This is a genomic window from Kineobactrum sediminis, from assembly GCF_002868715.1.
In the GTDB taxonomy this organism is placed as follows: domain Bacteria; phylum Pseudomonadota; class Gammaproteobacteria; order Pseudomonadales; family Halieaceae; genus Kineobactrum; species Kineobactrum sediminis.
This window is the reverse complement of record NZ_PKLZ01000014.1, coordinates 1-114996: the sequence shown is the minus strand read 5'-3', so window position 1 is coordinate 114996 and position 114996 is coordinate 1. Positions and strand designations below refer to the sequence as shown.

The 114996-nt window shown below is 58.4% G+C and carries 97 protein-coding genes and 1 tRNA gene; 62 read left to right on the top strand and 36 right to left on the bottom strand.

Going from position 1 to position 114996, the window contains the following annotated elements:
* The coding region (locus tag CWI75_RS18565) for a hypothetical protein (protein WP_206604768.1) at positions 1-189 on the top strand (189 nt) is incomplete at its 5' end.
* A 179-nt stretch (positions 190-368) separates the two neighbouring features.
* Here CWI75_RS18565 and CWI75_RS16295 read toward each other — a convergent pair.
* The 7 genes from CWI75_RS16295 to ilvD form a co-directional block, all read right to left on the bottom strand.
* A complete protein-coding gene (locus tag CWI75_RS16295; protein WP_101522592.1) occupies positions 369-1889 on the bottom strand; it encodes a class I adenylate-forming enzyme family protein in 1521 nt (506 codons plus the stop codon).
* Between the two features lie 15 nt (positions 1890-1904).
* Positions 1905-2687 (bottom strand): crotonase/enoyl-CoA hydratase family protein, encoded by a 783-nt coding sequence (locus CWI75_RS16290; RefSeq protein ID WP_101522591.1) that lies wholly within the window; start codon positions 2685-2687, stop codon positions 1905-1907.
* Between the two features lie 33 nt (positions 2688-2720).
* Entirely contained in the window at positions 2721-3650 is a 930-nt protein-coding gene (locus CWI75_RS16285; protein WP_101522590.1) for a hypothetical protein, read from the bottom strand.
* Positions 3650-4897, bottom strand: coding sequence for a hypothetical protein (locus tag CWI75_RS16280; protein WP_146003617.1), 1248 nt, complete (start codon positions 4895-4897; stop codon positions 3650-3652). Before CWI75_RS16280 ends, CWI75_RS16285 begins: the two co-directional genes overlap by 1 nt.
* Before the next feature lie 113 nt (positions 4898-5010).
* A complete protein-coding gene (locus tag CWI75_RS16275) occupies positions 5011-6204 on the bottom strand; it encodes a multidrug effflux MFS transporter (protein ID WP_101522588.1) in 1194 nt (397 codons plus the stop codon).
* Positions 6205-6334: 130 nt separating this feature from the next.
* Positions 6335-6625: a hypothetical protein gene (locus tag CWI75_RS16270; protein ID WP_101522587.1), complete on the bottom strand. Its 291-nt coding sequence runs from the start codon at positions 6623-6625 to the stop codon at positions 6335-6337.
* 10 nt (positions 6626-6635) lie between these two features.
* A complete protein-coding gene (gene ilvD / locus CWI75_RS16265) occupies positions 6636-8309 on the bottom strand; it encodes a dihydroxy-acid dehydratase (protein ID WP_101522586.1) in 1674 nt (557 codons plus the stop codon).
* A gap of 405 nt (positions 8310-8714) precedes the next feature.
* On the opposite strand from ilvD, the gene CWI75_RS16260 reads away from it, so the two are divergent.
* Entirely contained in the window at positions 8715-10097 is a 1383-nt protein-coding gene (locus CWI75_RS16260; protein ID WP_101522585.1) for an MBL fold metallo-hydrolase, read from the top strand.
* Positions 10098-10278: 181 nt separating this feature from the next.
* On the opposite strand, the gene CWI75_RS16255 is transcribed toward CWI75_RS16260, so the two are convergent.
* Entirely contained in the window at positions 10279-11262 is a 984-nt protein-coding gene (locus CWI75_RS16255; RefSeq protein ID WP_101522584.1) for an SMP-30/gluconolactonase/LRE family protein, read from the bottom strand.
* A gap of 311 nt (positions 11263-11573) precedes the next feature.
* Between CWI75_RS16255 and CWI75_RS16250 the strand changes: the two genes are divergently transcribed.
* Entirely contained in the window at positions 11574-13724 is a 2151-nt protein-coding gene (locus CWI75_RS16250; protein WP_162300114.1) for a winged helix-turn-helix domain-containing protein, read from the top strand.
* 25 nt (positions 13725-13749) lie between these two features.
* Here the strand turns inward: CWI75_RS16250 and CWI75_RS16245 are convergent, their stop codons facing one another.
* The gene (locus CWI75_RS16245) at positions 13750-14421 is read right to left on the bottom strand and encodes a DNA-3-methyladenine glycosylase I (RefSeq protein ID WP_101522582.1); all 672 of its coding nucleotides are present in this window, start codon (positions 14419-14421) and stop codon (positions 13750-13752) included.
* A gap of 15 nt (positions 14422-14436) precedes the next feature.
* Positions 14437-15351 (bottom strand): DUF808 domain-containing protein, encoded by a 915-nt coding sequence (locus CWI75_RS16240; protein WP_101522581.1) that lies wholly within the window; start codon positions 15349-15351, stop codon positions 14437-14439.
* A 102-nt stretch (positions 15352-15453) separates the two neighbouring features.
* On the opposite strand from CWI75_RS16240, the gene CWI75_RS16235 reads away from it, so the two are divergent.
* Positions 15454-18549 carry an efflux RND transporter permease subunit gene (locus tag CWI75_RS16235; protein ID WP_162300113.1) on the top strand — a complete coding sequence of 1032 codons (3096 nt, stop codon included), beginning with the start codon at positions 15454-15456 and terminating at the stop codon, positions 18547-18549.
* Positions 18546-19616: an efflux RND transporter periplasmic adaptor subunit gene (locus tag CWI75_RS16230; RefSeq protein ID WP_101522579.1), complete on the top strand. Its 1071-nt coding sequence runs from the start codon at positions 18546-18548 to the stop codon at positions 19614-19616. The genes CWI75_RS16235 and CWI75_RS16230 overlap by 4 nt, the downstream gene beginning before the upstream one ends.
* An 11-nt stretch (positions 19617-19627) precedes the next feature.
* Here the strand turns inward: CWI75_RS16230 and CWI75_RS16225 are convergent, their stop codons facing one another.
* Positions 19628-19858, bottom strand: coding sequence for a hypothetical protein (locus CWI75_RS16225; protein WP_241521266.1), 231 nt, complete (start codon positions 19856-19858; stop codon positions 19628-19630).
* Positions 19859-20068: 210 nt separating this feature from the next.
* On the opposite strand from CWI75_RS16225, the gene CWI75_RS16220 reads away from it, so the two are divergent.
* The 3 genes from CWI75_RS16220 (at position 20069) to CWI75_RS16210 (ending at position 24324) form a co-directional block, all read left to right on the top strand.
* Entirely contained in the window at positions 20069-20302 is a 234-nt protein-coding gene (locus tag CWI75_RS16220) for a macro domain-containing protein (RefSeq protein ID WP_241521265.1), read from the top strand.
* A 175-nt stretch (positions 20303-20477) separates the two neighbouring features.
* Positions 20478-22793: a TonB-dependent siderophore receptor gene (locus CWI75_RS16215; RefSeq protein WP_101522577.1), complete on the top strand. Its 2316-nt coding sequence runs from the start codon at positions 20478-20480 to the stop codon at positions 22791-22793.
* Between the two features lie 19 nt (positions 22794-22812).
* Positions 22813-24324: a C69 family dipeptidase gene (locus CWI75_RS16210; protein ID WP_241521264.1), complete on the top strand. Its 1512-nt coding sequence runs from the start codon at positions 22813-22815 to the stop codon at positions 24322-24324.
* A gap of 59 nt (positions 24325-24383) precedes the next feature.
* On the opposite strand, the gene CWI75_RS16205 is transcribed toward CWI75_RS16210, so the two are convergent.
* Positions 24384-25919: a C69 family dipeptidase gene (locus CWI75_RS16205; protein ID WP_241521263.1), complete on the bottom strand. Its 1536-nt coding sequence runs from the start codon at positions 25917-25919 to the stop codon at positions 24384-24386.
* 171 nt (positions 25920-26090) lie between these two features.
* On the opposite strand from CWI75_RS16205, the gene CWI75_RS16200 reads away from it, so the two are divergent.
* Positions 26091-27767 (top strand): tetratricopeptide repeat-containing sulfotransferase family protein, encoded by a 1677-nt coding sequence (locus CWI75_RS16200; RefSeq protein WP_101522575.1) that lies wholly within the window; start codon positions 26091-26093, stop codon positions 27765-27767.
* Between the two features lie 15 nt (positions 27768-27782).
* Here CWI75_RS16200 and CWI75_RS16195 read toward each other — a convergent pair whose 3' ends face one another.
* The 3 genes from CWI75_RS16195 to surE form a co-directional block, all read right to left on the bottom strand.
* Positions 27783-29177, bottom strand: coding sequence for a tetratricopeptide repeat-containing sulfotransferase family protein (locus CWI75_RS16195; protein ID WP_101522574.1), 1395 nt, complete (start codon positions 29175-29177; stop codon positions 27783-27785).
* Positions 29174-30064, bottom strand: a complete 891-nt coding sequence (locus CWI75_RS16190; RefSeq protein WP_101522573.1) for a trigger factor — start codon at positions 30062-30064, stop codon at positions 29174-29176. Before CWI75_RS16190 ends, CWI75_RS16195 begins: the two co-directional genes overlap by 4 nt.
* A gap of 73 nt (positions 30065-30137) precedes the next feature.
* Complete coding sequence (surE, locus tag CWI75_RS16185; protein WP_101522572.1) at positions 30138-30860, bottom strand: 5'/3'-nucleotidase SurE; 723 nt, start codon at positions 30858-30860, stop codon at positions 30138-30140.
* A 123-nt stretch (positions 30861-30983) separates the two neighbouring features.
* On the opposite strand from surE, the gene CWI75_RS16180 reads away from it, so the two are divergent.
* Positions 30984-31931 carry a diacylglycerol/lipid kinase family protein gene (locus tag CWI75_RS16180; RefSeq protein WP_101522571.1) on the top strand — a complete coding sequence of 316 codons (948 nt, stop codon included), beginning with the start codon at positions 30984-30986 and terminating at the stop codon, positions 31929-31931.
* A gap of 17 nt (positions 31932-31948) precedes the next feature.
* Here CWI75_RS16180 and CWI75_RS16175 read toward each other — a convergent pair whose 3' ends face one another.
* Positions 31949-32470: a PRC-barrel domain-containing protein gene (locus tag CWI75_RS16175; protein ID WP_101522570.1), complete on the bottom strand. Its 522-nt coding sequence runs from the start codon at positions 32468-32470 to the stop codon at positions 31949-31951.
* 190 nt (positions 32471-32660) lie between these two features.
* On the opposite strand from CWI75_RS16175, the gene CWI75_RS16170 reads away from it, so the two are divergent.
* Entirely contained in the window at positions 32661-35174 is a 2514-nt protein-coding gene (locus CWI75_RS16170) for an alkyl/aryl-sulfatase (RefSeq protein WP_206604767.1), read from the top strand.
* 73 nt (positions 35175-35247) lie between these two features.
* Positions 35248-36522 (top strand): serine hydrolase domain-containing protein, encoded by a 1275-nt coding sequence (locus CWI75_RS16165; protein WP_101522569.1) that lies wholly within the window; start codon positions 35248-35250, stop codon positions 36520-36522.
* A 7-nt stretch (positions 36523-36529) separates the two neighbouring features.
* Here the strand turns inward: CWI75_RS16165 and CWI75_RS16160 are convergent, their stop codons facing one another.
* The 6 genes from CWI75_RS16160 to CWI75_RS16135 all read right to left on the bottom strand — a co-directional run bounded on the left by CWI75_RS16160 (position 36530) and on the right by CWI75_RS16135 (position 41440).
* A complete protein-coding gene (locus tag CWI75_RS16160; RefSeq protein ID WP_206604766.1) occupies positions 36530-37198 on the bottom strand; it encodes an SDR family NAD(P)-dependent oxidoreductase in 669 nt (222 codons plus the stop codon).
* Positions 37199-37235: 37 nt separating this feature from the next.
* Positions 37236-38135, bottom strand: a complete 900-nt coding sequence (locus tag CWI75_RS16155) for an alpha/beta hydrolase (RefSeq protein WP_101522567.1) — start codon at positions 38133-38135, stop codon at positions 37236-37238.
* On the bottom strand, positions 38132-39535 hold the full coding sequence (locus CWI75_RS16150) for a flavin-containing monooxygenase (RefSeq protein WP_101522566.1): 1404 nt from the start codon (positions 39533-39535) through the stop codon (positions 38132-38134). The genes CWI75_RS16155 and CWI75_RS16150 overlap by 4 nt, the downstream gene beginning before the upstream one ends.
* Before the next feature lie 5 nt (positions 39536-39540).
* Complete coding sequence (locus CWI75_RS16145) at positions 39541-40230, bottom strand: TetR/AcrR family transcriptional regulator C-terminal domain-containing protein (protein ID WP_101522565.1); 690 nt, start codon at positions 40228-40230, stop codon at positions 39541-39543.
* 166 nt (positions 40231-40396) lie between these two features.
* Positions 40397-40609 (bottom strand): DUF3185 family protein, encoded by a 213-nt coding sequence (locus tag CWI75_RS16140; protein WP_101522564.1) that lies wholly within the window; start codon positions 40607-40609, stop codon positions 40397-40399.
* 120 nt (positions 40610-40729) lie between these two features.
* A complete protein-coding gene (locus CWI75_RS16135; protein WP_101522563.1) occupies positions 40730-41440 on the bottom strand; it encodes a carbonic anhydrase family protein in 711 nt (236 codons plus the stop codon).
* Between the two features lie 162 nt (positions 41441-41602).
* Here CWI75_RS16135 and nhaR point away from each other — a divergent pair, with 162 nt between their 5' ends.
* From nhaR to CWI75_RS16110, 4 genes are all read left to right on the top strand, one after another.
* A complete protein-coding gene (nhaR, locus tag CWI75_RS16130) occupies positions 41603-42517 on the top strand; it encodes a transcriptional activator NhaR (RefSeq protein WP_101522562.1) in 915 nt (304 codons plus the stop codon).
* A gap of 94 nt (positions 42518-42611) precedes the next feature.
* Positions 42612-43271 (top strand): tellurite resistance TerB family protein, encoded by a 660-nt coding sequence (locus CWI75_RS16125; protein ID WP_101522561.1) that lies wholly within the window; start codon positions 42612-42614, stop codon positions 43269-43271.
* Positions 43272-43603: 332 nt separating this feature from the next.
* Positions 43604-45232, top strand: coding sequence for a flavin-containing monooxygenase (locus CWI75_RS16115; RefSeq protein ID WP_101522559.1), 1629 nt, complete (start codon positions 43604-43606; stop codon positions 45230-45232).
* 320 nt (positions 45233-45552) lie between these two features.
* Positions 45553-46119 carry an HPF/RaiA family ribosome-associated protein gene (locus CWI75_RS16110; RefSeq protein ID WP_101522558.1) on the top strand — a complete coding sequence of 189 codons (567 nt, stop codon included), beginning with the start codon at positions 45553-45555 and terminating at the stop codon, positions 46117-46119.
* Positions 46120-46330: 211 nt separating this feature from the next.
* Here CWI75_RS16110 and CWI75_RS16105 read toward each other — a convergent pair whose 3' ends face one another.
* The 5 genes from CWI75_RS16105 to CWI75_RS16085 all read right to left on the bottom strand — a co-directional run bounded on the left by CWI75_RS16105 (position 46331) and on the right by CWI75_RS16085 (position 52981).
* Positions 46331-46645, bottom strand: a complete 315-nt coding sequence (locus tag CWI75_RS16105; protein WP_146003616.1) for a hypothetical protein — start codon at positions 46643-46645, stop codon at positions 46331-46333.
* Positions 46646-47039: 394 nt separating this feature from the next.
* A complete protein-coding gene (locus CWI75_RS16100) occupies positions 47040-47825 on the bottom strand; it encodes an Fpg/Nei family DNA glycosylase (RefSeq protein WP_101522556.1) in 786 nt (261 codons plus the stop codon).
* 30 nt (positions 47826-47855) lie between these two features.
* On the bottom strand, positions 47856-48434 hold the full coding sequence (locus CWI75_RS16095) for an HdeD family acid-resistance protein (protein ID WP_101522555.1): 579 nt from the start codon (positions 48432-48434) through the stop codon (positions 47856-47858).
* Between the two features lie 3 nt (positions 48435-48437).
* Positions 48438-50507: an NAD-dependent DNA ligase LigA gene (ligA, locus tag CWI75_RS16090; protein ID WP_101522554.1), complete on the bottom strand. Its 2070-nt coding sequence runs from the start codon at positions 50505-50507 to the stop codon at positions 48438-48440.
* Positions 50504-52981, bottom strand: coding sequence for a phosphoketolase family protein (locus tag CWI75_RS16085; protein ID WP_101522553.1), 2478 nt, complete (start codon positions 52979-52981; stop codon positions 50504-50506). Before CWI75_RS16085 ends, ligA begins: the two co-directional genes overlap by 4 nt.
* Positions 52982-53162: 181 nt before the next feature.
* On the opposite strand from CWI75_RS16085, the gene tal reads away from it, so the two are divergent.
* Both tal and tadA read left to right on the top strand, forming a co-directional pair.
* Positions 53163-54275 (top strand): transaldolase, encoded by a 1113-nt coding sequence (gene tal, locus CWI75_RS16080; protein WP_101522552.1) that lies wholly within the window; start codon positions 53163-53165, stop codon positions 54273-54275.
* A gap of 149 nt (positions 54276-54424) precedes the next feature.
* Positions 54425-54907: a tRNA adenosine(34) deaminase TadA gene (gene tadA, locus CWI75_RS16075; protein ID WP_101522551.1), complete on the top strand. Its 483-nt coding sequence runs from the start codon at positions 54425-54427 to the stop codon at positions 54905-54907.
* On the opposite strand, the gene mltF is transcribed toward tadA, so the two are convergent.
* Entirely contained in the window at positions 54904-56328 is a 1425-nt protein-coding gene (gene mltF, locus CWI75_RS16070; RefSeq protein WP_101522550.1) for a membrane-bound lytic murein transglycosylase MltF, read from the bottom strand. The two genes, tadA and mltF, sit on opposite strands and share 4 nt — an antisense overlap.
* A gap of 173 nt (positions 56329-56501) precedes the next feature.
* Here mltF and CWI75_RS16065 point away from each other — a divergent pair, with 173 nt between their 5' ends.
* From CWI75_RS16065 to secF, 4 genes are all read left to right on the top strand, one after another.
* The gene (locus CWI75_RS16065; RefSeq protein ID WP_101522549.1) at positions 56502-57689 is read left to right on the top strand and encodes an acyl-CoA dehydrogenase family protein; all 1188 of its coding nucleotides are present in this window, start codon (positions 56502-56504) and stop codon (positions 57687-57689) included.
* A gap of 117 nt (positions 57690-57806) precedes the next feature.
* Positions 57807-61706, top strand: coding sequence for a phosphoribosylformylglycinamidine synthase (purL, locus tag CWI75_RS16060; RefSeq protein WP_101522548.1), 3900 nt, complete (start codon positions 57807-57809; stop codon positions 61704-61706).
* A 103-nt stretch (positions 61707-61809) separates the two neighbouring features.
* Entirely contained in the window at positions 61810-63690 is a 1881-nt protein-coding gene (secD, locus tag CWI75_RS16055; protein ID WP_101522547.1) for a protein translocase subunit SecD, read from the top strand.
* On the top strand, positions 63687-64601 hold the full coding sequence (secF, locus tag CWI75_RS16050; protein WP_101522546.1) for a protein translocase subunit SecF: 915 nt from the start codon (positions 63687-63689) through the stop codon (positions 64599-64601). The genes secD and secF overlap by 4 nt, the downstream gene beginning before the upstream one ends.
* Positions 64602-64624: 23 nt before the next feature.
* Here the strand turns inward: secF and CWI75_RS16045 are convergent, their stop codons facing one another.
* The gene (locus CWI75_RS16045; protein ID WP_101522545.1) at positions 64625-65422 is read right to left on the bottom strand and encodes an inositol monophosphatase family protein; all 798 of its coding nucleotides are present in this window, start codon (positions 65420-65422) and stop codon (positions 64625-64627) included.
* 125 nt (positions 65423-65547) lie between these two features.
* Between CWI75_RS16045 and trmJ the strand changes: the two genes are divergently transcribed.
* From trmJ to CWI75_RS15955, 18 genes are all read left to right on the top strand, one after another.
* Positions 65548-66285, top strand: coding sequence for a tRNA (cytosine(32)/uridine(32)-2'-O)-methyltransferase TrmJ (gene trmJ / locus CWI75_RS16040; RefSeq protein ID WP_101522595.1), 738 nt, complete (start codon positions 65548-65550; stop codon positions 66283-66285).
* 65 nt (positions 66286-66350) lie between these two features.
* Positions 66351-66830: a Fe-S cluster assembly transcriptional regulator IscR gene (gene iscR / locus CWI75_RS16035; protein ID WP_101522544.1), complete on the top strand. Its 480-nt coding sequence runs from the start codon at positions 66351-66353 to the stop codon at positions 66828-66830.
* Positions 66831-66859: 29 nt separating this feature from the next.
* Positions 66860-68014 (top strand): IscS subfamily cysteine desulfurase, encoded by a 1155-nt coding sequence (locus CWI75_RS16030; protein ID WP_101522543.1) that lies wholly within the window; start codon positions 66860-66862, stop codon positions 68012-68014.
* A gap of 141 nt (positions 68015-68155) precedes the next feature.
* Positions 68156-68584, top strand: a complete 429-nt coding sequence (ndk, locus tag CWI75_RS16025) for a nucleoside-diphosphate kinase (protein ID WP_101522542.1) — start codon at positions 68156-68158, stop codon at positions 68582-68584.
* 15 nt (positions 68585-68599) lie between these two features.
* On the top strand, positions 68600-69748 hold the full coding sequence (rlmN, locus tag CWI75_RS16020) for a dual-specificity RNA methyltransferase RlmN (protein ID WP_101522541.1): 1149 nt from the start codon (positions 68600-68602) through the stop codon (positions 69746-69748).
* A gap of 2 nt (positions 69749-69750) precedes the next feature.
* On the top strand, positions 69751-70551 hold the full coding sequence (gene pilW, locus CWI75_RS16015; protein ID WP_101522540.1) for a type IV pilus biogenesis/stability protein PilW: 801 nt from the start codon (positions 69751-69753) through the stop codon (positions 70549-70551).
* The gene (locus tag CWI75_RS16010; RefSeq protein WP_162300112.1) at positions 70541-70972 is read left to right on the top strand and encodes a helix-turn-helix domain-containing protein; all 432 of its coding nucleotides are present in this window, start codon (positions 70541-70543) and stop codon (positions 70970-70972) included. The genes pilW and CWI75_RS16010 overlap by 11 nt, the downstream gene beginning before the upstream one ends.
* A gap of 3 nt (positions 70973-70975) precedes the next feature.
* Positions 70976-72106, top strand: coding sequence for a flavodoxin-dependent (E)-4-hydroxy-3-methylbut-2-enyl-diphosphate synthase (gene ispG / locus CWI75_RS16005; RefSeq protein ID WP_101522538.1), 1131 nt, complete (start codon positions 70976-70978; stop codon positions 72104-72106).
* A gap of 25 nt (positions 72107-72131) precedes the next feature.
* A complete protein-coding gene (gene hisS, locus CWI75_RS16000) occupies positions 72132-73415 on the top strand; it encodes a histidine--tRNA ligase (protein WP_101522537.1) in 1284 nt (427 codons plus the stop codon).
* A 15-nt stretch (positions 73416-73430) separates the two neighbouring features.
* Positions 73431-74114: a YfgM family protein gene (locus CWI75_RS15995; protein WP_101522536.1), complete on the top strand. Its 684-nt coding sequence runs from the start codon at positions 73431-73433 to the stop codon at positions 74112-74114.
* 3 nt (positions 74115-74117) lie between these two features.
* A complete protein-coding gene (gene bamB / locus CWI75_RS15990) occupies positions 74118-75305 on the top strand; it encodes an outer membrane protein assembly factor BamB (RefSeq protein WP_101522535.1) in 1188 nt (395 codons plus the stop codon).
* Between the two features lie 5 nt (positions 75306-75310).
* A complete protein-coding gene (gene der, locus CWI75_RS15985) occupies positions 75311-76726 on the top strand; it encodes a ribosome biogenesis GTPase Der (protein ID WP_101522534.1) in 1416 nt (471 codons plus the stop codon).
* An 8-nt stretch (positions 76727-76734) separates the two neighbouring features.
* Positions 76735-77112 carry a group III truncated hemoglobin gene (locus CWI75_RS15980; protein WP_101522533.1) on the top strand — a complete coding sequence of 126 codons (378 nt, stop codon included), beginning with the start codon at positions 76735-76737 and terminating at the stop codon, positions 77110-77112.
* Positions 77113-77193: 81 nt separating this feature from the next.
* A complete protein-coding gene (locus tag CWI75_RS15975) occupies positions 77194-78075 on the top strand; it encodes a GIN domain-containing protein (RefSeq protein ID WP_162300111.1) in 882 nt (293 codons plus the stop codon).
* 25 nt (positions 78076-78100) lie between these two features.
* On the top strand, positions 78101-78469 hold the full coding sequence (locus CWI75_RS15970; RefSeq protein WP_241521262.1) for a GntR family transcriptional regulator: 369 nt from the start codon (positions 78101-78103) through the stop codon (positions 78467-78469).
* Complete coding sequence (locus CWI75_RS15965) at positions 78462-79328, top strand: ABC transporter ATP-binding protein (protein WP_101522531.1); 867 nt, start codon at positions 78462-78464, stop codon at positions 79326-79328. The genes CWI75_RS15970 and CWI75_RS15965 overlap by 8 nt, the downstream gene beginning before the upstream one ends.
* A complete protein-coding gene (locus tag CWI75_RS15960) occupies positions 79321-80382 on the top strand; it encodes a hypothetical protein (RefSeq protein WP_146003615.1) in 1062 nt (353 codons plus the stop codon). The genes CWI75_RS15965 and CWI75_RS15960 overlap by 8 nt, the downstream gene beginning before the upstream one ends.
* Positions 80383-80511: 129 nt before the next feature.
* Entirely contained in the window at positions 80512-82110 is a 1599-nt protein-coding gene (locus CWI75_RS15955) for an isocitrate lyase (RefSeq protein ID WP_101522529.1), read from the top strand.
* A gap of 16 nt (positions 82111-82126) precedes the next feature.
* Here CWI75_RS15955 and CWI75_RS15950 read toward each other — a convergent pair whose 3' ends face one another.
* Complete coding sequence (locus CWI75_RS15950; protein ID WP_101522528.1) at positions 82127-83332, bottom strand: M24 family metallopeptidase; 1206 nt, start codon at positions 83330-83332, stop codon at positions 82127-82129.
* A 90-nt stretch (positions 83333-83422) separates the two neighbouring features.
* On the opposite strand from CWI75_RS15950, the gene CWI75_RS15945 reads away from it, so the two are divergent.
* Positions 83423-83956 (top strand): winged helix-turn-helix transcriptional regulator, encoded by a 534-nt coding sequence (locus CWI75_RS15945; RefSeq protein WP_101522527.1) that lies wholly within the window; start codon positions 83423-83425, stop codon positions 83954-83956.
* Positions 83957-84070: 114 nt separating this feature from the next.
* Positions 84071-86422, top strand: coding sequence for a TonB-dependent receptor (locus CWI75_RS15940; protein WP_101522526.1), 2352 nt, complete (start codon positions 84071-84073; stop codon positions 86420-86422).
* A 158-nt stretch (positions 86423-86580) separates the two neighbouring features.
* Here the strand turns inward: CWI75_RS15940 and CWI75_RS15935 are convergent, their stop codons facing one another.
* Entirely contained in the window at positions 86581-86928 is a 348-nt protein-coding gene (locus CWI75_RS15935) for a zinc ribbon domain-containing protein YjdM (protein WP_101522525.1), read from the bottom strand.
* 133 nt (positions 86929-87061) lie between these two features.
* Between CWI75_RS15935 and CWI75_RS18965 the strand changes: the two genes are divergently transcribed.
* Entirely contained in the window at positions 87062-87244 is a 183-nt protein-coding gene (locus CWI75_RS18965; protein ID WP_420913263.1) for an addiction module antidote protein, read from the top strand.
* A gap of 82 nt (positions 87245-87326) precedes the next feature.
* Here CWI75_RS18965 and CWI75_RS15925 read toward each other — a convergent pair whose 3' ends face one another.
* The gene (locus CWI75_RS15925; RefSeq protein ID WP_101522523.1) at positions 87327-87953 is read right to left on the bottom strand and encodes a tyrosine-type recombinase/integrase; all 627 of its coding nucleotides are present in this window, start codon (positions 87951-87953) and stop codon (positions 87327-87329) included.
* 157 nt (positions 87954-88110) lie between these two features.
* Here CWI75_RS15925 and CWI75_RS15920 point away from each other — a divergent pair, with 157 nt between their 5' ends.
* Positions 88111-88407 carry a type II toxin-antitoxin system RelE/ParE family toxin gene (locus tag CWI75_RS15920; protein WP_101522522.1) on the top strand — a complete coding sequence of 99 codons (297 nt, stop codon included), beginning with the start codon at positions 88111-88113 and terminating at the stop codon, positions 88405-88407.
* A 2-nt stretch (positions 88408-88409) separates the two neighbouring features.
* Positions 88410-88703 carry an addiction module antidote protein gene (locus tag CWI75_RS15915; RefSeq protein WP_101522521.1) on the top strand — a complete coding sequence of 98 codons (294 nt, stop codon included), beginning with the start codon at positions 88410-88412 and terminating at the stop codon, positions 88701-88703.
* A gap of 147 nt (positions 88704-88850) precedes the next feature.
* On the opposite strand, the gene gcvP is transcribed toward CWI75_RS15915, so the two are convergent.
* Positions 88851-91751 (bottom strand): aminomethyl-transferring glycine dehydrogenase, encoded by a 2901-nt coding sequence (gene gcvP, locus CWI75_RS15910; RefSeq protein WP_101522520.1) that lies wholly within the window; start codon positions 91749-91751, stop codon positions 88851-88853.
* Between the two features lie 155 nt (positions 91752-91906).
* Between gcvP and CWI75_RS15905 the strand changes: the two genes are divergently transcribed.
* The 13 genes from CWI75_RS15905 (at position 91907) to CWI75_RS15845 (ending at position 106869) form a co-directional block, all read left to right on the top strand.
* Positions 91907-93124: a serine hydrolase domain-containing protein gene (locus CWI75_RS15905; protein ID WP_101522519.1), complete on the top strand. Its 1218-nt coding sequence runs from the start codon at positions 91907-91909 to the stop codon at positions 93122-93124.
* A gap of 64 nt (positions 93125-93188) precedes the next feature.
* Positions 93189-95360 carry a hypothetical protein gene (locus CWI75_RS15900; RefSeq protein ID WP_101522518.1) on the top strand — a complete coding sequence of 724 codons (2172 nt, stop codon included), beginning with the start codon at positions 93189-93191 and terminating at the stop codon, positions 95358-95360.
* A 103-nt stretch (positions 95361-95463) separates the two neighbouring features.
* A complete protein-coding gene (locus tag CWI75_RS15895; RefSeq protein WP_101522517.1) occupies positions 95464-97584 on the top strand; it encodes a TonB-dependent receptor family protein in 2121 nt (706 codons plus the stop codon).
* 55 nt (positions 97585-97639) lie between these two features.
* On the top strand, positions 97640-98143 hold the full coding sequence (gene greB / locus CWI75_RS15890; protein WP_101522516.1) for a transcription elongation factor GreB: 504 nt from the start codon (positions 97640-97642) through the stop codon (positions 98141-98143).
* Positions 98121-98960 carry a peptidoglycan DD-metalloendopeptidase family protein gene (locus CWI75_RS15885; RefSeq protein ID WP_175580233.1) on the top strand — a complete coding sequence of 280 codons (840 nt, stop codon included), beginning with the start codon at positions 98121-98123 and terminating at the stop codon, positions 98958-98960. Before greB ends, CWI75_RS15885 begins: the two co-directional genes overlap by 23 nt.
* 44 nt (positions 98961-99004) lie before the next feature.
* A complete protein-coding gene (locus CWI75_RS15880; protein WP_101522514.1) occupies positions 99005-99190 on the top strand; it encodes a Trm112 family protein in 186 nt (61 codons plus the stop codon).
* A 3-nt stretch (positions 99191-99193) separates the two neighbouring features.
* Positions 99194-99541 (top strand): histidine triad nucleotide-binding protein, encoded by a 348-nt coding sequence (locus CWI75_RS15875; protein WP_101522513.1) that lies wholly within the window; start codon positions 99194-99196, stop codon positions 99539-99541.
* A gap of 3 nt (positions 99542-99544) precedes the next feature.
* Positions 99545-102151: an alanine--tRNA ligase gene (gene alaS / locus CWI75_RS15870; protein WP_101522512.1), complete on the top strand. Its 2607-nt coding sequence runs from the start codon at positions 99545-99547 to the stop codon at positions 102149-102151.
* Complete coding sequence (locus CWI75_RS15865) at positions 102148-103392, top strand: aspartate kinase (protein ID WP_101522511.1); 1245 nt, start codon at positions 102148-102150, stop codon at positions 103390-103392. The genes alaS and CWI75_RS15865 overlap by 4 nt, the downstream gene beginning before the upstream one ends.
* Positions 103393-103505: 113 nt before the next feature.
* On the top strand, positions 103506-103709 hold the full coding sequence (gene csrA, locus CWI75_RS15860) for a carbon storage regulator CsrA (protein ID WP_101522510.1): 204 nt from the start codon (positions 103506-103508) through the stop codon (positions 103707-103709).
* A gap of 57 nt (positions 103710-103766) precedes the next feature.
* Positions 103767-106121: a penicillin acylase family protein gene (locus tag CWI75_RS15855; protein WP_101522509.1), complete on the top strand. Its 2355-nt coding sequence runs from the start codon at positions 103767-103769 to the stop codon at positions 106119-106121.
* Between the two features lie 181 nt (positions 106122-106302).
* Positions 106303-106392: transfer RNA gene (locus CWI75_RS15850), tRNA-Ser, on the top strand.
* A gap of 150 nt (positions 106393-106542) precedes the next feature.
* Complete coding sequence (locus tag CWI75_RS15845) at positions 106543-106869, top strand: terminase small subunit (protein WP_101522508.1); 327 nt, start codon at positions 106543-106545, stop codon at positions 106867-106869.
* Between the two features lie 690 nt (positions 106870-107559).
* Here the strand turns inward: CWI75_RS15845 and radC are convergent.
* From radC to CWI75_RS18360, 3 genes are all read right to left on the bottom strand, one after another.
* Positions 107560-108063 (bottom strand): RadC family protein, encoded by a 504-nt coding sequence (gene radC / locus CWI75_RS15840; protein WP_420913262.1) that lies wholly within the window; start codon positions 108061-108063, stop codon positions 107560-107562.
* Between the two features lie 452 nt (positions 108064-108515).
* The gene (locus CWI75_RS15835; protein WP_101522507.1) at positions 108516-108710 is read right to left on the bottom strand and encodes a hypothetical protein; all 195 of its coding nucleotides are present in this window, start codon (positions 108708-108710) and stop codon (positions 108516-108518) included.
* Between the two features lie 329 nt (positions 108711-109039).
* Positions 109040-109267, bottom strand: a complete 228-nt coding sequence (locus CWI75_RS18360; protein ID WP_277621775.1) for a Rap1a/Tai family immunity protein — start codon at positions 109265-109267, stop codon at positions 109040-109042.
* A gap of 556 nt (positions 109268-109823) precedes the next feature.
* On the opposite strand from CWI75_RS18360, the gene CWI75_RS15825 reads away from it, so the two are divergent.
* The 4 genes from CWI75_RS15825 to CWI75_RS15810 all read left to right on the top strand — a co-directional run bounded on the left by CWI75_RS15825 (position 109824) and on the right by CWI75_RS15810 (position 114814).
* On the top strand, positions 109824-111803 hold the full coding sequence (locus CWI75_RS15825; protein ID WP_101522505.1) for a type I restriction-modification system subunit M: 1980 nt from the start codon (positions 109824-109826) through the stop codon (positions 111801-111803).
* Positions 111800-113137: a restriction endonuclease subunit S gene (locus CWI75_RS15820; protein ID WP_101522504.1), complete on the top strand. Its 1338-nt coding sequence runs from the start codon at positions 111800-111802 to the stop codon at positions 113135-113137. The genes CWI75_RS15825 and CWI75_RS15820 overlap by 4 nt, the downstream gene beginning before the upstream one ends.
* Positions 113134-114045, top strand: coding sequence for a GIY-YIG nuclease family protein (locus tag CWI75_RS15815; RefSeq protein WP_101522503.1), 912 nt, complete (start codon positions 113134-113136; stop codon positions 114043-114045). Before CWI75_RS15820 ends, CWI75_RS15815 begins: the two co-directional genes overlap by 4 nt.
* Positions 114046-114112: 67 nt before the next feature.
* Positions 114113-114814, top strand: coding sequence for a DUF3800 domain-containing protein (locus CWI75_RS15810; RefSeq protein WP_101522502.1), 702 nt, complete (start codon positions 114113-114115; stop codon positions 114812-114814).
* Positions 114815-114996 lie beyond the last annotated feature (182 nt).

Genomic DNA, 114996 nt, shown 5'->3' with positions numbered 1-114996 from the left:
CTCAAAAGGGCGATTAAAAATGGGGGGATTACACTGTTGCCTGCCGTCGTCAAGTCCGTCAAGACATTGGTGTCGCTCCAGCCGGTAATCTGCGCCGCTGATACGGACCCGGCAGCCAATAGCGCAGCTGCCGCCGCGGCGAAATGGTTTCTCGTGAACATAGGAATTCCCCTTCTTCAAGTTTTTTGAAAGAAGCATTCTCTGAGTGTGGAAACCCCAAGTTCTGCAAGATCTATACACTCGCTTTTTGAGTATAGGATCGAATAACGGAGTGTGCCGGAAATTTTATCGATGAGCCTTGAGCCCGGATGGACATCCGGCCAGCTTAACGCCAACCCCACCTGTGCACCTCGCCGACGTGGCCTGTATCAGGCCAGCAGGTCCCGCAACGCTTTGCGGTTCAGCTTGCCGACAGCTGTTTTGGGTACACTGTCCAGAAAGACGATTTTGCGGGGTTTTTTGTAGGAGGCCAGTCGCCCACTGACAAACTCGATCAGTTCCGCTTCGGTCGCCTGCTGGCCGGGTTTCAGGGCGATCGCCGCGGTGACGGCCTCAATCCATTTTGCGTCTTTGGTACCAACGACGGAGCACTCGGCCACCGCCGGATGTTCCATCAGTACATCCTCGACCTCGCGGGGATAAACGTTGTAACCGCCGGTAATGATCATGTCGGAAGTGCGGTCCTTCATATGCAGGAAGCCACGCTCATCCATCACTGCTATATCCCTGGTACGCAGCCAGCCGTCGTCGGTAAACATCTCGGCATTGAGCTGGTCGGCATTGTAGTAACCTTTCATCATCGAGGGGGCCCTGACCGCGATTTCGCCCGGCGCACCTGGCGGCACCTCATTGCCCGCTTCGTCGATCAGCCGCAGCTCGACATCAACGCAGGGCTTGCCGCAGGAACCCAACAGGTCAGCTTCATGATCTTCGGGCCGAAGCACCGTGATGGTCAGCGGGCATTCGGTCTGGCCGTAGTATTGCCAGAACCGTTCACGTCCCCATACCGCCATGGCTTGTTCAATGACCGGTCGGGGCATGGGGGAAGCGCCGTAGATGACCTGGCGCAGCGAAGATACATCAGTTTGTTCAAAATCCGGATGGCCCAGCAGCATCTGCAGCATGGTGGGTACCATGTTGATCGCGGTAATCCGCTCTCTGGCGATCAGGTCCAGGAAAGCGGTTGGGTCGAATGCTTTCATGATGACGGTTCTGGCGCCCCGTAACCAGAAGGGCAATACAAAAATCCCACTGGCGTGAATCAGGGAAGCCGCATGCAGCATGGCGTCGTCATGCTCTACATTAATCAGGTTCATCAGCACATTCTTGCAGATGCCGGCGTAGGATGCCTGGGTGTGCTGGGCTGCCTTGAGCGTGCCGGTGGTGCCGGAGGTAAACAGGGTCAGAACGATATCATCATCCTTTACCGTAATAGTCGGCGCCGATTCCGGTTGGGTCCGGGCACTGCGCAGAAGGTCCGTGCCGCCCCCGATTGAGCTGTCCAGGCCATGACAGTGCAGTTCGGGCACCTCCGCCTTCAGCGCCGCGGTATGTTCAGCCAGGTCCGCGCCGAACACGATTCGTTGAGCCCCGCTCTCGCTGAGCATCTTTACGTGCTCATTGACAGATAACCTCGCATTCAGGGGAACCCGGTTGAGGCCGGCCTTGACGCAGGCAAAGTCCAGGGGGACGCTATTGGGACCGTTATTGAGGAGTAACGCGACGCGGTCGCCCTGCCGCGCGCCAGCCTCATGCATGGCGTGTGCAAGCTGGCTGCTGAGACGGTCAACGTCCCGAAAGGTAAAGGCCTGGTCTTCATAGACGATGGCCGTTCGGTTCGGATACTGTTTTGCACCACGGTTTATCAGGTCAAGATAGGTTGTTGTCATTGGGGTGCTCCTGATTCAGGTATCGAACCGGCCGTGTCGCCCGGCCCCTTTGGTGAACCGGTCGGCTCCTGCGATCGCTTCTTCGAAGACAATCGGGTAACCGTGTTTGCCTTCGTTCTGAAGAGCGTCTGCCAGTGACAGGTCCCACTGCTGATAGGCGGATGCGCGATCGGCTCGCATACAGTGTTGGGGGAACCCGGCGATCTGGGCGGCCAGTTCTTCGGCGGCTTCCCGAGCGGTGCCGTCAGGTACCACACGATTGGCGAGCCCGATCTGCAGGGCCTCCTGTGCAGCGACGGGGCGACCGGTGAGGATCATGTCCAGGGCGCGCGACTGGCCCACAACACGGGGCAGGCGAACGGTGCCTCCGTCTATCAGTGGCACGCCCCAGCGACGACAGAAAACCCCGAAAACGGCCGACTCTTCTGCCACCCGGAGATCGCAGAGCAGGGCCAGTTCCAGGCCACCGGCGACAGCGTAACCGGATATCGCAGCGATAACGGGCTTGCTCAGCATCATCCTGGTGGGGCCCATGGGGCCTGGACCTTCGCCTTCGGGATCCACTGTATTTCGGCTCTGTGGGTCGCCCATGGCAGTCAGGTCCGCACCGGCACAGAAGGTACCGTTGGCACCCCACAGCACCGCAACGCGCAGTGACTCGTTGGCTTCAAACTGCTCGAACGCGGCCTGTAGCAACTCAGCCGTTTGCCGGTCAACCGCATTTTTCCTGTCGGGTCGGTCCAGGATAATGGTGCAGACGTGACCGTTTTCTTCTATTCGTACGGGTGAGTTGTCCAAGGCTGGCTCTCCGTTGTATGACAATTGGTGGAACTATAGTGCTAACGAGTCGCGACCGGAGCCAGTGGGCAGGGTCGTGTTGCGACGCAGCAGGGGCGAATCCAGGATCTGTCGTTCATCGCCGACATAGACCTGTCCCTGGGAGCAGTGTTCCGTCACGTACTCCAGGCCGAACAAACGGCATAGCTGCACACCAGCCTCGGTATAGGCATTGGCGCCGATATGTAAGAACCGGACCCCCTGGGTGAGTTGGGAACGCATCAGTCCGGCAATATGCTCAAGTAACCCACGCAGGAAACGATGGCGCCGGAAATCCCGGTGCAAGGTGGTTGTGGAGATGTAGCCGATGTATTCGCCGGGTCCGGTGTAGCGGGCGCCGGCAATCTCGTCTTCCTCAAGCGTCCCGCACAGGAGTGCCTGGTATTCGGATCCGGTCAGCAGGGTCAGCGCCCACTGTCCCACCAGCGTGCCACAGCAGGTGACGCCGAGGAAAAATGGCAGGTTTTTCTCCCGCAGGCGGACCCAGTGCTCGATATCCTCGAAGCTGCCGTCATAGTTGCCGATGTTGGCGGTGGAAAGCTCGATGGAGGAAAGCACCATGTCGTGCACCGTCCAGCCATGAGCCAGGAAGTAGTCATAGCTGTCGTAACTCACGCAGGCTGGATGAGTTTCCACGAGGGCGTGCTCCAGCGACGCCAACCACTGCGCAGGCGCTGACTCGACGCTGCGGTAGTACCACTTGCTTACCTCCAGGACTTCACACCACAGGTCCAGAACCGTTTCGGTGCCGCTTGAAGGCCGCGACGCAAGATAACGAATACGCGTGTATTTGAACAATGACTCCGGCTGGTAGTGGCGCGCTTCCGCGTGTGTCAGCGCCCAACGGGCCAGGCGCTTTACCTCATCCGTCCCCAGGGTGCCCTGCTGGAACTGGTGGTGAAGCCGGTTTACCGTATCTTTCATCATTTCGCCGTGGCAGTCCCCGACTTGCGGGTTCTGAGAAACCGGATCAGGATGACCAGCATGATAGCTACCAGCCCGGAGGAACTGGTGCCCGCCAGGATCTGTTCCGGCGCCATAGGTGACTGCGACAGCGCCATCAGGCCGGCCCGGTAGAACGCGGGCAGGGCCTCGAAAACGAACAGCAGCACCGCGATGGTGTTAAGGACCCGATTCTCTGCCTCGGTGGCCAGCGCATAGCGGATGTTGATCTTATGCTCGAGAAATTGCTGGTTCTCCCGGTAGGCGGCGAGGTCGGCCCGGGTCTCGAAGCGCACGGCGATGATGTCTGCGAGGGTCTGGGCGGTGATGAAGCGGAACACGCGAATGTTCCAGAAAGCCATGGTGCGTCCGAACTCGTTGCTGCAGTCTTCGAGAAACTTCATCGGGACCCGGTCTTCGTGCCCGATCTTCTGTACGACCTTGGTGTTGGTGCGTGAAACCGCTGCATCCTGGAACACGATGAGCTCAATGATAAACAGCAGCGCCGCGTCGGAGAAGACTGCGGGTATTTCAGCACTGTTGTTGGCGCGCGTGTCGATGCGCAGAATATTGTTTTTGCCAACGTAGATTTCACTGCTGTCATACTGCGCCACGTCCTGACCGATTTGTTCAAGGAACGCTCCCGGTTTGAGGGCTGCTCCCATATTCTCTGAGCGGTAGGTCTCGCCGGCCAAATAGTAGCGGGCCACATCGTCCTGGGGCTTGTTTTCCTGGGTGGCAGACAGACACACCCGGCTGGTGCCGGTCTTGATCAGGCCGTATTCCTCTCTTAACAATATCTCGAAGTTGCCGGGTTCAGACACAGCGCCGGCGCGGCGACAGAGGATTTCTTCTTTCGATACCTGGTCGAGAAGCTGCGAAGCGGGGAGTTCCACGCCATGGAATACAATCGTGACCACGGCCAGGCCGGTGTGAGGGTGAAGCGCGATGAAGACAACGCCGGGGCGGACGATCTGCTCGGTATTGCAGGTTTCCTCGTGGTCGTGGCACACGAACTGGAATTCGCCGATACAGGCCCGACGCAACTCCTTTTTCATCTGGTTGGAAATCTCCGAGGCGAAACGAGCTTCCATTTCCGCCATGAAAGTGGCAGGGAACCCGCTCTGCCGCTCTGCTTTCAGGGCCTCCAGTACCCTTGCTGAGCCGGCGTCAGTCACGTGGCAGGGTAGGTGGATGTAGATGTTGCCCAGGAAGCGCTCTTTGTCCATGTCTCTCGATTCGACCACTGCGAAAAAATGTACAGCGCCGGCCACTGGTTTTGTGGTCGGTTATGCTGGCTGGGAGTCTACCTTAAAAACAGGAGAAGACAACGGAAGCCACATTAGGGCTGCGTGGCATGGTTCCGGGTCCCGCGCAGCGCCATGAAGCCCAGTGCCGCCAGTGAGCAGGCCAGCATGCACAGGGTCACGGCCGGCAGGGTCTGTGGCAGCAATGTGCTGAGCCCGCTGGCAATACCCCCTAAAGCGAAGGTGGCCGTCCCCATCAGGGCAGCCGCTGAACCGCTGCTATTCGGGAAATACTCCAGGAAACTGGCCTGGTTATTGGGGCTTATAGCGCCCAGGGCGCCCGCGTAGAGCATCATGCCCGGTAAAAAAGTGAAAACCGAACCATCCAGCAGGGCGACACCCACCAGCCAGATCGCGGCCACGGCCTGTGCGACCGTTGCCCCGCGCAGGATCTGCAGCGAAGTCAGTCGGTTTAGCAGCATCCGGTTCAGCAGGTTGCAGCAAAACATGGTGACAATATTGCAGGCGAATAGCAGGGCGAAGGCATCGCGGGATTGCTCATAGTGAAGCTGGTAGATAAAAGCGGACCAGGTCACGAAGATGATCAGGCCGCCAAAGCCCGCAGCCTGCCAACCGATATGCGGCAGCGCACGATGTTCGCGCAGCACCTCCAGATAACGCTTTAACATGCTGATGCCGCCGGGACCAGCGGGCGGCCGACGCGGTCCCTTGAATACTGTCACCGACAGCAGCGGCAACAGGCACAGGGCGTAGATCCCGAGGAAGGCAAAGACGATTCCCCAGTCCCCGAAACGCAGCAGCAGGGTGCCGATGGAAGGGGCGATCGCGGGCGCCACGATAGCGACCAGGCCAATCATCGAAAACAGCTTGGCGGCCTGGAGGCCATTGACCCGGTCGCGCACCAGGGCCGGTATGGACACCGCCGTGAAGCCGCCGCCAATGGCCTGTATGACCCGGCCCAGCAGTAACGATTCAATCGTCTGCGCCTGGGACAGGAAAAAGCTGGCGCCGGCAAACAGCAAAAGGCCAGTGACCAGCACCCGGCGGCGCCCAAAGCGGTCGGACAGGGCCCCGCCCACCAGTTGCCCCAGGGCAATGGCAAACATGTAAATGGAAATGGTCAGGGACACAACGTTGATGTCAACGCCCAGGTCGGCGGCGATGTCCGGAAACGCGGGCAGGTAGGTATCGATGGCAAAGGGCCCGAGCATCATGGTGAAACCAAGGGCAAATATGATCGCCAGGGGCGTATGTTGGGAGTGGGTCATGCGGGTTCCGGGCGGTGTTGCGGGGTGCTGCGGGCCTGCGACTGCAGGTCGCGAAGGCGGCAGTATAGCATGCCTGGCAGTGCCGGGCTTGGGGCGCGGCCTGCGCAGCAGGACCGCGTATTGCCGCCGCTTACTCCGGCGTCAGGGTGATTTCAATATTACCATTGATGGTGAGTTTCATGCCGGCAGCTGCGGCTTCTTTAATAACAGCCGCCAGATCCGCCTTGGTTTGGCGCAGTTCACCGATACGCTTGACGCCCTCCGTATCGGTTTCACCAAACCGCTCCCGACGGCTCCAGTCTTTGCGCTGGTGAAAACTGATCTTGTCCTCTATCAGCGTCATTAGCAGCTGGGTGGCCTCGTCAGGATGGAATATCCCACTGATCAGTCGGTAACTCCGCGTATCTACCTCATTTTCCATGCAGTTTTCCTTAAAGGTATTTGTCAGTGACTGCGCCTTCCGATGCCGACGCCACCGTTTTTGCGAATTTCGCCAGTAGGCCACGTGTGTAGCGCGGTGCTGGTCGTTGCCATTGGGCAAGGCGCGCGGCAATCTCGCCGGCACTCAACTTTACCTCAATCTGCGAAGTTTCGGCATCAATCACGATCTCGTCGCCGTCCTCAACAATGGCGAGCGGCCCCCCCTCACTCGCTTCCGGGGTGATATGCCCCACCACAAACCCGTGGCTGCCGCCGGAGAAACGCCCATCGGTTATCAGCGCCACATCGGAGCCAAGTCCTTTGCCCATCAGCGCCGATGTGGGACTTAACATTTCGCGCATACCCGGCCCGCCGCGAGGTCCCTCATAGCGAATCACTACGACATCCCCCTTTACCACGCGACCGTCGAGAATGGCCTGCAAGGCTTCCTCTTCCGAATGGAACACACGCGCAGTTCCAGAAAAACGCAGGCCTTCCTTGCCGGTGATCTTCGCCACCGCGCCATCGGGCGCCAGATTGCCGCGAAGAATCGCCAGGTGGCTGTTGCGCTTGATCGGGTTGTCAAAGGCGCGAATGATATCCTGTGACTCCGGATAGGGTGCCACGTCCGCCAGGTTTTCGGCGAGCGTGTTGCCGGTCACGGTAAGGCAGTCGCCGTGCAGTAACCCTCGATCCAGTAACATCTTCATTAGGGGCTGAATGCCACCAATCGCGATCAATTCCGACATCATGTACTGACCGCTGGGCCGCAGATCCGCAAGCACAGGCACTTTCGCCCCAACACGCACGAAATCATCGAGCGTCAGTTCCACTTGTGTCGCATGCGCCATGGCCAGGAGGTGCAGCACCGCGTTAGTGGAACCGCCCAAAGCGATAACCGTGGTAATGGCATTCTCAAAAGCCTCCCGCGTCATGATATCAGAGGGTTTGATGTCACGCTCCAGCAGGGCCAGCACAGCGGCTCCCGCTCGATGGCAGTCCTCGGCCTTGGAATTGGATATCGCCTCCTGTGCGGAGCTGTTGGGCAGGCTCATCCCCAGGGCCTCGATGGCAGAAGCCATTGTGTTGGCAGTGTACATGCCGCCGCAGGAACCGGGTCCGGGAATCGCCGTTTCTTCAATTTGCTTTACTTCCAGCAGGCTTGCGTCACCACGCGCGTGTTGGCCCACGGCCTCGAAGACCGAGATGATATCGGTATGGTTTGCGCCGGGTTGAATGGTACCTCCATAAACAAATATCGCAGGTCGATTCAGCCTGGCAATGCCGATCATGCAGCCCGGCATGTTCTTGTCGCAGCCGCCTATTGCCACCACGCCGTCAAATCCCTGGCAACCAACCACCGCTTCTATCGAGTCGGCGATAATTTCCCGCGAGACCAGCGAGTACTTCATGCCTTCCGTGCCATTGGCAATGCCGTCGGAAATCGTGATGGTGTTGAAAATCACGCCCTTGGCACCCGCCGCGTCCGTGCCGGCGCAGGCTTCGTCTGCAAGTGCATTGATGTGCATGTTGCAGGGAGTCACCATGCTCCAGGTAGAGGCAATACCGATCTGCGGCTTGCGGAAATCCTCGTCGGTAAAGCCGACCGCGCGCAGCATGGCGCGAGCAGGGGCTTTTTCAATGCCATCCACAACGAGGGATGAGTAGGTGCGCGTGTCTTTCACAGTAATGCTGGCCTCCGGGTTTAATGATGGTTATACGATGCTGCCGCTATTCCAGTCTCATGCGTGGCAGCGTGAATAGTATCGCAGATTCGGACCTGTTCACATTATATGGACCCATGGGAGTCGAGAGGTCAGGATTGAGCGGAATAACGGTGCGCCAGGGCTTGATTGGCCCTGCAACCCGGAATCGGTTTACGCCGCGAAACTTTTGGAAAAACGGCTACTCTACTTAATAAGTACAGGATGGGCATGATCGTCGTATTGCCACTGTTGGGCCATGCCACCTGGCACGCCTACCGGGACACGGTCACTGAGGCCTGAGCATACCGTGAAAGGACCGTGCCCTTCGCGATGGTGGTCTATACTGGCGAAGGTAACGGGGAATCCCACCACTGGAGAAGGGCCATGTTTTTTCAGCGTTTGAAGACCCCGGGTCTGGGTCACAACTCATACATTCTGGGTTGTGGGCAAGGCCTTGCCGTCGTGATAGATCCAAGGCGCGATGTAGACGAATATCTGCATCTGGCGCATATAAACGAGCTCTCGATCGCTTACATCCTGGAGACACATCGGCAGGAGGATTTCGAGTTCGGCTCCGCCCCGCTTGCGGAGATGACCGGAGCGAAAATCGTCAGCGGTTGTCATGAACTTTTTGGGCACACTGATATCAAGCTGAAGGATGGCGAAGAGCTCAAGGTGGGAACAACCCGTTTTATCGCGCTCGAGACCCCGGGCCACACGCCGGAGAGCGTCACTTACGCGGTTTATGTTGAGGATGCCGGCGACAAATGCTGGGGTGCGTTCACCGGCGATGCCCTGTTCGTCGGCGATACCGGACGCACCGATCTGCCCGATCCGGAAAAGACGGGTGAGAACGCCGGCATCCTGTATGACTCCGTTCACGACAGAATCGCCCCGCTGGGCGACCAGACGCTGCTCTATCCGGCGCATGGTTCGGGCTCTGCATGCGGCGGCAATATTTCCGCCCGTGATGAGTCCACGCTGGGCATCGAAAAAGGAAGCAACGCCGTCTTCATAAAAAGCCGCAACGAATTCCGTGACCATAAGCTCGCGGAAAAGATGGGGCGCCCGCCATATTTCCGACATATGGAAAAGGTGAACCTGCTGCCCGGCCGGCCGCTCCCACTGTCGACACTCCAGGTGCTTAAGCCTGGGGATTTCCAGAGCCGCATGAAGGAGGGGCTGGTGATTGATATTCGATCCCCGGAAGCTTTTGCGGGCGCACATATCCCGTTGTCCTACAACATCTGGCTTGATGGCATACCGGCCGTCGCCGGTTGGATCGCGAGTGAAAGTACTCGCATCTTTCTCGTTGTGGAAAGCCCCGAAGACATGGAGCAGGCAGTGACATCGCTCGCGCGCATAGGCATTGATACGGTGGAAGGTGTCCTCGTAGGTGGGTTGGAGACCTGGCGCGAGCAGGGGCTGCCGATCGCAATGCTCGGCACGACAAGCGCTGTTGAGACCGCGGACCGGATGCAGCAGGAGCAGGTTCACCTACTCGACGTTCGAGATGAGTACGAGTGGAATGAGGGATGTATTCCGGGAGCGATTCACCGCTTTTTCGGTTACCTGGAGCAGAATCTGCCACAGCTTCCCAAAGACAGCGAGATCGTCGTGTACTGCAGTGTCGGACATCGCGCGGGCGTTGCCGCGAGCATCCTCAAACGCCGCGGTTTCATGCATGTACACAACATGCTTGGTGGCATTACGGCATGGAAGAAGCTCGATTTTCCGCTCGATACACCAGACAGAACGGAAAAATGAGGTGTGAGCTTGGCATGCCAGGGCGCCACAGGCTCATCCTGTCTCGATGGTCTCGGCCCTCTCACCCTGGCTGAACATGGGGGCCGCAGTGAAGGCCCTGCCGGGGAAGCTGGGCAGGGCCCAGGTTCAACCTGGTATCGTGGCGGTCCTGGTCTCTATTGGGAGGGCCCGCGTAAATCCTTCACGGCTGCACTTTGCTGATCTTCAACCTGGTTAGCGAGTACTCCGTATCAGGCCCCGGAAATGTGGTGTAGCGTGCGTTGTTCACGTACAGGGAGTTCCCCAGCATCGCGCCGCTGGCCACGCCGTCCATATCCGGGTCAGTAATGATCCCGACCCGGCGCCCGGTCAGCAATTCCTTGTCCAGGGCCACGACCTGTATCCAGTCCGGTCCTGAGCCATCACCGAAAGGCGTGAGTATATACAGCAAGCCTTTGTGCGCTACGATGCCATCGATAAAGCCTTCCAATGGCGGTTCTACAATAATTCTGTCGGAATGCCCGGTGAGCGGATCCACCCGATAGATTTGCGCAGTGGCCGAGTCCCCGATGATGAGCGTATCGCCGTTGGGTGTGGCGACAATACCGTTTGCGGTCGAAGGGCTGGCCAGGGGGTCATTATCGTTGTTGCCAATCAGCGCAACAGGCAAGACGCCATCGCCTATGGGCAGTCGACCGCCTTTTGATAGGGATAGTCGGTAGAGATACGGCCCAGTGAAATCGGTAAAGTACACGGCCTCACGGGTGATCGCCACATCATTGATGACGGTCTCAAAGGGCGCCAGGTAATAATCCCCGATCTCTTCACCGGTCTCGGCGTTGTAAACTAAAGCATTACCGACCTTGCACCCGGCCACGAACAGATAATTGGTGCGAGGGTCAACGCGCATCCCAAGTTTCACGCACTCCCCCCCAAACAGGTCAAAATCAGGTTCGGCCTCGACAAGGACTTCACCTTTTCCGCTGCGCAGGTCAACCTTATATATCGATCCATCCACGGAGCTGTTATAGGCGATTGTGCCACGGCCGATTGTAAAACCTTCGGGTGGGGCGCCTGTCAGGGCGGGTACGGTCTTGGCAAACGCGCGGTCGCCGGCCTGGATGGCACCTGTGTGGAGTACGCAGGCCGCTAGTGCAATTGTTGCGAACACGAGTTTTCTATCCATTTGATGTTTCTCCTTGATCCGACAATTTCATGAGTTTGCAGTCCCTCATGTTCAAAAGAGACATTCAGACTTATAATTAACAGTGCCCGGGATTAACAGCGCCCGGGCTCGTTTGATGCCCCGTCTGTTTGGCAGCACACGCTGGGAGAAAGTGTGGCGAACGGTAGCGGTGATTACCTGATCGAATGCTGATTTCTTGCTGATCCCGAGGTGATTTTTTCGTAAGGAATCGATTTTATGATGCAGATGCTCGAAATCGATGAATGTTGGTGCCCGCTTCCCCGCTGTGCGGGAAGCGGGCGGCGCTTACCATGATGAGTTCCGGCAGCGAGGGGCCTGCCTGCCATGCATTTGGCCAATGGCGCTTCGACGCTGACACGGGGGATCTTTTTAATGGGACCGTGACCCTTCGGCTTGAGCCGCAGGTCGCGAAGCTGCTGTGTTATTTCCTTTCTCACCAGAATATTCTGATCAGCCGGAAAGAACTGATGGCGGCGGTATGGGATGATCGGATCGTCTCCGACGACGCCCTCAATCGCTGCATATCGATCCTGCGCCGGCAGCTGACGCCGGACGACAGGAATGCTTATATCGAGACGGTTACGCGGCGAGGATTTATCAGCCACTTTCCGCCGCCTCCGCAGGAAATAGTTTCCCTCGAAACCGCAGTGCTACTGGAAGATGGTGCGCCCACCATACAGCAGCGAGGTCGCAGTAAAGCCCGACTGCTCGCAGTGCTCGCCGGCGTGGGGGCGCTCGTTGTTTTCGGTGTCTTGCAGATGTTCGGTGATTCCACTTTGCCGTGGCGTAGCATGACCCCTTCCCGGGTCCCCATGATTGCAGTGCTCCCTTTCGCTTCTACCGGCGCGGTGGACGACAGCGAATTCTTCGCCAGGGGCATGCACGATGACGTCCTTACGCAGCTCGCGCAACTCGAGTCGATCAGAGTGATTTCAGGCGCCTCGGTGGCCGGGTACCGCGACAGCGAGCGAAAAACCCGGGAGATTGGTCGTGAATTGGGTGTGGACGCGATCCTTGAGGGTAGTGTGCAGCGCGTTGGCGATCAGATCCGAATCAATGTGCAACTGATCGATGTGTACTCCGATGTCCATCTCTGGGCACGGCAGTACAATCGGGAACTGACGCCTAAAAATATCTTCGGCATTCAGGCCGGAATTGCGCGTTCGGTTGCATCTGCACTGAGTTCCGGCCTGACACAGCAGGATATGACGCGCCTGAATGTACTGCCGACCGAAAACATGGCGGCCTACCGCGCCTACCATGAAGCGATGGAACTGCGGAACACCGAGACTATCGCTACGCCGGCCTACAGAGCCGCCCTGGAAAGAGCCGTGGCGCTGGACCGGCACTTCGTGCGGGCCTGGGCCGAGCTGGCCGGCTCGCTCAGCTTTATGAATATCGCCGAGCAGGATCCCGATTCGATCCGGCGCCTGGAGGATATTCTGGAGCGTATACGCGCACTTGCGCCCCAATCGTCTGAATACCTTATTGCACAGGCCTACTACACGTATTACGTCCTGAAGGACTACGACCGTGCTTATGGGCTGATCAGCCAGGCGCGGTCGCTGCGACCGAGCGATGTCCACGTGCTGGAATTGCAATCGTGGATACAGCGTCGTCAGGGTGATTATACTGGCAAAATCGAGACCATCCGCCAGGCACGTAACCTCGATCCCAAGAGTGCTTACTGGACACTCAGGCTGGTCTCTAACCTGTTGCTTGCGCACCGCTACGACGAAGCGATGGATGCGCTTGAAAGCGCTCCCGTTGAGGACTTCAGGTTAGCTGTCTTACGGAGCATTCTTCGCGTGCAAGATCACCGTGAGCCTGCTCGTCTGCTGCCAGAGCTGGTGACGCTGCAGCAAGAGTACGGCGCGGAGGCGGCACCCGTTCAAGTGTGGGAGGCGCATATCGCCGCCAGGGATTATCAGGGTGCCATGGTGGTCCTGGACACCTTTCAAGCGGCTGGGCGTTCCGCCGATGATTGGGGTTTTGCCAGCGTTCCCGATATTACCCTGGCGCGTCTTATTACTACCTGGTTTCAGGGCGAAAAAAATTCAAATGCCGCTTTGCTGCTTGAAATGCAGGGCACGATGGCAAAAGAGTGGAAGCCAGGCGCTCCCAGCTTTGAGGCCAACGCTGACCTGGTTATCGCTATGGTCACGGCCGCCACAGGTAAGAGGGAAGAAACTGAACGCCTGGTCCGGTCGTGGCTGCGCGAAGCAAGCCGGGATGTCGCGGAACTGGTTAACCAACGACATTATGCCTGCCGTGCACTGGCTATTGTCGAGGCTGTGGCCGCCGCACTCGAGTGCCTTCGATCAGGGCTTATGGAACCGAGCCGGGTTATGCCCTTTCTCGAGCCGTTCCTGCCTTATTACGACTTGATGCGAAATGAACCCCGGTTCGTTGAATTTCTCGCCGAACTCGACAAAGCCTGACGGAACAACGTAGCGTCACGCACGTTTACTCGTGCGAACAGGCCAAAATGCGACTGAGATGACTGTAGGGCAAACCCGACTCCTCATGCCACGTATTAAAGATATCCTGCACAATGCGCAACTCGCGTTGGCTGGAGGGCGAGTCGCTAATATCAGCACCCGCCCGGCGCAAGGCCCTCACGACATCACCGGTCAGCACAAAGGTATCGCGGCCCATATTACGCAGGACACGCTGCCCGGTCATGCCCCCGAGGCGACTACCGTGTTTTTTCATATGGGCGAACAGGCCAACCAGGTTGTCACTAGGCCAACGGGTAATAAACCTGCCAAAATTGCCATGCTCTCGTGCCACCTCCAACAGATAATGTGCATTGGCCTGCACACTCAGCACTTTCTGACGGTTGCGGATAATACGTGCGTCCTTTGCAAAGCGGTCGATCTGATCCGGGCTCAGCATCACAATACGTTCTGGTGGAAAACCAAAAAACACCTCTTCGAACCCGTCCCACTTATGGTCTACCACGCGCCATACGAAACCGGCCTGGAAAACACAGCGACTCATCTGAGCCAGGAACCGATCGTCAGTGATACCGGACAGGGCGCGGGTACTGCGCACCTTTGGCATTAAATCAGCCAGAGCCGCACTGCCTCCCTTACGCTTCAGTGCTATCTGGTGAATTTCCTTGAACATCAACATTACAGGGGTGTTTACTCAGGTTGAGCGTTCGGCCCAGAATTGCTGCAGTGGTGTGATCACTGCCACCAGTGCAGCGCCGGCCAGGACACCAAACAGACCGTCGGCGAGGATCGGAACCACGAAACTGCCAACGTTGCCGAAGCCTTCGGCAAAATGATGAATGGCATTATATACCAGCGGCAGGCCATGGGTAAGGATTCCTCCTCCCACCAGGAACATGGCGATAGTGCCGAGGATGGATAATGTCTTCATCATGTAGGGCGCAAGCCAGAGGATGCCCCGCCCGGCTTTTTGCGCCAGTTCGCTGTCCTTGCGACTCAGGTATAAACCACCATCGTCCAGTTTCACAATGCCGGCCACCAGGCCATAAACGACCACCGTAATCATGATGGCCACAACGGACAGGACCAGGAACTGCATGCCAATGCTTTCGCCGGCGACGGTACCCAGTGTGATGGCGATAATTTCTGCGGAAAGGATGAAGTCCGTACGAATTGCACCCTTGATTTTGTTCTTCTCCAGAATCCTCAAATCAGCTTCGGGATTTTTTAATGCCTCTCTCAATTCATGCCTGTGCGCCTGAGCTTCCTCGCGGTGCAGGAATTTATGGACCAGTTTTTCAAAACCCTCGAAGCACAGGAAGGCCCCTCCCAGCATTAGCAAGGGTGTGACCAGCCAGGGCACAAAAAAACTGATGGCAACGGCTGCCGGAACCAGAATAGTCTTGTTGAGAAAGGAGCCTTTGGCAACGGCCCAGACTACAGGGAGTTCCCGCGCCGGCTTGACCCCACTTACCTGTTGCGCATTAAGGGCAAGATCGTCCCCCAGCACCCCTGCGGTTTTCTTGGTGGCGGCTTTTGTCATCAGCGAGACATCGTCCAGAACGGTGGCGATGTCGTCAATGAGTGCAAGCAAACTGCTTCCTGCCATGGCTTGAGTTCCGTGAATTATTGGAGGTGATTTTATTTCCCAATACTTTATACGATTAGCCTATACTCGGCCATCGGCTTCAGCTTCGCGGGAGACGCAAGCGTGAACCTTATTCAACTGGCTGTTCGCAATCCGGCGGCGACACTCGTCGCGGCCCTGCTGGTGCTTGGTTTTGGTGTGCTGGCAATTTACCGGCTGCCTATTCAGCTCCTTCCCGAACTCGCCCCCCCACGTATCTTCATTTTTACCGGCTGGCGTGCCGCGGCACCCGAAGAAATCGAGGAACAGATCATTCAGGGTCAGGAGCGCGTCCTGGGCAACATCCAGGGTGTGACCAGTTTGGTCAGTTCTATTGCGCGCGACCAGGGCTATATTGAACTCAACTTCGAGATCGGCTGGGACATGCAGCAGGGGTTGATCGATGTCATCACCAATCTCAACCAGGCACCGCCACTGCCCGCCGACGCCGACGAACCGATCGTGCGCGCAGGCGCTGGTACCACCGGCAATAACGCGGCGGCCACGCTGCAGTTGTTTCGCGCCGGCGCCGAAGATATAGATGTATCGGTGTATGAAGATCTGGTGACGACCGTAATCGAGCCGCGACTGGCGCGAGTGCCGGGTGTATCGGAGGTTAGGCTGCAGTCACGGCGTGAACGTGAGATTGCGGTCAATATTGACCCCTACCGGCTTGCCGGTATGGGTATTGCCATTGCCGATGTAACCGGAGCGTTGCGCCGCGCCACCAACGTTTCCGGAGGCTTCGCCGATGTGGGCCGGCGGCAGTATACAGTGCGTTTCGCCGGCAGCTTTGGTATTGAGGAACTCGGTGAACTGGTTGTCGGTTGGCGCAATGAACAGCCGGTATACCTCAGAGACGTGGCGAGTGTCGAGGCGGGCTTCATGAAGCGCAACAGCTTCTCCCGGCGTAACGGTAATCCGTCCTATTACATCCGTCTCGAGCGCACCAATGGCGCGAATACCGTGCAGTTGCTTGATTCTCTCAAGGAGGTGATTGCCGAACTCAATGCCGGCCCCCTCGCGGCCGAGGACCTTACCCTGGAGTTGAGCTTCGACGCGTCATTACATATCCGTCGCGCTATCGCGCTGGTGCAGGGTAACCTCATACTGGGCTTGTTGTTGTCCAGCCTCGTGTTGTTCTACTTTCTGCGAGTCATGCGCGCCACTCTGGTTATTGCCCTGAGTATCCCATTGTCCCTGATGGGTGCTTTCCTGGCGCTCCAGGTTACGGGTCACAGCCTGAATGTGATTTCTCTTGCCGGCCTTGCGTTCGCGGTGGGATTGTCCATGGATGCCTCTATTGTGGTGCAGGAAAATATCATGCGCCTGGGTCAGCAGGGTATGGGGCGGCGCGAAGCCGCCGAGGCCGGTGCCGGGGAAGTGGCCCCAGCCCTGCTGTCGTCGACCCTGACCACCGTGGCAATTTTCGTTCCGATTATTTTCCTTGAAGGGCTGGAAGGACAACTGTTCAAGGACCTGGCGATAACGCTCTCGGCTGCCGTGTTGATGTCATTGCTGGTATCCTTGACCGTGTTGCCAATGGCCACCGCCCATGCCGCCTTGTCACAGGTTCCGGCCGATCCTTTGCGGGATTACTGGACCCGGCTGGCGGACTGGATTGACCGGCGCACCCGCTCTGGCCGGGACCGGGTCAGGTGGATCGTGTTGATTCTGGGATCCTCTGTGCTTGCCATAGTGATATTGATGCCCAAGGTTGATTTCCTGCCCAAGGCGGACGTGGACGCGATCGAAAGCTACCTGGACCTGCCTCCCGGGACCAGCCTGGATACCATTGAGACCGAGATATTCGGCGAGATTGAGCGGCGCCTGCAGCCCTATTACACGGGTGAAAAAGAGCCCGCTGTGCGCGGCTATAACGTCGGAGTCGGTCCCGGCTACGGCACAGTCTTCCTGTATCCTGCCGAACCGGCAGGCGTAGAACCCATGATCCGCATTATGCGCGAGGAGATCCTGGCGGGCCTCCCCGATGTGGAACCTTTCGTGCGCCGCGCATCAATGATTCAAGTGGATGGCGGCGGACGCAGTATTGCCATCGATATCCGCGGCGCAGATCTCGAGACTCTCATGCGAGTAGCCAGCGTTGGCATGGAGCAAGTCAAGGCGATGTGGGAGGACGGAAGTGCCTATGCGCAGCCCGCCCTTTCCATGGATCAACCGGAGCTGCGCGTGGTACCAAACGACAAGCGTCTCGGGCTTGCCGGCCTGGATCGCATGACGCTGGCCGAAACGGTGCGTGCACTGACCGATGGCCTGTACGCCGGAGAGTACTTCGATGGTAATCTCCGTTACGACACGATCGTCCATGGTCCGGGATGGAGCACGCCCGAGGAATTTGCGAACACCCCGATTGCTACCCCTCGTGCCGGCGTGCAGTCGATCGGCGAGCTGGCGAGCATCGAATATACCGTAGGCCCTGTCCAGTTGCAGCGAGTTGATGGCCTGCGCACGGTCACCATTAATGTCCTTCCTCCCGAACAGGTGACACTGGAGGAAGCGATAGAGCGCTTGCGTGCAGAACTTGATCCCGAGTTGCGGAGCATGCTGCCGGCTGGTGCCTCCATATTGTACCGCGGCAGCGCCGACCGTTTACAGGAGGCGGTCAACAAGATGCTGGTGAACTTTGCCATCGCGGTACTGATCCTGTTTGGCATCATGGCGGCGATCTTTCGCTCGGCCTGGGATAGCCTGCTGGTTTTGCTGGTCATGCCGCCTGCAATTGCCGGGGGGGTGCTCGCCTTGAAGGCGTTTAATGTGTTCAGTTACCAGTCCCTCGATATGTTGACGATGGTTGGTTTCATCATTCTGCTGGGCCTGGTGGTCAATAACGCCATTCTACTGGTTGACCAGACACGAATCAGGGAGCGGGAGGGGGCAGCGCGGCGGGAAGCGATCCGGGACGCAGTGCTGATGCGGGCGCGTCCGGTATTTATGAGTACCCTGACCAGTATCTTTGGCATGTTGCCGCTCATGCTGATGCCGGGGGTTGGCTCCGAGATCTATCGTGGCCTGGCTGCGGTAATCGTCGGCGGCATGACAGTCAGCGGTGCCGTATCCCTCTTGCTGATGCCAAGCCTGTTGGGCATGGGGAAAACGACCGCGCAGCGACTGGAGAGAGCGGACACACTTGCGGTAAAAGTGGAGGGCGAGACGGGATGATGCGGATAAATATGAATGGTGTAAATACGGTCTTGCTGTTGCTGTTATTCCCGGCCCTGATAACCCTGGCCGATACCGGAGCAGTGGTTGAGACCGCCAGGGTTGAGCGTATAGCGATGGGTGCGCGCCTGCCACTCAATGGTAGTGTATTCAGCCGCAATGACATTGCCGTTACCGCCGCGGTAGCTGGGGAGCTCGACTGGGTTGCCGAGCCCGGTACGAAAGTGACCAGGAACCACGCGATTGCGCGACTCGACAAGACACCCCTGCAGTTGCGGCGTGAAGAACTGCAGGGCCTGCTCGCGCGCGAGGCCGTCAATGAGGTTCACCAGACCAAAGTAGTGGAGCGCTATCTTGCATTGAGCAAGGCCAGGAATCTGTCAGTAATTTTGCTTGATGAAGCTATGTCGCGGCGCGATATTTCGCGCAAGGACATGGCGATTCTGGAAGCGCGCATCAGGCAGCTGGACGACGAGATTGCGCGCTCAGAGGTTCGCGCCCGCTTCAACGGTGTACTGGTCGAGCGCTACAAGCAAGGCGGCGAATATGTTGTGCCCGGCGATGTCATCGGTCGCTTTGTCGGTCTGGAGCGGCTGGAGGTGCGGGTGGCAGTGCCCATTAGCTACCAGGCCCGCCTCGCGATCGGTGACCGTCTCGATATTGCTGTGGGTGAGGATTTACAGCCTGGTCTGGTGCGTACCCTCATCGCGACAGGTGACCCCATCTCCCAGACTTTCGAACTGCATATCGATTTGGTCGGCAGCGGCAGCAAGCCCGTTATGCCCGGGCAGCTGGTCAAGGTGGAGATTCCACTCGAAGCCAGTCGCCCGACTCTGGCAGTGCCACGAGACGCCGTCGTTATACGTCGTGATGGCAGTTATATCTATCGCATCAGTGCCCAGGGGATTGCCGAACGCGTAAATGTAACGGTCGGCGCGGGTCAGGCGCACCTGGTTACTGTCAGTGGTGAGCTGGAGGAGGGAGAGCGTATTGTGGTGCGCGGTGGTGATCGTCTTGAGGATGGCGAAAAGGTTACTGAAAGTGAGGTGGACAGGAGAGATGTCTGAGAAATTATGAACTAGTGAAGCTCATCTTCTTCGTCGAACATACGGATCATGTAACCCGACTCAAGCGCTTCTTTGAGGGCCGGATCCGTTAACAGAAGTTGCTCATCCTCCAGCATTTGCTGCGAAAACAATTTACGTTTTTCAATGTGCACTTCTGTAAAACCTGCCTGCATCAAATAGATCTTGCACAACTGTTCGGCACCAAACAGGTCGGCAAAGTTGATGTACACCATGAACGGCATGATTTTTCCCTCGGGCACGGCTGCCCGTGGAATCCTGGCGGTAGCATTTACTGAAAAAACGTACATTGTTCATCACTCTGAAGGTGCTCACTGGGAGTAGGGCATCTTATCATAAGCGGCGGGGTTGGCCGACCTGGCTGGCGGTCAGCATCTCAACTTTCTGAAGGGTAGCTATAATATTTGTAGAGTCAAACCGATGAGGAATCGGAAATGGCGATTGAACTCATTATTGGGGATATCACCCGGCAGCCTGATCTGGATGCCGTGGTCAACGCCGCCAATGCGGAGTTGATGCCCGGCGGTGGCGTGGCCGGTGCGATTCATCGCGCCGCCGGCCCCAGCTGGCCGAAGCCTGCCGCCCGCTGGCGCCGATCGAACCGGGTCAGGCGGTCATCACCGAAGCATTCGACCAACGCTTTTGATCGAGTGCTCAGCCAATGTTGAAACATGCCGATACCTGCCTCACTCTGTCGCGCTGCGGTCAGCGGTTTGAGCTTGCGGCCGTTTTTCTGTACTATGGTCAAACAATCAACCAACTCGCATACCCGGCTGCCTGTAACCAGGCAAGAGCCGCTGTGCGTCCGTTTTCGGTAAACATGAAAAAAGGGGAAATCCACCAATGAGCAAATCCGCCTCAGCTTCACAATCGCGGTATCTGCAGACACTTCTGGCAACCACGGCACTCGTTTCAGCGGGCGCTGTCCAGGCACAGACCGAGACTGGTCAGACCGACCAGCAAGCCAATCGACTGGAGGAAGTGGTTGTTCGCGGCGTCGCCCGCCAGTTCCGTCCGGAAGAACAGAATACGGCGACCGGCCTGAATCTGTCGCTGGTGGAAACGCCACAGGCGGTGACGGTGCTGACAGGGGATATGCTCCAGACCATCGGCGCCAACTCGGCCTATGAGGCCACGGACCTGGTGCCGAACGTGCAGCGGTCGGGGTCGGGGTTTGGTTTCTCTCAGATCGTCATGCGCGGTATTTTCAGCCTGTCACGCCGGGTCAACAGCATTCGCCTGGATAATCCCGTTACCTCGATCCGGGGTTTTGCCCTGGAGCGTACCGAAATCGTGCGCGGTCCAGCCACGGCAATTTACGGTGTTACCGGCTCTTTTGGTGGCGAGATCAACTCCATATTGAAGGCTCCCACCTATGATTTCCGCTTATCGGTCGGCGCCGAGGTGGGTAGTTATGACGAAAGAAAGATCAACGCCGACATCAGTGGCCCGCTGAACGAGGACGGCACGGTACAGGGACGCCTGGTCGCGCAGTATCATGAGTATGGCCTGCCGCTGGACATCAGGGGCGAGGATTTCCCGAATTACGAGGACATGTGGCTGGGCGCGGTAAGCTGGGATATTTCACCGAGCACGCGTGTGAGCCTGACCCATTACCAGCAGGGCCGTAACATAGATCCATGGGATGGCGGCGCCCTGGTGCAGACGCCGGAAGGCAATCTGGCGCTGCCCGATGCCGATCCGGAGACGTGGTATTTCTCCCACCCGGACCAATCCAACGAAACAGCCAATATCAATTTCACTCTGCTCGAGCTTGATCACACCTTTGATAACGGCTGGCGCGCACAGTCAAAACTGGCACGACACAGCTATGATGAAGACCTGGCCTACTTCTATCCGTTCGGCCCTTTTGGCGCCTATGCATTGGGGGATGACGAGATCTACATCTATTCCTACGATGTGGAGCGCGAAGGCGAGGACCTCACCTTTAACCAGTCGCTGGGCGGTGATTACGAGCTGTTCGGCCGGGACCATCAGTTCTTTGCCGCACTGGAATACCGTGATGACCAGGAGCCCAGTCGTTTCCAGCTGCTGAATTCGGCCTTTCAGGGCTATGCCAGCATGGACTGGTATTCGGATGAAAACTACGACGGCGAGCAGCCGCGTTTCACGGATGGCTCACCTTTCCTGCCCGTAGCGGGTGATCGTGAGGAATTCTTCGGTGTTCGGCAGATCCTGCTCGAAGACGTGACGGACCTGAAGTTGAGCCTGCAGACCCTGGTCAACGTCACCGACCGCCTGCAGGTACTGGGCGGTATTCTGTATCACGACAGCGAGTCGACCACGACCATCCCACGCAACCAGGGTGAAGATGTCACGCCGCCGACCGAAGACAAGGTGGAGTATAGTGAAACGGTTTTCCGGGTCGGTACCACGTATGATGTGATCGACTCCTGGGGCATCATTGACGATGGCCGGGTTTACTACAATTACAGCGAAGGTTTCGAGCCGCAGGTATTCACCAATGAAGAGGGTGATACCGTGAGTGCACCCCAGGAAATGGAGCAGCACGAAATCGGCTTCAAGACCGAGATGCTGGGTGGTTCGGTCGGTACCTCGATCGCGCTGTTCGACTACGAGATCACCAATATCGAAGTGTCCAGCTCCTTTCTGGGCTCGTTCGGCGGTTTCGGCAGCACCGTGCTGGAAGGTACCCAGGAAGCCACCGGGCTCGAACTCGAACTGGTCGGCGAAATCCTGCCGGGCTGGAACGTCATGGCCAACTACGCCTATATGGACGCCGAGATCCTGAACCCGAACAATACCCGCAGTACTGCACCGCGCACCACACCGAAAAACTCCGGCGCGATAACTACCACCTACGAGTTCCTGGAAGGGCCGCTGGTCGGGCTGCGCATCGGCGGTACGCTTAAAATCAGCGGTGATTACGGCTTCGTCGAGGGTACAAGCAATGTGGATCGCTTTGGCGAGCAGCCTGAAGCCGGTGCGCATGAGCGCGTCGACCTGCATGCGTCCTATGCCCCTCGTAGCGGCCCGCTGCAGAACTTCGAGCTGAACTTTAACTGGAAGAATATCTTCGATGAAGACATTCTGGTGGCCAAGCAGGGCAACCCCGGCTACGGCATCATGTTTATTGACCAGCAGAGGATGTCACTGGGCCTGCGCTACAAGCTATAACAGGAAAAGGATGGGCAACATGAAGGGCACGAGTGGTATCAAGGGCACCAGGGGCGCAATGCTGGGGCTCTTTGCCCTCGCGGCCCTGCTGCCGGCAACAAACGCGGTAGCGAGCTATGGCATCTACGTTGGCAAGAACCTGACAGCCGATGGCAGCGTGCTGCTTGGTGGCACCGGCGAGGAGGTGTCCAGTCACTGGCTGGAGATCGTGCCCCGCAGGGATCACGAGCAGGGCGCTACCATAATCGTGGGCGTCGATGATCGGGCGACCTATCCCGGTGAGCTCAGCGAAATTCCCCAGGTCGATCAGACGGCCAAATTCATCACCATGGAATACTCCGATTACGAGGGCTTTCCTCCACCCTTGACCAATGGCGGGCTTAACGAGCACGGCGTTGCGGCGCGTGACATCTGGTCGCCTTCCCGGGCCAGCCTCGCCGCCATGACACCCGAGCCCCAGACCGGCCCGAACTACAGCGACCTGTCGCGTATCGTCATGGAGCGGGCCCGTACCGCGCGCGAGGCGGTGGAGATTATCGGCGCCCTGATGGACGAGTATGGCTACTCGACCTACGGCGGCAATTCCCATCTGTTTGCCGACAAGGATGAAGGCTGGCTGGTCATCAACTTTGCCGGCGGCCAGGGGCTGTGGATTGCCGAGCGCCTCGGGCCGGATGACATACGGATGTCCTACCCGGGTTACCTGGGCGAGATTCCGGTGGATTTCCAGAAAAGCGATGACTACATGGGGTCGGACAACTTCATTTCCTTTGCGGTTGAGCAGGGCTGGTATGATCCGGATTCAGGTGAACCCTTCAACGTCAACGAGATCTACGGCAACGGTGAAGGGCGCTCCGAGGGTGTGCGTATCATTGAGGCGCGGGCGCAGCAGAAAGCGGGGCAGGGCGGTGTCACCCTGCGTGACATGATGGATTATGTGCGTGACCCGTTGATTGCCGGTGATCCAGCCGGTTACGGCCAGGTCGCGCAACTGCGCCAGGACCTGGCCCATCCCGACCTGCGGGTACTGTGGGTGGCGCCGACCGGTTCGGTGACCGCCCCCTTCGTGCCCTACTGGATGGGGGGTACCGAGGTGTTGCCGGAATTCGGCAAGCACCGCTATCTGACCAAGGGTGAAGCGACCCGTTTCGTAACACCGGATTTCTCCATTCAGGAAGCGTCACAGTTTGCCGGCCGCCTGTTCAAGCGCCTGATGTATTACACCTGCGATGCCCCGGAGCGCTTTCTGCCCGAGGTGACCGAGGCATTGACGGCTTTCGAGAATGCCAGTATTGCCGACAGTGGGAACATAGAGGCGCGTGCGCTGGCCCTGATCAATGCCGGCCATCCGGCTATGGCCACTGGGGTCTTCAACGACTACAGCAACGAGCGCTCCGAAGAAGCGCTGGAACTCGGCGAGGCCCTGTTGGGCAGTATTGAGGCTCGCCATCGTTTGCTGGAGGGTTATCGGGAGCCAAAAGACTGGCGTACCATCAGCACCCGCAGCGGCGCCAACGTATTCTGCCGCTAGTAACCGGTCGGGCTTGAGGCTTTTCCAGAATAGAAAAGCCTCAAGCCCGACAAACTCCTCTAATCCCGGGGCTGGTCCGGATCCGCTCCCACCAGGCAGGTCACCGCCTTACCGCCGGCATTGATGTCGGCGTCACTGGGTGGTTGCGGAATGCCGTGGCGCGTTTTGACTTCTGCCTCAATCCCGGCCAGCAGGCCTCGTCCCAGTTCCAGGGCATCTCCTGCCCGCGCGTGGCTGAATCGGGTCAGCACATCGCTGCCCAGCTCGCTGCTGTCCGCATAGGCAAGCGCCGCGATCCGTTCGATGCGTGGCAGTTCCTCCAGCATCGTCGCTTCGAAGGCAGTCAAGGTGGACTGCACCCGCTCGAGCTGCTCTTCCGGGAAAGCGCAGGTGTAATACATCAGGCGCTTGAACAGGCGCCCGGCAAACTCGGTGGCTTCCTGCAGCTGGAAGTCCGGATTGATGAACGTGGGCGCTGCATTGTCGGTCAGGTAGCGGTGCAGGCCGTACTCGGGCGGTACGCTGTCGACACCGACCCACCACGGCACGAAGGGTGCGGTCACGGAGCCGGTCGGTGCCACCCAGACCAGCGCCAGTGACGGATTGGCCAGTTCCTGGCGCAGGTGCGCGACCTGGCCATAACCGGCATGATCATCGGCAATGCGCGGATCGCGCACCATCTTCATCACATCTTCGACGCTGACCGGTACCATGTCCCGCAACTCCGCCTCCAGTTCGGCCGGTGACACATATTTGGTGCCGGGAGTGCGCATGATGCCGCCGAGGCCGTAGACCTCATCCACGTTCAGCGAGCCCGATGCCGGGTCGTGCCAGCCCTGCTGCCGGGCGAACGAAAACAGGTTGTCGGAGCCCATGAAGTCGGGGTTGGACTGATAATCGGCGGGCACCTCTTCGATATACCCGGGATAACTGGCACGGACATCATCCGGGCCCAGCCGTTCCGCCACCCAGAGTCCCTGACCGCCGGCAAACTGGAGTACTACCCAACCTTCCTGCGGGTCGGCGATAAGGTGTGAGTTCCCCCCGTAGGTGGTGTAACCATACTCGTCGATCAGTGCGCCGATAATCTCCACCGCTTCGCGCGCCGTGCTGGCACGCTCCAGCGCCATACGTGCCAGGTCGCTGTAATTGGGCCCGGTCTGGTCGGCGGGTGTCATTTCGATGAGTTCGGGGCGCGAGGGTGACCAGATGTCGCGGATGGCAACCTGGTGCTCATTGAGGCCGCCGTTGGTGATCGGCGCGGGGAAGCCTGCATAGCTGCTGTAATTCATGGTGATATAACGGAAGGTCTCCCTAGCCTGGGGTACTTCCGACAGGCGTGCCGGCAGTCGGGCTTCGGGAGTTGCACCAACGGTAATCATCGCTCCGGCGGGATGATTCGCTCGCGGTACTATTTCCAACCAGTGGCTGGAGGGCTCCTCGCCGGTACCGCCCAGCAATACGCTGCCGTCCTCGGTCAGGCCGCTACCCACATAAATGCCGTAGCTGGCGTGGGCCACCTGCGACAACGGCAGTGATGCAACGAGTGCGGTAATGAGGGCCGGCAGCCCCTGACGTAATTTGCCTGTGATCACAGCGTTCTCCTGATCAGTTTGCGATAAAAAAGGGAAGGGGGGGAAGGGTAACACAGTGGTGACCGGACCGGCGAAAAGGCGGGCCGCTTGCGGCTGGGCTCCTTCAAGTTGCTGCCCATAAGCCCATGACTTATACTGCCGCGCCCTTCACTGACCGCAGGATTGCCTCCGATGTTGCCTTCCAATCCGAAAATCCGCGAAGGCATGGCGCTGCACCGTCGGGGGCAACTGAAGGCGGCCGCTGAGATCTATGCCGGCGTACTGGCAGCCAACCCGGACGATCACCAGGCCATGCACTACCTTGGCCTGGCGCAGTTCCAGCAGGGCCAGCTCGCCGAGGCCGAACGTCTGCTGGCACGCTCGGCGCAGCTGGAGCCGGGCAATGCCAATACCTGGAGCGACCTCGGTATGGTCCGGGTCCGGGCGGACCAGCCGGAGGCGGCGCTGGAGCCTTTCTCACGGGCGCTGGCGCTGTCGCCGGACCACCCCGATGCACTGAACAATATGTCCCAGGCGTTGCGCAGGATGAGCCGCTTCGGCGAAGCCCGACCGTTGCTTGAGCGTTTGCTGGCGCTCAAGCCGGACTCGGCCACCGTGTTGCAGGCGCTGGCCGACGTGCAACAAAAGGTGGGGGATGTCGATGCCGCTATCAGTACCTATCAGCGCACCCTGCAGCACGCGCCGGAGGACCGCCGGGTGCGTCTCGGGCTGGGCGATGCCTATGAGTCCGCGGGCAAGTTCAAGCAGGCGAAGATGCAGTATCTCTCCGTGCTGCGTCGCGACCCCGACAGCCCGTTGGCGCTGGCGCGACTGTTGCAGCTGCGCGAAGGAGAGCCCGAGCCGGAGCAGATTGATCGGGCCCGCGCGCTCGCCGATGACCCCCGCACGCCAGAGGACGGGCGCATACGCTTGAATGTGGCGCTGGGTTACCTGCATGACCGCCAGCGGCAGTTTGATGAGGCCTTCCGCCGTCTGCAATTGGGCTACGACGTCCAGGCGCGACGCGAACCTTTCGACAGCGCCGGTTACACCCGTGCCATCGACAGCCTCATCGAGGTACTGGATGCGGATTTCTTCCGCTCGGCAGCGGTAGCGGATGTGAGTTCTGAGCGCCCTTTATTCATTGTCGGCATGCCCCGCTCCGGGACCACGCTGACCGAGCAGATCCTGGGTAGTCATTCGCGCGTGGCCGCCGGTGGGGAGCTGTCATCGTTGCTGAAGGTGAGCTATCAGATACAGCAGCTGTCCTCGACGGGGGAACCCTATCCCCGCGGCCTGCGGGCAGTGGACAAAAACGGCCTGAACAGCATGGCACAACGGTATCTCGAGGATCTGGACAAGGTCTCGATTACTGCCGAGCGGGTGACTGACAAGCTGCCCTTCAACTTCATGCATCTGGGCGTTATTGCCCTGTTGTTTCCCAACGCGCGGATCATTCACTGCCGCCGACATCCGCTGGATAACTGCCTGTCCTGCTACTTCACCAGTTTCGCCGACCAGATCCGTTTCGCCAACCGACTCGATACGCTGGGTAACTATTACCGCGACTACGACCGGCTGATGCGGCACTGGCACAAGGTGCTGCCAGTGGAAATCTTTGACTTGCACTATGAAGATCTGATCGGGAACACAGAGCAGAGCATTCGTGCCCTGTTGGACCATTGTGGGCTGGAATGGGAAGACGCGTGCCTGTCATTCCACGAAAGCCGGCGCGCGGTCCGGACGCCGAGCCGCTGGCAGGTGCGCCAGCCCATTTATAAGGGGTCCGTACAACGGTGGCGCAATTATGAAGAGCAGCTGCAGCCGTTGGTGGAGATCCTGGCGCCGCTGCTTGGGGACCGCTCCTGATGCTGCAGAGACTGGCTAGGAAGCCAGCGTGTTGAGCGGGCCCAACCACTGGCGGTAATGCCGCCACCGGGCTATCGCGCCGGTATGCATGGGCTGGCGAACCTGGCTGTGGCTGGCGGTCAGCACCGGTCGCTGGTGGCGATGAAAGTCCAGGCAACCCGGATGCGGTGTCAGCCCGGTGCTCTCGAGTAGCGCGGGGATCTGTCGATCCGGATCACTCACCAGCTCTTCATAGGCCACGTTGATAAAAGGGCCGGGGAGGACGGCCTGCCAGTGCCGCATCAGGCGCTGGTATAGCGAGCAATAGTGCGCCAGATCCTCCAGGGTGTGGTAGTAGGGTTCATGGCCGGCAAAGTTGGCACTGTACAGTGAGAACGCAGTGGCACGCAGGTCGCGCACACTGTGGATGATGGGTGCGTCGGGAAACATCAGCCGCAGGAAACCGGCGATTTCGAAATTGGCCGGCATTTTGTCCACCACCCGGGGGCCTTCCAGTCCACGCTCGAACAGGGCATCGACATAGTGCTCCCGGGCGTCTTCAAGCAGGCGCCTGTCCACGGGGTTCGAGGCATCGACCGGCCCGCGCCGGCCGGCCTGTTCGCGCTGTGCCCGAAAGCGGGCTTCGCACTGGTGGGCGGTCGTCAGTTCGCCACCGGCCTCAACGTCGGGATGGCCGGCCAGAATCTGTTCCAGCAGTGTGGTGCCAGAGCGGGGCAGGCCGATGATGAATACCGGTAGCAGGTCGATGGGCAGTGGATCAAGCGGGGTCGCGAAACTGTCGGCGTTATAGGTCTGCAGATGGCCGGCCACCCGCTTTTCCATCTGTTCGGGTTGGTAGCGGATGCCCTGACCGGCGAGTTCATCATGCGCCAGGGTATTGGCCTGCTGTAAAAACCTGAAAGCCTGTTGATGGTCACCGGCTTTGTCCATGATGCGTGCGACTGCGAAGCCGGCATTGATCCGGTCGGCGGCGGGCAGGTCGTCACGGCTGGCGATCTCTGTTGCCTGTGCGGCCAGCGTATCGTCGGGGGCCGGTATCGCGAGGTCGACGATACCGAACAGAGCTTCGCCCAGGGTTGGTTCCCGTTTCAGTGCGGAGTGATAGGCCGCTCTGGCGGCGACCGTCTCGCCGAATGCCTTGTGCAGGTGGCCCCTGAGAAGATGGGTAAACGCCGCGGCCGGGAACCGCCTGCCGAGTTCATCGGCCAGACGCCGGATACTGTCCAGGTCCTGCAGCGCAAACCGTGCATGGGCCAGCCCACGGTAGGCCGCAAGTTCGTCCGGGGCGAGGGCTCGCGCGCGCTCGAACGCCTCCGCCGCGGCCGGCCAGTCACCGCGCTGCGCCTGCAGGGATCCCCGTCGGCCCCAGCGTTGCGCTTCAGCCCTGCGGGTACCCTCGGGCGTAGTCATGCTGTGTCGAGGGCGCTGCTGAACCCGTCGGCGCTGAGCTGGACCTCCTCAATGTCACAATGCGCCAGCAGGAAAGCGACGACACGATCTTCAAACAGTGCGGATTGCAATTCGGCCATGGCGCTGGGATGGTCCAGGTAGTAATCGATTAGTTCGGCCTGCTGGGTATCGTCGTCCTGTGCCTGCGCCGCAATCAACGCGGTGACCTCGTCGCGATCCAGATGGATGTTATGGACACGACCGATTTCGGTCAGCAGTATGGCGAGCCGGATACGCCGCTCGGCAATGCGGGCGAACTCCACCCGCAGGTCGGCATCGACGGGGCCGCCGATGTCGCGCTGGTAACCGGCTTCAATGCCCGTCCGCTCCCGTTCCACCATTTCGCCGGGTACCGGAAAGTCATGGCGCGCCATCAGGACATCGAAGAGTTGGCGGCGCAGGTGAATTTGCGCCTGTTCCTGTTCGGCGGTGCTGCCGGTGGGGGGGGCCAGTCGCTGTAGCGCCAGGCCTTCGAGGCTGTCGAGTTCAACCCGTGGTGCGACCTCCACGGTGAGTTCCAGTTCCAGTTCCGCAGTGTTGGCCGGACTTTGCTCGATCAGGCTGATTTCGGGACGGCGGATCGGTTGCAGCACTTTCTCGGCAATGATTTGTCTGGCCACCTCGATGGCCATGCGATCGACCACGGACTGGCGTATGCGATCGCCAAAGCGGTTGCGCAGAACTGACAATGGGGCTTTCCCCTTGCGGAACCCGGAGACCGTGGCGGTACGGCCCATGTCACTCAATTGCCGGTCCACTTCGGTGTTTACCGGCCCGGCATCAAGGGCCAGGCGATAGACGTGAGTCAGCTGATCTATGCGTTCGTCGAGTATGCGGCTGTTGTTCATGGTGAATCATTATACATGGGGCGGCAGGTGTGCGGGCGTATGGACTCGTGTATTTTCGATTAGCTCAACCCCTTCATTTGCGCTGGGCCTTTTCCAGTTCCTGCTCGTTGGTCAAATCGAGGCGCAGCGGCGTCATCGCAGTATAGCCCTGCTCGACCGCCCAACGATCGGTGCCCTCTTCGGGATCTCCCACCGCGGCGACGGTAAACCAGAAGTGTTCCCGCCCCATCGGATCCCGCCCGGGGATTACCTTGCCGTCATACTGCCTGACCGACTGGCGAACCCAGCGCATTCCCAGGGGCCTGGAAAGGGGGAAGTTCACATTGACCAGGGACAGGTCGTTCTGTGGCAGCAACAATTCCAGCACTTCGGCCACCGCGGGCTTGAGCTCTTCGAAATCGGGTGTGTCACCTACCACCGGTGCACTCAGTGCAATACCGCGAAGGCCGAGCAGAACCGCTTGCTTGGCGGCCGCCAGCGTGCCCGAGTGCCACATACTGTTACCGAGATTGCTGCCGAGATTGATGCCCGAGAGCACGACATCCATCTTTTCCCAGTGATAGGCGCCCAGTGCAACACAGTCCGCCGGCGTACCGTTGACGCGGTATGCGTCGACACCAGCCAGGGACGTCGGCCGATAGGTCAGGGGCCGCGAGGCAGTAATCGAGTGCCCCATTGATGACTGTTCGACATCGGGCGCCACCACGCGAACATGACCGAATTGTGCTGCCACCTCGGCCAGTGCCGCGATTCCCGGGCTATAGATTCCGTCGTCGTTCGCAATCAGTATGTTCATGAGATTCTGCCCGTCCGACTTTCTTTTCTATATTCTAGACTCTTACTATGAAATTTCGACTGTCGAATGACCTGAACGCTTTCCAGCGGACACCTCCGCTGCCGGCCGGAGGTAGTGACCCCCATGCGAGCCATCCTGATCCACAACCCCGATGCCGCCAGCGGCACTGCCGCGGGTGAAACGGCTGTGCTGGCCCTGTTGCGCGATGCCGGCTACGACACCGCTATCGGCTCACTGGGCGACCAAAACTGGGAAAAAGGTCTCGCGGCAGATGACATCGTTGTGGCCAGTGGCGGCGACGGTACCATCAGCAAGGTCGCCGGCCGACTGGCCGGCCAGCCGGCCGCGATTGCCATACTGCCGCGTGGTACCGCCAACAATGTGGCCCGATCACTGGGTCTGCTTGGTATGTCCCTGGCGCAACTAATTGAAAGCTGGGCCACCGCTGACCGTTGCCGTGTCGACCTGGGCCGGATAAGCGGTATCCGGGGGCCGGAATATTTCCTGGAGGGCGTGGGGGTCGGTCTTTATGCCGACATCATGGCGCGACTCAATGCCACCGACAATGCCGGGATCGCGCATCTCGAAACCCCGGACAAGTTACTGGAGATGATCGCGATACTGCGGCACGGCTTGCAGGAACGAGCTCCCGTACCTATCCACGGGACGCTTGACGAGCGCGACATTTCGGGCGATTACCTGTTGATAGAGGCACTGAATTTTCCATTTATCGGTCCCAATCTCAAGCTCGCACCGCAGGCCGATCCTGGCGACGGTCAGCTTGATGTGGTGCTGGTACCTGAAACCGCGCGCTCCGCCCTGGATGTTTATCTTGCGCGATGCTTATCCGGCGCCGCCGACGTCCCGGCCGACCTCCCGGTGCTTCGGGGGCGACGCTTACAGCTCCATGGTGTCGGGGGTTGCATCCATCTCGATGGAATAACGCCCGCCGCTGGCACCTGCAGCGGAAGCGGAATCCTCCGCATCGAGGTGAGCGACAGGCACGTCACACTGCTGGTCCCTTCGGATGGTATCCCAACGACGCCACGGCGTCAGCCAACGGGCGCATAACCTGCGCAGTGTTTTTCCTACTGTGTGCTTTCCCTGGCGCTTTCCCAGGCAGAAGCAGTGGCTTGCTTGGTACTTTCCCAGGCGCTTTTCGTGGTGTCCCTGGCGCTTTCCCAGGCGTCGTTCAGATTTTGCGCAGTGTCGTCCCACCATTGCTCGGTGTATTCCTCGAAGCCCTTGAGGTTCTCGCCGGCAGACGTTATATGAACATCATATTTAACGTTACCGAACATCGGGTCCTTATCCTCAACCCGCACAGTGAAGTCACCGCGTTTGGCTACGATGTCAGTGCCACCGATACCAAGAAACTCGTTGGTCTGGATAACCAGCGAATACAGGCCCATATCGTTGCCAAGCAGTATATCTTCCACATTACCGATTTCTTCGCCATTGGCGTCAAAGACTTCGGCGCCGATCAGATCTTCTGCCGAATAAAGGCCCTGGGCGTCTTGTGCGCCATCCTGGCCGAAGGCACTTAAACTCAGGCCCATCGCGCCTGCAAGCAATGGGATACCCAGTTTGCGAATTGTTGGTGTGCTCATGTCAGTCTCCTCAATTGTCGGTTCGGGAGCGGGCCAGGGCAGCTGATGCTGCTCGCCGGCCCACTGTAGTTTCTAAGGCTAGACCAGGATCTGCGAAACACCAGCGTGGTTTTGCGCATTGTCTGTCATTATCAAAACGACTAGTCTTGGTCTACAAGAATTAATACAGTCAGTTGACCGAGAGATAGCCATGAACCTGTTCCCCAGACTTCTTTGTTTGTCCTTTTTACTGGTACTCACGGCCTGTACCGATCCTGGCGACCAGGAAGCCACTACCGCCCAGTCCACGGTCGATATCTTCATGACCAACATCGCACAGTACTGCGGGCAGTCTTTCTCCGGGCGTGTGGTTGCCAATACACCGCCCGTTGCCGATGATCCCTTCGAAGGTCAGGGCCTGGTCATGCATATTCGCGAATGCTCAGCCAATGAAATTCGCATCCCCTTTCACGTTGGTGATGATCACAGTCGTACCTGGGTTCTGACACGCACGGTCGATGGCCTGCGCCTGCAACACGATCATCGCCACGAAGATGGTACTGATGACGCGGTGACCCTGTATGGCGGCGACACCACTGAGCAGGGCACCGCGATACGCCAGGAATTTCCGGTTGATCAGTTTTCCATCGGCATGTTCAAGCGTGAAGGTTTGAGCGCTTCCCTGACCAACGTCTGGGCGATGGAAATGGATCCTGGCCAGTACTTTTATTATGAGCTGGCGCGACGCGACTCGGATCGCCTGTTTCGGGTGGAATTTGACCTGAGCGAACCCGTACCCACACCGCCTGTGCCCTGGGGCCGCCCCAATCCGGCTACTGAAATCACCGCCGAACAACAGGCCCGGCTGCGCACCCAATTACCGTTTGCCGATGAGCGCGATTTTGAGGAATCCCGGCGCGGTTTTATCGCGGCTCCACCGTATCAGCAGATTCTGGGTGCCGCCGGCAACGTAGTCTGGGATATGGGCCGCTATGAGTTTCTGTTGAACGGCGAGGACTATGACAGCATTCACCCGTCGCTGCAGCGCCAGGCCACCTTGAATATGAATTTTGGCCTGTACGAAGTCGTCCCCGATTTCATCTACCAGATTCGCGGTTATGACCTGGCTAACATGACGCTGATCCGTGGCGAGGAGGGCTGGGTCCTGTTTGATGTTTTGCTTACCCGGGAAACCGCGGCAGCCGCGTTGGCCTTTGCCAATGAACAGCTGGGCGAACGGTCGGTGACCGCGGTGGTGTATTCACACTCGCATATTGATCACTTTGGCGGCGTGCGCGGCGTGGTGGACGAAGCGGATGTGCTCGCCGGACGCGTGCAGGTTTATGCGCCGGTCGGATTCATGGAAGAGGCCATCTCGGAGAATGTCTATGCCGGCAATGCCATGAGCCGACGGGCGTCCTACCAGTACGGTAACCCGCTGGCGGCAGGCCCGTTCGGGCAGGTTGATTCCGCCATTGGCAAAGGGCTGCCACGGGGCACCAGTGGCCTGATTGCGCCGACAGTGGTAGTCACCGAGGATTTTGAAGAACACCTGATTGATGGCATCCGCATTGTTTTCCAGAACACCCCCGGCACCGAGGCGCCCGCGGAAATGAACGCGTGGTTCCCGGACAGCAAGGTGTTCTGGGCGGCAGAGAACATCACCGCCACCATTCATAACATCTATACCCTGCGCGGCGCCCTGGTGCGCGATGCACTGTCCTGGTCGCGGCAGATCAATGAGGCCCTGTACCGCTTTGGCCGCGAAGCGGAGGTCATGGTGTCCTCGCATAACTGGCCGCGCTGGGGCAATGAACGCATCCAGGAAGTGATGCGCGACCAAAGGGATGCCTATGCCAACCTGAATAACCAGGTGCTGAACCTGGCCAACCGCGGCGTTACCATCAACCAGATGCACAACGAATACAAGGTCCCGGAGTCGCTGCAGCAAAGCTGGGCGGTGCGCCAGTATCACGGCTCGGAGTTCCATAATTCCCGGGCGGTGATCAATCGCTACCTGGGTTATTGGGACGGCAACCCGGCAACACTTGCACCGCTCTCTCCAGAGCAATCCGCGCCGCTGTATGTGGAAATGATGGGCGGGGCCAATAACATCATGACTAAAACCGACGAGCTGGTGGCACAGGGCGATTACCGCCATGCCATGGAGTTGTTGAACAAACTGGTCTACGCCGAACCGGGCAACCAGGCCGCCAAAAGCCGTCTGGCGGATGTGTTTGAACAGCTGGGCTATCAATACGAGAGCACCAGTATGCGCAATGTGTTCCTCACCGCGGCCCAGGAGTTGCGTTATGGCGTGGCGCCGCTGGGTGCTGTACACAGTGCTAGCCCGGATCTTGCCCGGGCCATGACGACCGCCCAGTGGTGGGATGCGGTGGCCACCCGGGTGGACAGCCAGCGCGCCGACGGCCTTGCCTTCAAGATCAATTTTGTGACATCGGATAACGGCGAGCAGTTTGTGATTGAAATGCGCGGTGGCACGCTCACCACCATCAGTGGTTACCAGTCAGGGCAGGCGGATGTAACCATCCGCATGAACCGCAGTGACCTTGACCAGGTCATCATGGGACAGGAAACACTGGCCAGCCAGCTGGGCGCCGGGCGTGGGCAGGTGGAGGGTGATGTGGCGGTTCTGCAGCAGCTCGCCTCGGTGCTGGTGCAATTTGACCCGGTTTTCGAGATCATGCCCGGAACGCGACGCTGATTACTAATCGCTCGATCCAACGCCGGGTCCCCGGCCGCCGGATCACCGGATCACCGGATCGCCGGGCCGCGCAATGTCACAGGAAAATAGACAATTGTTCAGGCAGGAACTGGCTTTCCTGCCTGAGCCTGTTGGCACTGTGGATGGCGGTGATTATCGGGTTGACCAGGATCTGCGTGCGGTGGAAGTCGGTGCGCCGGGGGATGTGCCGGTCATGCGCGCGGTGTTTCGCGAGGGCATCGGCTGTGTGATTCTTGCCCCCGACCAGACGCTGGTGGATATCGACACGCTGCCCGAATTGATGCTGCCATCGCCGCCCGGGGACCCGGCGCAAATCCCCTGGCCGGATGGTGACCTTGTTGAGAACAGCGGCTTGCCAGACACCATCGACGCTGTCGCACTGCAGGCCGCCTCGGACTGGGCATTCAATCGTCCCTCCCCGGAACAGGACACGCTGAGCCTGGTTGTGGTGCATAACGGGAAGATTATCCACGAGCGGTATGCACCCGGGATAGACATGTCCACACGCACCCGCACCTGGTCCACCGCCAAGAGTATCGCATCGGGGCTGATTGGCATGCTGGTGGATGAGGGCAAACTGTCTCTGGACGAACCGCTGGGTTTTGCCTGGCTGCCGGAAAATGGTTCGCCGGACACTGACCCGCGCAACCGGATCACGCTCCGGCATGTGCTGAACATGTCCAGTGGCCTGGAAACCATCGACAATAACGGCATGGAGTATGCTACTGGATCGGGGCTGTCCTATTGGGCCGGGGCAAGTTCAGTCTCCGGTGCACGTAGTCGTGGCCTGATACGAGAGCCCGGCAGCGTGTGGGATTACGAAAACTATGACACGCTACTCGGCGTGTATGCGATGAAGCAGGCCCTGGGTAGCGAGACGGCCTACGCAGAGTTTCCGCGCAGGGCGCTACTGGACAAAATCGGCATGCGCAATACGCTGGTCAGCACAGACCGGTTTGGCGATTTTATTTTCAGCAGCCAGGTATATACCAATGCCAGGGACCTGGCCCGCTTCGGTTTGCTGTATCTCAATAACGGGGTATGGAATGGTGAGCGCCTGGTCTCCCAAGAGTGGATTGAGTTCTCCCGCACGCCCGCGCCCGCAAGTGTGGAGCGGGGTAGTGACTATGGTGGCCAGTGGTGGCTGGTGCCCGAGGGCCGCCGCGATATTTCCACTGACGCCTATTCAAGCAAGGGCAATCGTGGCCAGTACACAGTGGTGCTGCCTTCGCATAACCTGGTCATCGTTCGACGTGGCCTGGATTATGGCAGCCAGGGTTTCAGCCCCTGGGATTTAACCCGGGAAGTGTTGAAGGCGATGAAATAATTGTGCGCTACCAGGGAATAACCTTACCAGCCCAATCGTAGAATCCACCGGTCTGCGCGGTGGTCAGGCCATCAATCACCGACAGCAGGTTATCCGCAGCCTCGGGCGCTGGTACCGAAGGGTGGCGGCCTACATATTTGCGGGTGAATTCGGTTTGCACCGTGCCGGGATGCAGCGCAACACAGATCGTGTTTTTATGGCTGCGCGCGAGTTCAATGGCAGTGGTATGAATAATCTGGTTCACCGCAGCTTTTGCGGTACGGTATGAATACCAGCCACCCAGGTTATTGTCCCCGATTGACCCGACCCGCGCCGACAACACCGCAATGACGGCGCGACGGTCCTTTGGCAAGAGCTTTACGGCATGCTTCAGCACCATCGCGGGGCCGACCGTGTTAACCTTAAACTGAGCCAGCATGGCTTCTGCTGTCAGCTTGCGAAGACTCTTTTCGGGCTCATGCGCCCCGATCTCGAGTGCACCTGTGGTAACAAGGATCAGGTCATAATCGCCGTCAAGTGCGCCCAGTCTTTGCTCCACGGATTCCTCACTGGTGATATCAAGCCCGTCACGCGATCGTGATAGTCCTGTCACCGTGACGCCTCGCGCCTCCAGTGCAGAAAACAGGGCCGCGCCAATGCCGCCACTGTCACCAATTATCAATCCTCGTTTCATCATTCGCCTTTCGTTCTTATCACGGTGGGCAATACTTGAATTACCGATCTGTACCCAGTTCCCGCACCAGGAAGGCAGTTTCATCCGCCACTACCCGTGCAAACCAGGGTTCCACATAAACCCCAAAATGTCCGCAGTCATAGCTTTGGGTTTCCCCGCGTGGTGCCAGGGCTGCCGCTTCGCGAATAGTCTCCGGCCGTATGAACGCGTCTTGCTCGGCAATAGTGTAGTGGATTGGGCACTGGATGTACTCTGCCTGCTTGCCCGGCTTGTAGTTGGCCAGCTGGAAGACAAAGCGCGCGGCAACCCGGTTGCGCCACCGGGAATCCGCCGGGGTCAGGCTGGCGATGCCATCAGCCGCCCTGGGGGACGTCATTGCCGCGAACTCATCCGGGTTACCGATGGCCTGGATATAACAGGGTGACAGGCCGAGGGCGCCGTGTAATGCATCGCGCAGGGCGCGTCCCAGCAGGCGCAGGGTCTTGCCCAAAGGTACCGGTTGCTGCGGCTTTTCAGTCCGGCAAAAAGGCACCTGGGCGACCACGGCGGCAATGCGATGGTCCTCGGCGGCAATGGATTGGGCATGGGCGCCGCCGAACGACGTACCCCACAGCGCAATACGATCAGGGTCAACTCCGGGCAGTTTACGCACGGTGACGATCGCCGCTTCCCAGTCCTGCAGCTGGCGCCGCACGTTCAGTAGTTGCCGTGGCTCGCCGTCGCTGTCGCCAAAATGGCGATAGTCGAACAGCAACACCACCAGTCCCGCCGCGGCGAAGGCTTCGGCGTAGGCGGGCAGGCGCTGGTCGCGCACGGCGGTAAATCCATGGGCCATGACCACCGCGGGCAGCCGGCTATCGGTTTCCGGTCGGTACAGCCAGCCGGCGCAACGGACGCCCTGGCTGTCGAAGTCCAGGTCGCTGCGGGTGAATGCGGTCACGCCGCCTGGTCCCGGTTCAAGGTGTCAGCTGGGAGGGCGGCGGCAGCTTGTCCGCCTTTTTCCCGCTTGATGCCGGCAGCGATCTCCTTGTCCAGGCGGCCGACATAGTGGTCGAAGTGCAGCTGGATGGTGTGTCGCGGGCTGGGGTAGTAGTCGCGCAGATAAAAAGCCTCGTCGTCGTCGATCATGCGCTGCATCGCGGATTCGGAAGGGGGCGCATAATCGCCGGTGAGGTACGGTGCCAGCCAGCGCGACTGCTGCTCGGCAAAATTGACCAGAGTAGGCAGTGACTGTGCCAGCCCCATATAGATCAGGTTGGGAACCCCGGGGATAAGCATGCGCTTGAACAGTCGCGGTGGCTGATTATCTTCACCCGCGGTGAATTCGGGCTGATCGAAGAACGGGAAGCTGATCTTGTAGCCTGTGCACCACACGATAACGTCGAAATCGCCGCTGGAACCGTCGGTGAAATGCACGGTGTGGCCATCCAGCCGATCAATTCCGGGGCGTGCCTTGATGTCCCCGGAGCCGGCGCGTTGCAGGAACTCCCCGGATACGGTGCCGTGGGCTTCCCAGGGCTGGTAGGTGGGTTGGGGCAGGCCGTAGTTCTTCGGGTCACCAATCTGGGCTTTCACCACCCGCTTCATCAGCCAATGCTGCAACCAGCGTGGTACCCAGGCGGGCAGCATATTCTTATCCCCCGGCGTACCATTGATGTACTTGGGGAATACCCAGACTCCCCGGCGCATGGAGATGTGCAGTGTTTTGGCCATGAAGCGCATGGACAGCTCCGAGGCAACGTCCATGGCGGAGTTGCCGGAACCGACCACCAGCACGCGCTTGTCGCGCATGTCGATGGGGTCAAAGGGGGTATTGTAACTATGGGCGTGAATCTGGTCGCCGGCGAAATCACCGGGATAGGCAGGCTCGGGCCACCGGGGATCCCAGTGGTGTCCGTTGGCAACGATCAGCACCGGGTAGCGGCGGGTCTCCCCGTCACTGGTGGTGACTGTCCAGTGGCCATCCTCGTCACGATGGGCAAGCTCTACCCTGGTATTGAAGGTGATGCTGTCGCGCAGGTTGAAGTGATCGGTGTACTCGTTGAGGTAGTCGAAGATTTCACTGTGATGCGGGTAATCCGGCCAGTTTTCAGGCACCGGGTACTCCTGCATGCCCATGCGAAATTTGGAAGTATCGATATGCAGGCTTTGGTAGCAAGCGGACATGCCGTTGGGGTTCTGGTAGTACCAGTTGCCGCCAATGTTGTCCGATGCCTCAAAGCAGTCGTAGGGTATGCCGTGGTCCTTCAGCCGCTTCAAGGTGCTAATGCCGCTGGGGCCGGCACCGATCACGCAGCACAGCGGGCCATTGTTATTCTGGGGGCGAAATCCCTGGCTCATGCTAATCACTCCGTCAGGTTGTTGGGTGGTTGAGGTTGGTCGGGCTGGCACTGTTCGATAAAGCGCTCTGCGGCCTGCTGATAGTCGGCCAGCACTGCCGGTGTCGGGTTTTGTTCAAGAGCCTGGCGCAGATTGGGCAGCGCTGCGCCGGGTTGCGTGGTGAGGTACTGGCGCAGCAGGGTATCGTGCCCCCCTGCGGCACGGGCAGCACGCAGGTAGGTGTCGGTGACCACGGCGCCCAGAATGACCTGGTTGATACCATAGTAAACATCCAGTACTCGACCGGGAGAGAAGCCGCGCGCGCAAAGCAGCTCAGCCAGGTGCTCAAGATAGAGCGCTTCCTCCTGGCCGAACACGCCACCCTGCATAATCCGGCTGACCAGTTCGGGCCATTCGATGGCTGTTTGATACAGGCTTGCAGCGTGCTCGCGCAGGATTGCCTGCCAGGACTGGCCACGATCGACGATGGGTTCGATCTGCCCCTTGCGCTCGGCGATCAGGCGCAGCAGGTGCTCGCGCCCATCAACATAACCGTAGAGTGTGGCAACGCCGACCTTGAGACGCGAGGCAATACTGGCCATGCCAAGCTCGCTGGGCTCAAGCTCGCAGGCGGCATCGACGATGGCTTCCAGGGTCAGGCGTCTGGGGCGACCGGCACCGCGGCGCTTGCCGCCATTATGAGTGGGGGAGAGCATGCCAATGATAATACCGAATCGATTTCGGAAATCAAGTCTGGAATGGTCCGGGAGAGAAAGAGGGGTACTTGGTGTGTGGCGTTTTTGCTCTGCACCGTGCTTCGCTGCTTCCGCATTCCCGGCCTTGTTTCTAGGCCGGGCGATGAGCCCGGGTTAGATGGTGCGATCAGCGTCCGCGACCACCGGACAGGGTGAGCAGCAGACCAACTACCGCCATGGCGCCGCCGCCCAGCAGGTACCAGGTGGTTTCATCCGTGAATCGTCCGGTTATGGTTTCGTGAACTTCCTCGCCCAAAGAACCTGTAGCCTGGTATCCGAAATACATGAGACCCACCCCAACCACAAGCAGGGCAATACCGATAATGCGTGATTGATTCATGGTGTGTCTCCGGAGTTAGTGAGCCAACTGGTAGGGCTACGTTAGCCCGTGCCGAACACCTTGTACAGTATTACGGAATATATCACGCAGATCGGCGTCGCCCTCACATAGCGGGATAATTTACCCTTCGAGAAAAGTGACTTTGCCGGTACTCACGTCGTACATGGCGCCAACCACTTTCAGCTTGCCGTCCTGGACGAGCTCGTTGAGTACGGCGCTCTGTTGCAGAATGTTGTCTACGGTCTGGCGCACGTTTTCATGGGCCACGGCACTGACAAAGGCCCTGTTCTTGCTGTGGCGCTCGCCCTCGAAACCTTCAACGGCCTCCACCGCGGGGCGGATATGGGCCAGGGTCTGGGTCAGGTTGCCCAGTTTGACATCATCACAGGCTCCCTTGACGGCGCCGCATTCGGTGTGGCCGAGCACGACGATCGCCATTGAGCCGGCTACCGCTGCGGCAAACTCCATGCTGCCCAGTATTTCCTCATCGACGAAGTTACCGGCAATACGTGGTGCGAATATATCGCCCAGGCCCTGGTCGAAGACCAGTTCCGGCGGCACCCGGGAGTCGATACAACTCAACACGATGGAATGCGGATACTGGCCACTCGCGGTTGCATCGACCTGAGCGCTGAAGTCGCGCTCTATCATGGTATCGGTCAGGAAGCGTTCATTGCCTTCCCTGAGCATGGCCAGTGCCGAATCGGGGGTGAGCACCGCCTGGCTTTGCAGGGTCTGCACTGCGGCGGTTTCCGCAGTGGCCAGCATTGGCGCGGCGGTTGCAAATGTCAGTAACAGGGCGGCGGTTAGTGTGCGGGATAGTCTGTTCATTGCAGTCTCCAGAGTTTGTAGCCGTGAATGTCTGACGCATCGGTATGATTTCCCGATAATGTCCAGGATACGTTAGCATAGTGCAAACAATTGTAAGGTCTATTCGATCCTGGTTGGGTAACTGTACGTATAAACCGAAGTGATACGCTGTGAGACCGGTCCATGCGACATCTTAATTATAGCCATCTTCATTATTTCTGGACGGTGGCCAATGAAGGCAGTATTGCCCGCGCCTCAGCGGTGCTGAACATTACCCCCCAGACGATTTCGGGACAGCTCAAGTTGCTGGAAGAAGCGGTGGGGGAATTACTCTTCCAGCGGGCTGGCCGAGGGCTGGTATTGTCTGATACCGGCCGTGTGGTCAAGCAATATGCCGACGAGATCTTTACCCTCGGCGCCGAACTGAGCCGTGTGGTGAAGGGGCGGCAGGCCAGGGCGCGGGTGCTGCATGTGGGGATCGTCAAGTCCATCCCCAAGCTGATCGCCTACCGGGTTTTGCAGCCCATACTTGCCCCCGAGAATCCGGTTCGCCTGGTGTGCACGGAAGGTGGGCTGGACAGCCTGCTGGGCGATCTCGCCGTGCATCGCCTGGACCTGGTAATCTCGGACCGACCGATACCCGTGGGTATGAATGTGAAGGCCTACAATCACACCCTCGGCAGTAGTGCGATTGCATTTTTCAGCAAGCCTGCTGCGGTGAGTCGTTACCGCTCGAACTTTCCGCAAGCACTGGCGGAAGCGCCCCTGTTGCTGCCGGTGCATGCATCGGCCATGCGTCGGGAACTGGACGACTGGTTCGAGCGTGTGGGCATAGAACCACGGGTCGTGGCCGAGTTTGACGACAGCGCGCTGCTGAAGATGTTCGGTGCCGCCGGCGCGGGTGTGTTCCCGGCACCCTACGCTATTGCTCGGGAAATTGAGCGCATGTACAGCGCTCGTGTCGTTGGTGTGGCTGAAAACGTCGAGGAAACCTACTTCGCCATCTCGCCGGAGCGCAAACTGAAGCAGCCCATGGTGCTGGAGATCATTGAACGGGCTCGGGAGCAGCTGTTCCCGGTGGCAGACAAGACCGCTTGAGTTCGGGAAAGCCGATCCCCCGACACTGAAAAACCGCTTTGTGGTAAACAGGAGCGGCTCTCATACTGAAGGGAATATTAGTGGAGAGCCGCACATGAATTTTGACAAGATTGTCTCGAATCTCGCCAGTAGCGGGGTGCTGGGAGGACTTGCCGGTGGCGCAGTGGGTGGCGCACTGGTGAACAGCAAGAAAGCGCGCAAGACCGCGGGAACCTTACTGAAGGTGGGCGGCGTGGCAGCGCTGGGTACCCTCGCATGGAAGGCGTACCGGGGTTATCAGGATGGCAATGCAAGCCCGGCTTCGGCAACGACGCCGTCTACTAACGACCCCGTATGGCAGGGAATCAAGAAACAGCAGTTCGCGATCAGTACCGATGATAGCCAGCAGGGCTCGACGGCGCTGCTCCTGGTGCAGGCCATGATTGCCGCCGCGTGCGCCGATGGTCATATGGATGGTGACGAGCGGCAGCGTATTATGGCCCGGGTTGGCGAGATGGGTCTGGCTGCTGATGAGAAAGCACTGGTGTTTGATGCCTTGCAGGCGCCATTGTCGCTGGCTGAGCTCTGCGAGCGTGTGGATTCGCCAGAATTGGCAGCAGAAGTGTACCTTTCGTCGATGATGGCGGTGGATCGAGGGCGTACCGAGGCCGAGTTTTACCTGGATGCGCTGGCTTTTCGTCTGGGTCTTCCCGAGGGGCTGGTTATACGGTTACAGCAGGAAGTCGCTAAAGTCGAGCATAAAGCCCTCGCCTGAATCCCCATCTCCTGAGTACCATTGCCGCACCGGAATAGGGGGCGGCAATGGAAAAATGCCTGCCCTTATCAATTTGCTTGTTTGCCGCTAGCAAGTATACTATATTCCAAATCCAGCAGAGCCTGAATCGGCCCATCAGAGTCCGCGCCGTCAGATGTCACGGGAACCCTCGCAGCATGGCTAAAGAGCCCGATAAGAATTACGATTGCGAAATGCCACAGGACACTGCAGCGCATGTACTCCATGCCATCAAAAAGCCACTATTGCGGTAGTGGAGACTGTTTAGCCCTCTGGGGGGCGGCGCCCGTATTAATAAGATGAGGAAAGTAGCTATGACGACCCAACATCCTGACTTTGATGTCATTGCGATTGGGGCTGGCTTCGCCGGTCTCGGACTGATCCACTACATACGCGAGGCAGGCCTGTCCATTCGCGTCTTTGACCGGGCGGCTGATGTCGGCGGCACCTGGACCTGGAATCGCTACCCGGGCTCCATGACCGACAGCGAGAGCTATTATTACTGCCTGACCTTTTCCAAGGAACTCCTGCAGGAATGGTCCTGGACGGCACGTTACCCCGACTGGAAGGAGACCCATGACTACATGCGTTTCGTTGCCGACAAGTGCGACATGTGGCCCCATATCCAGCTGAATACCGAAATTACCAGCGCGGAGTACCAGAAGGACACTGGTCACTGGCTGGTCACGACCGGTAACGGGGACAGCTTTACCTGCAAATACTTTATTAGTGGCATGGGCATGATTTCGGAACCCGTGATCCCGAAAATCAAGGGCATGGAGACCTTCAAGGGTCCGCTGTTCCACTCCTCGCGCTGGCCGCAGGAAGGCCTCGATTATGCCGGCAAGCGTGTGGGCATTATCGGTGCCGGCGCCACCACCGTACAAATGCTCCCTGTCATGAGCAAGACCGCGGAGAGTGTGACAGTCTTTCACCGCACCTCGAACTTCATCCTGCCCGCGATGCAGAAGCCAATGACGCCAGAGTGGGAAAAGGAGATCAAGGAAAACTACGACGAGATTATCGCCAAGTGCCGTAATCATGTGTTTGGCATGGCGTTTGACACCGCCGATGGCCGCAAGGCGGTCGAGACCTCGCCGGAGGAACGGCAGCGGATTTTTGAGGAAAAGTGGGTCGGGAGCTTCCGCTGGGTGTTCGAGACCTTCGACGATCTGCTCGCGGATCCCGAAGCAAACAGAATGGCCTCACAGTTCATCATCGACAAGATGAAGGAGCGGATTGAGGACCCTGAAATTGCCGAAATTCTGGTGCCAAAGCTTGAGGATTACCCTCTGTTTGCCAAGCGGCCACCTCTGGATCACGGTTATCTGGAGGCCTACAGCCGCGATAATGTGCACCTGGTGGACATCAAGGATCGAGAGCCCATCGTCGAGATTACCGAAACTGGCGTACGCACGACTGAAAATGAATTTGAGTTCGACATCATCGTGCTGGCAACGGGCTTCAAGGCCTACACCGGTGCGTTGGAAGCCTTCCCCATCCGCGGCGCGAAAGGCCAGACGCTGGCGGAAAAGTGGAAGGATGAATCCAAGTCGATCATGGGTGTCTGCGTGGCGGATTTCCCTAACATGTTTATGGTCACCGGGCCCCAGGCCCCGTTTGCCAACCTGCCGACTTCCATTGAGCAGAATGTGATCTGGATAACGAACTGTATCAAGAAGATGGAAAGAGAAGGCTATGACGTGGTCAAACCGCGGCAGGATGCCGAGGACGCCTGGACGGCGCATACCGCGGAAATTCACGATCAGACCCTTATGGCAGAGGGTGGCAAGGTGAACTCGTGGATGATGGGTGCCAACCTCGAAGGCAAGGCACCGCGCGTGCTGATTTACTTTGGGGGTGCCAACGTCTATTACGACAAAATGGACGAATCCGCGAACCAGGACTATCCGGAGCTTGAGTTCGAGAAGCTTGCCGTTTAAAGACGCCTCATGCCCCGCGTAAACGCGCCCGGCATGCTTTTGGCTCGCTGATTAATCCCCGCTTCGTGCGGGGTTTTTTTGCATGGTGGATGGGTAACCGACAAACGCATCAAAAAGTGCCCGGAAACTAAAGGGGCGCAGATTTAATCGGTCAACATCCCTTTACTGGCCCGAAGAACCAGGATGTTGATCCGCGTCAGGAGGTGCCGCCATGTTTTCAGAAATAATGCACCATGGTTTTCTTCAAAGCGCGCCATCGGTGTATCAGCCCTATAGCACCAGGTAATTACCCGAGTAATCCCAATCCTTGGTGAGATACTATGAAACTACCCCTGCAGATCACATTTCGCGATGTGCCTCGTTCCGAGGCCCTTGAGGCTTATATTCGCGAACAATCGGAGAAGCTGGATCGGTTCTATGATCGGATCATGGCTTTGCGGGTGGTCGTTGAACGTCCGCACAGCCACCACCACAAGGGCCAGCTCTACCATGTCAGGATAGATTTGACCGTGCCCGGAGGGGAACTGGTAGTAAAACGTGATCCGCATGACAATCATGCGCACGAAGACCCTTACGTGGCAGCGCGCGACGCATTCAAGGCGGCACGGCGTCAACTACAGGACTATGCCCGTAAACAGCGAGGCGACACCAAGACTCACGTCCTGCCGCCTCACGGGATCGTCAGCGTGATCATGCCGGGCCAGGATTTCGGCCGGATCCTGAGTTCAGAGGGTGGGGATATCTATTTTCACCGGAACAGTGTGGTCGAAGGTGACTTTGATCTGCTGGAAGAGGGTGACGAGGTCTGGTTTGTTGAACAGCCAGGCGATAAAGGTCCCCAGGCGAGTACGGTACATATTGTCGGCAAGCATCATCCGCTTGCTTGAAGGGTGGCCTGGAATTAACTGGCAGTCTGTGCTTCTGTTTCAACGCCTTCAGCAATTGTGGTGATTTCCAATCTTCGCGTGCCACCACCTTTAGAGAGCCTGCCATTTGTCGCTGTCACGATTTTCCCGGGTGGGGGCGATGGAGCGGAACTGACCGCTTTTATGGTTATCGGCGGTCTTTCGCTAAATTGGTACTGAGTGTTAGCGGCACTCAGTTGTTGGCCAGCATATTCTTCCGCTGCCGGAATGTGCTGAGGGAGGCATTGAAGTCTTTCGCCGCCGTTTGTGCGAGGTGAACCGCGCGATTATGAAGCATCAAGTGCAGGCCCAGGCCTTCGCGACACTCAAGGTAGGTCTCAATTTCAGTAACGTACTCGCGCACGGCTTCCTGTGCGTCATAGACCTGATCATAGGTCGCGGTGGTGCCATCGGGAATGACTGGCGCGTTCTCGGGTAAAGCTTTCGGGCAGCTCGCCCAGGTATTTGCGGCGAGCAGCAGGGCGGGGAGTGCAAGCAGAGTTCTCATGGTAATGACCTCGTTGGTTAGTGGGTGAACGGCATTGGTGTTACCCAATGTGTTACTAATATCCACATAAATGCTTGCAGGCGCAACCCTCAAGAGAAGAAATTAATGATTACAAACCACTGAATTATATGGCTTTAAATTACATACTGATTCGATGGTAGGAGCCCTGCGCACCAAACCGTTACATTTTGTAACTGAAGATACGCTAGTATGTTCAACTCTGGTGCGAGACTGCTTCCAAGCGGCGGTAATTGTTGCCGTACGCCCGAAAATTGTGCGTGATTGGAGAAGGATGCTATGTGATGACGCGTCGCTAAAAGAACTTTTTATCTGCCGTTTTTAAGTCGGGCGATATCGCGACAGCCGTGCAGGCAGGATGGCTGACACCTGCCGGTCAGCTGTCCTGGCACTGTGGACAGTACCAGGCGGTGCGACCGGATACCTTGGTGGTAGCGAGGGCCTCTCCACATGCCGGGCAGTGTTCACCCTTGCTGCGGTGCGGAAGCAGCCATCCGGAAGGCATCTGTTCGGGGTCGGCATGGGCTTCAATAGCGCCTTCCAGCACCGGACGTATGGCCTGGTAAAGACGCTTGCAGGTCTCCCGGTCGAGGCGGTTCACGGGCTGGCGTGGATGAATGCCGGCATGGAACAGGATTTCGTCGGCGTAGACGTTGCCGATACCGGCGATCATCTTTTGATCCATCAGCCAGGACTTGACGCTCCCGCGTCGGTCTTTCGCCCGGTCCATGAAATCGGCTTCGCTCAGGGCAATCGCGTCGGGCCCGAGCTGTTGTTGTTGCAGCCATTGTTCAGGCGACTCGGTGAAGGTGATCTGTCCCAGCTTGCGCGGCGAGATGTAGGCCAGGCGGTCACCATTGTCAAAACTGATCAGCAATCGCGTATGATCGGGAGCTTGTTCTCGCTGGTGGATGTATTTTATGTCGCCGGTCATGCCGAAATGCATGGCCAGCCATTTCTTCTCGTTAACTTCGACCAACAAGTGTTTGCCGTGGCGAATAGTAGAGCGAAAGGACTTGTGCCGGAGCGCGCGTCCCAGTCCCTGGGCAGAGGTGTCATGCAATATTGCAGCGTCCTCCACGTGTACGTGTTCAATGCGCTTGTGCAGAGCGGTGGCGCTGACGTGCCGCCGGTATACTTCGACATCTGGTAATTCAGGCATATAAGTTCAGCGCTCCGGAACGGTGTCGGTTCATGCCGCGGAACGCCGCGCCGTTGTCGCCAGCATAATCATGATCATGCCCGAGAACATCAAATCAATGCCTACCAGCAGGCCGATCACCCAATTTGCGGCGTGGGGCAGCTGCGCCAGAATCAGGCCAGCGAGAACCAGCGCCAGCACGCCGCTGACTATCTGCCATCCCCAGTGATCGAGTGGGCGCAGGGTAAAGGCCAGGAAGATTCGAAAGATACCACTCGCAATCAGAAACGCCGCCACCAGAAGTGTCAGCGACAACATGCCGGCCATTGGAAAGAATAGCAAAACAAGGCCGATGCCCAGGGCGAGCAGGGAGCCCAATATCTCGAACAGGAAACCTTTCCATTTCGGCGTGCGGAAAGCGGTCACCATACCAATGACGCCGCTGATCGTGAATATCCATCCAATCAGTAGTTCCATTGCCAGGGTGGCTACAAAGGGAAAGGCGACCGCGGCGATTCCCAGCAAGAACATCACTACACCGAGGACCATGAACCACCGGTTTTTTTCTTTTACTTCGGGAGTAAAAAGAGTGTAGCTATCGTCTATTTCGTTGCCCATTGTATGTGCCATGAATCAGCCTCCAGCCGGTTTTCCGTGTTTGTTGATCAGTTTTTCAAAGTCTTTTTCGTCTATGCATTCAACGCCGATATTCTCTGCCTCATCGCGTTTTGAACCCGGGTCACTCCCTACCACCACAAAATCCGTGCTGTTACTTACACTGGAGGTGGCGCGTGCACCCAGCATCTCCACCTGTTCTTTGGCTTCATCCCGCGTGAAATTCTCCAGAGAACCGGTGAAAACAAATGTTTTTCCCTCGAGGGGCTTTTTCTCGGGGCGCGGCATCGGGTGTACCTTAAGTCCCTGTTCCTGCATTCGTTTGATAACATCCCGATTGGCCGGATCCCGGAAAAAGTGTTCTGTCTCCATGGCGGTTTCCGTGCCAATGCCGGGGATATCCTCTATCTGACTCTGATCGGCTTTCATGAGATTATCGAGCGTATGAAATTGTTCGGCAAGTTGGCGCGCCACACGTCTACCCACATGGTGCAGGCCGAGCGCGAACAGAAACCGGTCCAGGCGCGGCTCCCGGGCTTCCTGTATGGCATCGTGCAGCTGCTTCGCTGACGTTTCGGCAAAGCCTTCGAGGGATTTGAGGTCATCTACTGCCAGTGTGTAGAGATCAGCGAGATTGCTTACCATTTGTCGCTCGACCAGCTGGTTGGCGGTCTGCTCCCCAAGGTGATCGATATTCATTGCGCTGCGCGCAGCGTAGTGCTGAATACGGCCTCGTAGTTGGGCGGCACAGGCTAATCCTGCGGTGCAGACATAGTAAGCGCCCTCACGTGTAACCTCCGCGTTGCACACGGGACAGCGGTCGGGCATGTGAAATTCCTGCGCGCGCTTTTTGCCCGGTGTCTTTACGCGCTCGTCAACTTCAGGAATTACGTCGCCGGCTCTCATAATACGTACTCTATCACCAACCCTGATATCCTTCCGGTGCACCTCGTCTTCGTTGTGCAAGGTGGCTCGACTCACAGTGACACCGCCAATATCCACCGGTTGTAACAGGGCGACAGGCGTGAGAATGCCAGTACGACCAACCTGAACCACAATATCCTCAACCGTGGTGATTTCTTCCCGGGGAGGGAATTTCCAGGCCAGCGCCCAGCGCGGGCTACGGTCTCGTGTGCCCATCGCGTTGCGGAGGTCGTGATCGTCCAGCTTGATCACGATGCCATCAATCTCGTAATCCAGGTCGTCCCGCTCTTCGGCAAGCCTGTGGTGATATTGTTCGATTTTTTTCAATGTCGATGCCGACTGGTTCAAGTCACAGGTTTTCAAACCCCAACGGGAGAGTTGTTTGAGCACTTCCTGGTGTGTGGCAGGCTGCGCGCCTTCTGTTGCCAGGATCTCGTAAAAGATGATGTCCAGTGGCTTGTCCGCAACGTGGCGCGATTCGAGCTGGCGCATTATGCCTGCGGCGGCATTGCGCGGATTGGAAAATGCCGTTTCACCACGTTCGATACGCCTTTTGTTCAGGGCCATAAAACCATCCTTCGGCATGAAGACTTCACCGCGTATCGCCAGTGATGCGGGTGTCTCATCCTTATGCTGTAATTCCATTGGCAGCGCACGGATGGTTTTGAGATTATGGGAAATGTCTTCGCCCTCCTCGCCGGTACCGCGGGTGGATCCGTAGTCGAAGTGGCCATTTTTATAGACAACCTCCACAGAAAGCCCGTCAAATTTCGGCTCCAGTACACACTGCACTGAATCTTTTCCGGCCTTGTGCTGAGCTGTAGTCAGAAATGAATCAATATCTTCTTTTTCAAGTGTAGCCTGCAAACTGAACAGTGGTGCCTTGTGGGTAACTTTCTTTAATTTGCTCACAGGCTCGGCGCCGACGCGACGGGTTGGCGAATCCTCCGTCTGAAGATCGGGAAAGGCGGCCTCCAGCTCTTCAAGACGATTGAATAGCTTGTCATAGACCTTATCGGATATTTCCGGTGAGCCTTTTACATAGTAAAGGTAATCGTGATGGTTGATGCCCTCGCGCAGGGCGTCAATTTGTTCGGCAGCCTCCTTTTTATCGAGTTTGTCGACAGATTTGAAGTGGGTGTCGGGCTTATCCTTGAAGTTCATTCCAGGCCGCCGATGCGCCCTGGTTGGGCATGGAGAATTACCGCGGGCTCGGTTTCGCCGATAACGGCGCGGTATTCCTCAGCGCGCAGAAATTTTTCAGGCTCGTCACCCAGGGCTGCCGCGGAGGCGGCCAGCACGTGCGCCCAGGTACTGCGATTGGCGAACAGCATCCCGGCTTCATCCAGCGTGCCCCCCTGATTGATGTAACCCAGAACCGGCGTCTGTACAGCGTCTGTCAACAGTGGCCAGATTGCACCGATCATTGGTTCCGGCCGGGTGTGGGTCAGGAACACACGCGCCTGAGCCGGTCGCGGGAACAGATCGGCGATTACGTCTGCCGGCGCCATGACAGCGGATTCGCGTTGATCCCGCGGGGTCCTAAAGCGGCCGGGCTCCTGCAAGTAGACGACAGCATGCCTGACTCCCGCGTGGTCCAGCCGTTCGGAGGCTTTTAAGACCTCGGCCAGCTGGTAACCGCCCGTGGCGACCAACTGTAATCTTTCCGTTTTGCTCCCTGCTCCACGCAGGCGCACGGCGCCGTCGTGAGCAAGTTGCTGTGCCTGCTGTTTCGAGAAAAACACCGGTAGCGGCCTTTTCGGGATCACCAGGGTCCAGATCTGGCCATGTGTGGAATAGGTCGCCTGCAGGGCGGCGATGGCACTGTTCCAGTCGGCGGGGAACAGTACCCGGGATACGTCAGTCATTTCACCCAGCAGGGCTTCACAGAACGTCGTATCCTGATGGGATTGTTCGTTTTTGCCATTCTCCCAGGTGTGGGATGTTGCGATGACCGGTACGGAGAGCCAGCCGGGTGGGCGACCTGCCCCGCACAAATGACGCGCAAAAATAAGCTCCTGGCGGATGGCGCCCAGCATCTTGACCATAAACGCCTCATAGGAGGCTAACAGGTTGATTCCACCCTTGTTGGCAAGCACGGCATTTATGACCGCCTCTTCGTTCAACGCCGTGATAACCCTGCCGTGGGTATCCTCGGGAACACCTTTCTCCGGACTGGTTACACGGTGCTCGAACAACTCCAGGGCAGCATCCAGGCGGTTGCTTTCTATTTCATCGGGGTTACCCAGTCGCACCCGTAGCGAAGGGTTCTCTTTGGTAATGCCAATAAAACACTCGGCGACGCCCTTCATGGCGCTTACAGAATCGGCCGCCTCTGGATTGCGCCATGGGGGCTCGGGAAAGGTCGGCGTTGGCACCTGCCTGTGGGCAAGGGGATGGTCTTTTTCCCTTGGCCTTTTCTGGACCGTGTGCTGATTCAAGATCTGAACAGCGAGATCAAGTTCGTCAGGATCAAGCCACAGCTTTCGTGCGGCAACATTAAACTCGTCGCACGCTTGCGCGTTCTCGGCGGGGTTGTCCTGCAGTGGCAGGTTATGCGCCCGGTTGGTACCTGCACCCGGAAAGCCGTAACCTTTCGGGGCCTCGGCGATGCCGTAATAGACAGGTGCGGGGTAATCTGTGTCTCCTTTCTTGATGGCCTCGGCAGCCTGATTCAAGCCGGATTCCATTTCAATGATGCCCCAGGCAAAAGAGGCCGGATCGCGACCATCTATAAACAATGGGGTGAATCCGTTCAGTTCCAGATGCTTGCTTAGCCAGCTGCTTCCGCCTTTCATGGCCATCGATGAGCGCTGGTCTATGCGTCGACCGTTCATGATCATAAAGGGCGCTATCAGCCCGCAATCCTCAGCGCGCCACCAGCGGGGAGTCCAGTCGCTACCGCGCTGTTCTTCAAATGAGCCGTCACTCAGGAAAGTCACCAGCCGTTCTCCAGGCAGTGGCATGTGCGCATACTGCAATTCGGCAAAACCGAGATATCCCCCCTCCATCATGCCGCCTGCAGTGTGGGCGTTGACGTGGCTGCCCAGGGGTGATTCGGGCGTGCCTTGCGGTGTGACGGCGTAGGAGTAGAAATCCCGTACAAAGCGGGTCAGGCCGGGATTACTGACCTCGTAACGTTCCGCATGCTCCGGGGTCATGTTGCCAACCAGCAGGTTGGTGGCATCGATGGCGGAGACGCAATGGCCCTGGCCCATCAGCCAGGAACGGGTCAGCCCGGTGAGCGTATTGGCCACCAGATAGCCGGTATAAGCCGGCACCATATTCAGGGAGCCACCGGTGTGGCCCTCGGGATCGGCCTTGAAGTCACTTTCGGTAAGGTCTCGCCCGTCCAGGTACACATTTTTGGTATAGGTCATGTGTACGACCAGCCACATGGCGGCACTGGCAACACGATCGGCTGCTGCCAACAGATCAAAAACAGAATCCATTTTGGCAACCGCGCCTGCCCGATCCAGTCGGTTGGCGAGGTCGTGAATCCTCACCTGGGTTTCATCGGTATGAGTAATAACCCCATAACCTGCTGCCCAGTGAGCAAAAGTCGTGCTGCCTTGTCGAAACTGCTCTGCTTGTTTTGCCTGCTCTGCCTCTGTTGCTGCGCGTGATTCGATATCCATTGCACATGTACTCCATCCGGCTTTGAAAGGTCGGCACTATCGTCGGGTGATAGACGTTTCGCGTCATTGATGTTCTTCAATGCGCGGCCAGGCTGTGATGGGTTTAGCTGAGCGTGAGACGGATAGATGGCGTGGCCAGAAGCGTGCGTCTGTCTTTTATAAACCAGACCGGAAAATACACATGTCGAACATACTCCTGTTAAAAAGCGAATATGATCAATCCGCCTGGCTGGATTACCTGGATCGGAACCTGCTGGTAGGCGGTGGACTCCAGGAACTCATTGCCAGCGGGCTGCGCGGTGTTACCAGCAATCCTACGATATTCCACAAGGCCATTACCGGTAGTAACGATTATGACGACACTATTCGTGACCTGTTGCAGGGAGATCCCGAAGTAGAGGAGGAAATCCTGTATGAATGGCTGGCAATTCAGGATATCCAGAGGGCTGCGGATATTCTCAAGCCCGTTTATGAAAGTAGTGAAGGAGCGGATGGTTTCGTGTGCCTGGAAGTGTCTCCACACCTGGCCTTTGATACTTCGGGTACCATTGATGCGGCACGTCATTTGTGGCGAGCGGTCGGCCGACCGAATCTGATGATTAAAGTACCCGGGACTTCGCACGGTATACCGGCAATCGAAAGCCTGATTGCAGAAGGAATTAACGTTAACGTGACCTTACTGTTTTCGGTCGAGCGCTATAAGGAGGTGGTGCAAGCCCATATTCGTGGATTGGAGCAGAATATTCATCCTGAGGATGTTGCCTCGGTGGCCTCATTCTTTGTGAGCCGGGTGGACACAAAAGTCGACGCGCTGCTGGACGAGGCAGGGTCAACAGATGCGCAAAAGCTGAAAGGGTGCATCGCTATAGCGAACGCCAAAATGGCTTACCAGCACTTCAGGGAAACGCTGGGTTCCAGTGACTGGGAGACTCAGCATCGGCGTGGCGCTCGGCCGCAGCGGCCGCTGTGGGCCAGTACCGGCACCAAAAATCCAGAGTACTCCGATGTGCTGTATGTGGAGCAACTCATTGGTTCGCAGACAGTAAACACCATGACGCCGGATACCCTGGATGCGTTCCAGGCACACGGTGAGTTATACACCACCCTCGAGATGCAGGTGGATGTCGCGAGAAAACAGCTGGAGGCACTGGTTGGATACGGGATTAGCCTGGCTCGGGTGACCGAAGAGCTGGAGCAGGAAGGGGTCGATAAGTTCGCGGATTCCCATGACAAGTTGTTGGCGGCCCTGAAGGACAAGCGCTTTGCGGTGGCCGAACACTTTGCGGAGAAATGATGGGCCTTTCAGGTTCACGTCGTGCAAGGACAGAAACATCGTAAATAAACTACCGTTTCACGAAATAATATAGATCCTGTTGCAACTTCCCTGCATCATTCACGGTCATGGATTGTTTAGTGCAAAAAAAGCAAGAGTCTCCCGGATAAATGACCCGTATCGAACCCGCGAGTGACATCGAACACGCTTATTGGATGCAGCGCGCCCTGGCCCTGGCCGACCGCGCGGCCGCCGAGGGTGAGGTGCCCGTCGGCGCCGTGGTGGTGCGTGATGGTCGACTGCTTGGTGAGGGCTGGAACCAGGTGATCAGCAGCTGCGACCCGTCTGCCCATGCCGAGATTGTTGCCCTGCGCGATGCGGCCGCTGTGGTGGGCAATTACCGGCTGCCCGAGGCCACGCTTTATGTGACCCTTGAGCCCTGCACCATGTGCGCGGGAGCACTGGTGCACGCACGGATTACGCATTTGGTATTTGCCGCCAGGGAACCCCGCGCCGGGGTGGTATGCAGTACCTGTGCGTTACTGGATGCGCCCTGGTATAACCACAGGGTCAACTGGACTGAAGGCGTGCTGGCCGAGGCATCCAGTAGCCGCCTGCGGGATTTTTTTCGGGCCCGGCGGACAGGGTCCTAGAGTGCGAGCAATGTTGTGTTACGCAACGTTTCGGGCAGATGCTGTTGCGGGTCCAGGGGGCGTTCCGGTTGCTGGGCCGCCATGTCCTGCCATTGCAGGATGCTGTAGTAGTGCCGTATGTTCTGTACATAGCTTACCGCCTGCAGGCCCCTGGCATAGCCGTGACGGGTATTGCGGTAATGCTCCCGTTTCTGCAGCATGGGCAGGTGTTCCATAACATTACTCCACTGATCCGGATTACCACCGTGGCGCTGGGTGAGTACCCGCGCATCCTCCAGATGGCCCATACCGACATTGTAGGCAGCCAGTGCCAGCCAGGTCCGGTCCGGCTCTTCAATACGTTGTGGCAGGCGCCGCCTTACATGTTTCAGGTAGCGTGCTCCACCCCGCAGGCTCTGCAGGGGGTCCAGTCGATCGGTTACGCCCATCTCGGCCGCCGTCGGTTTGGTCAGCATCATCAATCCACGCACGCCTGTGGGTGAGGTGGCCAGTGGGTCCCAATGGGATTCCTGGTAAGCGATGGCTGCCAGCAGGTGCCAATCCAGCTGGTACTCTCCGGCAACCTGCTGGATAAGTGCACGATAGGGCGGCAGTTTACGGCGAATACTACTGGCGAAGGTATGCGAGCCGATGCGGGAGAGTATTCTGGCGTGGCCGAAATGCTGCTCACGCAGCAAATCCAGGCGACCGTCCTGTTGCAACCCCTCAAAAAATGTATTTACGCGTTGCCGCAATGCGTCGTGTCGCGGGCCGGGTGGCAAATACCAGACGATCTGGTGTTCGGGACCGAGGTCGAAGGCGACCTCCAGGCGCGGATACAGGCTCTGTTGCATCCTGAACTCATTGGAGTCTATGACTGCGAGATCGGCTTCACCGCTATCGATCCGCTCCAGCAATTCCATACTGTCAGCCTCATCGACTGTGTCCCATGCCAGGTCAGGATGTGCCATCGACAGGTCGGTGAGTAGATACTGATGGCTGCTGTCGGCCAGGGTCAGCAACTTGAGGTCATCAATATCCGCCAGGCTTCGGGGTCGGCGCTGCCCGGTCTTGTAGATGACCCGGGGCGTTGTCACAGCGTAGGGAATGGAGTGGGCGAACATGTCGCTGCGCTCCGCAATCAGCGTTAGTCCGGCGGCCGCCAGATGCGCTTCCTGGCGCTTCAGTTGCCTGAAGATGTCCTGTAGCCCGAATACCGGTTCTACCTTGAGAGTAACACCCAACTCGTCTGCGAACAGTTGGGCCAGGTCATACTCAAAGCCGGCGGCGCCATTTTTGTCCAGGTAATAGGTCGTCGGGCTACTGCGGCTGACAACGGTCAATTCGCCCTCCGCCAGTATTTGCTGCAGGCTGTCGCCCCGGGAGCAGGCGACAAGAACGCAGGCAGCAAAGCCTATTAGAAGCGGCGGTATCAGTTTCATGATTCCATTCTAGCCGCAGGGTCTGGTCTGGACCAGTGGCATAAAGCTAAACAGTATCCGGACAATGTGATGCTGCAGGCCTTTTTTGACCCCACCATCACTCATTCAGGGTATTTGGAACACTTTGCGTCGCGTTAGGATAAGCTGAGTGAAAATAACCTGGAGCACAGCCCATGAATTTGCCCGTTACCCCGCTTACCCATCGCCCACCGCTGCGAGCCCGGGATGTTTACGAACGAGTGCTTGAGTTGGGGGAGACCATTCGTGGCAACGCGGCGGAGGCGCGAGCATTACGGCGTGTGCCCCAGGAAAATATCGATTCGTTGCAGGAAGCGGGATTCTTTCTGGCGCTGCAGCCCAAGCGCTGGGGTGGATACGAAGTGGATCCCCAGGATTTTTTCCGTATGCACCTGGCCATTGCCGAGAACTGCATGTCCACCGCCTGGGCGGCCGGCATTGTAGCAGTGCACGCATTCCAGCTTGCGCTGATGGATGAGCGGGCACAGCAGGATGTCTGGGGTGAGGACATTCATACCCGCATATCATCTTCTTACGCTCCGCTGGGTAAAGTCACGGAGGTGGAGGGAGGCTTTCGCCTGAGTGGTCGCTGGGGCTGGAGCAGCGGTAGTGATCACTGTACCTGGGTATTTTTGGGCGCGATATGCCCTGATGGCGGCTTCCGCAGTTTTCTGTTACCGCGCAGTGATTACGAGATTATGGATACCTGGCACTCGATGGGCCTGCAGGGAACGGGTTCCAACGATATTGTGGTGGACGATGTTTTCGTACCGGCCTATCGCACGCACAAGGCCGAGGATGGATTTCTGGGAACCAACCCGGGTGTAACCGCCGATAGTGCGCCACTGTACCGGCTGCCATGGGCGCAACTGTTCATAAGAGTAGTATCAACACCGGCCATTGGCGCGGCTCGCGATACCCTGGATATCTACCGTAACCTGGTGGTGGGTAAGGCCAGCGGCGATGTCACCAAGCTGGCGGGCGATACCGCGACCCAGGAGCGTATCGCGGCGGCTGTAACCCATATAGACGAGATGGAGGCCATTCTGTTTCGCAATTTTGATCGCATGATGGCCCAGGTAAATAAGGGTGAGGAGGTCCCGGTGCTGGAGCGGATCAAGTACCGTTACCAGGCCTCGCTGGTGATCGAGCGGTGCATGCAGGTGATTGACAGCCTGTTCTCCTCGGCGGGGGGCGGTTCGGTATTTACCGGCAGTGAGATCCAGCAGCGCTTTCTTGATGTCCACACCGCCCGGGCCCATGTGGCCAATAACCCGGTGTCCTTTGCACGCAATCTGGGCGCGGTGTTACTGGGAGCCGAGAGTAGCGACTTTTTTGTCTGATATTGCCGGGTCCGCCATCCCGGTGGGCCTTTTGGGACGGATTGCCAGTTACCGGCGGCGCCGGAATCACGTATAGTAACGCGCTTTTGGAAGACCTCTCCTGGAGCTCGCATCAGCATGTTGATTCTGCGCGGTGCCCCGGCCCTGTCGCGCTTTCGGCGCGACAGGCTGGCACAAAAACTGTTCGCCATTCATCCCGATATCCGGTTGTTGCACTGCGAGTTCGTGCATTTCGCGCAGGTCGATGGTGCTCTCGAGCCCAGCCGGCAACAGCGGCTGCAGCAGTTGCTGCACGACGAGTCTCGCGACGATAGGGCGCACACTTCCCCGGCCACCACCAGTGGTGACCTGCGACTGGTAGTGCCGCGGCCCGGTACCATTTCTCCCTGGTCCAGCAAGGCCACCGACATTGCCCATAATTGTGGGCTGCACGAGGTGCAGCGTCTCGAGCGGGGCACGGCCTGGTATTTGTCACTGCCGGACGACCTCACCGCCGGGTCCCACAGCCGGGTGCTGGCGCTACTGCACGAGCGTATGACCGAAAGTGTGCTCGACTCGCTCGCAGAGGCCGCGGTGCTGTTCAGGGAGCTGCAACCCGCTGTCATGGCCGAGATCGATGTTCTCGGTGGCGGGCGGGATGCCCTGGTGCAGGCCGATAAGGCGCTGGGCCTGGCGCTGGCGGCTGACGAGATCGATTATCTGCTGGAAAGCTTCATCGGGCTCGCGCGCAATCCCAGCGACGTGGAGTTGATGATGTTCGCCCAGGCAAACTCCGAGCACTGCCGGCACAAGATTTTCAATGCCAGCTGGACTATCGATGGTGTGAACCAGGATAAGTCCCTGTTCGGGATGATTCGCAACACCTATGCCTGTGGCGGTGACAATGTACTGTCTGCCTACTCTGATAATGCCGCCGTTATCACCGGTCACCGGGCCGGTCGTTTTTACCCGGACCCGGAGAGCGCGGAGTACGGCTTCTCCGAAGAAAATATCCATCTGCTGATGAAGGTGGAAACCCATAACCACCCGACGGCGATCGCCCCCTTTCCGGGTGCCGGTACCGGCGCGGGTGGGGAAATTCGGGATGAGGGTGCGGTCGGCCGGGGTTCCAAGCCCAAGGTTGGGCTGGCCGGCTTTTCAGTGTCAAACCTGCAGATTCCGGGTTATGGCCAGCCCTGGGAAAGCGATTACGGCAAACCCGCGCGGATCGTATCGGCGCTGGATATCATGCTTGAGGGCCCCATCGGTGGCGCCGCGTTCAATAATGAATTCGGCCGCCCGAACCTGTGCGGCTATTTTCGCAGCTTTGAGCAGGACGCACCGGGGGCCAATGGCCCGGAGCGCCGGGGTTACCACAAGCCGATCATGATTGCCGGGGGCTATGGCAATATCCGCGAGGAACACGTGGAGAAGGGCGAATTCATGCCCGGCGCGCAGCTGATTGTGCTCGGTGGCCCGGCGATGTTGATCGGCCTCGGCGGTGGCGCGGCGTCATCCATGGCCAGCGGCGCCAGCGCCGAGGATCTCGATTTCGCATCGGTCCAGCGGCAGAATCCGGAAATGGAGCGCCGCTGCCAGGAAGTGATCGACCGCTGCTGGCAGCTGGGTGAGAACAACCCCGTCGCCTTTATTCACGATGTCGGTGCCGGTGGCTTGTCCAATGCCCTGCCGGAACTGGTGAAGGATGGTGGCCGCGGCGGTCGTTTTGCGCTGCGGGCGGTGCCCAATGATGAGCCCGGTATGTCGCCGGTGGAAATCTGGTGCAATGAATCCCAGGAACGCTACGTACTGGCGGTGGAGCCGGCTGACCTGGCCTGTTTTGAGGCGATCTGTCGCCGCGAGCGCTGCCCCTATGCGGTGGTGGGTGAGGCGACCGCCGACCTGCACCTGACCGTTACCGATGACCGGTTTGGTAACGCGCCGGTGGACCTGCCGATGTCGGTGTTATTTGGCAAGGCCCCGAAAATGCAGCGCGAGATAACGCGCCGGCCGGTGGCACATGCGCCGTTGGCGCTGGATGTACCACTGCTGGAAGCGGTGGAGCGGGTGTTGCAATTACCCGCCGTGGCCAGCAAGCAGTTCCTGATCACGATCGGCGACCGCACGGTGACCGGGATGGTGGTGCGGGACCAGATGGTAGGCCCCTGGCAGGTGCCGGTCGCCGACTGTGCGGTCACCACTGTCTCCTATGAGGGTTTCGCCGGCGAAGCCATGGCCATGGGAGAGCGCAGCCCGCTGGCCCTGGTCAATGGCCCCGCATCCGGGCGCATGGCTGTTGCCGAAGCGATTACCAACATCAGCGCGGCACCGATTGCCGCCCTGGCCGATATCAAGCTCTCCGCCAACTGGATGTGTGCCGCCGGCCACGGTGTTGAGGATGAAGTGCTTTACGACACCGTACATGCGGTGGGTATGGAGTTCTGCCCGGCACTGGGCATTACCATTCCGGTGGGCAAGGATTCCATGTCCATGCGCACGACCTGGCAACAGCAGGGCGAACAACGCGCGGTGACCGCACCGGTGTCCCTGGTGGTGTCTGCGTTTGCGCCGGTCACCGATGTGCGCCTGGCGGTAACCCCACAGTTGCAGCCCGAGGCGGCGGCGCAGCTGATGCTGCTGGATCTGGGTCGCGGTGCCGGTCGGCTTGGTGGCTCGGCATTGGCCCAGGTGTACGGCCAGCTCGGCAACGAGGTGCCGGACATAGCCGACCCGGCGGATCTGCGTGCTTTTTTTACCCTGGTGCAAGAGTTCCTGCAGGCCGGCACACTGCTGGCCTACCATGACCGTTCCGATGGCGGCCTGTTGGCCACGCTGGTGGAAATGGCCTTTGCCGGCCACTGTGGCCTGGCGGTGGATCTGGCCACGCTGCCCGGCGACGCCCGGCAGCGCCTGTTCGCCGAAGAGGCGGGCGCCGTGCTGCAGGTGGCGAATGCCGATGTGCCACAGTTGCAGGCCAGGGCGGCTGCCCTGGGCATTGGTGACTGTCTTTACAGCCTGGGCTGCGCAGTGGCCGGGGATACCATCACGATTACCGACGCCGACACTGTACTGCTACGCGACAGCCGCAGCCGTTTGCAGACCCTGTGGGCCCGCACCAGCTATGAAATCCAGGCGCTGCGTGATAACCCCGACTGTGCGCAGGAAGAGTTTGAGCGCATCACCGCACCGGATCCGGGGCTTTCCGCGGGGCTGACCTTTGATCCTGCGGAGGATATCGCGGCGCCTTATATCAATACCGGGCAACGTCCCCGGATCGCCGTATTGCGGGAGCAGGGGGTCAATGGCCATGTGGAAATGGCCGCTGCCCTGCACCGCGCCGGATTCACTGCGGTTGATGTGCACATGAGTGATCTCCTCGGCGGCGGTCGCTCCCTGCAGGAATTCAAGGGCCTGGTGGCCTGTGGCGGATTTTCCTACGGCGATGTACTCGGTGCGGGAGAGGGCTGGGCCAAAAGCATTCTCTTCAACAGCGACCTGCGCGACCAGTTCAGTCGATTTTTTGAGCGCGGGGACAGCTTTACCCTGGGTGTGTGCAACGGCTGCCAGATGGTGTCCACCGTGCGTGAGCTGATTCCCGGCGCGGGACATTGGCCGCGATTTGTGCGCAATCGCTCGGAACAGTTCGAGGCGCGCCTGGCGCTGGTGCGGGTAGCGGATACCCCCTCTATCCTGCTCCGCGGGATGTCCGGGGCGCATATGCCGATAGCGGTCGCCCACGGCGAGGGCCGTGCAGAGTTTTCCAGCCCCGAGGCGGAAGCGGCGTGTGTCAGTGGCAATACGGTGGCGCTTGCCTATGTGGAGAACGATCTGTCTGTGGCTGTGCGCTATCCGGCCAACCCGAACGGCTCACCGGCGGGCATTGCCGGCCTGACCAGCACCGATGGTCGCGCCACCATCATGATGCCGCATCCGGAGCGGTCCTATCGGGCGGTCCAGCACTCCTGGGCGCCACCGGAATGGGCGGAAGACGGCCCCTGGTTGCGGCTGTTTCGCAATGCCCGCCAGTGGGTCGGGTGAGCTACCCCTTGTGACTGTCCCCTGTTTATCTATAATGGCGAACTTTCCGTACCCGGCGTCACCACGGTGTCGCCGAGGCCAAACTTCCTGCCAGAGTGTTGCTATGCTGAATAAATATCCCTTATGGAAGTACCTGCTGGTGTTGTCAGTACTGGTACTGGGGCTGTTTTACGCCGCGCCCAACCTGTATGCGCCGGATCCCGCCCTGCAAATTACCGGTGAGAGCAGTGCCCAGGTCATTGACGAGCGGACCCTGGCTCGGGCAACCGAGGCTCTGAATGAAGCGGGCATTGAACATTTCGGGGAAGAGATAGCACCCAATGGCCGCAACGCGCTGGTGCGCTTGCAGGAGGCGGGGAAGCAGTTGGTGGCGCAGGCGCGGGTACAGCGCGCCCTGGGTGACGGCTTTATTGTGGCCCTTAATCTGGCGCCGACGACACCGTCCTGGCTCAGTGATTTCGGTGGCCAGCCGATGAAACTGGGCCTGGACCTGAGCGGTGGTGTGCATTTCAAGCTGGAGGTGGATGTTGAGGCCGCTATCGACCGGCGGCGGGAATACTATGTCACTGCCATCAGGCGGGCGCTGCGCGAAGAGCGTATCCGTGGCCTGGCCGATACCGGCAGTGACGGCAACGTAGTCATACGGCTGCGCTCGGAGGAAGATCGCGAGCAGGCCCGCGCGCTGGTCAGTGAAAATCATCCGGAACTCGTCCTGGAAGAGGACCGCAGCGGCGACAGCTGGGTGCTGACAGGTGCGATGACCGACCAGACGATGAGCGAAATCGCCAACTACGCGGTGACCCAGAACCTGACCACCCTGCGCAACCGGGTGAACGAGATAGGCGTGTCCGAACCGCTGGTGCAACGCCAGGGCCAGAACCGTATCGTGGTCGAGCTGCCGGGCATACAGGATACGGCGGAAGCCAAGCGTATCCTGGGTACCGTGGCAAACCTCGAGTTCCGGTTGGTGGCCAGGCCGGATGCCCCCGATTCAGAGAAACAGCGGTTCGAATACCGCGGCGAAGACCGTGCGGGCATGTCCGAGTTTCTGGAGCGGGACATCATCATTACCGGTGAGCGCGTCGCCAATGCCCAGGCAAGCTTTGACGAAAATGGTCGCCCCAACGTGCAGATCAGCCTGGACGGGGAGGGCGGTACCATGATGTCGAGGGTCACCCGCGACAATGTGAAGCGGCGCATGGGCGTTTTGTTTATCGAGCGTAAATTCCGTACCCGTTATGAAATCCAGGAAGACGGCACGGAAAAGCCGATACAGATTCCCTATGACGAACGCAAGCTGCTGACCGCCCCGGTTATCCAGTCGGCCTTGGGCGGCCAGTTCCAGATCACCGGCCTCGACAGCCCGATGGAAGCGTCCGAGCTGGCCCTGATGCTGCGCGCCGGTGCCCTTGCGGCGCCCATTTCCTTTGTCGAAGAGCGCACGGTTGGCCCATCGCTGGGCGCGGAGAATATTCGCCTCGGGGTCAAGTCGGTGCAGTTTGGCCTGGCCCTGGTGGTACTGTTCATGGTGCTCTACTACCGGGTGTTTGGCCTCATCGCTGTTGTCGCCCTGAGCGCCAACCTGGTGTTGCTGGTGGCCTTCATGTCCATGATCGGGGCCACCCTGACGCTGCCGGGTATCGCGGGTATTGTGTTGACGGTGGGGATGGCGGTGGATGCCAACGTGCTCATTTTCTCGCGTATCCGTGAGGAGTTGCGCGACGGGCGATCACCGCAGATGGCTATTCATTCGGGTTACAACGCAGCTTTGTCCACCATTCTGGATGCCAACATCACCACCCTGATTGTGGCGGTGATTCTCTATGCGGTGGGTACCGGCCCGATCAAGGGCTTCGCCGTTACACTCTCCGTGGGTATTGTGACCTCCATGTTTACCGCTATTGTGGGGACCCGTGCACTGGTTAACCTGGTTTACGGTGGTCGCAAGGTCAAGACGTTGTCTATCGGTGGGAGCCAGTCATGAAAGTTATCAATTTTATGGGCCAGCGCAAACTGGCGTTGGCTTTTTCAGTACTGCTGCTGCTGGTTGCGATCGGCTCGCTGGCAACCCGGCAACTGCAATGGGGCCTGGATTTCACCGGCGGCACCCTGGTTGAGGTCAATTACAGTGAAACCGCCGACCTCGGCAGTATCCGCGACTTACTCGATACCGGCGGTTATGCAGGAGCCATTGTGGTGAGTTTCGGTACCGACCGGGATGTCATGATCCGCCTGCCCCAGGGCCATGCGGATACGGAAGGCAACGCCTTGCTGCGCCTGTTGCAAGACAACTTTGACGGCATCGTCGAGCTGCGCCGGATCGAGTTTGTCGGCCCCCAGGTGGGCGATGAATTGCGCGAACAGGGCGGTCTGGCCATGCTGCTGGCACTGGGGCTGGTGATGATCTATGTCGCTTTCCGCTTCCAGTTCAAATTCGCGGTGGGGGCAGTTTCGGCACTGATTCACGACGTGATCATTACCCTGGGCTTCTTCTCGATCATCGGCCTTGAGTTTGATCTTACGGTACTGGCGGCACTGCTGGCGGTCATCGGTTACTCGCTCAACGATACCATTGTGGTCTCGGACCGCATTCGCGAAAACTTTCGCAAGTTGCGCAAATCCGACCCTATTGAAATCATCAATATCTCCCTGAGCGAAACCCTGGGCCGCACCCTGGTAACGTCATTGACCACGTTGCTGGTATTGGCTTCACTGGCAATCTTTGGCGGTGAAATGATCAACGGTTTTGCTGTTGCGCTGTTGGTAGGGGTGGTTGTGGGTACCTATTCGTCCATCTATGTGGCGGCGAATACGCTGGTGTTGATGGGGGTCAGCAAGGAAGACCTGATGTTGCCTGTGAAGGAAGGAGCCGAGCAGGACGAGCTGGTGCCCTGACCCGGCACAAAGACCGAGGCCGTTTAGCGACCCAGCAGCGGCCGGGTCGCCTGCAATACCGCCTTGAAGCATTTCGGGTTGCCGCACACGATGTTGCCCGACTCCAGATAGTTCTCTGACGCATCAATATCAGCCACCAGGCCGCCGGCCTCGCGAATCAGCAGCACCCCGGCCGCCATATCCCAGGGCGACAGCCCGATTTCCCAGAAAGCATCCAGGCGGCCCGCAGCCACATAGGCCAGGTCAAGCGCGGCAGCACCAGCGCGGCGGATACCGGCGCATTGCCCTGCCAGAATCTCGAGGGTCTTGCTGTAGGGGCCAAGCTGGTCATCGCAATGATCCTTGTAAGGAATGCCGGTGCCCAGCAGTGCGCCCTCAAGGCTGGGGCGGCTGCTGACCCGGATCCGGCGGCCATTGAGCTGGGCACCGCGGCCGCGTGAGGCGGTGAATTCCTCGCGGCGAACCGGGTCCAGGATGACCGCGTGTTCCACCTTGCCCTTGTACAGGCAGGCAATGGAGACGGCATAGTGGGGGATGCCCCGGAGAAAGTTGGTGGTGCCATCCAGGGGATCAATCAGCCATCGATAATCGGCGTTCTCGTCACCCGTCAGGCCGCCTTCCTCGCCCAGTATGGCGTGATCCGGGAAGGCCTTGCGCAACTGGTAAATGATTTCGCGTTCGGTGGCACGATCAACCTCGGAGACGAAATCGTTGACGCCTTTTTGCTGGACTTCGATGCGATCGAGGTCATCCGAAGCGCGTACGATCTGCTCCCCGGCCTTGCGGGCTGCGCGCAGCGCAATGTTGACCATCGGTTCCATAATAGTGTCCTGGGTGGGCGTTTTCGGGCGCGGGATTATAACAGTACATTCGGCCCTGATAATACCGCTAATCTGCTACACTTGCCGGCTTCTTCAACATGGCCGCAGGCGCGCACAAGCATCATATGAATCCTGACAATATACGCATCGTACTGGTAAACACCAGCCATCCGGGCAATATCGGAGCAGTCGCCCGGGCCATGAAAAATATGGGCCTGTCGCGACTGTGCCTGGTGGCGCCGCGCCAGTTTCCCGATGAACAGGCAACCTGGCGGGCCGCGGGCGCGCTGGATGTGCTGGAGCAGGCGATGGTCTGTGACACCCTTGAAGAGGCCATTGCGGACTGCCAGTTCGTGGTGGGTACCAGTGCGCGGGAGCGGCGTATTCCCTGGCCGTTGCTGGATCCGCGGCAGTGCGCGGGGCATATTGCCGCAGCCTCTTCACGGGAGCAGGTCGCGGTATTGTTCGGGCGCGAGGACAGGGGCCTTACCAACGAAGAGTTGAAACTGTGCAACCTGCACCTGAACATCCCGTCCGACAGTGCCTACAGTTCGCTGAACCTGGCTATGGCGGTGCAGATCGTCTGCTATGAGCTGCGCATGTTGCAGGTTGCCGACGACCTGCCGGTCAGCGCCGACCAGGACTGGGACGCGCCCTTCAGTACGGTCGCCAACATGGAGCGCTTTTATGAGCATCTGGAGAAGACGCTGGTGGCTATCGGCTTCCTCGACCCGCAGGCGCCAAGGCAGTTGATGGTGCGATTGCGCCGCCTGTACAGTCGGGTGCGGCTGGATGAAATGGAGCTCAATATTCTCCGTGGAATTCTGACCGAAACCGCCAAACACGTGCCTCGGGATGGTTGATTGTTAAAGTTGATCGTTTTGGTCGGTTATTGCATACTGCAGTCTTTAGCCTCACGGGAGCTGGCATGCGCTTGACAACCAAAGGACGCTATGCGGTCACGGCGATGCTTGATCTCGCCCTGCATGACGGCGGACGGCCGGTCAGTCTTGCCGAAATCTCCAGCCGCCAGGATATATCGCTGTCTTACCTGGAGCAGTTGTTTGCGCGCTTGCGTCGCAATGAGCTGGTAACCAGCGTTCGTGGCCCGGGAGGTGGATACCGTCTGGGGCGGACACAGGAGACGATTTTCGTCGCCCAGATCATTGACGCTGTGGACGAGGCGGTAGACGCCACCGGCTGCGGTGGCAAGGCCGATTGCCAGCAGGGCGAGGTTTGCCTTACCCACCACCTGTGGCAGGACCTCAGTGACCAGGTTCATGGCTTTCTCAGCCAGATCAGCCTGGCTACACTGGTTCAGAGACAGGAAGTGCGCAGTGTCAGCTACCGGCAGGAATCCCGCCGTCCCGCGTTCGAGGGAGACCTGGTTGCCCTGCGGGAACTCTAGCTCGCCTCTCTTTTAGCGATTGCAACTTTATGCAGAACCCTGTTTATCTCGATTACCTTGCTACTACGCCGGTGGACCCGCGAGTTGCGGAGGCCATGGCCGGCTGCCTTACCCTGGATGGTAATTTCGGTAATCCCGCGTCCCGCTCCCACGTTTACGGCTGGCGCGCCGAGCAGGCAGTGGAGCAGGCCCGTCGCGAGCTGGCGGACTTGCTGAATGCGGATCCCCGGGAGATTGTCTGGACTTCCGGCGCCACAGAGGCCGATAACCTGGCGATCAAGGGCGTTATCGGTTTTTACCGGGAGCGGGGTGGCCACATTGTGACCTCCCGAATCGAGCACAAGGCTGTGCTGGACACCTGCGCCTGGCTGGAACAGCAGGGCTGTGAGGTAACCTGGTTGAGCCCGGGTAATGATGGCCTGATCAGTGCCGACAGTGTGGCGGCAGCGCTGCGCCCGGATACGGTGCTGGTGAGTATCATGCAGGTGAACAATGAATTGGGTACCGTCAACGATATTGCGGCAATCGGTGCCGTGACCAGAGCGGCAGGCGTATTGCTGCACGTCGATGCAGCCCAGAGTGTCGGCAAGATGGCGGTGGACCTGGCGCAGCTGCCGGTGGACCTGTTGTCGGTGTCGGCGCATAAATTCTACGGTCCCAAGGGAATTGGTGCCCTGTACGTGCGACGCCAGCCCCGGGTCGGCCTGGAAGCGCAGATTCACGGAGGCGGCCACGAGCGCGGCATGCGCTCGGGCACATTGCCTACCCACCAGATTGTCGGCCTGGGTACAGCGGCGGCCATTGCACGCGAAGAGCTGGCCGGGGAAAGTATCCGCTTGCTGGCCCAGCGCGAGCGGTTGTGGCACGGTATTGCAGACATTGAGGGCGTGAGTCTTAACGGCCATCCGCAACAGCGTTTGCCCGGCGCGCTGAATGTCAGCGTGGCCGGGGTCGAAGGCGAATCACTGCTGATGTCACTACGTGAACTCGCGCTCTCCAGTGGCTCTGCCTGCACCTCCGAGAGTGTGGAGCCCTCTTATGTGCTGAGGGCAATCGGGCTGGATTCTGCCCTCGCCCACAGCTCTTTGCGGCTGTGCTGCGGTCGCTTCACCACAGAAGCGGATATCGAGCGGGCAGTGACACACTTGCGGGAAGTGATCATGCGGTTGCGCGGCAGTGTGTAACAGCACCGGCTGCGGACTGGAAACCGGTATTGCCGCACACGTTTAGCGGGTGAAACCCGGCGCCAAAGCCCGTATAATTGCGCAGCTTTTACCCCGGGGCCTTCTGCCCCTGATTTTTCTGTTACTTCTGGAGATAGTTTAATGGCTGTTGAGCGTACCCTTTCAATAATCAAGCCGGATGCCGTTGCCAAAAACGTCATTGGCCAGATCTATACCCGTTTCGAAGATGCCGGGCTGCGTATTGTTGCCTCCAGAATGCTGCGACTGAGCGATGCCGTGGCCGGTGGCTTTTACGCCGAACACAGCGAGCGCGGCTTTTTCCCCGATCTTATTGCTTTCATGACCTCCGGTCCGGTTGTTATCCAGGTGCTCGAGGGTGAAAACGCCATTGCCAAAAATCGCGAATTGATGGGTGCCACCAACCCCAAAGATGCCGATGAAGGTACCATACGCGCTGATTTCGCAGAATCCATTGATGCCAATGCGGTGCACGGTTCTGATTCCCCCGCATCCGCCGAACGCGAAATTGCCTACTTTTTCGCCACCAGCGACGTTTGCAGTCGCGCCTGAGCGACCGGGAGCCCTGTGACTGAAAACCTGATAGCCACTTCTGTTGCCAGGCCCCGGGTTAACCTCCTGGGCATGACTCAGCCTCAGCTGGAGCAGTTCTTCCTGGATCTCGGGGAGAAGAAATTTCGTGCCCAGCAGCTGATGAAGTGGATTCACCATGCCGGGGTTATCGACATCAATGAGATGTCCAACCTCGGCAAGGCCCTGCGCGAGAAGTTGCTGCAGATCGCGGAGGTCCGTCCTCCGGAAATTGCCAGCCAGCTCGATTCCACCGATGGCACTCGCAAATGGGCGATTCGTGTCGCTGGTGGCGGCCTGGTGGAGGCGGTACTGATCCCCGAGGCGGGACGAGCCACTCTGTGTGTGTCGTCACAGGTGGGCTGCAGTCTTGATTGCAGTTTCTGCTCTACCGGCAAACAGGGTTTTCAGCGGGACCTTACCGCAGCCGAGATCATTGGCCAGGTGTGGCTGGCGATCAACTCCTATGACGCCTTTGGGGCGGGTAACCGGCGGGTGGTGACCAACGTGGTGATGATGGGCATGGGTGAGCCCCTGCTGAATTTTGATAATGTCGTGGCCGCCATGGATCTGATGTTGTCCGATCTCGGTTATGGAATATCCAAGCGTCGGGTGACCCTCAGCACCTCCGGTGTGGTGCCGGCGCTGGATAAGCTGGCGAAAGTCAGCGAAGTGTCCCTGGCCATCTCCCTGCATGCCGCGAACGACACACTGCGCAATGAACTGGTGCCCATTAACCGAAAGTACCCGATTGCCATGCTGCTGGAGAGTGCCCGTAACTATATAGCCGCGCAGATCGATACCAAGCGGGTGGTTACCATCGAATATACACTGATGGCGGGTATTAATGACCAGCCCGACCATGCGAGGGAGCTGGTAGAGTTGCTGCGCGGATTTCCCTGCAAAATCAACCTTATTCCCTTTAACAGTTTCCCCCAGTCCGGGTACAGTCGTCCCAGTGGCAACGCGGTGTCGCGATTCTGGCAAGTGCTGGTTGACGCGGGCTATATTGTCACCGTGCGCACCACTCGTGGCGATGATATCGACGCCGCGTGTGGCCAGCTGGTTGGCCAGGTCGTCGATCGTACCCGTCGCAGCGAACGTTATCGTCAAGCGGCTGGACAAGTGGAGGTAGGAACAGGGTGAATATGGCAACGGGTTATGGCTTCGTCCCGGGTCGATTATCAGGGCTGTTGCTGGCGGTACTGCTGGTTTTTTCGGGAGCGGGCTGTGTAACCAATACCGACAGCGTTTTCACGTCACCCCCGGCGCCGGAAGATGAATTGGAGCGTCGGGTAGCATTGGCACGCCAGTATATCGGTGAGCGTGATTGGGAAAATGCCAAGCGCAATCTGGCCCACGCTGTCGAGATTGATGAACGCGACGCGGAAGTTCACGAAGCCTTTGCCCTGGTTTACCAGAGCACCGGGGAGAAAGAACTGGCGGAAAAGAGCTTTATCAGGGCCATCAAGCTGGACCGTGAGTTCTCACGGGCGCGCAATAACTACGCTGCGTTCCTGTTTGGTGAGCAGCGGTATGCCGAGGCCGAAGCCCAGCTGGAATTTGTTGTTCGGGACTCCCTGTACGGCGCGCGGCCCCTGTCCTTTGTGAACCTGGGGCTTTGCCGCCTGCAGCTGGACAAGTTTGACGGCGCGGAAGAGGCGTTTGTGCGGGCCCTGTCGATGGATCGTACCAACCCCATCGCTCTGCTGGAACTGGCCAGTTTGCGCTATGAAGCGGGCGACTATGCCGCGGCCAACCGTCACTACGGCATCTATCGCACCCTGGTGCGGCCACAGCCTGCGCGAGCGCTGTGGCTGGGTATTCGCCTGGCGCGGGCGATGGATGACCGCGACAGCGAGGGTAGTTACGCCATGGCCCTCACCAATCTTTACCCGGACTCAACCGAGTCCCGGAATTACCGGCGGATACAACGTAATGAGCAGTGAGGAATTATTGGTAAATGTGCCGGTTCGGGTCTCTCCCGGCGCCATGCTGCAGGCTGCCCGTGAGCTGGCGGGGCTGTCTGCCAGTGATGCCGCTGAGCGACTCAACTGGCTGCCGGAATATGTAGACCTGATTGAACGCGATGACTTCGCAAGCCTGCGCCGGCCCGTGTTTGCCCGTGGCTATACACGCGCTTACGGAAAACTGGTGGGTCTTGATGAAACCCAGTTGATGGAGGCTTTTGACCAGGTGCAGCCTCAGCCCGTCGGCCCCAGGTTGCCATACAGCCGGCCACAGCCGCTGCAGTTACAGCGCACCGGCGTTGGCATTGCCGCAGGTCTTGCCGTGCTGGCAGTGCTGGTACTGGGGCTGTGGTGGTCACAATCAGCCGGGGCAGTAACCCGGACTGTAATGGGAGGATGAATCATGCACAGTGAATCGCCAATCAAGCGTCGCCCCAGCCGCAAGATTTTTGTGGGCTCGGTGGCTGTAGGCGGTGATGCACCGATCAGCGTCCAGAGTATGACCAACACTGAAACCTGTGATGTGGCCGCCACGGTGGCCCAGGTCCGCGCGATTGCGGATGCCGGTGCGGATATCGTTCGTATTTCCGTGCCGAGCATGGAGGCCGCCGAAGCATTCCGTGACATTCGCGCACAGGTCGATGTGCCACTGGTTGCAGACATCCACTTTGACCACAAGATCGCCCTCAAGGTGGCGCAATACGGAGTCGACTGCCTGCGCATCAATCCCGGCAACATTGGCAGCGATAAAAAAGTGCGCGCGGTGATCGATTGCGCGCGCGACAAGGGTATTCCCATTCGCATCGGGGTTAATGCCGGTTCCCTGGGTAAAGACCTGCAGCGCAAGTATGGTGAACCCACCGCCGAGGCACTGGTGGAGTCCGCATTGCGGCACGCGGATATCCTCGACCGCTTTAACTATCCGGACTTCAAGGTGAGCGTCAAGGCCTCGGGCGTCTTCATGGCCGTGGAGGCCTATCGCCTGCTGGCGAAGCAGATTGAACAGCCCCTCCACCTGGGAATCACCGAGGCCGGTGGCCTGCGCGGCGGTACCGTAAAGTCCGCGGTCGGGCTGGGGATGCTGCTGATGGACGGCATCGGCGACACCATCCGCATTTCCCTGGCCGCTGATCCCGTAGAGGAGGTCAAGGTTGGCTTCGAGATTCTGAAGAGCCTCAAGTTGCGCGCCAATGGCATCAACTTTATTGCCTGCCCCAGTTGTTCGCGGCAGAACTTTGATGTTATTGCGACCATGAATACCCTGGAGCAGCGCCTTGAGGACATTCGTACACCCATGGATGTCGCTGTGATCGGCTGTATTGTCAACGGTCCGGGTGAGGCCCGCGAAGCCGATGTGGGCTTGACCGGGGCCAGCCCGAGTAATCTTATCTATATCAACGGCGAGCCTGACCATAAAGTCAGTAACCTGGATTTTGTGGACCATCTGGAACAGGTCATCCGGCAGCGAGCCGATGCACTGGAAACCGAACGTGCGGCCGCAGAGGCCAGGCTGATAGCCCGGTCCACGGCCTGAAACCCATGACAATGCAGGAGAGCAGGTGAGTACAGTTCGCGCCATTCGGGGCATGCATGACATTCTTCCCGAGCAGACCTGCTATTGGCAGTATCTTGAAAACGTTATAAGTGATGTGCTGGGCAGCTATGGGTACGGCGAAATTCGCTTGCCTGTCGTGGAATATACCGCCCTGTTTCGACGCTCGATTGGAGAAGTAACCGATATCGTCGAAAAGGAAATGTACAGTTTTGAGGATCGCAATGGCGAAAGCCTTACACTGCGCCCCGAAGGCACCGCCGGCTGTGTGCGCGCGGTCGTGGAACACAACCTGCTGGCGACGCCCCAGCGACTTTGGTACAGCGGCCCAATGTTCCGTTACGAAAGGCCACAGAAGGGCCGCCAGCGCCAGTTTCATCAGATTGGTGTAGAGGCCTTCGGGATCGCTACGCCTGATATCGATGCAGAGCTGATAGCCTTGACCGCACGGCTGTGGCGGGCGCTGGGTGTGGTTGAACACGTCCAGTTACAACTGAATTCCATTGGCAGCAGCACCGCGCGGCGGCACTATCGCGATGCACTGGTGTCTTATCTGGCGCAGCATCGCGACGCCCTGGACGACGATAGCGTGCGCCGGCTGGATACCAATCCGCTGCGTATCCTCGACAGCAAGCATCCGGCAACGCAGGCCCTGCTGGCAGGCGCACCGGCCCTGGCGGATTACCTTGATGAAGAGTCCCGGGCCGATTTTGCGCGCCTGTGTGAACTTCTCGATGCGGCTTCGGTGCCCTATGTGGTCAACCCGCGGCTGGTGCGCGGGCTGGATTATTACAACAAGACCGTGTTCGAGTGGGTAACCGACAAGCTCGGTGCCCAGGGCACCGTCTGCGCGGGGGGCCGTTACGATGGCCTGGTCGAACAACTCGGTGGCAAGGCGACGCCGGGTATCGGCTTTGCCATGGGCAAGGAGCGCCTGGTGCTATTGCTGGAAGCTGCGGCACAGGTGTTGCCGGCAATCCCGGCGGCCGACCTGTATGTGGTTAATGCGGGGAAGGCGGCGGAACTTGCCGCCTTTGTCGCTATAGAGGATTTGCGGGAGCAGTTGCCTGCACTGCGTATAGTTCAGCACGCGGGCGGTGGCAGTTTTAAAAGCCAGATGAAAAAGGCGGACAAGAGTGGTGCCCGGTGGGCACTGATCTGGGGCGAGGATGAAGCCGCCGCGGGTACGGTTACCGTCAAGCCCCTGCGTGAGCAGGGTCAGCAGGAAAACATGGCGGTGGCGGCTGTTGCCGGCTATCTCGCACAACACACGACTTCATCAGAAGGATAACAAGGGAACTTATTCGTGGATTCATTTCGGACAGAAGAAGAGCAGGTTGAAGCCATTCGGCGCTGGTGGGATGAAAATGGCCGCTCGACACTGGTGACCATTGTGCTGGTGCTGGTGGCCGTATTCGGCTGGCAGGGCTGGCAGCGTTACAGCGATGAGCGCACGGCCACCGCATCGGATGTTTATCAGCGGATGCTGGAAGCCGCTTCCGCGGCAGGGCAGGGCACACAGGCAACGACCGAACTGGAGCGTCTTGCGGGTGTGCTGCGCAGTGACTTCGGGGGCACCGTATACGCCCGGTTTGCGGCACTTCACCTTGCGTCTGCTGCAGTCGCAGAGGATGACCTGGAAACCGCGGAAACGGAATTACGGTGGGTTCTCGGCAAGGCTTCCACGGGTAGCGAAATAGCTGCGGTGGCACAACTGCGGCTGGCCCGTGTGCTTGCGGCCGCCGGTGAGACCGGCCAGGCACTGGGCCTGTTGGAAGAAGGCGGCAACGGCGACTACCGCGCGGCCTATCTGCTGGCTCGCGGCGACGTGCTTGCGGCGGCGGAACGTAATGAGGAGGCCCTGGAGGCCTACCGTGAAGCAGAAGCTGTTGTGCAGGCTTACCCCGCGCAGCTCAATGTGGAAACACTGCAGGCGAAGCTGCAAAGCCTGGCGTCACCCGCGCCCGCCAGCAGCAAAGGGGAGAGCTAGGTAATGGGCTTACGTATTATGGGTAAATGGGCGTCTCTGTTGTTGCTGAGCCTGGTGCTGGGAGGGTGTTCTACAATCACTGGCTGGTTCAGTATCGATGATGACGACGATCCCCGGCAACCGGCAGAACTGCAGGATATTGATGAGACCGTTGATGTTCGCAAGCTCTGGTCCGCTGGTGTCGGCAACGGCCAGGGAGAGGGCCTCTACAAAATCACACCGGTAATTGGCGGGGATACACTCTACGCGGCCTCGGCCGAAGGCGAGGTTGCGGCGTTCGATCGTCGCAATGGTAAGCAAACGTGGGAGCGCGACCTGAAAATAGCATTGTCGGGTGGTGTGGGCCTTTACAACAATAGCCTGTTCCTTGGCGCAAGCGACGGCTATGTGCTGCGCCTTGATGCGCGTTCCGGCGAAATTGTCTGGCGCTCTGGCGTGAGTGGCGAAGTACTTGCCGCACCGCAGTCCAATGGTCGCGTAGTGGTTGTCCAGACCTATGATGGCAAGCTGCACGGCCTCGACTTCGCCGACGGCAAGCGGCTGTGGGTGTACGACAGCAATATGCCCGTACTGACCATTCGCGGCACCAGTACGCCCATATTGACCGATAACCAGGCCATTGCCGGCTTCGCCAATGGTCGGGTGATTGCATTCAATGCCCAAACCGGTGGCATTGAATGGGAGGCGCGGGTGGCGATTCCCCAGGGGCGTTCGGAAATTGAACGCATGGTCGACATCGACGGCAGCATGGCGCTGTCCGGCAATGACCTGTATGCCGCCAGTTACCAGGGCAACATCGCAGCGATTGATGTCCCCAGCGGTCGCAAGCGCTGGGAGGCTCCGGTATCCTCCGTCTCCGGCGTGTCCCTCGGTTTTGGCAATGCCTATGTGGCGGCGGAAGACGGCACCATTTATGCTTACTTGCGCAACGGCCAGGGCCAGCGCTGGAGCCAGGACGTCCTTGCCTGGCGTGGCCTCGGCAGGCCGGTACCGGTCAGCAGTTATGTCGCGGTACCCGACCAGGAAGGATTTGTGCATATCCTGTCCCAGGTTGATGGCAGTTTTGTCGCCCGGGTCAGGCCCGATCGTAAAGGCGTGCGGGCAGATATGCTCAGCGAAGGCAACATACTGTATGTCTTCGGTAACAGCGGCAAGCTCATCGCTTATGAGCTCAGCAGTAAAACCAGGTAACTGTAATGATTCCGGTAATCGCCCTGGTCGGGCGCCCCAATGTGGGCAAATCGACCCTGTTCAACCAGCTTACCCGCAGTCGCGATGCGCTGGTGGCCAATTTGTCGGGCCTCACCCGGGATCGAAAATATGGTGAGTCGCGGCTTGGTGCCCGACCTTTCGTGGTGATTGATACCGGTGGCATCACCGGGGATGAAATGGGTATTGAAGCCCAGATGGCGGAGCAATCACTGCTGGCCATCGAGGAGGCCGATGCGGTCCTGTTCATTGTCGATGCGCGGGAAGGTCTCAACGGCGCGGATGAGGCGCTGGCGCGTCACTTGCGCCAGCGCAACAAGTCATTCTATGTGGTCGTCAACAAGATTGACGGTCTCAATGAAGAGGTTGCGGTAGGCGATTTTTATGCCCTCGGTGTGGAGTCCCTGTTTGCCATAGCGGCTGCCCATGGCCGCGGCGTGCGCGCCATGATCGACCAGGTCCTGGCTCGCTTTCCTGAGCGAGAGCCGGACTCCTCGGAGTTTGATCGTCGCGACAGTATCCGGGTAGCGATTGTCGGCCGGCCCAATGTGGGCAAGTCGACCCTGGTCAATCGGTTGCTGGGAGAAGAGCGGGTAGTGGTTTTTGACGAGCCCGGCACTACCCGCGACAGTATTTATATCGACTACGGCCGCGATGCCCAGCGCTATACGCTGATTGATACCGCCGGGGTCCGGCGGCGCAAGAATGTGCACGAGGCCGTAGAGAAGTTCTCTATCGTCAAGACGCTGAAAGCGATAGACGATGCCCATGTCGTGCTGCTGGTGATGAATGCCCACGAGGGGATTGTCGACCAGGACATGCATTTGCTGGGGCACTGTATTGAAGCCGGCAGGGCCCTGGTGCTGGCTGTTAACAAATGGGATGGTATTGAGCCCCACCAGCGCGACTGGATCAAGACCGAGCTTAATCGCCGCCTCATCTTCGCCGAATATGCCGATACGCATTTCATTTCCGCCTTGCACGGCACCGGGGTAGGCAACCTCTATAAATCGATCAATGCGGCGCACAGTTCGGCGACGCGCAAGCTCAATACCAATCAGCTCACCCGTATTCTGGAGGGCGCGGTGCAGGAGCATGCGCCCCCGATGATCAATGGCCGGCGCATTAAACTGCGCTACGCCCACGCGGGTGGGCAGAACCCACCCCTGGTCATTATTCATGGCAACCAGGTGGGCAAGGTGCCCAATGGCTACCAGCGTTTTCTGGAGAAAGTGTTCCGTCGGGAACTGAATCTCGTGGGCACACCGGTGCGGATAGAGTTTCGTGCCAGTGAAAACCCCTTTGCGGAAAAGCGCAACAAGCTCACCGAACGCCAGGTGCAGCGCAAGCGCCGGATGATGGTGCACGTCAAGAAAAACGATAAAAAGAAGAAGAAACGCTGAGGCGCGGCGTGGCCAAACCAGACCTCAATTGTCGGGCCCATATTGAAAGCTTTGTCGATCATTTCTATGAGCGTCTGCTGGCGGACCCGCAGCTGGCGCCCTTTTTCCTGGATGTCGCGCAGATTGACCTTGCAGTTCACCTGCCCCACATAAAGGATTACTGGTGCAAGCTATTGCTGGGTGAGCCCGGCTATCAACGCCACACCATGGAAATTCACCGCCGTTTGCATCGCAAGCGACCGCTGCGCCCCGAGGATTTTCAGCGCTGGCTGGAGATTTTTACCAGTACGGTGGATGACTACTTCGAGGGCGAGCGGGCGCAACGGGCAAAACACCTTGCCACCACCATTGCCGCCAACATGCAAAAGAGCCTGCCTCCCGCCTGAAAAATAATTGCCCCCACGGCTTGCCAATCCCATTTCTGGTGTTATAGTTAGATATAACACCATATCATCGAGGTGATGGCGATGTTCAGATTATTACGTAACCGGCGGCGGTTCGCCGGAACCCCGGGCATATTACCGGTATCCGTCGTGTTCTTTTGCAGCGCCCTGTTGATCTCAATACCCTCTCTTGCGGCGCGGGATTCCGATTCAATTGTGCGTCGTGTGGACGGTTTTGAAGCTAACAGGGTGCTTGTCTATGGCGCAGCTGAAGTACAGATCAGCCAGGGAGATACCGTTGAACTGCTGTTGCAGGGGCGGGAAACCGAGCTGGAGGCAGAGCCGTTTGTCATTGAAGACGGCACAGTCATGCTGGGGCGAACAGCCGACGGCAGCGATTCCCGGCAGATATCCAGTGTGCGTTATCGGCTGACGCTTCCGGATCTCGCCTACCTGCATCTGCAGGGCTCGGGCGACGTCTATGTCCGGCCTTTCAAGGTAGATGATATTGATGTGGTAATCGACGGCTCGGGCGATGTGCGCTTGTTCGATGTAGAGGCTGGCCAGGTACTTTTCAAAGTGCGTGGCAGCGGCGATATCCGTGCGGCAAAAGTGAGGGCGGAGAGTCTTGAGCTCAGGTTGGCGGGGTCTGGTGATATCCAGCTGGGCACTGTCAATGCCAACAGCCTGGTGGCCGCAATCAGTGGGTCCGGTGATATTGGAAGCGGGGAGTCGGGCTTTGGTAAAAGTCTTGCTATCAATATTGTCGGATCCGCTGATGTTAATCTGACGGGCGTGGACAGCTCTGCCGCATCAATCAATATCGTCGGCTCGGGGACTGCGCGCATAGGCGTATCCGAGTCGTTGAGCGTGAATATTATCGGTGCCGGCAATATTCATTACCGCGGTGAGCCCGAACGGAACTCTTTAATTCTTGGTGCCGGCAAGGCGTATCAGCAAAAATGATCGTAATGCAGGGAGTGTCGTAGCGGTGGAATGGAATGATAAACAGCCGATTTACCGACAACTGCGTGACCAGGTGGTGGAACGGATTATGGATGGAACATTCTCGGAAGGCAACGCCGTACCGTCAGTGCGGCAGGTGGCAACCGATTACCAGATTAATCACCTTACAGTGGCCAAGGCTTACCAGGAGCTGGTTGATGACGGCCTGCTGGAGAAGCGTCGGGGCCTTGGCATGTTTGTAACACCGGGCGCACGCGGCAAGTTGACTGCCGATGAGCAGTCGGGTTTCTATACGCAGGAACTGCCGGCCTTTATCGAGCGGGTACATGCGCTCGGATTGTCGATGGACGAGGTAGTACAGAGACTGCAAGCGGAGAACAGCAGACATGACTGACATGGTGGTTAAAGCGCGCGGCCTGGAGCGCAGGTTTGGCGAGCAACAGGCGGTGGCAGGTGTTGATCTTGCGCTTGCCCCCGGGACCGTACTCGGGCTTATCGGCCCCAATGGCGCGGGCAAGACGACGCTGTTGCGGGCCCTGCTGGGGTTGACCGCCTGCCGGGGCGAGTTGGCGGTATTGGGTTTTAACCCACGCCGGGAGCAGGCAAAACTCATGGAGCAGGTCTGTTTCATTGCCGACACCGCGGTATTGCCGCGCTGGATGACAGTGCTTCAGCTGCTTGACTATGTGACCGGTGTTCACCCAGCCTTCGACAGAGCACAGGCCGAGGCTTTTCTGGCGACGACAGATGTCCGTCTGAATCGACGGGTGGGCCAGTTATCCAAGGGCATGACCGTGCAGTTGCACCTGGCGCTGGTAATGGCTATCGACGCACGGTTGCTGGTTCTGGACGAACCTACTCTCGGCCTGGATATCCTGTTCCGCAAGCATTTTTTTGAGCAACTGCTGAACGATTACTTTGACGAGGAGCGGACCATCATCATCTCCACTCACCAGGTGGAAGAAGTGGAGCATATCCTGACCCATGTGATGTTTATGAATAATGGGCAGACGGTGTTGTTTGAGTCGATGGACACGCTCGCCGAACAGTTTGTCGAACTGCGTGTTGTCGGGGAGGCTGTTGCCAGGGCAGAGGCGATACCGCATATTGGCCAGCGCCAATTGCTGGGAGGCAAGGCGTTGATCTATGAAGGAATAGATGCCGAGTCACTTGCGCCTCTTGGCGAGTTGCGTACGCCAACGCTGGCGGACCTGTTTGTGGCCAAGGTTGGGGGGAGCAGTAGCCATGTTTAAGACATCGTATACACACTGGTCGACATTGGTGCGACGAGAACTACAGGAGTATCGGGGCTCACTGGTATGGACGCCCCTGGCGATTGCCTGTGTGCTGGTGCTGATCATGCTGGCGGGAATTTTTTTCGCCAACCGGTTCAGCGTCTTAGGCGGGATGGGAGCAGTGGTTATCGAGCAATCCGGTGAAGCCGTTGATATTCGTATCGGTGTTCGTGGCAGTGGCGATACGGTTGTCAATCCAGATAACGCGGCGGACCCGGAGAGCGACGCATACCGCATCCAGGATGCGCCGGAACAGGCAAGTAATGGCTGGGACTTCTCCCGTGACTGGAAGGAGTTGCAACCCGCGCCCCCCGGCAAGGAGTTGGCGGGGGAGGGGATTAAGAATCTGAATCCGGTTTTGGATGGTATTCATTCAATGATGATGCTGGTCTTGATTCTGGTAACGGCAAATTATTTGCTGGGGTGTCTTTATGCAGACCGCAAGGATCGCAGTATCCTGTTCTGGAAATCCATGCCGGTCTCTGCCCGTGACGAAGTGATAGCCAAACTGGGTGTGGCCACGCTGGTGGCTCCGGCACTCTTTATTGCAGCGTCGCTGCTGGCGCAGTTGGCCATGGTTTTACTGGCCGTGTTGCTGGCCGCTCGCGCTGGGCTGGACGTTATGACTGTGGTGCTTGGCAATATAGAGTTTGGCGCACTGCTGTGGGGGCAGGTGGGCGGCTGGATGAAAAACGCACTGTGGATCGCACCGGTGTATGCATGGCTGATGCTGGCGTCGGCTGCTGCGAAACGTTCGCCCTTCCTGTTTGCTGTGGCGCCGGTTATCGCCTTGCTGGTGCTGGAGAAGATTATGCTGGGCAGCCACCATGTGGGGACGGCGCTGCTCAATCATCTCCCCCAATACGTTGTCGACGCCGACACCAGTAATGATCTCCCATTCGGGCTGAACAGGGTCAATGTCGGTTACATCAGCCTGCTGCTGGGCCTGCTAAGTGCATTCGTTCTGCTCTGGCTGGCGGTGTGGCTGCGACGCCATCGCTGGGAACTTTAGGTGCTTGGGGGCTTCGGCCCCTTAATTCATCCTGCGAATAGCAAAGATATTTTCTATTTATTTAACTTATAGTCATTTTGTCACTAAGATACCTCTTATCTTCTTTCGGAATAGCAGAGGTCCACTTCCATGTCAGATTATCTCAATAGCGTTGCCTCCTTTGCCGAACTGCGCTCCGCGCAGAACGGTACCTGGGACAATATCAGCCCTGAATTCGCCGCCCGAATGAAGCACCAGAACCGCTTTCAGAATGGTCTTGATATAGCGCGCTATACTGCTGGCATCATGCGCCAGGACATGGCCGATTATGATGCCGACAGCAGCCAGTACACCCAGTCACTGGGCTGCTGGCACGGCTTTATTGGCCAGCAAAAACTGCTCGCCATCAAGAAGCACCACGGGACTACCAGCAAGCGTTACCTGTATTTGTCAGGCTGGATGATCGCGGCCCTGCGCAGCGAGTTCGGTCCACTGCCCGACCAGTCCATGCACGAGAAGACCACCGTGCCGGGGCTGATCGAAGAGCTCTATACCTTCCTGCGCCAGGCCGATGCCCGCGAGCTGGGTCATCTCTTCCACGACCTGGATGCCGCCCGCAGCGCAGGTGACGCAGTACGGGAAAAGGCCGTATTGAATGCCATCGATAACTACGAAACCCATGTGGTGCCGATCATCGCCGATATTGATGCCGGTTTTGGTAACGAGGAGGCGACCTACCTGCTGGCCAAGAAAATGATCGAAGCGGGTGCCTGTGCCATCCAGGTGGAAAACCAGGTGTCTGATGCCAAGCAGTGTGGCCACCAGGATGGCAAGGTGACTGTGCCCCACGAGGACTTCCTCGCCAAAATCAACGCCATCCGCTACGCCTTCCTTGAGCTGGGTGTCGACGACGGTGTCATCGTTGCCCGTACCGACTCACTGGGCGCTGGCCTGACCCAGAAAATCCCGGTATCCCGCGACCCCGGTGACCTCGCGTACAAGTACAATGCGTTTCTGGAGACTGAAGCCGTCGAAAGCGCCGAGGATGTGCGCGAAGGCGATGTAGTGATCAAGCAGGACGGCAAGCTGGTACGCCCGGTGCGACTGGCCAACGGCCTGTACCGCTTCAAGCCGGGCACCGGCGAGGCCCGCTGTGTGCTCGATTCCATTACCAGCCTGCAAAACGGCGCCGACCTCCTGTGGATTGAAACCGAGAAGCCGCACGTGGGTCAGATCGGTGGCATGGTAGACGAGATCCGCAAGGTTATTCCCAACGCCAAGCTGGTGTACAACAACTCGCCTTCGTTCAACTGGACTCTCAATTTCCGCCAGCAGGTATTTGATGCCTGGGTTGAAAAAGGCAAGGACGTGTCTGCCTACGAGCGCGACAAGCTGATGAGTGTTGAGTACGATGGCACGGAACTGGGCGTGGAAGCTGATAAGTGGATCCAGTCGTTCCAGGCTGATTCATCGCGCCAGGCGGGCATTTTCCATCACCTTATCACCCTGCCAACCTATCACACGGCAGCGCTGTCAACCGACAACCTTGCCAGGGGCTACTTCGGTGCCGAGGGTATGCTGGCCTATGTGGAAGGTGTGCAGCGTAAGGAAATCCGCCAGGGTATCGCCTGCGTCAGGCACCAGGATATGGCCGGCTCCAACATGGGCGATGACCACAAGGAGTATTTTGCCGGTGAAGCCGCCCTCAAGGCGGGCGGCAAGGACAACACCATGAACCAGTTCGGCTAAGCCGACTAGCGCTCAACTACGACCCGAAAGGGTCGTCAATGGAACGGGCCGGCTGGGTAAACCAGCGCGGCCCGTTTTCCGTCATGTAGAAGTGATCCTCATGACGAACACCGAATTCGCCGGGTACACAGATCATCGGTTCGTTACTGAAGCACATGCCCGCCGCCAGGGGCGTGGCGTTGCCGCGCACCAGATAGGGCCATTCGTGGATGTCCAGGCCAATGCCGTGTCCGGTACGGTGGGGCAGGCCGGGCAGGGTATAATCCGGGCCCAGGCCGTGGGCTTCAATAACCCGGTGTGCGGCATCGTCGACTTCGCCGCAGGGTACTCCAGGGCGGGCCGCTGCAAAGGCGGCTGCCTGTGCCTCCTGCTCAATCGCCCAGATCTCCCGTTGCCGCGGTGTCGGTGTGCCGAATACATAGCTGCGGGTAATGTCGGAAATGTAGTCGTGTAACTGGCAGCCGGTATCAATCAGCACCATATCGCCGACCTCCAGCGCTTTGGGTTTCGCCACGCCGTGCGGAAAGGCGCTGTCCGGGCCAAACAGTACGATACAGAAATACGAGCCCTTGGGAGCACCTACCGCCTGGTGGGCGCTATTGATGAAGTCGGTTACTTCTTCAGTGCTGATGCCCGGGCGCAGAATCCTGGCAACACTCTGGTGAACCACGAGAGTCATGTCCTTGGCCCGTTGCATCAGCGCCAGCTCGGCCGGCGATTTGTACATCCGGCAACCCGCGGTAACCGGGGTCGCCGCACGCAAGCGACATTGGCCGGCGGCCTGCTGTATGCCATCGACCACAAAGAAAGGGGTTGATTCATCAATACCGACTTCAGTGGCGCCAAGCCCCTTTAACAGGCGGGCACATAGCTCATAGGGGTTTTCATGCTCTTCCCAGCAATGTACCTCCCCTGGAACCCGGAGAAAGCCCTGCAGGGTCCCCAGTTCAAACGCAGGGGCAATATACAATGGCGCGCCTGTTGCAGGCAGCAGGGCGCCGACCATACGTTCGCTGGGGGACCAGCGGGTGCCGGTAAAATAGTACAGATTGGTGCCGGAGTTCAGGTAGATGACATCCAGTCCCTCGGCCTGCATCAGGGCCTGGGCGCGAGCAATGCGAGCGTTGAACTCATCATCACCGATGGCACAGGCCCCGGCGGTCATATCATTCAGGTGTTGCAGCTCGCTGGCGGCGTCTGAACCGCCGACTCCGTGTGTCATGGGTTATCCTCGTTGGCGTTCGCGGGGCTGTCGTTTATGCTAGTGCTTACGATAACAGATCATGACTGTAGTGACTGCAGGGGGAGTGAAATGCGCTGGACGGAAATTGATCAGCAACTATGTTCGGTGGCACGGGCACTGTCTGTCGTCGGCGAACGCTGGACGCTGCTGATTTTACGCGATGCCTTTTTGGGCACCCGTCGTTTTGATCAGTTTCAGCGGGACCTGGGGATCACCCGGCACCGACTGTCGGAGCGTTTGAACAAGCTGGTGGAGCAGGGGGTGCTGGTCAAGGTGGCTTACTGTGAACGCCCCCTGCGTCATGAATACCGTTTGACGCGCAAGGGGCTGGGCCTGTACCCCGTGCTGATGAGCCTGGCGCGCTGGGGCGATGACTGGATGGCCGGCGAGGACGGCGTGCCGTTGGAATATGTGCACCGCGGTTGCGGCAAACATACCCGACCCGTGCTGGCCTGCAGTGAATGCGGTGAGCCGCTGCGGCCGGAGGGGGTGACCTCGAGTCCCGGCGTGCCATTGCAGGCGCTGGCGGATACGCTCGCTGCACACGGGGACAAGGGATTGAGTATTCCGGCATTGATCGGTCGCTCCAGGCCGGCGGACTAAGGGTTTTGTTACACGGCAATCATAGGAAATAGTAACAATCCGCGCACCTGTTAGTTTGTGGGATCGGCGCTAGACTGAAGGGGAGAACAATAATTCCTCAGAAGGGGACTCGCCATGCGTAATTTCAGAAAAACGATGCTTGCCGCAACTATCGCTGCAGCGGTACCAACGGTCTCCCTGGCCCAGCTGGAAGAAGTGCTGGTGACAGCAACCAAGCGGGAAGCCTCGGCGCAGGATCTGCCGTTTTCAATCAATGCCCAGTCCGCCGCGGATATCCGTCGCACCGGCGCCACCAACCTGGAAGAGCTGTCGCGCAATGTCGCGGGTCTCACTATCCAGAACCTGGGGCCGGGCCAGAGCCAGGTAGCCATCCGCGGGGTTTCCGCCGGCCAGGTAGTGCGCGATCAGCCCGGCGTCAAGGAACAGGTCGGCGTCTACCTGGACGAAACCGTTATATCCCTGTCACTGTTCACCCCCGACATCGACCTGTATGACCTGAACCGGGTGGAAACACTACGCGGGCCGCAGGGCACGCTGTTTGGCTCTGGTTCCGTCGGCGGGACTATCCGGTTCATTACCAACCAGCCGGACTTTGAGGCGTTCAGTGGTTCCGTGGAAGCCAATGTGAACACCGTTACCGATGGCGAGGAAGGCGGCCACCTGAAGGGTATGGTCAATATTCCCCTCAGTGACAAGGCGGCCTTGCGCGTGGTCGGTTATGCGACCGAATACGCCGGCTGGGTTGACGCCCTGCGCGAAGGCGGCAACATTACCGAAGATGTTAACAGCGGGAGCCGGCAGGGTGGTCGCGTTACCCTGGCTCTGCAACCGACCGATAACCTGACCATTACTCCACGCATCGTCTACCAGAAAATCGAGACCGATGGTTTCAACCGCGAAGAAATATTCAATCTGTATGCCAACCCCTATACCACCACGCGGCCGCCCGTACAGCTGGGTGAACGGCAGCAATACCTGCGCCTGGATGAAGCCTTTGAAGACGATACCCTGATCGCCGACCTGGTGGTTGAGTGGAGCCTGGACAACGTTGATGTGACCTACGTGGGCAGCTATGTCGACCGTGAAATTCTTGCCAGCCGCGATGCCAGCGCACTCACCGGTTCCGTTTCAGTAGACCTCGGTTTCCCGGATTCGGCTGTGCTGATCCCCTCGAACCTGCGCGACACCACTGACGTGGAGCAGATCACCCATGAGTTGCGCTTTGCCTCCAATGCCGATGGCCCCCTGAACTGGGTAGCGGGCGTGTTTTATTCGGACGTGGAACGCGACTACCGGCAGATATTGCCGACGCCCGGTTATGATGCCGTTACCGACCAGGTGCTGGGCGCAGGAACTGCGGCAGCGGTTGCCAACGGTTTTGGCCCCGACTCACCGTTCAACTCACTGATCCCCTACGATATTGAACAGATGGCGCTGTTTGGCGAGGTGAGTTACGACCTGACGGAGCGCCTTAACCTGATCGTTGGCGCCCGCTATTATGATTTTGAAGAAGAGCGGACCTTTACGACTGGCGGCCTGTTTACAAATCTCGATGACCAGACTGACTCCACTTCATCCGATGGTATCAACCCGCGCATCATGGCCAGCTACGATGTCAGCGATGAAATGGCAATCAACGCGCAGGTATCCCAGGGCTTCCGTCTCGGGGGTGTTAACGACCCGCTGAACGTGCCGCTGTGTAATGAGGAGGACCTCGAGAACTTCGGCGGCTTCCAGGCTTACGACGATGAATCACTGTGGAACTACGAGCTCGGCTTCAAGAGCGAGTTCAACCGCGTGCGCTTCAATGCGGCGGTGTTCTACACCGATATCGAAGACCTGCAGGTCACCCTCGACGCCGGCTCCTGTTCTTCCCGTATCAGTTTCAACGTCCCCGAGGCCCACACCCTGGGTGTGGAATGGGAATTGAGCGCCTATCCGGTGGAGGCACTGATGTTGACGCTCTCCGGAAGTTTGCTGGAAGCCGAATTCGCCTCCACGGTGACCGATAGCGATGGTAACGTTTTGGGTGGAATCGAGGACGGCAACCGCTTGGCTTCGGTGCCCGAGTTCCAGATGTCAGCTTCCGCAACCTACACCCTGCCGATGAACCTGTTCGGTTCCGAGGAGATGTACGTGTCCGCGGTCGTGCAGCACGTCGGCGACCGCTACACCCAGCCCAGTGACCAGGTTGAAGGCGCGGGCGAGTTTGTCTCCGGCTTGCCCTTCGGCGGTGCCACGGGCAATGAGGTCACTTCGGTGGACCTGAACCTGGCCTCCTACGAGCAGGTTAATATCCGGGCCGGCATTACCTGGGACACCTGGGAAGCAGTGCTGTATGCGGATAACCTCACCGACGAGAATGCGAAGCTGTCATTCAATCGGGAGCGGGGTGGCCGCGCGCGCCTGGCTTACTTCACCAATCAGCCGCGCACGGTTGGCGTTACTGTTCGCAAGTACTTCTGAGTAGGGCGGGTTATTGCAACCCGCCAGTCAGTTGGTCTCTGGGGAAATTAAATGGAGTGGGTTAGCAGGGAGCGATCTGTTGAAAACGTTACGGAGTCTACGCAAACCCTCGAATGAAGTGGGTTAGTGTTTCAATCGAGATCCATGCGACGTCACGATCAGGGGTTGGCCTTCTTGACAAATTCCGATTTCAGCATCATTTCTCCGACCTTATCCACGCGACAATCGATATTGTGATCACCATCAACTATTCGGTTGATCTTAACCTTAGTGCCAATTTTCAAGACGCTCGAGCTGCCTTTGATTTTCAGGTCTTTAATCAGCGTGGCATTATCGCCTTCATAGAGATCATTACCGTTCGCGTCTTTCACCTTAACGAATTCATCGCTGTGACCTTCGCTGGACATTATCGACCATTCGTGTGCGCATTCCGGGCAGACCAGTAAGCCGCGATCTTCATAGGTAAACTGCGACTGGCATTGGGGACACGCGGGACAATTGCTCATTGGTGGGTTCCTTAACTAGAGATTACAAAAAAATGGTGAAATCTTTCAAACCTGGGGATTTAACCAGCTGCCGCAGGCAGTATAACCCTCTACTCAAACGGGCGATTAAAAATGGGGGGATTACACTTCCTATATTGTTCATGCTCTCGGGGTTATCGCCCGTGCCAAGAATATGAGTCAGCTTGCCAGAGAAGCTGGTATTTCCAGAGAAGGACTGTATAAGGTACTTTCTGAGGAAGGCAACCCCACATTTGCTACTGTGGCTAAAATTGCGAAGGCGCTGGGACTACAAATCAAGTTTCAAACAGCAGCGTAATGTCCGCTCCTGGCACTAATCACCCAACCGGAAAGGTGGCGGCTTTGAGAAAGCCGCCAATCTGAGAAATGATTGCCCACAGCTATATTTCGGTCTGTTCTGCCAGCTCCAGTGCGTCGTCTACTTCGATACCAAGGTATCTCACTGTGCTTTCAAGCTTCGTATGGCCGAGCAGCAATTGAATTGCTCTCAGGTTTTTGGTCCGCTTATAAATCAGGGTTGCTTTGGTTCTACGCAATGAGTGGGTGCCGTAATCCTCAGGTTGCAAGCCAATTTGCGCAACCCAAGACTTTACGATCCGCGCATACTGCCTGGTACTGAGATGCGGGCAGTGGTGGATACGACTTGGAAACAGATAGTCTTCGGAAGTCAGCTTTCTCGATTCGATCCAGGTTGTTAATGATTCCCGCGTCTGCTGAGTGATTTCGAACTTTACCGGTTGTAACGTTTTCTGTTGAATTACCATCGCTCGTTTCAGGATGTTGGCACCTTGCGCGACGTCTCTTACCTTCAGCTTCACGAGGTCGCAACTTCTGAGCTTGCTATCGATGGCCAAGTTGAGCAAGGCGAGGTCGCGATGGTGGTTGGCGATTTCGAGCCTGACGCGAAGTGCCCAGATTTCTCTGAGTTTAAGTGGTGGCTTTTGGCCGGCCACTCTGCCTTTGTTCCAGGTGCTTTTTTGGTGTACGCATTCACTGACATTTTTCATCTTATTACCCTCCACAGGGGTGGGCTATAAGTATGGTTATTGTTTCATCATTGGTCGCCTTCTGTGCCGGCCGCTGATCGAGGCGGCTGTCTGGCCCTTGATCGGGGAAGTGTTAACTATAGTTGACAACTCTAGAGCTGTGAACTAGAGTGGGCATATGTATGAAGTCTACAAGACTGATGAGTTCGCCCGCTGGTTCAAGAAGCTTCGGGACCGCCAGGCGAAATCCCGAATCCTGGCCCGAATCGATCGACTGGAGCAGGGTCATTTTGGCGATGTAGAGTCGGTTGGCGATGGAGTTAGTGAATTACGCGTTTTCTACGGGCCGGGATATAGAATCTACTTCACCAGGCGCTCTTCAGTTGTCGTCATACTTTTATCCGGGGGTGATAAGAGCTCCCAAAGTAAAGATATTGCGAAGGCTAAAGAGTTGGCCCAGCAATTGGAGGTCTAGAAATGTCCGTAAAGATAAGTCGTTGGGATTCAGCTGAATATTTGCACACTGAAGAAGATATTCAGGCATACCTGGAAGCTGTCCTCGAAGAGGGGGGTGATGATCCTGCCTATATTGTTCATGCACTCGCGGTTATCGCCCGTGCCAAGAATATGAGTCAGCTTGCCAGAGAAGCGGGTATTTCCAGAGAAGGGCTGTATAAGGCACTTTCTGAGGAAGGCAACCCCACATTTGCTACTGTGGCTAAAATTGCCAAGGCGCTGGGACTACAAATCAAGTTTCAAACAGCAGCGTAACGTCCGCTCCTGGCACCAAGCGGGCCGTCATATTCGCCGCAGCGACCGCCCGTTGCGCACGTGAGCTAGGTTTACCTCCAATGACTGACGTCAAACCCACTTTGGCAGCTGGCCTGCGGGCGTTTTGTTACCAACTAGTTTGGTCGTCTACACTAACACCACTTCAAGCTCGCGATAACTGTCGATACTCGGGCAGGAACACATCAGGTTACGATCCCCATACACATTGTCCACCCGATTGACCGGAGGCCAGTACTTGCTGCGCCGCAGGGAGGGGAGAGGGTAGGCAGCCTGTTCCCGGCTGTAGCTGTGCTCCCACTGGTCGGCGGTAACATCGGCGAGGGTGTGTGGAGCATTGCACAGCGGATTGTCCTTCGCATCCAGGCGCCCTTCCTGTACCGCACGGATCTCCTCGCGAATGGTAATCATTGCATCGCAGAAGCGATCCAGCTCCGCCAGTGATTCTGACTCGGTGGGCTCGATCATCAGCGTGCCCGCCACCGGGAATGACATGGTGGGGGCGTGGAAACCGAAGTCCATCAGGCGCTTGGCAATGTCTTCCTCGCTGATACCGCTGGCCTCCTTCAGGGGACGGATATCGATGATACATTCATGGGCCACGGTGCCGTTGTGCCCGGTATACAGTATCGGGTAGTGATCCTGTAGCCGGTGCGCCATGTAATTGGCGCTGAGAATGGCCACCTTGGTGGCCAGGGTCAGCCCCTCCGCGCCCATCAGGGCAATGTAGGCCCAGGAAATCGGCAGGATGGAAGCGCTGCCCCAGGGGGTGGCTGAAATCACATCATTATCTTCCGCCAGGCCGGGCACCGGCACTACCGGGTTGGTGGGCAGAAAGGGCTGCAGGTGTGCCCCTACGCCGATCGGGCCCATCCCGGGACCGCCACCGCCGTGGGGGATGCAGAAGGTCTTGTGCAGGTTGAGGTGGGACACATCGGCGCCGAACTTGCCCGGCGCGGCCACCCCAACCAGGGCGTTGAGGTTGGCGCCGTCCACATACACCTGGCCGCCGTGCTGGTGCACGATGTCACAGACTTCAACCACGGTTTCCTCGAACACACCGTGGGTGGACGGGTAGGTGATCATGATCGCGGCCAGCTCGGTGCTGTGCTTTTGGGCCTTGGCGGTGAGATCGGCCAGGTCGACGTTGCCCTGGCTGTCGCACTCCACAATGACCACACGCATTCCGGCCAGCGCGGCGCTCGCCGGGTTGGTGCCGTGGGCCGAGGAGGGGATCAGGCAAATATCGCGCTGCTCATCGCCCCGGCTGCGGTGGTAGCGGCGGATGGCCAGCAGCCCGGCGTACTCGCCCTGGGAGCCGGCGTTGGGTTGCAGGGAGATGGCGTCGTAGCCGGTGCACTCTTTCAGCATGTGCTCCAGGTCCGCGAGCATTTCCTGGTAACCGGCGGTCTGGTCCGACGGCGCAAAGGGATGCATTCCGGCAAACTCCGGCCAGGTCACCGGCAGCATTTCAGTGGTGGCATTGAGTTTCATGGTACAGCTGCCCAGCGGAATCATTGCCCGGTTAAGGGCGATGTCCTTGTCCTCGAGTCTGCGCATGTAGCGCAGCATTTCGGTTTCCGACTGGTATTCATTGAACAGGGGGTGCTGCAGGTAATCCACCTGACGCTGCAGGTCCGCGGGGATGGCGCTGGCGATATCGTCGTCACGCTCGCGGCAGGAGTGCGCAGCGGCGGTGCCGGTGAAGGCCGCCAGCAACTGGTCAACATCCTCGGCGCGGGTGGTTTCATCCAGGGCGACCCCCAGACGATCACTGCCGATGATGCGCAGGTTCATGCCCGCTGCCACGGCGCGGGCGACAATGGCCTGTTGCCGGTCGCCGACTGTGACAGTCAGGGTGTCAAAGTAATGGGCGTTATCCGGTGCCAGCCCGGCCTCGCTCAGCCCATTGGCCAGCAACCCGGCCAGACGGTGGGTGCGCTCGGCAATGCGGCGCAGGCCCGCCGGGCCGTGATACATGGCGTAAAACGCCGCCATGATGGAAAGCAGCGCCTGCGCCGTGCAGATATTGCTGGTGGCCTTCTCCCGACGGATATGCTGCTCCCGCGTCTGCATCGCCATGCGCAGGGCTTCCTTGCCGTGGCGATCAACCGACACGCCAATGATGCGCCCCGGTGTGGAGCGCTTGTAGGCGTCGCGGGTGGCAAAAAAGGCAGCGTGGGGCCCACCAAAGCCCATGGGTACGCCAAAGCGCTGGGAGTTGCCCACGACCACATCCGCACCCTGGGAGCCGGGTGATTTCAGCAGCAGCAGGGACATGATGTCAGCGGCGACCGTCACCAGTGTGTTGTTGGCGTGGGCTCTATCAATCAGCGGCTGCAGGTCGCGCACATCGCCATAGGTGCCGGGATATTGCAGCAGCATGCCAAAGGCGTCGGTGCTACCGGCCAGTACCTCGGGGTCACCGATGATCACCTCGATAGCCAGTGCTTCGGCCCGGGTTTTCACCACCGCGATAGTCTGCGGATGGCAGTCTTCGGCCACGATAAACGCAGCGCTGCGATTCTTTTTGTTAACCCGCTGCATCAGGGTCATGGCTTCGGCAGCGGCGGTGCCCTCGTCCAGCATGGAGGCGTTTGCCAGCTCCATACCGGTAAGGTCCATGATCATCTGCTGAAAGGTCAGCAGGGCTTCCAGCCGACCCTGGGAAATCTCCGGTTGATAGGGCGTGTACGCCGTATACCAGCCGGGATTTTCCAGCACATTGCGCTGCACCACGGCCGGTGTGTAAGTGTCGTGGTAGCCAGTGCCGATATAGGACTTCAGTACCGTATTCTTGTTGGCCATGGCGCGCAGCCGCTCGATCACTGTCTGCTCGGTGCGTGCACCGCTAAGGTCCATCGGTTCCCGGCGCCGGATCTGCTCGGGCACGGTCGCATCAATCAGTGCTTCCAGGCTGTCATAGCCCAGTATTTTCGCCATCTCCGCCTGCTGTTCGGTGGTTGGCCCGATATGGCGACGAATGAATTCCTGATGAAATTCCAGGTCCAGCAGGGAAGGATGATTCATGGATGCTCCGGGGCATTGCCTGAAGGTGATTCGAGGGGTGTTGCAGCAGGCGCGATGTTAGCAGCAGCGCCCGTAGCGGGCAATGCGCTGTACCGCTAATGACCAAGGTGGCACACTGGGGCGTTTTCAATTAATGGCAGGTATAAGGAGGGACTATGGAACTGGTAACACCGGAAGCTCTGGGACTGGATAGTGGCCAACTGGCAAGGGTCGGCGAGCATCTGCGCCGCAATTACATTGACGCGGACAAGATCCCGGGCAGCGTCACATTGGTGGCCCGACACGGTCAGGCCTGCTGGCTTGATGTGGCCGGTCAGCGCGACCTGGAGCGTGGCACGGCCATGGCAGCCGATACCATTTTCCGTATTTACTCCATGAGCAAGCCGGTGACATCCGTAGCATTGATGACCCTGTATGAACGCGGCCTGTTCTCCCTGGAAGATCCGGTACACCGCTTTATTCCCTCGTGGCGCAATCTTGGTGTGCGCAAGGCCGGCGCGTTTCCGCTGTTCGAAACCGTGCCCTGCGCGCGGCCGATGACCATCCGTGACCTGCTGCGCCATACCTCTGGGCTGACCTATGACTTTCTGCGGGAGACCAATATTGATTACGCCTACCGCAAACTCCAGGTGGCCAATCCACAGCCGGGTTATACCCTCAGGCACATGATTGACCAGCTGGCGGAACTACCGCTGGAATTTTCTCCGGGAGAGTGCTGGAATTACTCTGTAGCCACGGACGTACTGGGCTACCTGATTGAAGTGATCAGTGGCCAGTCATTGCCGGACTACCTGCGCGAGACGATATTTGAGCCACTGGGTATGGTCGATACCGCCTTCAATATCGTCCCGGACAAGGTTGATCGCCTGGCCTCCTGTTACGAGCGCAATGCGGCCAAGCAACTGATTTGCAATGACGACGGCCAGAGCAGTATGTTTCGCGATCGCGAATTCTACTCCGGCGGCGGTGGCCTGCTGTCGACCGTGGGCGATTATTACCGGTTCTGCCAGATGCTCCTGCAGGGCGGTACCCTCGACGGCCAACGGGTCATCGGTTCGCGCACCCTGGAATACATGACCCAAAACCACTTGCCGGGCAATGTTGATCTTGCCGCCATCGCCATGGGCAGTTTCAGCGAAACCGATTACGAGGGGGTAGGTTTTGGCCTGGGCTTTGCCAACAAGGTGGATCCGGTGGCGAACGGCAACATGGCCTCCCATGGCACGTTTTTCTGGGGTGGTCTGGCCAGCACCCTGTTCTGGGTTGATCCCGCCGAGGAGCTGGTAGTTATTTTCATGACCCAGCTGATGCCTTCCAGCACCTTCAACTTTCGTGGCCAGCTGGAGTCGATGATCTACGCAGCACTGGACTAGCTGTGATCCGGAAAGCGGCCAGAGAATATCCAGCTACACTTGTATAAAAATAAAGGAGCAGGTTATGGATTTTTATCGCGCGCTTTCCGTTGTGTCGCTGGCCCTGGTGCTGGCGGCCTGTTCAGACAGCACTGACACGCCGCCACCAGTCCCGCCAGAGCCACCACCGCCACCCATCAGTATCGTTACGCCGGATGCAGATCGTTGCGAGATTCTGGATGCCGTAAATTGTATGTTTCCCTGGCCCAGCGATGCTTTTACCGTGGCCGATGACAACACGGATACCGGCCTGCGCGTGAATCTTGTCCGGGAATCCCTGCCGGCAAACAAACAGGGGGTGCGGGTAGACCCGGCAGAATGGAATCGCAATGATGGTTTTTCGCCGTCGCAGATGATCCTGACACAAATTCCCGGTGTCGATTTGGAGCAAACGGGCGCGCCGTTAATTACTGACCTGGAGGCGTCCCTGGAGGGCGATTCACCGGTGGTGGTGATTCGTGCCAGTACCGGTGAGCAGCACCTGGTATTCGCCGAGCTCGACGCCAATACCGACGACCCGGCGGAGCAGACGTTTATTATCCGACCGATGGTCCAGTTCGAGCGTGGCGAGCGCTATATCGTTGCCCTGCGTAATCTGCGCGACAGCGCCGGTGAGACGTTGCCCGCGCCGGAAGTATTCCGTGCCCTGCGCGATGCGACCATTACCGACAACGACGTCATTGAAGGGCGTCGCCCTGTCATGGAAGCCCTGTTTACGGAACTGGAAGATGCGGGCATTGCGCGTGATGAGTTGTATCTGGCCTGGGACTTTACCATCGCCAGTACCCGTAATATTACCGAGCGCATCCTGCATATCCGCGATGAGGCCTTTGCCGATCTTGGGGGCGCTGCACCCTCTTACCTGATCCAGAGCATTACCGACTTCGCGCCGTGTGTTGAGGGGGCCTGCCAGGCGGGTGAGGATGCGCAAATTGCGCGCGAGGTCGCCGGCACCTACCTGGTACCTGGATTTCTGGATACCGCCGATGGCGCGCCGGGCTCGGCATTCCACTATGACGAGCCCAACGATGGTCTGCCGGACCGGCTGAACGGCACCAGTACGTTTGTTGCCAACTTTATCTGTCGTATTCCGCGCTCGGTTGCCGAGGATTTTAGCGCCGCGCCGAAAGCGGTTGCACGGCCCTCGCTCTATGGTCACGGTCTGCTGGGCAGCGCTCGGGAAGTTCGCGGTGGCACGCGGCAGAACGTGGATATCATGGCCGATGACCACCAGATGATGTTCTGCGCTACCGACTGGAGCGGCTTTGCCGGCGAGGATGCCGGTTTTGCGATCAATGTGCTGCAGGACTTCAGTCTTATCAACGCGTTTTTTGATCGTCAGCAACAGGGGCTGCTGAACTTCATGTTCCTGGCCCGCTTGCTGAAGCACGACGCCGGTTTTGTGGCGGATCCCGCCTTCAGGGCACAGGATATGCCCGTTTTTGACAACAGCACGGTGTTCTACGATGGCAACAGCCAGGGTGGTATCCTGGGCGGTGCACTGATGGGTGTTATCCAGGATGTTACCCGGGGCGTATTGGGTGTCCCGGGTATGTCTTACAGCTTTCTGCTGCGACGCAGTGTTGATTTCGAAGCGTTCAAGCCGTTTTTTAGCGGCAGCGGTACGGGGGATACCGGCGGTGGTTACCCGAGTATCAAGGACCAGAGTTTCCTGTTGTCGATGGCGCAGATGTTATGGGACCGGGCTGAATCCAGCGGCTATGTGCATCACATTGAGCGCGAGGTGCTGCCCAATACACCCAGCCATGCCGTGTTGTTGCAGGTGGCTTTTGGTGACCACCAGGTGAGCATGTGGTCCGCGGAATTCATGGCGCGTACCATTGGCGCCAAATTGCGTATTCCCGCCACCGAAACCGGGCGCCACCCGGACAGTAATCCTTATGTGGCTCTGGAACCGGTACCGACAGGCGACTTTACCGGATCGGTAATCACGATCTGGGATGATGGCCCCCTGGGTGGCGGTGCCATCGACGGTGGCACTGCGCCGCCGCCGGTCACCAATACCCCGCCCTTTGAGCCGGATTTTGGTGAAGACCCCCACAGCCTGCCACGCAGGGAGCCCGCCGCCCAGCTGCAGAAATCGGGGTTCCTGCGTCCCGATGGCGTCGGTAAATTTGTCGATACCTGTCCGCCGGACCTGCCGTGCACAACCAATGGTTATGTGCCAGGCGGTTGAGAACAGGTTAATACAAATAATTCTCACCTGGTGTTGCTAATGAGAATGATTCTTACTATTATCCCCTTATCGGCAACATACAGTATGTTCAAAGGGGAAACATATGCAACGCGTAGTCATGGCAGTCGCGGTCACCGCGGCCATTCACAGTTTTAACACCAGCGCCCAGATGCTTGAGGAAGTGACCATTCTTGGCAGTCGCGAGGCGGCCAGGACGCTTCCCGGTTCCGGTGCGCTGATCGACGATGAGCAGATTCGTATTGAAGCTGCGAACGACATCAACCAGCTGCTGAAAACAGTGCCCGGCGTGTACATCCAGGAAGAGGATGGATACGGTCTGCGGCCCAACATTGGTATTCGTGGCGCCACGTCGGAGCGCGCCTCCAAGATCACTTTGCTGGAAGACGGCATCATGATGGCGCCTGCGCCCTATTCGAATCCGGCGGCCTATTATTTTCCCACGGCCTCACGCATGTCATCAGTGGAAGTGCTCAAGGGTGCACCATTGTTGCGCTATGGCCCGCAAACCACCGGTGGTGTGGTGAACCTGGTGTCCACCCCCATACCCGAAGAACAGGCCGGCAAAGTGAACCTGCGTGCCGGGGAAAATGGCGAGACTGACCTGTTGGCCAGCTATGGCGCCCGCAGTGGCGATTTCGGGTTTCTGGTAGAGACCGCGCAGCGCAACAGCGACGGCTTCAAGGACATTGATCGCAGCAGCCGGGACTCCGGATTTGATATTGAAGATTATGTGGTCAAGCTGGGCTGGGAAACACAGCGCCAGAGCCTGTTGCTGAAGGCCCAGTACTCGGAGGAAACCTCCGACGAGACCTACCTCGGGCTTACCGATGCGGATTTTGCCCGGGATCCAAATCGCCGCTATGGCCTTTCCCGCATTGACCAGATGAATAACGATCACCAGGCCTACAGCCTGACCTATCGCTACCAGCTGACCGACGCGGTACAGGCAACGGCAACGGCTTATCACAACAGTTTTGCCCGCGATTGGTTCAAGCTCAGTGGCGGCGGTGCCTTTATCGAAGCGGCCAATGAGGGTGATGCCTTTGCGCAGGGTGTCCTCGATGGCACCGAAGATGTCAGCGGCTTGAAGTACAAGCACAATAACCGCGAATACACCTCCGAGGGCGTTGAGCTGAACCTGGATATCGCACTCGGCAATCACCAGCTCGCAATCGGCGGTCGCAGCCACCAGGATGATATGGACCGTTACCAGCCCTCTGAGATCTATGACCAGATTGACGGCGAACTGGTGCGGGTTGAGGAGCGCCTCCCTACCGGTGGTGACAACCGCTTCGAGCAGGCCGATGCGCTGGCATTCTGGGCGGTTGACAGCTGGCAGGTGAACGATGCGCTTAACGTTAACCTGGCGTTGCGCTATGAGGATGTGGAATCGTCACGGCGGCAGTATAGTACTGCGGATCGCAGCGCCTCCGTACCCAGTGTGCGTGGTAACGACAGCAGCGAATGGCTGCCTGGCGCCTCTTTTACCTATGAGCTGACATCCAACTGGCAAATGCTGGCTGGTGTGCACCGCGGCTTCTCGCCTCTCGGTGGCGGCGCGTCGGAAAACGAAGATCCTGAAACCAGTGTCAACTGGGAGGCGGGCCTGCGTTACAACGGCGGCTGGTTCGTCGAAGCGATCGGCTTTTACAGTGAATTCGACAACAAGACCGAAAATTGTTCTAACGCAAGTCCCTGCAGCAATGGCGCAACCTCCGGTGCATTTGTCACCGGTGAAGCGGTGATTGCCGGACTGGAATTACAGGCCGGCACCGAGCTGGCGCTGGGTTCGTTCACGATGCCGGTTGACCTGATGTATACCTATACCGATGCCACCATCAGCAAGGATAACCCGGCGCTGGGTTTCACTGACGGCGATCGCCTGGCCTCGGTACCGGAGAATATATTCAGCCTGCGCGTGGGCCTGGAAACACCCATGGGCTGGAACAACTACGCGGTGGTGAAATACACGGATGAACTGTGCATGTCCATAGGCTGCAATAACAGCAGTAACCCGTTCGATCGCAGCGAAGACCTGTTGGTACTGGACCTGGTCAGCCGTTATGCGGTCAGCGACACGGCAACAGCCTACCTGAAAGTGGAAAACGCGCTGGATGAGCAGGAAATTGTATCGCGCCAGCCCGATGGGGCCCGGCCCAACAAGCCGCGCACCGCATCCGTTGGTGTCGAGTGGCGTTTCTAGTACGCGATATGCTGTAAAGTACGCCCTTATTGGCAATCCACCATTAAGGGCTACTGTGAGAACTCCGCTCGTTACAAGACAAGGCTACGAGGCGCTGAAACGGGAACTCGATGAGCTGTGGCGCGTCGAGCGCCCCGACGTCACCCGCAAGGTCTCCTGGGCCGCCAGCCTTGGCGACCGCAGCGAAAACGCCGATTATCAGTACAACAAGAAACGCCTGCGCGAAATAGACCGCAGGGTGCGCTACCTGCGAAAATGCCTGGAAAACCTCAAAATCGTCGATTATCGCCCGGAGCAGGAAGGCCGGGTGTTTTTTGGCGCCTGGGTCGAGGTCGAAAATGACGCCGGAAAAGTCCTCAAATTCCGCATTGTCGGTTACGACGAGATCTTTGAGCGCAACAACTATATCTCTATCGATTCGCCCATGGCCAGGGCCCTGCTGAAGAAAGCAGTGGATGACGAGGCGGTGGTGGCGACCGAAGCCGGCAGCGTCACCTGGACCATTAATTCCATTGCGTACGAGAAACAGGGAGAAAATGATGATAGTAACAACGCGTAGGCTGGCTGCGGCTGCTGCCCTGGTACTGGCGGTCAACCCTGCCAGCGCCTGTGTAAAACTGCAGGGTGAACTGCAACAGGGTGGTCTGGTGTGGGGCCAGGTGGCTCCGGGCAGCCGTGTCAGTCTCGACGGCGACAGCCTTGACGTACTCGCGGACGGCACCTTTATCGCGGGCTTTGGCCGCAATGCCGACACGGCCGCGGTATTGCAGGTTGAGGGTGCCGCGACCTGCCGGCAAACCCTGAGTGTTGCTTCCCGGGAGTACAATATTCAGCGGGTGGAGGGCGTACCGCAGCAAACGGTAACACCGCCGCCGGAGCTGCTGGCCCGCATCGCCCGTGAAAGGGCGCTGGTGAATGCCGCCAAAAACCGGCGTATTGAGCGACCGGATTTGCTCGGGCAGGCCCTGGCCGGCTTTCACTGGCCGGTGCAGGGCAGGATTTCCGGGGTTTATGGCAGCCAGCGTGTTTATAACGGCACCCCGGGCAATCCCCATTACGGGCTCGACGTTGCGGTACCCACCGGCACGATAGTGCGCGCACCTGCCGCGGGCATAGTGACCCTGGCGGAGCCGGACCTTTTTTACTCCGGCGGCACCATCATTCTCGATCACGGTTATCGCCTGTCGTCCTCGTTCCTGCACCTGAGCAAGGTGCGCGTAGCGGTCGGTGACGAAGTGCCCGCGGGCGCCATTATCGGTGAAGTGGGCGCTACCGGGCGCGCTACCGGCCCCCATCTCGACTGGCGAATGAGCTGGCGCAGCGAACGTATTGACCCGCAATTCCTGGTGCCGGAGCTACCCATGTCACAGCCCTGAAAAACCCCGTATAATGCAGCCCCTTTGGCGAGTCAGGAATGGTCATGATTGACGAAAAACTGCTGAGTATACTGGTGTGTCCGGTCACCAAGGCACCCTTGACCTACGACCGTGAAAAGCAGGAGCTGGTCTGCAAGGCCAGTGGGCTTGCCTATCCGGTTCGCGACGGCATCCCGGTGATGCTCGAAAGCGAGGCGCGCGTACTCACTACTGACGAAAAGCTGGGGTAGGGTATGACTGATACGATTTTCGGCAAGATCATCAATGGCGAGATACCCGCAGAGCGGCTCTATGAAGACGAGCACTGTATCGCCATCAACGATATCAACCCGCAGGCGCCGGTACATGCGCTGGTGATTCCCAAAACCTGCATTGCAAGGCTGGTAGATGCGCAGCCCGATGACCAGGCGTTGCTGGGGCACCTGCTGCTGGCGGCGGGCAAGGTTGCAGACAAGCTGGGGGTTGCCGATGCCTTTCGCCTGATCATCAATAACGGCGCCGGAGCGGGCCAGACCGTATTCCACCTGCATCTTCACATCATGGCGGGCAAGCCCCTCGCCGAAGGCGACATGGCAGACTGACTTATGAAAACCGGAGATATTCGCGAGGCCTTCCTGGCCTATTTTGAGGCGGAAGGTCATACCCGCGTGCCCAGCAGTTCGCTGGTTCCGGGCGATGACCCCACCCTGCTGTTCACCAACGCGGGAATGAACCAGTTCAAGGATACCTTCCTGGGCCTGGAGACGCGTCCCTATGTGCGGGCCACCAGTAGCCAGCGCTGCGTGCGCGCCGGTGGCAAGCACAATGACCTCGAGAACGTGGGCTACACCGCCCGTCACCACACGTTTTTTGAAATGCTGGGCAATTTCAGTTTCGGCGACTACTTCAAGCGCGAGGCGATCCAGTACGCCTGGCAGTTTCTCACCGTAACCCTGGGCCTGCCCGCGGAGCGACTGTGGGTGACGGTGCATGTATCCGACGATGAAGCGGCGGCTATCTGGATTGAGGAAATAGGCGTGAGCGCCGACCGTTTGTCACGCCTGGATGAGGACAATTTCTGGCAGATGGGCGATACCGGCCCCTGTGGCCCCTGCTCCGAGATTTTCTACGACCACGGTCCGGAGGTGCCCGGTGGCCCACCCGGCAGTGAAGGGGAAGATCTCGACCGTTACATTGAAATCTGGAACCTGGTGTTCATGCAGTTCAACCGCGATGCCAGCGGTGAACTGCATCCATTGCCCAAACCCTCGGTTGACACCGGTATGGGCTTGGAGCGCATTGCCGCTGTCATGCAGGGCGTGCACAGCAACTACGAGATCGACCTGTTCCAGGCGTTGATAAAGGCGGCCGCGGGGCTGCTGAACGTGGCTGACCGGGAACACAACTCGCTGCGGGTTATCGCCGACCATATCCGCTCCTGCGCGTTTCTCATTGTCGATGGCGTATTGCCGGGCAACGAAGGCCGGGGCTATGTGTTGCGCCGTATTATTCGCCGGGCTATTCGCCACGGCAACAAGCTGGGCGCCCAGGCGCCGTTCTTTCACCAGCTGGTGCCGACGCTGGCGCAGGTGATGGGCGATGCCTATCCCGAGCTGGTGAAGTTGCAGCCGCAGATCGAAAAAGCACTGCTGGCCGAAGAAGAACAGTTCGCCAAAACCCTGGATAACGGCCTGCAGATACTGCAGGACGCCCTGGACAACCTTGAGGGCTCGGTGATTCCCGGCGAGGTGATCTTCAAGCTGTACGACACCTATGGCTTCCCGGTTGACCTCACCAACGATATAGCCCGCGAGCGCGGCCTCGGGTTGGATATGGCGGGTTACGAAGCGGCCATGGCGGCCCAGCGCAGCCGCTCCCAGGAGAGTGGCAGTTTCCGCGTAGACTACAATAACGTGCTGACCCTTGAGGGCAGCACCGTATTCACCGGCTACGATAGCCTTGCGGGGGAGGGCACCGTGACCGCGCTGCTGCGCGATGGCGAGGAAGTGGCGGAACTGGACACCGACCAGCAGGGTGTCGTGGTACTGGATACCACGCCTTTCTATGCGGAGTCCGGCGGCCAGGCGGGCGATACTGGTTACCTGGAGGCTGGCAGCCTGCGGCTGGAAGTGATCGATACCAGCAAAGCCCAAAACCACCATCTGCACCATGTAAAAGTGCTGCACGGCAACGTACGGGTGGGCAACCGCCTGCATGCGCAGGTGGATGCCAGCGTGCGCCAGCGTACGCGCCTGAACCATTCGGCCACCCACCTGTTGCACGCCGCCCTGCGCCGGATTCTCGGTGAACACGTTACCCAGAAGGGCTCCCTGGTAGACGCCGAGCGCCTGCGCTTTGATTTCTCCCATCCCGAGTCAGTCAGTGCCGGGGACCTGGCGCGGATTGAAACCCAGGTTAACGAGCAGGTGCGCGCAAATACCGACGTCAGCACTCGGCTGATGTCCATGGAGGACGCGGCAAAAGCCGGTGCCATGGCCCTGTTCGGGGAAAAATACGGGGACGAAGTGCGCGTACTGACCATGGGCGAGAACGATTATTCGGTGGAATTATGCGGTGGCATCCACGTTGACCGTACCGGTGATATCGGCCTGTTCAAGATTGTCTCCGAATCCGGTGTCGCGGCAGGTGTGCGTCGTATCGAGGCGGTTACCGGGGCCGGTGCACTGGCCGCGGTTGCCCGTATTGAGGAGCGGCTGGATGCGGTCTGCGAGATCGTGAAAAGCAGCCGCGAGACCGTGGTCTCCCGAGTAGGCGCGCTGAAGAGCGAAAGCCGCGAGCTGGAAAAGGAAGTCGCCCGACTGAAACAGAAGCTGGCAACCGCAGCCGGTGGCGACCTCACTGCCGGCGCGGTTGAGGTTGCCGGTATCAAGGTGCTCGCAGCCGCGGTTGATGGTGCGGATGCCAAATCCCTGCGCGATACCGTGGACCAGTGCCGGAACAAGCTCGGTAGCAGCGTGATCCTGCTGGCAGCGGTGGAGGGGGACAAGGTAGCCCTGGTCGCCGGGGTCAGCAAGGATCTCACCGGTCGCGTGAAGGCGGGCGACCTGATGCGTGAATTCGCCGGTCGTTTGGGTGGCAAGGGTGGCGGGCGTCCCGATATGGCCCAGGGTGGTGGCAATGATGTGGCGGCATTAGCCGAGGCGCTGCGCGCCGTACCCGAATGGGTTGCTGGAGAAATGGGAGCAGCATGAGTCTGATAGTACAAAAATTCGGTGGTACTTCGGTGGGCAGTATCGAGCGCATCGGGCATGTGGCCGACAAGGTTGCGCGGTTCACCCGGGAGGGGCACCGCATTGTAGTGGTGGTATCGGCCATGAGCGGTGAAACCAACCGCCTGATTGCTTTGGCACACGAGATAGAAGATCGTCATCCGATGCCCCGGGAGATGGATGTACTGGTGTCCACCGGAGAGCAGGTGACGACCGCACTGCTGGCCATGGCGCTGAACAAGCGGGGTATCAAGGCCAAGTCCTACACTGGTAGCCAGGTGCGCATTCTCACCGATAACGCCCACACCAAGGCCCGCATTCGTGAAATTGACGATCAGCGCCTGCACGCCGATCTCGATAACGGCTATGTGCTGGTGGTTGCCGGGTTCCAGGGTGTTGATGAGCATGGCAATATCACTACCCTGGGCCGTGGCGGCTCCGATACCACGGCGGTTGCCCTGGCGGCGGCGCTGAAAGCCGACGAGTGCCAGATATATACCGACGTAGACGGTGTCTACACCACGGACCCACGGGTGGTTGACGGTGCCCGCAGGCTCGACCGGATTACATTCGAGGAAATGCTGGAAATGGCCAGCATGGGCTCCAAGGTGCTGCAGATTCGGGCCGTCGAATTTGCCGGCAAGTACAACGTACCGCTGCGGGTCCTGCACAGTTTTCAGGAAGGCCCCGGTACACTCATTACTCTCGAGGATAAGCTGAAAATGGAAACCCCGACCATTGCGGGCATTGCCTTCAACCGCGACGAAGCCAAGCTCACCATTCTCGGTGTGCCGGACATGCCGGGCGTGGCTTACAAGATCCTCGGCCCGATTGGGGACGCCAATATCGAAGTGGATGTTATCGTGCAGAACGTGGCGGATGACAACACCACGGACTTCACCTTTACCGTCAGCCGTGCCGATCTGCCGCGCGCCGAGGAAATACTGGATTCGATTGCCCAAAAACTCGAGGCTCGCGGGGTGCGCGCTGACAACAGGATCGCCAAGGTGTCCGTAGTGGGCGTGGGTATGCGCTCCCACGCCGGCGTCGCCAGCCAGATGTTTGCGGCCCTTGCGGAGGTCGGTATCAATATCCAGATGATCACCACTTCGGAAATCAAGATATCGGTTATTATTGAAGAGAAGTTTCTGGAACTGGCGGTGCGCGCCCTGCACTCGTCATTTCATCTCGGTAAGGAACCCGTGGATGAAAGCGCTGCCTGAGTCGTTGCCAGGGTTGCATTTTTAGAGATCTGAACTTAAATAGGAAGGGTACCCGGGCGCCATAAAGGCGCCGTCCGGCGCTGGATTAGCCGGATGACAGGAGGCAAGGAATCATGCTCATACTGACCCGAAAAGTAGGCGAGACGCTCATGGTGGGTGATGAGGTCACCATTACCGTATTGGGCGTTAAAGGTAACCAGGTCCGTATCGGCGTTAATGCGCCGCGCGATGTTGCCGTACACCGCGAGGAAATCTATAACCGCATTCAGGAAGACGGCACCCCGCCGCCTCCCGACGATGAGCCCTCTACTACCTGACAGATGTCTCCAGCAGCAGTAGTATCAACAAGACTACCGTAGCCAGAGAGGGCATTCATGTTATATCAGCGGATCCTGATTTTACTGTTCGGCGCAGCCCTGCTCGGCTGCCTGGACAAGGCCGGCCCTGATGCAGGGCTCTATCGTGTAGAGATTGTCCGGACCGATTACGGTGTGGCTCATATCACCGCGGATGATTTTGCCAGCCTGGGCTATGGCGAAGGCTACGCGGCCGCCGAGGACCATGTCTGCAATATCTCCCGTGCCCTGGTAGCCGCGCGCGGTGAGCTGGCCCGTTATTTTGGCCCCGGTGAAGACGATGCGAACATAGCCAGTGATGCCGTAGTGCGGGCTATGGATATTCGTGCCCAGGCGCTGGCTGCCCTGAGCCTGCAGGACGAGGAAAACCTGGCCTGGCTGAAGGGATACGCCGACGGCTACAACCGTTATCTGTCCTCCACGAACGGCAGCAATGTAGGTTCCTGGTGTGATGGCGCGCCCTGGGTGCACTCGGTAACCGACCTGGACCTGATGTCGCGCATGGTGCTGATGGCCCAGACCCTGCCGCAAATGACGGCCGCGCTGGTGTCCGCGCAGCCCCCGCCAGGGAGAGCCGATGACAAAGCGACCTTGGCCCCCGCCACTGCGCAACAGCTCGCTGGCGCGGCGGACGCGGCGGCTCTCTCCGGCATGGGCTCCAATGCCTGGGCCTTTGGCCGCGAACGCACCGGCAACGGTCGTGGGCTGCTGCTGGGTAATCCGCATTACCCGTGGTACGGCGACAGCCGTTTCTGGGAAAAACACCTCACCATTCCCGGCACACTGGACGTTTATGGTGTACACCTGCTGGGTGCGCCGGGCGTCGCCGTCGGCTTTAACCGCAACGTTGGCTGGAGTCATACCGTATCCGACAGCCAGAGGGTGGTGTTCTACGCCCTCGACCTGGTGCCGGGTGACCCGACCCGTTATTACTATGACGGCACCGAGCGCGCCATGACCAAAGTAACGGTTCAGGTGCCGGTAAAGCAGGACGATGGTCGTTTGTCCTCTGTTGAACGTACCCTGTATTCCAGCCATTACGGACCCATGCTGACCCTGCCGGATATGCCCTGGAGCGAGACCACAGCCTATACCGCGCGCGACGCCAACCGGGGCAATTACCACCTGTTGTCCCAATGGCGGGCCATGGGCGAGGCCTGGGATATGGATGGATTGATCGCCGCGCACCGGCAGTGGAATGCCATGCCCTGGGTAAACACCATTGCCGCCAGCAATGATGGCCGCGCGGTCTACATCGACAACTCCACCGTGGGCCATTTGAGCGACGAGGCGATTGCGCTCTGGCGCCGCAGCCTTGACACCGAACCGCTGGTTGCGAAGGTGTACGCCCGGCGCGGTTTTATTTTACTTGATGGCAGTGACAGCCGGTTCGAGTGGCAACTTGACGGCGGTGCCAGCCTGCCCGGCACAGTGCCTTTTGACGAGCGCCCCCTGCTGGAAAGCACCGATTACGTCTTCAACGCCAACGACAGTTACTGGCTGAGTAATGCAGAGGCACCGCTGCACGGATACTCGCCACTGTTTGGCCCCGAAGCCACTGCCCGCAGCCTGCGCACCCGTAAGAACGTGTTGCTGATCAGGGCCGGCGAACTCACCAGGAAAAAGCTGCAGCAGGCGCTGTTTGCGAATAACAGCCTGGCTGCGGAACTACTGCAGAGCGATCTGGTGGCAGCCTGCGACGAAGCAGCCGAGGTGGCGGCCGCCTGCGCCGTTATTGCAGCGTTCGATGGGTCTTTCAATGAAGATAGCGCTGGCGCGCCGTTGTTTCGGGAATGGCTCGCCAGCTACGATTACGAGGATACCCTGCACGCCGGGAACCTGTTCGCCGTGCCCTTTGACGCCACCGCGCCGGTAACTACCCCCCACACACTGGCCAACCCGGCACTCGCGGTGCAAAAGCTTGCACAGGCCGCGGCTGTCCTGCAGGCCGCGGGCCTGCCGCTTGACGCCACCCTGGGTGATGTCCAGTTTGCCTATCGCGGCGGCCAGCGCATACCGCTCCACGGTGGCAACGGCTTCGAGGGCGTAGCCAACCTGATGGTATCCGGTGACCCCGAACACCCCATTGCCCCAGTCAACCCGCAGCCCGTAGCGGGCAGTAAGCTGCTGACCGACGCGGGTTACCCGGTGGTTCACGGCAGCAGCTTCATCTTTACCCTGAGCTTTGATGATGATGGCCCCGTGGCCGAGGCCTTGCTCACTTACAGCCAGTCCGGTGACCCGGCCTCTGCCCACTTCACCGACCAGACAGAGCTATATCGCAATAAGCAGTGGCGTCCGGCATTATTCGACCGCGCCGCCATTGAACGCAATACGAAGTCGACTTTGGAGTTGATTGGGCTGCGAAATTGACCCAGGCCCTTTGATTTCTCAGTCATTGTGGTATCATGCCGCGCTTCTGGAGAGGTGGCCGAGTGGCTGACCCGGAGCTGGCGAAGCCAGCGCAGGGAGCGCCGGAGGAACGACGGCGACCCGAAGGGCGAGGAGCGTAGCGACGAGTAACGCGCGCCCCGGGAATTACAGAAGAAATTACGGAGAGGTGGCCGAGTGGCTGAAGGCGCGCCCCTGCTAAGGGCGTATAGGGTGAAACCTATCGAGGGTTCGAATCCCTCTCTCTCCGCCACATCCCCAGTAAATACGCGGCTTACCAGCTATTTATTTATTTTGTATACCATTTTGTATACCATTGATGCTTCGATCAAATCGTGATTAAGGCCAGGCCGCCGAGGCCTTTTCCCCTGATATTACGGAGATCCTCACAGGTTCAAGCATCATGCTCACAGCCCTCCAGGAACGCTTTGTTGCAGTCTTCACTGCAGACCCCACTGTCACCGCGACTGATGCCTATGTGGCCGCCAAGGGCCCCAAAAAGCTCCCAGAGCGCGCGGTAGCACAAAATGCCGCATGCCAATTGCTGCGGCACCCCAAAGTAGCTGAGGCAGTCAAACGGGAGAGGGCGCGGTTTTTCATCGACCAGCGCCAGGTCCGAGACGAAGTCTTCCACGACCTCCGGGCTATTATCCATGCGCCCCATACGAAGGCGAAGGACAAGCTCCGCGCGGCAGAACTGCTTTGCAAGCTTTTCGGCCTGCTTGACTGACTTTCAATTTCCAGGGCGCAGGACGCAGGACGCTGTAGTCCAGTGACGCACTGATATATTGGCACACTGATTCTCTAACAGACCGGCTCGCTATCACCAAGACGTACCGACGCACAGGCATACTGACGCACTGACGCACTGACGCACTGACGCACTGACGCACTGACGCACCGACGCACTTCTACTATTGGATGTTGAGCCAGCAGCGAAGGGGGTCGTGATGCCGAGAAGTATTGCAGCTTAGAGTGGGGGGATGGTCAAAATGGCGCACAGGGGCTCAAGTCCGCCCGCGCCAGCGCTTTTACGTCTACTGCCGGTCGTTGCCCCGCTTACCGCGCCCGAGGCCGCCAAAGATCCTGCAAACCGCTGCACCGCCGGCTATTCGATATTTCAGTAGGGCAATATCAAACGGGTCCAGGTATCCCTTACCGTTACAGCGGTAGCATTTCTCCCAGATCCGGCGCCGATGGAGAAAATAGAGGCCTGAGCCGCCACAATGAGGGCAGTCCCCGGCCAATTCATGAACCGGTTTTTCTATCGGAAGTGGGTAGTGGGGCGAGATATGAGAGCGTTGGCCGGCTTGGTATATTCGCGCCAGATCGTCTGCAGGCCATTGTATTAGCCCGTTTTCGTCACAGCTGACTCTGATGCGGGGTTTGTCTTCATAGTTTGACATGTGGAACCCTCCGTTTAGATTAAGCCCGACTCGGCCATGGATGTGGTGCTGCTAATGCCCACCACAATGTGGTCAAGCACACGAACGTCAACCAGGGCCAGAGCCGATTTGAGCGTTACAGTGATGCGCTTGTCTGCCTCGCTGGGATCACTAGCCCCGCTGGGGTGGTTGTGGGTGAAGATAACCGCGGCCGCGTTCAGCTCCAGGGCTCGCCTGACCACAACGCGGGGGTACACGCTAGCGGCATCAACCGTCCCCCTGAACATGCGCTCAAACGCGATCAATCGATGCTGACTATTAAGGAAGAGGCAGCAGAAGTACTCGTCGAGCTCAGCGGCTATTTGCAACTGGCAGTACTGTTTTACATCGCTTGGGTTGGTAAAAGACTGGCCGCGCGTTATCCGGGTTTCGAGTATCCCGAGTGCCTGGTCGATCAGTGCTCGTTCAGTAATGGTGTAGAGGGCACACGCTGTGCTTGACTCTACTGTGGTGGTGAACATATCTTGGGTGCTGTTCATGGTTGTTGCTCCATTGGTATGTGTGGGAACCGTGAGCGGGGCCCGTGCTACAACACGGGCCGTTTTTTTTGGCTTGTCTCATCAGTACGGCAGGCGCCAACCTGCCGCAGACCTCGCTGAATGGCAGGGTTTCGACGGAAGTGGTAAGTGGTGTGGTGCTTTTTAAAGGACTAACGGGAGTAGAGGGGGGGTGCCTGGCAAGGTTCCAGAGTCCGATTCTCGAGATGCGTTCTATACATAAGTGTATCGTGATCTCCGTATATATAGAGAAATAGCAGTTTTGCCGCTACACCTCCTCAATTGCCTGCGCCCCTGCGCCAACACCAGCAACCATGCGGCTCTCCGGCAATCTCGTTGGCACTACGCTTTTTGGATTTCCCGCTACACCTATGCATAAACGTGGCTAATAAGTGACCAAAAGTGACCAAAAGTGTCACCTACCCCTCGATCCTCTACTCAAACGGGCGATTAAAAATGGTGGGATTACAGAGGCACGTTACCTCGGCCTCTGCCCACGCGAGATAGCCCGGGTCAGTTGCCTCGGCACGGATCTCCGCGATCTCCTCTGCCGAGAGATTGGTCTGGACCTTGATCTCAAGACCTGCAGCGATGGCCAATTGACGGTTGAATGCGATATCTAAACCCATGTGACGTACTCCCTGATAGGCGACAGTGCCTACGCCCCAACACCCCCCAGTACCAGCGGCCTTTGACCTGTGTCACGTGGCCTATGACACCGCGCACCTGAACAGTGTGCCCTGGCCTTTGACCTTGGTCCTAGGGGGCGTGCGAGGCACGAGCGCGCACCTGCCCTTGGTCACTTGACCTTTGCCGGGGGTCCCTGGGCGTTTGCCACGGAGCGCCAGAGCCAGACGCAATCCCGGGACAGGGACCCGCGGCCGCGGGGCCCACCCATATAGATACAGGCGCTTAGACAAAGGAAAATCGTCAATCGAAAAATATTTTTTGAAAAAAATTATTCGCAGGGAAACAGGCCTTCGAGGCCGACAAGGATCGCGTGAATAGCGGGGTAGTCGTAGATCGCGTGACTATCGGACATCGACTTGTAGACTTTGGCGATCGTCGCGTTAGCGTCGTAATCCGGCACAGGACACCAGACATCGCCATTTGTCGCTGCCATTACTCCTGACATGTACCACACGTACCGGTCGACAGACCCGCCAGATTGGACATGTTCATCCATCTGCACCAACAGCTCTTTTACAGTGATAGCCTCACTGGCCGACACGTGTCCCGTGACCAGTAACAAAGAAAGAAGGATAGCGCGCATAGGGTATAGCTCCTGTGTTTTTTGCATACTATACAGGCGCTACGCTCAATATAGTTAACGCACAATACCCCGAAACCGAAAATGGAATATGACTACAAAAAAGTAGTAACCGAAAATGAAGTAGTCGGAGATTCCCCTCTTACGAAAGAAACATGGGCCATTGAAGATAGAGAAATAAATCTTGAAAAACATAACTTCTGGTGAATACTTGACGCTCGTGTGATGTGGCATTTGGGTGTCAACTGAGTCCTAAAATAATGCACATGTGCCGACATTAGTCTTGTTCAATACATAGCTCTCAACGCCACTGGCCTGAAAACACGACCTGTGAATACTTACAGTGATGTGGGCTGAACCTGGATGGCATATATTCCGGAGCTGAGCAGTCACGCACCTCATGCACGACACCCATCCCCCCGCTGTGTATGATCAATCGCTTACTCAGGAAGCCCAGACAAGGACCGCCGACTTGAACACCGAGAATCACTCCCAGACCGCCGCCTTCATCTGGTCCGTCGCAGACCTCCTACGCGGCGATTTCAAGCAATCCCAGTATGGCCGGGTCATTCTGCCTTTTACCCTGCTGCGGCGCCTGGAGTGCGTTCTGGAGCCCACCCGGGATACGGTATTGGCTGCGGCCAAAGCCAACCCCGAGAAAGCCGATACTGTGAAGGAGAGGATACTGCTCCGGGCAGCAGAACAGCAGTTCTTCAATGCCTCTCCGCTGGCCCTGGGCAAGCTGTCAGATACCCAGACCGCCGATGACCTGCTCAGCTATGTCCAGTCCTTCAGCCAGGCGGCGCGGGAGATATTCGAGCACTTCCACTTTGAGGACTTTGTGCAGCAACTCGCCGGCGCCAACCTGCTGTATCAGGTGGTGCAACGCTTTGCCAGTATTGACCTGAATCCCGCCCGCATCAGCAATTTTGGCATGGGGATCATCTTCGAGGAGCTGATCCGCAAGTTTGCCGAAAGCTCCAATGAGACCGCCGGGGAACACTTCACGCCCCGGGACATCGTGCACCTCACCACCTCCCTGGTGCTCACCGACCAGGAGCGCAACCTGAAGCCCAACAGCATTGTTACCATTTACGACCCCACTGCCGGTACCGGTGGGTTCCTGTCCGAGGGTGATGAGTACATTCAGCAGGTGAGCAAAGGGGTCACCGTGTCCCTCCATGGCCAGGAACTCAACCCGGAGTCCTATGCCATCTGCAAGGCGGACATGCTCATAAAGGGCCAGGCGGTAGAGAACATAAAGCTGGGCAACACCCTTTCCGATGATCAGTTGCCTGAGCTGAGGGCAGATTTCATGCTGGCAAATCCCCCTTTTGGGGTGGAGTGGAAGAAGGTCCAGAAACAAGTATTTGATGAGCACAACCTGAAGGGCTTCGATGGCCGTTTCGGGGCGGGCCTACCTCGGGTATCGGACGGTTCCCTGCTGTTCTTGCTACACCTGGTCAGCAAGATGCGCGAACCCAAAGAGGGAGGCTCCCGCATAGGCATCATCCTCAATGGCTCCCCTTTGTTCACTGGTGGCGCCGGCAGTGGCGAGTCCGAGATTCGCCGTTATCTGCTGCAAAGCGATATGGTGGAGGCGATTGTCGCTCTGCCCACGGACATGTTCTACAACACGGGCATTGCCACCTACATCTGGGTGTTGTTCAACAACAAGCCCACGGAGCGGCGAGGCAAGGTGCAGCTGATCAACGCCACCGGCCGCCACAGCAAGATGCGCAAGTCCCTTGGGTCCAAGCGCCAGTATGTGAATGAGGCCGACAGTGAGGCCATAGTGCGGGCCTACGGCGCCTTCGCTGAAACAGACGAAAGCAAGATCTTCCCGGTGGATGCTTTTGGCTACCGCCGCATTACGGTAGAGCGGCCCCTGCGCCTGAACTTCCAGGCCAGCCCTGATCGGCTGGCAAGGCTTGCAGAGGAGAAGCCACTGCAGAAGCTGGAGACCGAGCAGTTTGAAGCTCTGGTCGCCGCCTGTGGGGCCCTGGGCCCTGATCAGGTATATGGGAGCCGCCCGGCCTTCACCAGGGCGCTGAAAGATGCCATGAAGAGTCTGGAGTTCAAGCTGGCCGCCCCGCAGTTGAAGTCAGTATTCAGCGCATTGTCCGAGCGTGATGCTGAGGCCGATGTGTGTGCCGACAAGAACGGCAACCCGGAGCCCGATGCCAGCTTGCGTGACTTTGAGAACGTACTCCTGGGTGAGTCAGTACAGGCATACTTTGAGCGGGAGGTGATACCCCACGTTCCCGATGCCTGGATTGATGTGAGTAAGTGTGACCCGTTGGATGGCGATATTGGTATGGTGGGGTTCGAGATTCCCTTCAACCGGCACTTTTACACGTTTGTACCACCCCGGCCGCTTGATGAGATTGATGCTGACCTGAAGGCCTGTACCGACCGGATCAAGGCGATGATTGAGGAGTTGTCGGCGTGAGTTTTCCGAGGTATCCAGAGTACAGAGATTCAGGGGTCGAATGGTTGGCAGAGGTTCCGGCGCATTGGAATGTTTTGCCTATTAAGAATAACTTTAAAGTTGTGGGTGGATCGACTCCTGCATCAGAGCAGTCCGGCTTTTGGGATGGAGATATTGTTTGGGTGACACCCGCGGATTTATCAAAGCTTGATTCATTTCAAATCAAAAGCTCTATGAGAAAAATCACTCCAGCAGGACTTAAATCTTGCGGTACATTGCTTGTTCCGTCGGGAAGTGTAGTTTTGTCCACGCGAGCACCTATCGGGTCCCTAGGCGTTGCAGCGACTGCACTATGCACTAATCAAGGCTGCAAGGCGTTGGTCCCCCAAAAAGGGATTCATGGATTATATTTTGCCTATATCTTGAGTATCACTACTGCGGAATTGAATAATCGCGGCCGAGGTTCCACGTTTCTCGAGCTATCGGGGGATGAGCTTTCAGCTTTTAAAGTTCCAAGTCCTAACCCGATAGAGCAACGAGCTATTACTATATTCCTCGACCACGAAACCGCCAAAATCGACGCCCTGATACAGGAGCAGCAGCGCCTGATTGCGCTCCTGAAGGAGAAACGCCAGGCGGTCATTTCCCATGCGGTGACCAAGGGGCTTGATCCGACCGTGCCCATGAAGGACTCGGGTGTGGAGTGGTTGGGGGAGGTGCCGGCGCATTGGGAGATTGGTCCGATCAAATTCTATGTTGAATTCCTTGATGGTCGACGTATTCCCCTGTCCTCGGAGGAACGCGGCCTTCGACAAGGTGACTACCCGTACTACGGAGCGTCAGGAGTTATTGACCGTATAGATGGCTATATCTTTGATGAAGACTTGGTCCTGGTCTCGGAAGATGGAGCTAATCTACTAGCAAGGTCATCCCGGGTAGCCTTCGTAGCTCGAGGCAAATACTGGGTTAATAATCATGCCCACATACTTCGCCCTGTAGATGCAAATCTGGTGTTCTGGGCAGAAGTTATCGAACACCAAAAGCTCGATCTATATGTAACAGGCTCAGCGCAGCCGAAACTCACAAGCGAAGCCTTGAGCTCGATGATCGTGGCAACTCCACCTTCTTCTGAAGAGAGGCGGTGCATCGAACAGCACATCCTTGAAAAGACTGTTGAGACGGACAACATGTACCAAGGGGCTCAAGAGAGCGTTAGATTACTTAATGAACGTCGCTCTGCCCTCATCTCCGCCGCCGTCACCGGCAAGATTGATGTCCGCAACTGGCAGCCACCGGCTGACGAGAGTGCCTTCGATGAAGAAGGACGCCAGGCGGGCCTGGAGGTGGCGTCATGAGCCAGGGCCGCAGCATCCGCCTCTTTCTGGTCGATGGCACGCCCAACGGCCTCCTCACTGCCGAAATCATGAACTGGACCGGCCATGTGCTTACCGGCCTCCGCTCCAAGCTCAGCGAGCTCGTGCAGCGTCCTGAGGTGGGTCGCACCGGGATCTACTTCTTGGTAGGCCCTGACCCGGAGAACACCTTCAGGCCACTGGTTTACATAGGTGAGTCCGACGATGTCGGCAAGCGCCTGAAGCAGCACAACAAGCCAGAGGATCAAGGCGGCAAGGACTTCTGGGAGAGGGTCTGCCTGATCACCAGCAAGGACCAGAACCTTACCAAGGCCCACGCGAAGCACCTCGAGAGTGTGCTCATTGCCAGGGCTGGTCATATTGGCCGCTGCAAGCTGGTGAACGGTACGGCGCATGACTACAGCAGTTTGCCGGAGTCGGATCTTGCTGATATGGCCTCCTTTGCCGAACAGATCCGTACCGTGCTGCCTGTACTAGGCTTCGACTTCTTGCGAGATACCAGTAAACCAGTGACGCCTGCTGGAGATACCTCGGCTTCGGAGTCCCCAGTCTTCACCCTGGAGATTCCGAAGCACAACCTCAAGGCCAGAGCCCAGGAGGTCGACGGGGAGTTCTTTGTACTCGCTGGTAGCCTTGCTAAGGCAACGTGGTCCAGCAACAGCCACAGCAGTTATCAAGCTCTACATGAGCAACTGCTTGAGGAGCGGTCTCTGGTACCCTATGGAGAGGGCTTACTTCGATTCGCGGTTGACACGATGTTTGCCAGTCCCAGTGCAGCGGCCGCTGTTGTTTCTGGCAGGGCGGCTAATGGTCGTACCCAGTGGAAGGTGGATGGCGATGGCCATACTTATGGTCAGTGGCAGGATCAACAAGTCAGTTACATAACGTAGAGTGCAGGATGAGCCAACTGGTAGCAAACTGTATGATCAACACCCCAGCCAATAGGGAAATCTGACAATGGATTTCGAAGTCTATTGTGACGAAAGTCGCCCCGAGATTGTGTTCAGCCGTAATGGCAAGGATCGATTCTTGCTGATCGGTAGCCTGTGGATGCCCGCCCGTCTTCGCGGTGAATTCAAGCGGGATATGCATCGAATACGGGATCAATGGACAACTTGGGGAGAGATCAAGTGGTCAAAGGTTTCTCAGTCGAGGCTAGGTTTTTATCAAGATCTCATCGACCAGTTTCTTGCCTACGGCGAAGAAGTCAGATTCCGCTGCATTGTGGTTGATGGCGACCAACTTGATATGGATTGGCATGATGGCGATGCGGAGCTCGGATTCTACAAGTTTTACTATCAACTACTTCATCACTGGATTCTCGACTTTAACCGATACTCGATATATTGCGACACTAAAACCAACCGTGACCCATCTCGTCTCAGAGTTCTCAAAGACTGCCTGAACAACTCAAATCTTAGTTCTGAGATCGGCAGCATTCAAGCTCTTCCCAGTCCACAAGTAGCCCCCATGCAGCTAACTGACCTCCTGCTAGGAATAGTGGGGGCTCGATTCAATCAGAGCGTTAAGGAAGGTGGCTGCAAGGACTCACTGATCAAGCACTTGGAAACTCGTCTCGGAGTTGACGTCATAGGACCTACCTCGAAGGGGGAAACCAAGTTCAATGTATTTAGAATTAGGCTTGCGGGTGGTTGGTAATGGGGCCACCACTAGTAAAGTACGACTCAACTGGAGAATATAAAAACCATTTTGAGAGAGAGTATTGCCGGACGGGTGTAACAACGGCTGACGGCGTCCACGTGTTTTTCAGGAAAAATAAATTTGGTCACGCCTTCTATGAGAGGGTTCTACCCCGCTTTTACGGACACTTCAAAGAAGCC

What these genes read in the sequence shown, in the direction of transcription:
- CWI75_RS16295 (WP_101522592.1), bottom strand. Translation starts at nt 1,889, where the DNA reads ATGACAACAACCTATCTTGACCTGATAAACCGTGGTGCAAAACAGTAT.
- CWI75_RS16285 (WP_101522590.1), bottom strand. Translation starts at nt 3,650, where the DNA reads ATGAAAGATACGGTAAACCGGCTTCACCACCAGTTCCAGCAGGGCACC.
- CWI75_RS16280 (WP_146003617.1), bottom strand. Translation starts at nt 4,897, where the DNA reads ATGGACAAAGAGCGCTTCCTGGGCAACATCTACATCCACCTACCCTGC.
- CWI75_RS16275 (WP_101522588.1), bottom strand. Translation starts at nt 6,204, where the DNA reads ATGACCCACTCCCAACATACGCCCCTGGCGATCATATTTGCCCTTGGT.
- CWI75_RS16270 (WP_101522587.1), bottom strand. Translation starts at nt 6,625, where the DNA reads ATGGAAAATGAGGTAGATACGCGGAGTTACCGACTGATCAGTGGGATA.
- CWI75_RS16260 (WP_101522585.1), top strand. Translation starts at nt 8,715, where the DNA reads ATGTTTTTTCAGCGTTTGAAGACCCCGGGTCTGGGTCACAACTCATAC.
- CWI75_RS16255 (WP_101522584.1), bottom strand. Translation starts at nt 11,262, where the DNA reads ATGGATAGAAAACTCGTGTTCGCAACAATTGCACTAGCGGCCTGCGTA.
- CWI75_RS16250 (WP_162300114.1), top strand. Translation starts at nt 11,574, where the DNA reads ATGATGAGTTCCGGCAGCGAGGGGCCTGCCTGCCATGCATTTGGCCAA.
- CWI75_RS16245 (WP_101522582.1), bottom strand. Translation starts at nt 14,421, where the DNA reads ATGTTGATGTTCAAGGAAATTCACCAGATAGCACTGAAGCGTAAGGGA.
- CWI75_RS16240 (WP_101522581.1), bottom strand. Translation starts at nt 15,351, where the DNA reads ATGGCAGGAAGCAGTTTGCTTGCACTCATTGACGACATCGCCACCGTT.
- CWI75_RS16230 (WP_101522579.1), top strand. Translation starts at nt 18,546, where the DNA reads ATGATGCGGATAAATATGAATGGTGTAAATACGGTCTTGCTGTTGCTG.
- CWI75_RS16225 (WP_241521266.1), bottom strand. Translation starts at nt 19,858, where the DNA reads ATGCCGTTCATGGTGTACATCAACTTTGCCGACCTGTTTGGTGCCGAA.
- CWI75_RS16220 (WP_241521265.1), top strand. Translation starts at nt 20,069, where the DNA reads ATGGCGATTGAACTCATTATTGGGGATATCACCCGGCAGCCTGATCTG.
- CWI75_RS16215 (WP_101522577.1), top strand. Translation starts at nt 20,478, where the DNA reads ATGAGCAAATCCGCCTCAGCTTCACAATCGCGGTATCTGCAGACACTT.
- CWI75_RS16210 (WP_241521264.1), top strand. Translation starts at nt 22,813, where the DNA reads ATGAAGGGCACGAGTGGTATCAAGGGCACCAGGGGCGCAATGCTGGGG.
- CWI75_RS16200 (WP_101522575.1), top strand. Translation starts at nt 26,091, where the DNA reads ATGTTGCCTTCCAATCCGAAAATCCGCGAAGGCATGGCGCTGCACCGT.
- CWI75_RS16195 (WP_101522574.1), bottom strand. Translation starts at nt 29,177, where the DNA reads ATGACTACGCCCGAGGGTACCCGCAGGGCTGAAGCGCAACGCTGGGGC.
- CWI75_RS16190 (WP_101522573.1), bottom strand. Translation starts at nt 30,064, where the DNA reads ATGAACAACAGCCGCATACTCGACGAACGCATAGATCAGCTGACTCAC.
- surE (WP_101522572.1), bottom strand. Translation starts at nt 30,860, where the DNA reads ATGAACATACTGATTGCGAACGACGACGGAATCTATAGCCCGGGAATC.
- CWI75_RS16180 (WP_101522571.1), top strand. Translation starts at nt 30,984, where the DNA reads ATGCGAGCCATCCTGATCCACAACCCCGATGCCGCCAGCGGCACTGCC.
- CWI75_RS16175 (WP_101522570.1), bottom strand. Translation starts at nt 32,470, where the DNA reads ATGAGCACACCAACAATTCGCAAACTGGGTATCCCATTGCTTGCAGGC.
- CWI75_RS16170 (WP_206604767.1), top strand. Translation starts at nt 32,661, where the DNA reads ATGAACCTGTTCCCCAGACTTCTTTGTTTGTCCTTTTTACTGGTACTC.
- CWI75_RS16165 (WP_101522569.1), top strand. Translation starts at nt 35,248, where the DNA reads ATGTCACAGGAAAATAGACAATTGTTCAGGCAGGAACTGGCTTTCCTG.
- CWI75_RS16160 (WP_206604766.1), bottom strand. Translation starts at nt 37,198, where the DNA reads ATGATGAAACGAGGATTGATAATTGGTGACAGTGGCGGCATTGGCGCG.
- CWI75_RS16150 (WP_101522566.1), bottom strand. Translation starts at nt 39,535, where the DNA reads ATGAGCCAGGGATTTCGCCCCCAGAATAACAATGGCCCGCTGTGCTGC.
- CWI75_RS16145 (WP_101522565.1), bottom strand. Translation starts at nt 40,230, where the DNA reads ATGCTCTCCCCCACTCATAATGGCGGCAAGCGCCGCGGTGCCGGTCGC.
- CWI75_RS16140 (WP_101522564.1), bottom strand. Translation starts at nt 40,609, where the DNA reads ATGAATCAATCACGCATTATCGGTATTGCCCTGCTTGTGGTTGGGGTG.
- CWI75_RS16135 (WP_101522563.1), bottom strand. Translation starts at nt 41,440, where the DNA reads ATGAACAGACTATCCCGCACACTAACCGCCGCCCTGTTACTGACATTT.
- nhaR (WP_101522562.1), top strand. Translation starts at nt 41,603, where the DNA reads ATGCGACATCTTAATTATAGCCATCTTCATTATTTCTGGACGGTGGCC.
- CWI75_RS16125 (WP_101522561.1), top strand. Translation starts at nt 42,612, where the DNA reads ATGAATTTTGACAAGATTGTCTCGAATCTCGCCAGTAGCGGGGTGCTG.
- CWI75_RS16115 (WP_101522559.1), top strand. Translation starts at nt 43,604, where the DNA reads ATGACGACCCAACATCCTGACTTTGATGTCATTGCGATTGGGGCTGGC.
- CWI75_RS16110 (WP_101522558.1), top strand. Translation starts at nt 45,553, where the DNA reads ATGAAACTACCCCTGCAGATCACATTTCGCGATGTGCCTCGTTCCGAG.
- CWI75_RS16105 (WP_146003616.1), bottom strand. Translation starts at nt 46,645, where the DNA reads ATGAGAACTCTGCTTGCACTCCCCGCCCTGCTGCTCGCCGCAAATACC.
- CWI75_RS16100 (WP_101522556.1), bottom strand. Translation starts at nt 47,825, where the DNA reads ATGCCTGAATTACCAGATGTCGAAGTATACCGGCGGCACGTCAGCGCC.
- CWI75_RS16095 (WP_101522555.1), bottom strand. Translation starts at nt 48,434, where the DNA reads ATGGCACATACAATGGGCAACGAAATAGACGATAGCTACACTCTTTTT.
- ligA (WP_101522554.1), bottom strand. Translation starts at nt 50,507, where the DNA reads ATGAACTTCAAGGATAAGCCCGACACCCACTTCAAATCTGTCGACAAA.
- CWI75_RS16085 (WP_101522553.1), bottom strand. Translation starts at nt 52,981, where the DNA reads ATGGATATCGAATCACGCGCAGCAACAGAGGCAGAGCAGGCAAAACAA.
- tal (WP_101522552.1), top strand. Translation starts at nt 53,163, where the DNA reads ATGTCGAACATACTCCTGTTAAAAAGCGAATATGATCAATCCGCCTGG.
- tadA (WP_101522551.1), top strand. Translation starts at nt 54,425, where the DNA reads ATGACCCGTATCGAACCCGCGAGTGACATCGAACACGCTTATTGGATG.
- mltF (WP_101522550.1), bottom strand. Translation starts at nt 56,328, where the DNA reads ATGAAACTGATACCGCCGCTTCTAATAGGCTTTGCTGCCTGCGTTCTT.
- CWI75_RS16065 (WP_101522549.1), top strand. Translation starts at nt 56,502, where the DNA reads ATGAATTTGCCCGTTACCCCGCTTACCCATCGCCCACCGCTGCGAGCC.
- purL (WP_101522548.1), top strand. Translation starts at nt 57,807, where the DNA reads ATGTTGATTCTGCGCGGTGCCCCGGCCCTGTCGCGCTTTCGGCGCGAC.
- secD (WP_101522547.1), top strand. Translation starts at nt 61,810, where the DNA reads ATGCTGAATAAATATCCCTTATGGAAGTACCTGCTGGTGTTGTCAGTA.
- secF (WP_101522546.1), top strand. Translation starts at nt 63,687, where the DNA reads ATGAAAGTTATCAATTTTATGGGCCAGCGCAAACTGGCGTTGGCTTTT.
- CWI75_RS16045 (WP_101522545.1), bottom strand. Translation starts at nt 65,422, where the DNA reads ATGGAACCGATGGTCAACATTGCGCTGCGCGCAGCCCGCAAGGCCGGG.
- trmJ (WP_101522595.1), top strand. Translation starts at nt 65,548, where the DNA reads ATGAATCCTGACAATATACGCATCGTACTGGTAAACACCAGCCATCCG.
- iscR (WP_101522544.1), top strand. Translation starts at nt 66,351, where the DNA reads ATGCGCTTGACAACCAAAGGACGCTATGCGGTCACGGCGATGCTTGAT.
- CWI75_RS16030 (WP_101522543.1), top strand. Translation starts at nt 66,860, where the DNA reads ATGCAGAACCCTGTTTATCTCGATTACCTTGCTACTACGCCGGTGGAC.
- ndk (WP_101522542.1), top strand. Translation starts at nt 68,156, where the DNA reads ATGGCTGTTGAGCGTACCCTTTCAATAATCAAGCCGGATGCCGTTGCC.
- pilW (WP_101522540.1), top strand. Translation starts at nt 69,751, where the DNA reads ATGGCAACGGGTTATGGCTTCGTCCCGGGTCGATTATCAGGGCTGTTG.
- CWI75_RS16010 (WP_162300112.1), top strand. Translation starts at nt 70,541, where the DNA reads ATGAGCAGTGAGGAATTATTGGTAAATGTGCCGGTTCGGGTCTCTCCC.
- ispG (WP_101522538.1), top strand. Translation starts at nt 70,976, where the DNA reads ATGCACAGTGAATCGCCAATCAAGCGTCGCCCCAGCCGCAAGATTTTT.
- bamB (WP_101522535.1), top strand. Translation starts at nt 74,118, where the DNA reads ATGGGCTTACGTATTATGGGTAAATGGGCGTCTCTGTTGTTGCTGAGC.
- der (WP_101522534.1), top strand. Translation starts at nt 75,311, where the DNA reads ATGATTCCGGTAATCGCCCTGGTCGGGCGCCCCAATGTGGGCAAATCG.
- CWI75_RS15975 (WP_162300111.1), top strand. Translation starts at nt 77,194, where the DNA reads ATGTTCAGATTATTACGTAACCGGCGGCGGTTCGCCGGAACCCCGGGC.
- CWI75_RS15965 (WP_101522531.1), top strand. Translation starts at nt 78,462, where the DNA reads ATGACTGACATGGTGGTTAAAGCGCGCGGCCTGGAGCGCAGGTTTGGC.
- CWI75_RS15960 (WP_146003615.1), top strand. Translation starts at nt 79,321, where the DNA reads ATGTTTAAGACATCGTATACACACTGGTCGACATTGGTGCGACGAGAA.
- CWI75_RS15955 (WP_101522529.1), top strand. Translation starts at nt 80,512, where the DNA reads ATGTCAGATTATCTCAATAGCGTTGCCTCCTTTGCCGAACTGCGCTCC.
- CWI75_RS15950 (WP_101522528.1), bottom strand. Translation starts at nt 83,332, where the DNA reads ATGACACACGGAGTCGGCGGTTCAGACGCCGCCAGCGAGCTGCAACAC.
- CWI75_RS15945 (WP_101522527.1), top strand. Translation starts at nt 83,423, where the DNA reads ATGCGCTGGACGGAAATTGATCAGCAACTATGTTCGGTGGCACGGGCA.
- CWI75_RS15940 (WP_101522526.1), top strand. Translation starts at nt 84,071, where the DNA reads ATGCGTAATTTCAGAAAAACGATGCTTGCCGCAACTATCGCTGCAGCG.
- CWI75_RS15935 (WP_101522525.1), bottom strand. Translation starts at nt 86,928, where the DNA reads ATGAGCAATTGTCCCGCGTGTCCCCAATGCCAGTCGCAGTTTACCTAT.
- CWI75_RS15925 (WP_101522523.1), bottom strand. Translation starts at nt 87,953, where the DNA reads ATGAAAAATGTCAGTGAATGCGTACACCAAAAAAGCACCTGGAACAAA.
- CWI75_RS15920 (WP_101522522.1), top strand. Translation starts at nt 88,111, where the DNA reads ATGTATGAAGTCTACAAGACTGATGAGTTCGCCCGCTGGTTCAAGAAG.
- CWI75_RS15915 (WP_101522521.1), top strand. Translation starts at nt 88,410, where the DNA reads ATGTCCGTAAAGATAAGTCGTTGGGATTCAGCTGAATATTTGCACACT.
- gcvP (WP_101522520.1), bottom strand. Translation starts at nt 91,751, where the DNA reads ATGAATCATCCTTCCCTGCTGGACCTGGAATTTCATCAGGAATTCATT.
- CWI75_RS15905 (WP_101522519.1), top strand. Translation starts at nt 91,907, where the DNA reads ATGGAACTGGTAACACCGGAAGCTCTGGGACTGGATAGTGGCCAACTG.
- CWI75_RS15900 (WP_101522518.1), top strand. Translation starts at nt 93,189, where the DNA reads ATGGATTTTTATCGCGCGCTTTCCGTTGTGTCGCTGGCCCTGGTGCTG.
- CWI75_RS15895 (WP_101522517.1), top strand. Translation starts at nt 95,464, where the DNA reads ATGCAACGCGTAGTCATGGCAGTCGCGGTCACCGCGGCCATTCACAGT.
- CWI75_RS15885 (WP_175580233.1), top strand. Translation starts at nt 98,121, where the DNA reads ATGATGATAGTAACAACGCGTAGGCTGGCTGCGGCTGCTGCCCTGGTA.
- CWI75_RS15880 (WP_101522514.1), top strand. Translation starts at nt 99,005, where the DNA reads ATGATTGACGAAAAACTGCTGAGTATACTGGTGTGTCCGGTCACCAAG.
- CWI75_RS15875 (WP_101522513.1), top strand. Translation starts at nt 99,194, where the DNA reads ATGACTGATACGATTTTCGGCAAGATCATCAATGGCGAGATACCCGCA.
- alaS (WP_101522512.1), top strand. Translation starts at nt 99,545, where the DNA reads ATGAAAACCGGAGATATTCGCGAGGCCTTCCTGGCCTATTTTGAGGCG.
- CWI75_RS15865 (WP_101522511.1), top strand. Translation starts at nt 102,148, where the DNA reads ATGAGTCTGATAGTACAAAAATTCGGTGGTACTTCGGTGGGCAGTATC.
- csrA (WP_101522510.1), top strand. Translation starts at nt 103,506, where the DNA reads ATGCTCATACTGACCCGAAAAGTAGGCGAGACGCTCATGGTGGGTGAT.
- CWI75_RS15855 (WP_101522509.1), top strand. Translation starts at nt 103,767, where the DNA reads ATGTTATATCAGCGGATCCTGATTTTACTGTTCGGCGCAGCCCTGCTC.
- CWI75_RS15845 (WP_101522508.1), top strand. Translation starts at nt 106,543, where the DNA reads ATGCTCACAGCCCTCCAGGAACGCTTTGTTGCAGTCTTCACTGCAGAC.
- radC (WP_420913262.1), bottom strand. Translation starts at nt 108,063, where the DNA reads ATGAACAGCACCCAAGATATGTTCACCACCACAGTAGAGTCAAGCACA.
- CWI75_RS15835 (WP_101522507.1), bottom strand. Translation starts at nt 108,710, where the DNA reads ATGGGTTTAGATATCGCATTCAACCGTCAATTGGCCATCGCTGCAGGT.
- CWI75_RS18360 (WP_277621775.1), bottom strand. Translation starts at nt 109,267, where the DNA reads ATGGATGAACATGTCCAATCTGGCGGGTCTGTCGACCGGTACGTGTGG.
- CWI75_RS15815 (WP_101522503.1), top strand. Translation starts at nt 113,134, where the DNA reads ATGAGCCAGGGCCGCAGCATCCGCCTCTTTCTGGTCGATGGCACGCCC.
- CWI75_RS15810 (WP_101522502.1), top strand. Translation starts at nt 114,113, where the DNA reads ATGGATTTCGAAGTCTATTGTGACGAAAGTCGCCCCGAGATTGTGTTC.